Annotated in this window: 120 protein-coding genes, 3 tRNA genes and 8 pseudogenes (2 of these 131 running past the window's edge); 81 read left to right on the plus strand and 50 right to left on the minus strand. The window is 49.2% G+C overall.

The features are described from left to right. The 3 genes from ACU8XX_RS09400 to vsr form a co-directional block, all read left to right on the plus strand. Positions 1-223 carry the final stretch of a phosphohydrolase gene (locus ACU8XX_RS09400; RefSeq protein ID WP_000365580.1) on the plus strand. It extends 473 nt beyond the left edge of the window, so 223 of the gene's 696 nt are visible here — the last part of the coding sequence; its start codon lies off the left edge, out of view; its stop codon occupies positions 221-223. 66 nt (positions 224-289) lie between these two features. Further along, positions 290-1,708, plus strand: a complete 1,419-nt coding sequence (gene dcm, locus ACU8XX_RS09405; protein ID WP_001157230.1) for a DNA-cytosine methyltransferase — start codon at positions 290-292, stop codon at positions 1,706-1,708. Next, positions 1,689-2,159 carry a VSPR family DNA mismatch endonuclease gene (gene vsr / locus ACU8XX_RS09410; RefSeq protein WP_000786004.1) on the plus strand — a complete coding sequence of 157 codons (471 nt, stop codon included), beginning with the start codon at positions 1,689-1,691 and terminating at the stop codon, positions 2,157-2,159. The genes dcm and vsr overlap by 20 nt, the downstream gene beginning before the upstream one ends. Here vsr and yedA read toward each other — a convergent pair. Continuing rightward, positions 2,148-3,068, minus strand: a complete 921-nt coding sequence (gene yedA, locus ACU8XX_RS09415) for a drug/metabolite exporter YedA (RefSeq protein WP_001507517.1) — start codon at positions 3,066-3,068, stop codon at positions 2,148-2,150. The two genes, vsr and yedA, sit on opposite strands and share 12 nt — an antisense overlap. 172 nt (positions 3,069-3,240) lie before the next feature. On the opposite strand from yedA, the gene ACU8XX_RS09420 reads away from it, so the two are divergent. The 3 genes from ACU8XX_RS09420 to dgcQ all read left to right on the plus strand — a co-directional run bounded on the left by ACU8XX_RS09420 (position 3,241) and on the right by dgcQ (position 6,351). Beyond that, on the plus strand, positions 3,241-4,158 hold the full coding sequence (locus tag ACU8XX_RS09420) for a DUF808 domain-containing protein (RefSeq protein WP_089640448.1): 918 nt from the start codon (positions 3,241-3,243) through the stop codon (positions 4,156-4,158). A gap of 78 nt (positions 4,159-4,236) precedes the next feature. After that, positions 4,237-4,419, plus strand: a complete 183-nt coding sequence (locus ACU8XX_RS09425) for a YodC family protein (RefSeq protein WP_000009306.1) — start codon at positions 4,237-4,239, stop codon at positions 4,417-4,419. A 237-nt stretch (positions 4,420-4,656) separates the two neighbouring features. After that, positions 4,657-6,351, plus strand: a complete 1,695-nt coding sequence (dgcQ, locus tag ACU8XX_RS09430) for a cellulose biosynthesis regulator diguanylate cyclase DgcQ (protein WP_077757757.1) — start codon at positions 4,657-4,659, stop codon at positions 6,349-6,351. Here the strand turns inward: dgcQ and ACU8XX_RS09435 are convergent. Both ACU8XX_RS09435 and yodD read right to left on the minus strand, forming a co-directional pair. Continuing rightward, the gene (locus tag ACU8XX_RS09435; RefSeq protein WP_000491501.1) at positions 6,348-7,163 is read right to left on the minus strand and encodes a mannosyl-3-phosphoglycerate phosphatase-related protein; all 816 of its coding nucleotides are present in this window, start codon (positions 7,161-7,163) and stop codon (positions 6,348-6,350) included. The two genes, dgcQ and ACU8XX_RS09435, sit on opposite strands and share 4 nt — an antisense overlap. 297 nt (positions 7,164-7,460) lie before the next feature. Beyond that, on the minus strand, positions 7,461-7,688 hold the full coding sequence (yodD, locus tag ACU8XX_RS09440) for a peroxide/acid resistance protein YodD (RefSeq protein WP_000844800.1): 228 nt from the start codon (positions 7,686-7,688) through the stop codon (positions 7,461-7,463). Positions 7,689-7,850: 162 nt separating this feature from the next. Between yodD and dsrB the strand changes: the two genes are divergently transcribed. Then, positions 7,851-8,039, plus strand: coding sequence for a protein DsrB (gene dsrB, locus ACU8XX_RS09445; protein ID WP_000867217.1), 189 nt, complete (start codon positions 7,851-7,853; stop codon positions 8,037-8,039). Positions 8,040-8,082: 43 nt separating this feature from the next. On the opposite strand, the gene rcsA is transcribed toward dsrB, so the two are convergent. The 14 genes from rcsA to fliF form a co-directional block, all read right to left on the minus strand. After that, entirely contained in the window at positions 8,083-8,706 is a 624-nt protein-coding gene (gene rcsA, locus ACU8XX_RS09450; RefSeq protein ID WP_000104004.1) for a transcriptional regulator RcsA, read from the minus strand. A 289-nt stretch (positions 8,707-8,995) separates the two neighbouring features. Then, positions 8,996-9,781: a flagellar biosynthetic protein FliR gene (fliR, locus tag ACU8XX_RS09455; RefSeq protein ID WP_000983977.1), complete on the minus strand. Its 786-nt coding sequence runs from the start codon at positions 9,779-9,781 to the stop codon at positions 8,996-8,998. 8 nt (positions 9,782-9,789) lie between these two features. Further along, on the minus strand, positions 9,790-10,059 hold the full coding sequence (gene fliQ, locus ACU8XX_RS09460; protein WP_000187358.1) for a flagellar biosynthesis protein FliQ: 270 nt from the start codon (positions 10,057-10,059) through the stop codon (positions 9,790-9,792). Positions 10,060-10,068: 9 nt separating this feature from the next. Next, complete coding sequence (gene fliP, locus ACU8XX_RS09465; RefSeq protein WP_001253450.1) at positions 10,069-10,806, minus strand: flagellar type III secretion system pore protein FliP; 738 nt, start codon at positions 10,804-10,806, stop codon at positions 10,069-10,071. Beyond that, entirely contained in the window at positions 10,806-11,171 is a 366-nt protein-coding gene (gene fliO, locus ACU8XX_RS09470; protein WP_001295640.1) for a flagellar biosynthetic protein FliO, read from the minus strand. Before fliO ends, fliP begins: the two co-directional genes overlap by 1 nt. A gap of 2 nt (positions 11,172-11,173) precedes the next feature. Continuing rightward, complete coding sequence (fliN, locus tag ACU8XX_RS09475; RefSeq protein ID WP_001282098.1) at positions 11,174-11,587, minus strand: flagellar motor switch protein FliN; 414 nt, start codon at positions 11,585-11,587, stop codon at positions 11,174-11,176. Further along, a complete protein-coding gene (gene fliM / locus ACU8XX_RS09480; protein ID WP_001295641.1) occupies positions 11,584-12,588 on the minus strand; it encodes a flagellar motor switch protein FliM in 1,005 nt (334 codons plus the stop codon). The genes fliN and fliM overlap by 4 nt, the downstream gene beginning before the upstream one ends. 4 nt (positions 12,589-12,592) lie before the next feature. Beyond that, a complete protein-coding gene (gene fliL, locus ACU8XX_RS09485) occupies positions 12,593-13,057 on the minus strand; it encodes a flagellar basal body-associated protein FliL (RefSeq protein WP_000133106.1) in 465 nt (154 codons plus the stop codon). 104 nt (positions 13,058-13,161) lie between these two features. After that, positions 13,162-14,289 (minus strand): flagellar hook-length control protein FliK, encoded by a 1,128-nt coding sequence (locus ACU8XX_RS09490; RefSeq protein WP_032174102.1) that lies wholly within the window; start codon positions 14,287-14,289, stop codon positions 13,162-13,164. Beyond that, on the minus strand, positions 14,286-14,729 hold the full coding sequence (gene fliJ, locus ACU8XX_RS09495) for a flagellar export protein FliJ (RefSeq protein WP_000807584.1): 444 nt from the start codon (positions 14,727-14,729) through the stop codon (positions 14,286-14,288). The genes ACU8XX_RS09490 and fliJ overlap by 4 nt, the downstream gene beginning before the upstream one ends. A gap of 18 nt (positions 14,730-14,747) precedes the next feature. After that, on the minus strand, positions 14,748-16,121 hold the full coding sequence (fliI, locus tag ACU8XX_RS09500) for a flagellar protein export ATPase FliI (RefSeq protein ID WP_000213294.1): 1,374 nt from the start codon (positions 16,119-16,121) through the stop codon (positions 14,748-14,750). Beyond that, positions 16,121-16,807, minus strand: coding sequence for a flagellar assembly protein FliH (gene fliH, locus ACU8XX_RS09505; RefSeq protein WP_001282694.1), 687 nt, complete (start codon positions 16,805-16,807; stop codon positions 16,121-16,123). The genes fliI and fliH overlap by 1 nt, the downstream gene beginning before the upstream one ends. Beyond that, on the minus strand, positions 16,800-17,795 hold the full coding sequence (gene fliG, locus ACU8XX_RS09510; RefSeq protein ID WP_000067950.1) for a flagellar motor switch protein FliG: 996 nt from the start codon (positions 17,793-17,795) through the stop codon (positions 16,800-16,802). Before fliG ends, fliH begins: the two co-directional genes overlap by 8 nt. Beyond that, positions 17,788-19,446, minus strand: a complete 1,659-nt coding sequence (gene fliF, locus ACU8XX_RS09515) for a flagellar basal-body MS-ring/collar protein FliF (RefSeq protein ID WP_000994427.1) — start codon at positions 19,444-19,446, stop codon at positions 17,788-17,790. Before fliF ends, fliG begins: the two co-directional genes overlap by 8 nt. 214 nt (positions 19,447-19,660) lie before the next feature. Here fliF and fliE point away from each other — a divergent pair, with 214 nt between their 5' ends. After that, complete coding sequence (fliE, locus tag ACU8XX_RS09520) at positions 19,661-19,975, plus strand: flagellar hook-basal body complex protein FliE (protein ID WP_001274294.1); 315 nt, start codon at positions 19,661-19,663, stop codon at positions 19,973-19,975. Between the two features lie 33 nt (positions 19,976-20,008). On the opposite strand, the pseudogene ACU8XX_RS09525 reads toward fliE, so the two are convergent. Beyond that, positions 20,009-20,110: pseudogene (locus ACU8XX_RS09525) on the minus strand (integrase); the annotation flags it as partial. A 198-nt stretch (positions 20,111-20,308) separates the two neighbouring features. Here ACU8XX_RS09525 and emrE point away from each other — a divergent pair. The 3 genes from emrE (at position 20,309) to ACU8XX_RS09540 (ending at position 22,168) form a co-directional block, all read left to right on the plus strand. Continuing rightward, positions 20,309-20,641 (plus strand): multidrug efflux SMR transporter EmrE, encoded by a 333-nt coding sequence (emrE, locus tag ACU8XX_RS09530; protein ID WP_001070440.1) that lies wholly within the window; start codon positions 20,309-20,311, stop codon positions 20,639-20,641. Positions 20,642-20,809: 168 nt separating this feature from the next. Then, positions 20,810-21,361: a Raf kinase inhibitor-like protein YbcL gene (gene ybcL / locus ACU8XX_RS09535; protein WP_000734031.1), complete on the plus strand. Its 552-nt coding sequence runs from the start codon at positions 20,810-20,812 to the stop codon at positions 21,359-21,361. A 9-nt stretch (positions 21,362-21,370) separates the two neighbouring features. After that, entirely contained in the window at positions 21,371-22,168 is a 798-nt protein-coding gene (locus tag ACU8XX_RS09540; protein ID WP_000879835.1) for a helix-turn-helix transcriptional regulator, read from the plus strand. A 979-nt stretch (positions 22,169-23,147) separates the two neighbouring features. On the opposite strand, the pseudogene tnpA reads toward ACU8XX_RS09540, so the two are convergent. Then, a pseudogene (gene tnpA, locus ACU8XX_RS09545) lies at positions 23,148-23,573 on the minus strand (IS200/IS605 family transposase); the annotation flags it as partial. A gap of 7 nt (positions 23,574-23,580) precedes the next feature. On the opposite strand from tnpA, the pseudogene ACU8XX_RS09550 reads away from it, so the two are divergent. Then, positions 23,581-24,744, plus strand: a pseudogene (locus ACU8XX_RS09550) (RNA-guided endonuclease InsQ/TnpB family protein). On the opposite strand, the pseudogene ACU8XX_RS09555 reads toward ACU8XX_RS09550, so the two are convergent. From ACU8XX_RS09555 to yedE, 3 genes and pseudogenes are all read right to left on the minus strand, one after another. Next, a pseudogene (locus tag ACU8XX_RS09555) lies at positions 24,729-25,400 on the minus strand (SOS response-associated peptidase). The pseudogenes ACU8XX_RS09550 and ACU8XX_RS09555 sit on opposite strands and share 16 nt — an antisense overlap. 108 nt (positions 25,401-25,508) lie before the next feature. Continuing rightward, positions 25,509-25,742: a sulfurtransferase-like selenium metabolism protein YedF gene (gene yedF / locus ACU8XX_RS09560; protein ID WP_000790504.1), complete on the minus strand. Its 234-nt coding sequence runs from the start codon at positions 25,740-25,742 to the stop codon at positions 25,509-25,511. Beyond that, positions 25,739-26,944 carry a selenium metabolism membrane protein YedE/FdhT gene (gene yedE / locus ACU8XX_RS09565; protein ID WP_000118901.1) on the minus strand — a complete coding sequence of 402 codons (1,206 nt, stop codon included), beginning with the start codon at positions 26,942-26,944 and terminating at the stop codon, positions 25,739-25,741. Before yedE ends, yedF begins: the two co-directional genes overlap by 4 nt. A 186-nt stretch (positions 26,945-27,130) precedes the next feature. On the opposite strand from yedE, the gene yedD reads away from it, so the two are divergent. Then, positions 27,131-27,544 (plus strand): lipoprotein YedD, encoded by a 414-nt coding sequence (gene yedD / locus ACU8XX_RS09570; RefSeq protein ID WP_001295642.1) that lies wholly within the window; start codon positions 27,131-27,133, stop codon positions 27,542-27,544. A 33-nt stretch (positions 27,545-27,577) separates the two neighbouring features. Here yedD and amyA read toward each other — a convergent pair whose 3' ends face one another. The 4 genes from amyA to fliD all read right to left on the minus strand — a co-directional run bounded on the left by amyA (position 27,578) and on the right by fliD (position 31,349). Next, complete coding sequence (gene amyA, locus ACU8XX_RS09575; RefSeq protein WP_112034165.1) at positions 27,578-29,065, minus strand: alpha-amylase; 1,488 nt, start codon at positions 29,063-29,065, stop codon at positions 27,578-27,580. 77 nt (positions 29,066-29,142) lie between these two features. Further along, positions 29,143-29,508: a flagella biosynthesis regulatory protein FliT gene (gene fliT, locus ACU8XX_RS09580; RefSeq protein ID WP_001015033.1), complete on the minus strand. Its 366-nt coding sequence runs from the start codon at positions 29,506-29,508 to the stop codon at positions 29,143-29,145. Further along, on the minus strand, positions 29,508-29,918 hold the full coding sequence (fliS, locus tag ACU8XX_RS09585; RefSeq protein WP_000270663.1) for a flagellar export chaperone FliS: 411 nt from the start codon (positions 29,916-29,918) through the stop codon (positions 29,508-29,510). Before fliS ends, fliT begins: the two co-directional genes overlap by 1 nt. Before the next feature lie 15 nt (positions 29,919-29,933). Continuing rightward, positions 29,934-31,349 carry a flagellar filament capping protein FliD gene (fliD, locus tag ACU8XX_RS09590; RefSeq protein ID WP_000146830.1) on the minus strand — a complete coding sequence of 472 codons (1,416 nt, stop codon included), beginning with the start codon at positions 31,347-31,349 and terminating at the stop codon, positions 29,934-29,936. A gap of 247 nt (positions 31,350-31,596) precedes the next feature. On the opposite strand from fliD, the gene ACU8XX_RS09595 reads away from it, so the two are divergent. The 9 genes from ACU8XX_RS09595 (at position 31,597) to sdiA (ending at position 39,422) form a co-directional block, all read left to right on the plus strand. Further along, on the plus strand, positions 31,597-32,646 hold the full coding sequence (locus ACU8XX_RS09595; protein ID WP_016242212.1) for a flagellin N-terminal helical domain-containing protein: 1,050 nt from the start codon (positions 31,597-31,599) through the stop codon (positions 32,644-32,646). Positions 32,647-32,965: 319 nt separating this feature from the next. Beyond that, complete coding sequence (fliA, locus tag ACU8XX_RS09600) at positions 32,966-33,685, plus strand: RNA polymerase sigma factor FliA (RefSeq protein WP_001087467.1); 720 nt, start codon at positions 32,966-32,968, stop codon at positions 33,683-33,685. A gap of 45 nt (positions 33,686-33,730) precedes the next feature. Then, positions 33,731-34,282: a flagella biosynthesis regulatory protein FliZ gene (fliZ, locus tag ACU8XX_RS09605; protein ID WP_001344677.1), complete on the plus strand. Its 552-nt coding sequence runs from the start codon at positions 33,731-33,733 to the stop codon at positions 34,280-34,282. Between the two features lie 87 nt (positions 34,283-34,369). After that, the gene (tcyJ, locus tag ACU8XX_RS09610) at positions 34,370-35,170 is read left to right on the plus strand and encodes a cystine ABC transporter substrate-binding protein (RefSeq protein WP_001295643.1); all 801 of its coding nucleotides are present in this window, start codon (positions 34,370-34,372) and stop codon (positions 35,168-35,170) included. Between the two features lie 104 nt (positions 35,171-35,274). Beyond that, complete coding sequence (dcyD, locus tag ACU8XX_RS09615; RefSeq protein ID WP_001128215.1) at positions 35,275-36,261, plus strand: D-cysteine desulfhydrase; 987 nt, start codon at positions 35,275-35,277, stop codon at positions 36,259-36,261. 14 nt (positions 36,262-36,275) lie between these two features. Next, on the plus strand, positions 36,276-36,944 hold the full coding sequence (gene tcyL / locus ACU8XX_RS09620) for a cystine ABC transporter permease (protein ID WP_001158220.1): 669 nt from the start codon (positions 36,276-36,278) through the stop codon (positions 36,942-36,944). Continuing rightward, a complete protein-coding gene (gene tcyN, locus ACU8XX_RS09625) occupies positions 36,941-37,693 on the plus strand; it encodes an L-cystine ABC transporter ATP-binding protein TcyN (protein ID WP_001272994.1) in 753 nt (250 codons plus the stop codon). Before tcyL ends, tcyN begins: the two co-directional genes overlap by 4 nt. 218 nt (positions 37,694-37,911) lie before the next feature. Then, positions 37,912-38,609, plus strand: a protein-coding gene (locus ACU8XX_RS09630; RefSeq protein WP_103215986.1) for an IS1-like element IS1A family transposase whose coding sequence is annotated in 2 segments (ribosomal slippage) — positions 37,912-38,161 and positions 38,161-38,609 — 699 coding nt in all. Because the reading frame shifts where the segments join, the coding sequence is not laid out codon by codon here. Between the two features lie 90 nt (positions 38,610-38,699). Continuing rightward, entirely contained in the window at positions 38,700-39,422 is a 723-nt protein-coding gene (sdiA, locus tag ACU8XX_RS09635; RefSeq protein WP_001154273.1) for a transcriptional regulator SdiA, read from the plus strand. A gap of 67 nt (positions 39,423-39,489) precedes the next feature. Here sdiA and yecF read toward each other — a convergent pair whose 3' ends face one another. Genes yecF through ACU8XX_RS09650 form a run of 3 tightly spaced genes read right to left on the minus strand, consistent with a single transcriptional unit; the run spans position 39,490 to position 40,031 of the window. Beyond that, the gene (gene yecF / locus ACU8XX_RS09640) at positions 39,490-39,714 is read right to left on the minus strand and encodes a DUF2594 family protein YecF (RefSeq protein ID WP_000106474.1); all 225 of its coding nucleotides are present in this window, start codon (positions 39,712-39,714) and stop codon (positions 39,490-39,492) included. Further along, the gene (gene yecU, locus ACU8XX_RS09645) at positions 39,701-39,877 is read right to left on the minus strand and encodes a protein YecU (RefSeq protein WP_000590344.1); all 177 of its coding nucleotides are present in this window, start codon (positions 39,875-39,877) and stop codon (positions 39,701-39,703) included. Before yecU ends, yecF begins: the two co-directional genes overlap by 14 nt. A gap of 37 nt (positions 39,878-39,914) precedes the next feature. Further along, positions 39,915-40,031, minus strand: a complete 117-nt coding sequence (locus ACU8XX_RS09650) for a hypothetical protein (protein ID WP_001302039.1) — start codon at positions 40,029-40,031, stop codon at positions 39,915-39,917. A 141-nt stretch (positions 40,032-40,172) separates the two neighbouring features. On the opposite strand from ACU8XX_RS09650, the gene uvrY reads away from it, so the two are divergent. From uvrY to ACU8XX_RS09680, 6 genes are all read left to right on the plus strand, one after another. Beyond that, the gene (gene uvrY, locus ACU8XX_RS09655) at positions 40,173-40,829 is read left to right on the plus strand and encodes a UvrY/SirA/GacA family response regulator transcription factor (protein ID WP_000611328.1); all 657 of its coding nucleotides are present in this window, start codon (positions 40,173-40,175) and stop codon (positions 40,827-40,829) included. Next, a complete protein-coding gene (gene uvrC / locus ACU8XX_RS09660) occupies positions 40,826-42,658 on the plus strand; it encodes an excinuclease ABC subunit UvrC (RefSeq protein WP_001283424.1) in 1,833 nt (610 codons plus the stop codon). Before uvrY ends, uvrC begins: the two co-directional genes overlap by 4 nt. Before the next feature lie 56 nt (positions 42,659-42,714). Continuing rightward, positions 42,715-43,263 (plus strand): CDP-diacylglycerol--glycerol-3-phosphate 3-phosphatidyltransferase, encoded by a 549-nt coding sequence (gene pgsA / locus ACU8XX_RS09665; RefSeq protein WP_001160187.1) that lies wholly within the window; start codon positions 42,715-42,717, stop codon positions 43,261-43,263. A gap of 151 nt (positions 43,264-43,414) precedes the next feature. Next, a tRNA-Gly gene (locus tag ACU8XX_RS09670) sits at positions 43,415-43,490 on the plus strand. Positions 43,491-43,543: 53 nt separating this feature from the next. Then, positions 43,544-43,617: transfer RNA gene (locus ACU8XX_RS09675), tRNA-Cys, on the plus strand. Positions 43,618-43,629: 12 nt separating this feature from the next. After that, a tRNA-Leu gene (locus ACU8XX_RS09680) sits at positions 43,630-43,716 on the plus strand. A 241-nt stretch (positions 43,717-43,957) separates the two neighbouring features. Here the strand turns inward: ACU8XX_RS09680 and ACU8XX_RS09685 are convergent. Then, positions 43,958-44,602, minus strand: a pseudogene (locus ACU8XX_RS09685) (hypothetical protein); the annotation flags it as partial. A 54-nt stretch (positions 44,603-44,656) separates the two neighbouring features. On the opposite strand from ACU8XX_RS09685, the gene ACU8XX_RS09690 reads away from it, so the two are divergent. Together ACU8XX_RS09690 and ACU8XX_RS09695 are read left to right on the plus strand one after the other, a co-directional pair. After that, positions 44,657-45,354, plus strand: a protein-coding gene (locus tag ACU8XX_RS09690; RefSeq protein WP_103215986.1) for an IS1-like element IS1A family transposase whose coding sequence is annotated in 2 segments (ribosomal slippage) — positions 44,657-44,906 and positions 44,906-45,354 — 699 coding nt in all. Because the reading frame shifts where the segments join, the coding sequence is not laid out codon by codon here. A 201-nt stretch (positions 45,355-45,555) separates the two neighbouring features. Beyond that, on the plus strand, positions 45,556-46,566 hold the full coding sequence (locus ACU8XX_RS09695) for a site-specific integrase (RefSeq protein ID WP_016242210.1): 1,011 nt from the start codon (positions 45,556-45,558) through the stop codon (positions 46,564-46,566). On the opposite strand, the gene ACU8XX_RS09700 is transcribed toward ACU8XX_RS09695, so the two are convergent. Next, positions 46,560-47,257 (minus strand): IS1-like element IS1A family transposase gene (locus ACU8XX_RS09700; protein WP_103215986.1). Its coding sequence is split into 2 segments (ribosomal slippage): positions 46,560-47,008 and positions 47,008-47,257, totalling 699 coding nucleotides; the frame shifts between segments, so codons are not numbered across the junction. The genes ACU8XX_RS09695 and ACU8XX_RS09700 overlap by 7 nt on opposite strands. A gap of 55 nt (positions 47,258-47,312) precedes the next feature. Here ACU8XX_RS09700 and ACU8XX_RS09705 point away from each other — a divergent pair. Continuing rightward, positions 47,313-48,077: pseudogene (locus tag ACU8XX_RS09705) on the plus strand (restriction endonuclease); the annotation flags it as partial. A 430-nt stretch (positions 48,078-48,507) separates the two neighbouring features. Further along, positions 48,508-49,173, plus strand: a complete 666-nt coding sequence (gene yecA / locus ACU8XX_RS09710) for a UPF0149 family protein YecA (protein WP_000847902.1) — start codon at positions 48,508-48,510, stop codon at positions 49,171-49,173. Between the two features lie 61 nt (positions 49,174-49,234). On the opposite strand, the gene tyrP is transcribed toward yecA, so the two are convergent. Continuing rightward, positions 49,235-50,446 (minus strand): tyrosine transporter TyrP, encoded by a 1,212-nt coding sequence (tyrP, locus tag ACU8XX_RS09715; protein ID WP_000797573.1) that lies wholly within the window; start codon positions 50,444-50,446, stop codon positions 49,235-49,237. Between the two features lie 191 nt (positions 50,447-50,637). Here tyrP and ACU8XX_RS09720 point away from each other — a divergent pair, with 191 nt between their 5' ends. Further along, complete coding sequence (locus ACU8XX_RS09720) at positions 50,638-50,877, plus strand: YecH family metal-binding protein (protein ID WP_016242207.1); 240 nt, start codon at positions 50,638-50,640, stop codon at positions 50,875-50,877. A 37-nt stretch (positions 50,878-50,914) separates the two neighbouring features. On the opposite strand, the gene ftnA is transcribed toward ACU8XX_RS09720, so the two are convergent. Beyond that, entirely contained in the window at positions 50,915-51,412 is a 498-nt protein-coding gene (gene ftnA / locus ACU8XX_RS09725) for a non-heme ferritin (protein WP_000917208.1), read from the minus strand. A gap of 170 nt (positions 51,413-51,582) precedes the next feature. Further along, positions 51,583-51,906 (minus strand): YecR-like lipofamily protein, encoded by a 324-nt coding sequence (locus ACU8XX_RS09730; RefSeq protein WP_240765464.1) that lies wholly within the window; start codon positions 51,904-51,906, stop codon positions 51,583-51,585. 262 nt (positions 51,907-52,168) lie between these two features. On the opposite strand from ACU8XX_RS09730, the gene azuC reads away from it, so the two are divergent. Together azuC and yecJ are read left to right on the plus strand one after the other, a co-directional pair. Then, positions 52,169-52,255, plus strand: a complete 87-nt coding sequence (gene azuC, locus ACU8XX_RS09735) for a stress response protein AzuC (RefSeq protein WP_010723106.1) — start codon at positions 52,169-52,171, stop codon at positions 52,253-52,255. A 114-nt stretch (positions 52,256-52,369) separates the two neighbouring features. After that, positions 52,370-52,621, plus strand: a complete 252-nt coding sequence (yecJ, locus tag ACU8XX_RS09740; protein WP_000082127.1) for a DUF2766 family protein YecJ — start codon at positions 52,370-52,372, stop codon at positions 52,619-52,621. A gap of 78 nt (positions 52,622-52,699) precedes the next feature. Here the strand turns inward: yecJ and ACU8XX_RS09745 are convergent, their stop codons facing one another. Continuing rightward, a complete protein-coding gene (locus ACU8XX_RS09745; RefSeq protein ID WP_000179463.1) occupies positions 52,700-53,203 on the minus strand; it encodes a non-heme ferritin-like protein in 504 nt (167 codons plus the stop codon). Positions 53,204-53,999: 796 nt separating this feature from the next. Here ACU8XX_RS09745 and araF point away from each other — a divergent pair. From araF to otsA, 5 genes are all read left to right on the plus strand, one after another. After that, positions 54,000-54,989, plus strand: a complete 990-nt coding sequence (araF, locus tag ACU8XX_RS09750; protein WP_000548675.1) for an arabinose ABC transporter substrate-binding protein AraF — start codon at positions 54,000-54,002, stop codon at positions 54,987-54,989. A 69-nt stretch (positions 54,990-55,058) separates the two neighbouring features. Next, entirely contained in the window at positions 55,059-56,573 is a 1,515-nt protein-coding gene (gene araG / locus ACU8XX_RS09755) for an arabinose ABC transporter ATP-binding protein AraG (RefSeq protein ID WP_001187819.1), read from the plus strand. A 14-nt stretch (positions 56,574-56,587) separates the two neighbouring features. Continuing rightward, on the plus strand, positions 56,588-57,574 hold the full coding sequence (gene araH, locus ACU8XX_RS09760) for an arabinose ABC transporter permease AraH (protein WP_024176539.1): 987 nt from the start codon (positions 56,588-56,590) through the stop codon (positions 57,572-57,574). 166 nt (positions 57,575-57,740) lie between these two features. Next, positions 57,741-58,541: a trehalose-phosphatase gene (gene otsB / locus ACU8XX_RS09765; protein WP_001295645.1), complete on the plus strand. Its 801-nt coding sequence runs from the start codon at positions 57,741-57,743 to the stop codon at positions 58,539-58,541. After that, a complete protein-coding gene (gene otsA, locus ACU8XX_RS09770) occupies positions 58,516-59,940 on the plus strand; it encodes an alpha,alpha-trehalose-phosphate synthase (protein ID WP_001295646.1) in 1,425 nt (474 codons plus the stop codon). The genes otsB and otsA overlap by 26 nt, the downstream gene beginning before the upstream one ends. Before the next feature lie 6 nt (positions 59,941-59,946). On the opposite strand, the gene uspC is transcribed toward otsA, so the two are convergent. Next, positions 59,947-60,375: a universal stress protein UspC gene (gene uspC / locus ACU8XX_RS09775; RefSeq protein ID WP_000122426.1), complete on the minus strand. Its 429-nt coding sequence runs from the start codon at positions 60,373-60,375 to the stop codon at positions 59,947-59,949. 777 nt (positions 60,376-61,152) lie between these two features. Here uspC and flhD point away from each other — a divergent pair. The 15 genes from flhD (at position 61,153) to flhE (ending at position 76,770) form a co-directional block, all read left to right on the plus strand. After that, positions 61,153-61,503: a flagellar transcriptional regulator FlhD gene (gene flhD / locus ACU8XX_RS09780; RefSeq protein ID WP_001295647.1), complete on the plus strand. Its 351-nt coding sequence runs from the start codon at positions 61,153-61,155 to the stop codon at positions 61,501-61,503. A 2-nt stretch (positions 61,504-61,505) separates the two neighbouring features. Beyond that, complete coding sequence (flhC, locus tag ACU8XX_RS09785) at positions 61,506-62,084, plus strand: flagellar transcriptional regulator FlhC (RefSeq protein WP_001291603.1); 579 nt, start codon at positions 61,506-61,508, stop codon at positions 62,082-62,084. Between the two features lie 126 nt (positions 62,085-62,210). Continuing rightward, a complete protein-coding gene (gene motA, locus ACU8XX_RS09790; RefSeq protein ID WP_000906340.1) occupies positions 62,211-63,098 on the plus strand; it encodes a flagellar motor stator protein MotA in 888 nt (295 codons plus the stop codon). After that, positions 63,095-64,021, plus strand: coding sequence for a flagellar motor protein MotB (gene motB, locus ACU8XX_RS09795; RefSeq protein ID WP_000795630.1), 927 nt, complete (start codon positions 63,095-63,097; stop codon positions 64,019-64,021). The genes motA and motB overlap by 4 nt, the downstream gene beginning before the upstream one ends. Positions 64,022-64,025: 4 nt before the next feature. Further along, positions 64,026-65,990: a chemotaxis protein CheA gene (gene cheA / locus ACU8XX_RS09800; protein ID WP_016242205.1), complete on the plus strand. Its 1,965-nt coding sequence runs from the start codon at positions 64,026-64,028 to the stop codon at positions 65,988-65,990. Between the two features lie 20 nt (positions 65,991-66,010). Further along, positions 66,011-66,514, plus strand: a complete 504-nt coding sequence (gene cheW / locus ACU8XX_RS09805) for a chemotaxis protein CheW (protein WP_000147302.1) — start codon at positions 66,011-66,013, stop codon at positions 66,512-66,514. 144 nt (positions 66,515-66,658) lie between these two features. Continuing rightward, on the plus strand, positions 66,659-68,320 hold the full coding sequence (gene tar / locus ACU8XX_RS09810; protein WP_001297437.1) for a methyl-accepting chemotaxis protein II: 1,662 nt from the start codon (positions 66,659-66,661) through the stop codon (positions 68,318-68,320). A 45-nt stretch (positions 68,321-68,365) separates the two neighbouring features. Further along, the gene (tap, locus tag ACU8XX_RS09815) at positions 68,366-69,967 is read left to right on the plus strand and encodes a methyl-accepting chemotaxis protein IV (protein ID WP_023157701.1); all 1,602 of its coding nucleotides are present in this window, start codon (positions 68,366-68,368) and stop codon (positions 69,965-69,967) included. An 18-nt stretch (positions 69,968-69,985) separates the two neighbouring features. Further along, positions 69,986-70,846, plus strand: coding sequence for a protein-glutamate O-methyltransferase CheR (gene cheR / locus ACU8XX_RS09820; RefSeq protein ID WP_032174079.1), 861 nt, complete (start codon positions 69,986-69,988; stop codon positions 70,844-70,846). A gap of 2 nt (positions 70,847-70,848) precedes the next feature. After that, positions 70,849-71,898 carry a protein-glutamate methylesterase/protein glutamine deamidase gene (gene cheB / locus ACU8XX_RS09825; protein ID WP_000036371.1) on the plus strand — a complete coding sequence of 350 codons (1,050 nt, stop codon included), beginning with the start codon at positions 70,849-70,851 and terminating at the stop codon, positions 71,896-71,898. A 14-nt stretch (positions 71,899-71,912) separates the two neighbouring features. After that, a complete protein-coding gene (gene cheY / locus ACU8XX_RS09830; protein WP_000763867.1) occupies positions 71,913-72,302 on the plus strand; it encodes a chemotaxis response regulator CheY in 390 nt (129 codons plus the stop codon). Positions 72,303-72,312: 10 nt separating this feature from the next. After that, on the plus strand, positions 72,313-72,957 hold the full coding sequence (cheZ, locus tag ACU8XX_RS09835) for a protein phosphatase CheZ (protein ID WP_000983609.1): 645 nt from the start codon (positions 72,313-72,315) through the stop codon (positions 72,955-72,957). Between the two features lie 201 nt (positions 72,958-73,158). Continuing rightward, complete coding sequence (flhB, locus tag ACU8XX_RS09840; protein WP_001278936.1) at positions 73,159-74,307, plus strand: flagellar biosynthesis protein FlhB; 1,149 nt, start codon at positions 73,159-73,161, stop codon at positions 74,305-74,307. Next, positions 74,300-76,378: a flagellar biosynthesis protein FlhA gene (gene flhA / locus ACU8XX_RS09845; protein WP_000066982.1), complete on the plus strand. Its 2,079-nt coding sequence runs from the start codon at positions 74,300-74,302 to the stop codon at positions 76,376-76,378. Before flhB ends, flhA begins: the two co-directional genes overlap by 8 nt. Continuing rightward, positions 76,378-76,770 (plus strand): flagellar protein FlhE, encoded by a 393-nt coding sequence (flhE, locus tag ACU8XX_RS09850; protein ID WP_001259584.1) that lies wholly within the window; start codon positions 76,378-76,380, stop codon positions 76,768-76,770. The genes flhA and flhE overlap by 1 nt, the downstream gene beginning before the upstream one ends. A 120-nt stretch (positions 76,771-76,890) precedes the next feature. Here flhE and ACU8XX_RS09855 read toward each other — a convergent pair whose 3' ends face one another. Then, positions 76,891-77,379 (minus strand): lysozyme inhibitor LprI family protein, encoded by a 489-nt coding sequence (locus tag ACU8XX_RS09855; protein WP_001299676.1) that lies wholly within the window; start codon positions 77,377-77,379, stop codon positions 76,891-76,893. Between the two features lie 90 nt (positions 77,380-77,469). Here ACU8XX_RS09855 and yecV point away from each other — a divergent pair, with 90 nt between their 5' ends. Continuing rightward, positions 77,470-77,514, plus strand: coding sequence for a protein YecV (gene yecV / locus ACU8XX_RS09860; protein WP_211180499.1), 45 nt, complete (start codon positions 77,470-77,472; stop codon positions 77,512-77,514). 41 nt (positions 77,515-77,555) lie between these two features. Here yecV and argS read toward each other — a convergent pair whose 3' ends face one another. Continuing rightward, the gene (argS, locus tag ACU8XX_RS09865) at positions 77,556-79,289 is read right to left on the minus strand and encodes an arginine--tRNA ligase (protein WP_001025326.1); all 1,734 of its coding nucleotides are present in this window, start codon (positions 79,287-79,289) and stop codon (positions 77,556-77,558) included. A gap of 215 nt (positions 79,290-79,504) precedes the next feature. Between argS and ACU8XX_RS09870 the strand changes: the two genes are divergently transcribed. From ACU8XX_RS09870 to torZ, 4 genes are all read left to right on the plus strand, one after another. Next, positions 79,505-80,071 (plus strand): VOC family protein, encoded by a 567-nt coding sequence (locus tag ACU8XX_RS09870; protein WP_001295504.1) that lies wholly within the window; start codon positions 79,505-79,507, stop codon positions 80,069-80,071. 13 nt (positions 80,072-80,084) lie between these two features. Further along, positions 80,085-80,831, plus strand: coding sequence for a copper homeostasis protein CutC (cutC, locus tag ACU8XX_RS09875; protein WP_001185727.1), 747 nt, complete (start codon positions 80,085-80,087; stop codon positions 80,829-80,831). 387 nt (positions 80,832-81,218) lie between these two features. Continuing rightward, complete coding sequence (locus ACU8XX_RS09880; protein ID WP_240765466.1) at positions 81,219-82,319, plus strand: NapC/NirT family cytochrome c; 1,101 nt, start codon at positions 81,219-81,221, stop codon at positions 82,317-82,319. Between the two features lie 24 nt (positions 82,320-82,343). Next, positions 82,344-84,773, plus strand: coding sequence for a trimethylamine N-oxide reductase TorZ (gene torZ, locus ACU8XX_RS09885; RefSeq protein ID WP_112033979.1), 2,430 nt, complete (start codon positions 82,344-82,346; stop codon positions 84,771-84,773). Positions 84,774-84,937: 164 nt separating this feature from the next. On the opposite strand, the gene cmoB is transcribed toward torZ, so the two are convergent. The 4 genes and pseudogenes from cmoB to ACU8XX_RS09905 all read right to left on the minus strand — a co-directional run. Beyond that, positions 84,938-85,909, minus strand: a complete 972-nt coding sequence (cmoB, locus tag ACU8XX_RS09890; RefSeq protein ID WP_000564726.1) for a tRNA 5-methoxyuridine(34)/uridine 5-oxyacetic acid(34) synthase CmoB — start codon at positions 85,907-85,909, stop codon at positions 84,938-84,940. Then, complete coding sequence (gene cmoA / locus ACU8XX_RS09895; RefSeq protein WP_000019588.1) at positions 85,906-86,649, minus strand: carboxy-S-adenosyl-L-methionine synthase CmoA; 744 nt, start codon at positions 86,647-86,649, stop codon at positions 85,906-85,908. Before cmoA ends, cmoB begins: the two co-directional genes overlap by 4 nt. Before the next feature lie 40 nt (positions 86,650-86,689). Then, positions 86,690-87,085 carry an MAPEG family protein gene (locus tag ACU8XX_RS09900; protein ID WP_000252980.1) on the minus strand — a complete coding sequence of 132 codons (396 nt, stop codon included), beginning with the start codon at positions 87,083-87,085 and terminating at the stop codon, positions 86,690-86,692. 52 nt (positions 87,086-87,137) lie between these two features. Continuing rightward, positions 87,138-87,485 (minus strand): annotated as a pseudogene (locus tag ACU8XX_RS09905) (DUF72 domain-containing protein); the annotation flags it as partial. A gap of 93 nt (positions 87,486-87,578) precedes the next feature. Between ACU8XX_RS09905 and ACU8XX_RS09910 the strand changes: the two are divergent. The 4 genes from ACU8XX_RS09910 (at position 87,579) to ACU8XX_RS09925 (ending at position 91,724) form a co-directional block, all read left to right on the plus strand. Continuing rightward, positions 87,579-88,412: a hypothetical protein gene (locus ACU8XX_RS09910; RefSeq protein WP_023485977.1), complete on the plus strand. Its 834-nt coding sequence runs from the start codon at positions 87,579-87,581 to the stop codon at positions 88,410-88,412. Between the two features lie 1,025 nt (positions 88,413-89,437). Further along, positions 89,438-90,100, plus strand: coding sequence for a DNA N-6-adenine-methyltransferase (locus ACU8XX_RS09915; RefSeq protein ID WP_240765468.1), 663 nt, complete (start codon positions 89,438-89,440; stop codon positions 90,098-90,100). A gap of 365 nt (positions 90,101-90,465) precedes the next feature. Then, positions 90,466-91,437 (plus strand): helix-turn-helix domain-containing protein, encoded by a 972-nt coding sequence (locus ACU8XX_RS09920; RefSeq protein WP_240765470.1) that lies wholly within the window; start codon positions 90,466-90,468, stop codon positions 91,435-91,437. Continuing rightward, on the plus strand, positions 91,434-91,724 hold the full coding sequence (locus ACU8XX_RS09925; RefSeq protein WP_240765472.1) for a hypothetical protein: 291 nt from the start codon (positions 91,434-91,436) through the stop codon (positions 91,722-91,724). Before ACU8XX_RS09920 ends, ACU8XX_RS09925 begins: the two co-directional genes overlap by 4 nt. Here the strand turns inward: ACU8XX_RS09925 and ACU8XX_RS09930 are convergent. Continuing rightward, positions 91,721-91,906, minus strand: a complete 186-nt coding sequence (locus ACU8XX_RS09930) for a hypothetical protein (RefSeq protein WP_000506009.1) — start codon at positions 91,904-91,906, stop codon at positions 91,721-91,723. The two genes, ACU8XX_RS09925 and ACU8XX_RS09930, sit on opposite strands and share 4 nt — an antisense overlap. A 137-nt stretch (positions 91,907-92,043) precedes the next feature. Here ACU8XX_RS09930 and ACU8XX_RS09935 point away from each other — a divergent pair, with 137 nt between their 5' ends. From ACU8XX_RS09935 to ACU8XX_RS09965, 7 genes are all read left to right on the plus strand, one after another. Then, complete coding sequence (locus ACU8XX_RS09935) at positions 92,044-92,334, plus strand: hypothetical protein (RefSeq protein WP_240765474.1); 291 nt, start codon at positions 92,044-92,046, stop codon at positions 92,332-92,334. Then, positions 92,334-92,759 (plus strand): hypothetical protein, encoded by a 426-nt coding sequence (locus ACU8XX_RS09940; protein ID WP_240765476.1) that lies wholly within the window; start codon positions 92,334-92,336, stop codon positions 92,757-92,759. The genes ACU8XX_RS09935 and ACU8XX_RS09940 overlap by 1 nt, the downstream gene beginning before the upstream one ends. 161 nt (positions 92,760-92,920) lie before the next feature. Beyond that, a complete protein-coding gene (locus ACU8XX_RS09945) occupies positions 92,921-93,229 on the plus strand; it encodes a hypothetical protein (protein ID WP_342673065.1) in 309 nt (102 codons plus the stop codon). 457 nt (positions 93,230-93,686) lie between these two features. Then, positions 93,687-94,394 carry a transposase gene (locus ACU8XX_RS09950; RefSeq protein WP_240765480.1) on the plus strand — a complete coding sequence of 236 codons (708 nt, stop codon included), beginning with the start codon at positions 93,687-93,689 and terminating at the stop codon, positions 94,392-94,394. A 25-nt stretch (positions 94,395-94,419) separates the two neighbouring features. Continuing rightward, positions 94,420-94,623 (plus strand): hypothetical protein, encoded by a 204-nt coding sequence (locus ACU8XX_RS09955; protein ID WP_027662910.1) that lies wholly within the window; start codon positions 94,420-94,422, stop codon positions 94,621-94,623. Between the two features lie 121 nt (positions 94,624-94,744). Beyond that, positions 94,745-96,811 (plus strand): tape measure protein, encoded by a 2,067-nt coding sequence (locus ACU8XX_RS09960; RefSeq protein WP_240765482.1) that lies wholly within the window; start codon positions 94,745-94,747, stop codon positions 96,809-96,811. 173 nt (positions 96,812-96,984) lie between these two features. After that, positions 96,985-97,758, plus strand: a complete 774-nt coding sequence (locus tag ACU8XX_RS09965; RefSeq protein WP_063121890.1) for a phage baseplate protein — start codon at positions 96,985-96,987, stop codon at positions 97,756-97,758. A gap of 14 nt (positions 97,759-97,772) precedes the next feature. Here the strand turns inward: ACU8XX_RS09965 and ACU8XX_RS09970 are convergent, their stop codons facing one another. From ACU8XX_RS09970 to ACU8XX_RS09980, 3 genes and pseudogenes are all read right to left on the minus strand, one after another. After that, the gene (locus ACU8XX_RS09970) at positions 97,773-99,296 is read right to left on the minus strand and encodes a recombinase family protein (RefSeq protein WP_063121891.1); all 1,524 of its coding nucleotides are present in this window, start codon (positions 99,294-99,296) and stop codon (positions 97,773-97,775) included. Positions 99,297-99,367: 71 nt separating this feature from the next. Further along, positions 99,368-99,844 (minus strand): annotated as a pseudogene (locus ACU8XX_RS09975) (DUF72 domain-containing protein); the annotation flags it as partial. Then, on the minus strand, positions 99,841-100,407 hold the full coding sequence (locus ACU8XX_RS09980) for a hydrolase (protein WP_240765484.1): 567 nt from the start codon (positions 100,405-100,407) through the stop codon (positions 99,841-99,843). The pseudogene ACU8XX_RS09975 and the gene ACU8XX_RS09980, both read right to left, overlap by 4 nt. Before the next feature lie 309 nt (positions 100,408-100,716). On the opposite strand from ACU8XX_RS09980, the gene aspS reads away from it, so the two are divergent. From aspS to ruvC, 4 genes are all read left to right on the plus strand, one after another. Further along, positions 100,717-102,489, plus strand: coding sequence for an aspartate--tRNA ligase (aspS, locus tag ACU8XX_RS09985; RefSeq protein ID WP_001258678.1), 1,773 nt, complete (start codon positions 100,717-100,719; stop codon positions 102,487-102,489). A 117-nt stretch (positions 102,490-102,606) separates the two neighbouring features. Continuing rightward, complete coding sequence (gene nudB, locus ACU8XX_RS09990; protein WP_001308712.1) at positions 102,607-103,059, plus strand: dihydroneopterin triphosphate diphosphatase; 453 nt, start codon at positions 102,607-102,609, stop codon at positions 103,057-103,059. Positions 103,060-103,087: 28 nt separating this feature from the next. Beyond that, the gene (locus tag ACU8XX_RS09995; protein WP_000907248.1) at positions 103,088-103,828 is read left to right on the plus strand and encodes a YebC/PmpR family DNA-binding transcriptional regulator; all 741 of its coding nucleotides are present in this window, start codon (positions 103,088-103,090) and stop codon (positions 103,826-103,828) included. Positions 103,829-103,862: 34 nt separating this feature from the next. Then, positions 103,863-104,384, plus strand: coding sequence for a crossover junction endodeoxyribonuclease RuvC (gene ruvC, locus ACU8XX_RS10000; RefSeq protein ID WP_001295503.1), 522 nt, complete (start codon positions 103,863-103,865; stop codon positions 104,382-104,384). A gap of 1 nt (position 104,385) precedes the next feature. Here ruvC and ACU8XX_RS10005 read toward each other — a convergent pair whose 3' ends face one another. Then, positions 104,386-104,988 (minus strand): YebB family permuted papain-like enzyme, encoded by a 603-nt coding sequence (locus tag ACU8XX_RS10005; RefSeq protein ID WP_001024907.1) that lies wholly within the window; start codon positions 104,986-104,988, stop codon positions 104,386-104,388. 70 nt (positions 104,989-105,058) lie between these two features. On the opposite strand from ACU8XX_RS10005, the gene yobI reads away from it, so the two are divergent. From yobI to ruvB, 3 genes are all read left to right on the plus strand, one after another. Further along, positions 105,059-105,124: a stress response small protein YobI gene (gene yobI / locus ACU8XX_RS10010; protein ID WP_072094247.1), complete on the plus strand. Its 66-nt coding sequence runs from the start codon at positions 105,059-105,061 to the stop codon at positions 105,122-105,124. 138 nt (positions 105,125-105,262) lie between these two features. Beyond that, positions 105,263-105,874, plus strand: coding sequence for a Holliday junction branch migration protein RuvA (gene ruvA / locus ACU8XX_RS10015; protein WP_000580323.1), 612 nt, complete (start codon positions 105,263-105,265; stop codon positions 105,872-105,874). A gap of 8 nt (positions 105,875-105,882) precedes the next feature. Further along, the gene (ruvB, locus tag ACU8XX_RS10020) at positions 105,883-106,893 is read left to right on the plus strand and encodes a Holliday junction branch migration DNA helicase RuvB (protein ID WP_000568519.1); all 1,011 of its coding nucleotides are present in this window, start codon (positions 105,883-105,885) and stop codon (positions 106,891-106,893) included. Positions 106,894-107,233: 340 nt separating this feature from the next. Here ruvB and znuB read toward each other — a convergent pair whose 3' ends face one another. Together znuB and znuC are read right to left on the minus strand one after the other, a co-directional pair. Next, complete coding sequence (gene znuB / locus ACU8XX_RS10025; protein ID WP_000571480.1) at positions 107,234-108,019, minus strand: zinc ABC transporter permease subunit ZnuB; 786 nt, start codon at positions 108,017-108,019, stop codon at positions 107,234-107,236. Then, positions 108,016-108,771, minus strand: a complete 756-nt coding sequence (znuC, locus tag ACU8XX_RS10030) for a zinc ABC transporter ATP-binding protein ZnuC (RefSeq protein WP_000202996.1) — start codon at positions 108,769-108,771, stop codon at positions 108,016-108,018. Before znuC ends, znuB begins: the two co-directional genes overlap by 4 nt. A 78-nt stretch (positions 108,772-108,849) precedes the next feature. Between znuC and znuA the strand changes: the two genes are divergently transcribed. From znuA to lpxM, 3 genes are all read left to right on the plus strand, one after another. Further along, positions 108,850-109,782, plus strand: coding sequence for a zinc ABC transporter substrate-binding protein ZnuA (znuA, locus tag ACU8XX_RS10035; RefSeq protein WP_001342995.1), 933 nt, complete (start codon positions 108,850-108,852; stop codon positions 109,780-109,782). A gap of 15 nt (positions 109,783-109,797) precedes the next feature. Then, positions 109,798-111,120 (plus strand): murein DD-endopeptidase MepM, encoded by a 1,323-nt coding sequence (gene mepM, locus ACU8XX_RS10040; protein ID WP_001184045.1) that lies wholly within the window; start codon positions 109,798-109,800, stop codon positions 111,118-111,120. Between the two features lie 119 nt (positions 111,121-111,239). Then, positions 111,240-112,211, plus strand: coding sequence for a lauroyl-Kdo(2)-lipid IV(A) myristoyltransferase (gene lpxM / locus ACU8XX_RS10045; protein ID WP_000448381.1), 972 nt, complete (start codon positions 111,240-111,242; stop codon positions 112,209-112,211). A 130-nt stretch (positions 112,212-112,341) separates the two neighbouring features. Here the strand turns inward: lpxM and pyk are convergent, their stop codons facing one another. Then, positions 112,342-112,959, minus strand: the final stretch of a protein-coding gene (pyk, locus tag ACU8XX_RS10050; protein ID WP_000091148.1) for a pyruvate kinase. It continues 825 nt past the right edge of the window; the window shows 618 of its 1,443 coding nt (coding positions 826-1,443); the start codon falls outside the window, past its right edge; the stop codon is at positions 112,342-112,344.

The following is a 112,959-nucleotide window of genomic DNA, read 5'->3' on the forward strand; positions in this document are numbered from 1 at the left end:
CGCACAGCATCGCCCGCTTGATGATAAACGCTACGCGCTGGATCATTTCCAGACTAAGTTGCTGAAGCTACCGCAAACCATGCAAACCGCAAGAGGCAAGCAGCTGGCGCAGCACAACGCGCATTTTTTAGTCGAGTTTATGGCGAAGCTCAGTGCCGAACTGGCGGGGGAGAATGAAGGTGTCGATCACAAGGTGATAGATGCGTTTTCATCCGCTGGCTGAGCGCGTGGACCTAAATGGCTGTAATTATGTTAACCTGTCGGCCATCTCAGATGGCCGGTGAAATCTATGCAGGAAAATATATCAGTAACCGATTCATACAGCACCGGGAATGCCGCACAGGCAATGCTGGAGAAACTGCTGCAAATTTATGATGTTAAAACGCTGGTGGCGCAGCTTAATGGTGTGGGTGAGAATCACTGGAGCGCGGCAATTTTAAAACGTGCGCTGGCGAATGACTCGGCATGGCACCGTTTAAGTGAGAAAGAGTTCGCCCATCTGCAAACGTTGTTACCCAAACCACCGGCACATCATCCGCATTATGCGTTTCGCTTTATCGATCTATTTGCCGGAATTGGCGGCATCCGTCGCGGTTTTGAATCGATTGGCGGACAATGCGTGTTTACCAGCGAATGGAACAAACATGCGGTACGCACTTATAAAGCCAATCATTATTGCGACCCGGCGACGCATCATTTTAATGAAGATATCCGCGACATCACCCTCAGCCATAAAGAAGGCGTGAGTGATGAGGCGGCGGCGGAACATATTCGTAAACACATTCCTGAACACGATGTTTTACTGGCCGGTTTCCCTTGTCAGCCATTTTCGCTGGCTGGCGTATCGAAAAAGAACTCGCTCGGGCGGGCGCACGGTTTTGCCTGCGATACTCAGGGCACGCTGTTCTTTGATGTGGTGCGCATTATCGACGCGCGTCGTCCGGCGATGTTTGTGCTCGAAAACGTCAAAAACCTGAAAAGCCACGACCAGGGTAAAACGTTCCGCATCATCATGCAGACGCTGGACGAACTGGGCTATGACGTGGCTGATGCAGAAGATAACGGGCCGGACGATCCGAAAATCATCGATGGTAAACATTTTCTGCCGCAGCACCGTGAACGCATCGTGCTGGTGGGTTTTCGTCGCGATCTTAATCTGAAAGCCGATTTTACTCTGCGTGATATCAGCGAATGTTTCCCTGCACAGCGAGTGACGCTGGCGCAGCTGCTGGACCCGATGGTCGAGGCGAAATATATCCTGACGCCGGTGCTGTGGAAGTACCTCTATCGTTATGCGAAAAAACATCAGGCGCGCGGTAACGGCTTCGGTTATGGAATGGTCTATCCTAACAATCCGCAAAGCGTCACGCGTACGCTGTCTGCGCGTTATTACAAAGATGGCGCGGAAATTTTAATCGATCGCGGCTGGGATATGGCCACGGGTGAGAAAGACTTTGACGATCCGCTGAATCAGCAACATCGTCCACGTCGGTTAACGCCTCGGGAATGCGCGCGCTTAATGGGTTTTGAAGCGCCGGGAGAAGCGAAATTCCGCATTCCGGTTTCGGACACTCAGGCCTATCGCCAGTTCGGTAACTCGGTGGTCGTGCCGGTCTTTGCCGCGGTGGCAAAACTGCTTGAGCCAAAAATCAAACAGGCGGTGGCGTTGCGTCAGCAAGAGGCACAACATGGCCGACGTTCACGATAAGGCCACTCGCAGCAAAAATATGCGCGCGATTGCCACGCGTGATACGGCGATAGAGAAGCGCCTCGCCAGTCTGTTAACCGGGCAGGGCCTGGCATTTCGCGTTCAGGACGCCAGTCTGCCCGGACGCCCGGATTTTGTCGTTGATGAATATCGCTGCGTGATATTTACCCACGGCTGCTTCTGGCATCATCATCACTGCTATCTGTTTAAAGTGCCTGCGACTCGAACCGAGTTCTGGCTGGAGAAGATAGGTAAAAATGTTGAACGCGATCGCCGCGATATCAGTCGTTTGCAGGAACTCGGCTGGCGCGTATTGATTGTCTGGGAGTGTGCATTACGTGGGCGCGAGAAGCTGACGGATGAAGCGCTTAGCGAGCGTCTGGAAGAGTGGATCTGCGGCGAAGGTGCCAGCGCGCAGATCGACACGCAGGGGATTCATTTACTCGCTTGATGCGTCCTGAATAACTGGCGCAACTACGGGGTTTGCCGGGAAGAGATATTTTCCCAACGTGACCAGTACCACCGCGAAGACAATTACGCCGAGCGCCAGCCATTCAATCTTCGACAGCGTTTCTCCGCCCAGTCCCGTACCCAGCAAGACCGCGACCACCGGGTTAACGTAGGCGTAGCTGGTGGCGAGAGCCGGACTGACGTTGCGGATTAAATACATATAAGCGTTAATGGCGATAATCGAACCAAACAGCGCCAGATAGCCGACCGCAAGGAAGCCTGAAAGGGAAGGGAGTGCCGTCAGTTTTTCACCTGCAATCATCGACGCGATCATTAACACCACGCCTGCCGCCAGCATCTCAATCGCACCCGCCATCATCCCTACAGGTAAGGTAATGCGCGAGCCATAAACCGAGCCAAACGCCCAGCTAATCGAGCCGATTAAAATCAGAATCGCGCCCCACGGATTGCCGCTTAAATTTCCACCGCTATTGAGCATGATGATTCCGGCAAGCCCAATGGCAATACCCACCCATTCCAGTTTGCGCGTTTTAATGCCAAACAGGCGGCTGAAGCACAGGGTAAAGAGGGGCACGGTTGCAACCACTACGGCGGCGATGCCGGAAGGAACATTTTGATGTTCGGCAACCGTCACCATGCCATTACCGACAGCCAGCAATAACAGGCCAATCAGCGCGGCATTGAGCAGCGGACGTAGCGGGGGGAGTTTGTGTCCGCGCAGTAGCAAAAATGCCATCAATAAAATACCGGCTGCCAGGAATCGAACGCCTGCCATCATTAACGGAGGCCAGCTTTCCACGCCAATCCGAATGACAAAATAGGTTGAGCCCCAAATGATATACAACGCAAACAGCGCGCCAAAAAGCGGTAACAACTGGCGGAAACGCATAATCCCTCACGGTGGAAATAAAAAGGTGGTTCATAGTAAACGTGAAAATCATTCTGCTGGCGAGAGATATAATTGCACTTGATTGTTAAAAAAATGTTGACCTGTGAAGCAAGTATCAGAGCTGCCGTTTTTGCTTCATACTTACACCCTTCAACAATAAAAATGAGAGGGAATGCTTTTGGCCGGGAGTAGTTTACTGACGTTGCTCGATGATATCGCCACTCTACTGGACGATATCTCCGTGATGGGCAAACTGGCGGCGAAGAAAACCGCCGGTGTATTAGGGGATGACTTATCGCTCAATGCGCAACAAGTTTCAGGCGTGCGGGCCAACCGGGAACTTCCCGTGGTCTGGGGCGTGGCGAAAGGATCGCTGATCAATAAAGTGATTCTGGTGCCGCTGGCGCTGATCATCAGTGCGTTTATCCCGTGGGCGATTACGCCACTGTTGATGATTGGCGGCGCGTTTCTCTGCTTTGAAGGGGTAGAGAAAGTGCTGCATATGCTGGAGGCGCGTAAACATAAAGAAGATCCGGCGCAGAGTCAGCAGCGTCTGGAGAAGCTGGCGGCGCAGGATCCGCTGAAGTTTGAAAAGGACAAAATAAAAGGGGCGATTCGTACCGATTTTATATTGTCTGCGGAAATCGTCGCCATCACGCTGGGGATTGTGGCCGAAGCGCCGTTGCTTAATCAGGTGCTGGTGCTTTCAGGCATCGCGCTGGTAGTGACCGTGGGCGTCTACGGTCTGGTAGGGGTTATCGTTAAGATTGATGACCTGGGGTATTGGCTGGCGGAAAAATCCAGCGCGCTGATGCAGGCATTAGGTAAAGGGTTATTGATCATTGCGCCCTGGCTGATGAAAGCGTTATCAATTGTAGGCACGCTGGCGATGTTCCTCGTCGGCGGTGGGATTGTGGTACATGGAATTGCGCCGCTGCATCACGCCATTGAACATTTCGCCGGGCAGCAAAGTGCAGTGGTGGCGATGATATTACCGACTGTTTTAAATCTGATTCTTGGATTTTTCATCGGTGGCATAGTGGTGCTGGGAGTGAAAGCCGTAGCGAAAATGCGCGGTCAGGCACATTAATACTCGCACAGGCTATTATGCAAAATTCGCCATCTTCAACTAAGGTGAACAAGTTTCACTCGAAAAAAGGAGGCGAGTATGAGCTTTATGGTTAGTGAGGAAGTTACGGTTAAAGAGGGCGGCCCGCGGATGATTGTCACTGGATACTCCAGCGGTATGGTTGAGTGTCGTTGGTATGACGGTTACGGGGTCAAGCGGGAAGCTTTTCATGAAACCGAGCTTGTTCCAGGGGAGGGGAGTCGTCCTGCGGAAGAAGTTTGAAAGGGTATCATTAACACCCGACCGGATGTGGCGCTCACGTCGCATCCGGTCGGGTGTGCCAGTGTCTGCACTGAATTGCCTGATGCGACGCTATCGCGTCTTATCATGCCTACGTTATAAAACTATCGATGTCTGTCGCGTCTTATCATGCCACCATTATAAAATTATCGCTGTTTTGCGGTACGCTATCGCCAGGTTATGCCAGAATCATAAAAAAGCAGGTTGGGAGTCGTCAGGGTGCAGCACGAGACAAAAATGGAAAACCAGAGCTGGTTGAAAAAACTCGCACGCCGCCTGGGGCCTGGTCATGTCGTTAATCTCTGCTTTATCGTGGTATTGCTTTTTTCCACCTTGCTCACCTGGCGTGAAGTAGTGGTGCTGGAAGATGCCTATATCTCCAGCCAGCGTAATCATCTGGAAAACGTAGCCAACGCGCTCGATAAGCATTTGCAGTATAACGTCGACAAACTGATCTTTTTGCGTAATGGCATGCGCGAAGCTCTCGTAGCGCCACTGGATTTCACCTCTCTGCGTGATGCTGTAACCGAGTTCGAACAGCATCGCGACGAGCACGCCTGGAAAATCGAACTCAACCGACGACGCACCCTGCCAGTCAATGGCGTATCGGATGCATTAGTCAGCGAGGGAAATCTCCTGTCTCGCGAAAATGAAAGCCTCGACAATGAAATTACCGCTGCACTGGAAGTTGGTTACTTGCTGCGACTGGCGCACAACTCCTCGTCGATGGTTGAACAGGCGATGTATGTCTCGCGTGCCGGATTTTACGTTTCGACGCAGCCGACCTTGTTTACGCGCAATGTTCCAACGCGTTATTACGGCTATGTCACCCAACCCTGGTTTATCGGCCATTCACAACGAGAAAATCGTCACCGCGCGGTACGCTGGTTCACTTCGCAACCGGAACACGCCAGCAATACTGAACCGCAGGTTACCGTCAGTGTTCCGGTAGACAGTAATAACTACTGGTATGGCGTGCTGGGGATGAGTATTCCCGTACGTACTATGCAGCAATTTTTAAGAAACGCCATCGATAAAAACCTCGATGGTGAGTATCAGCTCTATGACAGTAAGCTGAGATTTTTGACCTCTTCCAATCCTGACCATCCAACAGGGAATATTTTTGATCCTCGTGAACTGGCCTTGCTGGCGCAGGCAATGGAACATGACACGCGGGGCGGCATTCGTATGGACAGTCGCTATGTTAGCTGGGAACGTCTGGACCATTTCGACGGTGTGCTGGTGCGCGTCCATATGTTAAGCGAAGGCGTGCGCGGCGATTTCGGCAGTATCAGCATTGCATTAACCCTGCTGTGGGCGCTCTTTACCACCATGTTACTCATCTCCTGGTATGTGATTCGCCGGATGGTTAGCAACATGTATGTTCTGCAAAGCTCGTTGCAGTGGCAGGCGTGGCACGACACCTTAACCCGTTTATATAATCGTGGCGCGCTGTTCGAAAAAGCCCGTCCGCTCGCCAAATTGTGTCAGACACACCAACATCCTTTTTCTGTCATTCAGGTCGACCTTGACCATTTTAAAGCGATTAATGACCGCTTTGGTCATCAGGCGGGCGACCGTGTTCTTTCTCATGCTGCCGGATTAATTAGCAGTTCCTTGCGTGCGCAGGACATTGCCGGGCGGGTCGGTGGTGAGGAGTTTTGTGTGATTCTGCCAGGCGCGAGTCTGACGGAGGCTGCGGAGGTCGCAGAACGTATTCGACTGAAATTAAATGAAAAAGAGATGTTGATTGCTAAGAGTACGACGATACGCATCAGTGCCTCGCTGGGGGTAAGCAGCAGCGAGGAAACCGGTGATTATGATTTTGAACAACTCCAGTCACTGGCTGACCGTCGTCTTTATCTCGCTAAACAGGCCGGGCGTAATCGGGTATGCGCGAGCGATAACGCTTAACGGGCGGAGAAAAAATGGTCCAGCCCTTCACGCCAGCCTTCCGGTCCTTCACGCTGCGTTCGCCAGACGCGGGTCGGATCCTCATCATGCAGATGCACCCCTTCACGGTTTAGCCCTTTCACAATCACCGCGTAATCCATTACCTCCAGCAAGGGCGCATCGTTTGGCCCATCGCCCAGGCCAAGTGTGGTTGGGCGTTTGCCTGATAATTGTTGATAGGTCGCGATAATCCAGTTGGCGGCCTGATCTTTTCCGGCAGAGGCATCCAGGACGTGCCAGAAGCGCGCACCTTGCATAAACTGTAAGCCCAGTTCGTTCAGACGAGCGGTAAATTGTGCCATACGCTCGTCACTGTCGCGCCAGATTAGCGTTACCGACGCCTCATGAAGCTGCGTCAGCGCCGCCTGGCTACGGCTTAATCCCGTCCATTCGGCGATGGTTGCATCGTCGACATCATCAAAAGTTGTGAATTTAAAATGTTCTTTCTCGCGTAGCGTATTTAAAACCTGGCTGATTTCGCCATGGCTAATACCTGAGATGATGCGTGGAAAACCGTCTATATCCTGCCATTGTTCAGCAAGCTGGATCACTGCGCCATTTTCGGCAATCAGTGGTAACCCTTGTAGCCCCAACGTTTTTTGCAAGTACAGCATTTCCGCTGAAGTTTTACTGCTACAGAGAATGACGGGAACATTCGCTTCGCGTAAACGGCTGAGCCAGGGGGCAGCCGGTTGCCAGTCATAACTATGACTGTCCAGCAGGGTGCCATCAAGATCGCTAAAAACCAGTAGTGGTTGTTGAATTGAAAACATGGTCGCGCAGTTCTCCCCTTACCAGGATGATTCTCAAAACAGCACAAATAATCAAAGATGATTTTTTCGGGAGCGATCCCGTTGACGCCAGAGCCACCAAGGGGTGACGCACGTCACATTTCTATTCATAAGTAGCGTTAATCATTCATATCGCGAATATTTTCTTGTCAGCGAAAAAAATTGCGGATAAGGTGATGAACACATCAGATTTCCTGGTGTAACGAATTTTTTAAGTGCTTCTTGCTTAAGCAAGTTTCATCCCGACCCCCTCAGGGTCGGGATTTTTTTATTGTGCATTCAACGATTCACTTCAGAGACGCTGAAGTCATGAATATCCAGTTCGAAGGCATCCGCCAATTCACGCCATGTATGATATTCACGTCCATCGACGCTAACGTGTTCAGAATCGTTCTGGCTGCGATGAACTTCGCTTTCGCTAATTTCATTGATCGCCGCCAGCAGGGCATCGACATCGACGCTGACCTCACGTTTTGCGGTATCGCTGTACTCTTTTGCGGTTTTCATCATCTTTCCTCGCAACCGTTACTCTGTTGTTGCCGCCAGTCGTTAAGTCCGCCTGGCATCTCTTAAGTATAGACCGTCGAGAAAATCAGCACTCGCGCGCGCCTGGCGCTGCCAGAAAAACGAAATTGTTCTACACTGGCACAAAGCCACAGGAGGAAAACGATGAAGGTGAATGATCGGGTAACAGTCAAAACGGATGGCGGTCCGCGTCGTCCTGGCGTGGTACTGGCAGTTGAGGAGTTTAGTGAAGGCACAATGTACCTGGTTTCGCTGGAAGACTACCCGCTCGGCATCTGGTTCTTTAATGAAGCAGGGCATCAGGACGGTATCTTTGTGGAGAAAGCAGAGTAATCTTATTCAGCCTGACTGGTGGGAAACCACCAGTCAGAATGTGTTAGCGCATGTTGACAAAAATACCATTAGTCACATTATCCGTCAGTCGGACGACATGGTAGATAACCTGTTTATTATGCGTTTTGATCTTACGTTTAATATTACCTTTATGCGATGAAACGGTCTTGGCTTTGATATTCATTTGGTCAGAGATTTGAATGGTTCCCTGACCTGCCATCCACATTCGCAACATACTCGATTCGGTTCGGCTCAATGATAACGTCGGCATATTTAAAAAAGAGGTTATCGTTGTCTCTTTTTTCAGAATATCGCCAAGGATATCGTCGAGAGATTCCGGTTTAATCGATTTAGAACTTATCAATAAATTTTTTCTGACCAATAGATATTCATCAAAATGAACATTGGCAATTGCCATAAAAACGATAAATAACGTATTGGGATGTTGATTAATGATGTGCTTGATGTGCTGACTGTAAGAAGCATCATGGATGAAACAGTCCTCATTAATAAACACCACTGAAGGGCGCTGTGAATCACAAGCTATGGCAAGGTCATCAACGGTTTCAATGTCGTTGATTTCTCTTTTTTTAACCCCTCTACTCAACAGATACCCGGTTAAACCTAGTCGGGTGTAACTACATAAATCCATAATAATCGTTGACATGGCATACCCTCACTCAATGCGTAACGATAATTCCCCTTACCTGAATATTTCATCATGACTAAACGGAACAACATGGGTCACCTAATGCGCCACTCTCGCGATTTTTCAGGCGGACTTACTATCCCGTAAAGTGTTGTATAATTTGCCTGGAATTGTCTTAAAGTAAAGTAAATGTTGCGATATGTGAGTGACCTTAAAACAAATATTTCGCCGCAGGAGTATCCTGGAAGATGTTCGTAGGTATTATTTTTCGGATAATCCTTAGGATAACATGATAAACGTTACGGAATTATATTAATGGCAATTCACTAATAATATCAGCCAGCAAATTAAACATCTCACTGAATAAATGTTCGCAAAAAGGTGCAATTAACGGCATTAATGCCGCCATTAAAGAGATACCGACAGTCAGAGTTAATGGAAATCCAATAACAAAAATGGATAATTGCGGGGCCATACGATTAAGTAAACCTAATGCCAGATTCAGTGTCAGCAGCAGAGTAATGAGCGGTAACGCCAGCATCAGCCCGTTAAGGAAAATCAAACTCCCTGCTTTGGTGAGTGCCAGAAACGCATTGCTGTTCAACGGTTCGCCACCAATTGGCAGGGTGTGAAAGGTATCGACCAGCAGTGAAATCAACCATAAATGACCGTTAAATGTCAGGAACAGTAGTAACGCCAGCATATCCATGATACGCGCTAAAACAGGCATATTGAGATGGCTGGCCGGATCGACAAACGTCGCAAATGACAGCCCCATTTGCAGACCGATAATTTCGCCAGCGGTTCGCACAGCGGCAAAGGCAAATTGCATGGTAAAACCAAGCGCAATGCCGATCAGGATCTGCTGCACGGCCAGCCACAGAGCAAAGAACGAAAAAACAGGAACATCGTTGGCAGGTAATGATGGGGCAATAGCGAACGTGATCATCATTGCCAGACCCAGTTTTACCCGTTTCGGCACGCTGCGTTCGCTCAGAATTGGCGCGGTAGAAATGAGCGCCAGCACGCGCAGTAACGGCCAGAAGTACAGACTTAGCCAGGAAAGCCATTGATCGCTTGTCACCTGCATCATTGTACGGGCTACCCGATGATATACGGCAGGTTAGTGAACAAGGTGCGGACGTAATCCAGCAACAGATTGAGCATCCACGGTCCGGCAATAATAATGGCAATAAATACGGCGATGATTTTTGGAATAAACGACAGCGTCATTTCGTTGATCTGCGTGGCGGCCTGCAAAATACTGATGATAAGGCCCGTGACCAGCGCCACCAGCAACAGCGGGGCAGCCAGTGCCAGCGCGACTTTCATCGCTTCAGTCCCCATCATCATGACCGATTCAGGTGTCATTTTGCCTCTCTAGCTGTAAAAGCTCTGCGCCAGCGAACCGACCAGCAATTGCCAGCCATCCACCAGTACAAACAGCATCAGTTTAAAGGGCAGAGCAATGGTGGCGGGGGGGACCATCATCATCCCCAATGCCATCAACACGCTGGCAATCACCAGGTCGATAATCAAAAAAGGAATGAAAATCGTGAAGCCTATCTGAAATGCGGTTTTCAACTCGCTGGTCACGTAGGCCGGGAGCAAAATGCGCATCGGCACGGCTTCAGGTCCCTGCAACGGGCCGGTATTCGCTAGTCTGGCAAACAACCCTAAATCTGCCTCACGGGTCTGACGCAGCATAAACTCACGTAGCGGCTGCGCCCCTTTTTCCAGCGCCTCCTGCATTGATATTTTCTCTTCGCTGAATGGCTGGTACGCATCGACATAAATTTTATCGATCACCGGTGACATAATAAAAAAGGTCAAAAATAGTGCCAGCCCCAGCAATACCTGGTTAGGTGGCGCGGAGGGCGTTCCCAGCGCGTTACGCAATAAACCAAAAACAATGATGATGCGGGTGAAACTGGTCATCATCAGTAAAATTGCCGGAATAAACGTCAACGAGGTGATGAACACCAGCGTCTGCACCGGGAGCGACCAGCTTTGTCCACCGCCAGGCAGCGGCTGGCTGGTGATACCCGGCAGTTGCGCGAAGGCGAGGGGCGTAACCAGCCAGAGAAGGACAGGTGCGACAGACAACAAACGACGCATCAGGATCTCCCACTACGCTTAAGCAAATTTTTCATGACCGACTGAAAATCGGTCTGCGGTATCTCTTCTGTTGGTGCTGAAGGGGGAAGTTTATGCAGCAGATTGATTTGCCCTGCGGTAACGCCGAGCACCAGCCGTGCATCTTCCACATCGACCACCACAACCCGTTCACGCGCGCCCAGCGAAGCACTGGCGCTAATTTTCAGACCGTTAACGCCAGTGCGTTTCGGGGCAAATCCCAACCGTTTTACCAGCCAGGCAGCAGCGAGGATCAGGGCAATAATGGCGATGAGTGCGCCGCTGACCTGCAGCAGTGGCGCAGCAGAAACCGGCGTGGAAGATTGCACAGTAGCGTGGTTATTCATCACTAACGGCTCAGGCGACGCATTCGCTCAGACGGAGTAATGATATCGGTGATCCGCACGCCATATTTATCGGCAACGACCACCACTTCGCCCTGGGCGATTAAATAACCGTTGATCAGAATATCCAGTGGTTCGCCCGCCAGACCGTCCAGCGCCACGACGGACCCTTGCGTCAGACGCAACAGCTCTTTGATGGTCATCCGCGTACGGCCCAGCTCGACGGTCAGCTTGACCGGAATATCCATTATCAGGTCGATATCCTGCAACGTTCCGCTGACATCACCACCGCCAAATTGCTGGAACACCGCGTCGGCAGCGCTTTTGCTGCTGGTTGATTTTTGTTCGCTCAACGCTTCAGCCCACAGATCGTCCATTGCGCCGTTGTTGTCATCGGCCGGATTATTCATGTCACTCATTTGGGCTGTTCCTCGTTCAGAGAATTTAAAATCGGGTTAATCAAATGTTCTATCCGTAACGCATACTGACCGTTGAGAGTGCCGTACTGACTGGTCAGCACCGGGACGCCGTCAACATGGGCGATGATGCGATCGGGTTTTTCTATCGGCAGGACGTCGCCGGGTTTCAGTTTTAAAATCTGCGACAGGCGTAGCGAGATATCGGCAAAGTTGGCGACCAGCTCCAGCTGTGAATGCTGCACCTGGCGCACCAGGTTATCGCGCCAGTTCTGATCTTCATTACGCGAGTTTTCCAGCGGCGGGTTAACCAACAATTCCCGTAGCGGCTCGATCATGCTGAATGGCAGACAGATATTAAATTCGCCGGTCAGGTTGCCAATCTCCACATGGAACGGCGTGTTAACCACAATGTCGTTCGGCGAGGTGGTGATATTGGTAAATTTCACCTGCATTTCCGAACGCACGTACTCAACTTCCAGCGGATTAATCGCCTTCCAGGCGTCGCTATAGCCTTCAAGCGCCAGCTTTAACATGCGGTTGATGACGCGCTGTTCGGTATGGGTAAACTCGCGACCTTCCACTTTGGTCGGGAAGCGTCCATCGCCGCCAAACAGGTTATCCACGGCGATAAACACCAGACTCGGTGAAAACACCACCAGCCCTGTGCCGCGCAGCGGTTTCAGATGGATAAGGTTCAGGTTGGTCGGCACCGGCAGGTTGCGGGCAAATTCATGGTACGGCTGAATGCGGATGGCCCCGACGGTTATATCCGGGCTACGACGCAGCAGGTTGAACAGCCCCATACGAAAATGGCGGGCAAAGCGCTCATTAATGATTTCCAGCGCCTGCAAACGTTCGCGCACAACCCGTCGTTGGGTATTCGGATCGTACGGACGAATGTCACTTTCGCCGCTAACACTGGCTGTCGGTTCGTCTTTGACTTCGCTGTCACCATTCAACAGCGCATCAATTTCAGCTTGAGAAAGAATACTATCGCCCATGTCGTTATCGCAGAATAAAAGCGGTATACAGCACGTCGGTGACATCCTGTTTCGGTTGCCCGGCAACAAGCGGGGTGGAAAGCGTGGTTTTAATCTCGGCAATCAGGTTTTTCTTGCCTTCTTCTGTCGCCAGTACGGCAGCATCCTGACGCGAAAACAGTAACAGCAAACGGCTACGGACTTCCGGCAAATACTCACTCAGCCGCGAGCGGGTAGCTTCATCTTTCAGGCGCAGGGTTATGCCGATATAAAGCACGCGATCCGCATCGCCCAAATTGACCGTGAAGGTATCCAGCGCGTAGAAGACCGGGGAGGGTACGACGCGTTGCTGCGCTTTGTCGTCAGCGGCAACCTGATGCGAATGCCAGTAGCTGTAACCTGCGCTGGCACAGGCCGCGAGGGTAATGAATACCAGAATCGGGATCCAAAGCGATCGCTTGCTTTTCTTGCTTATCGCGTAATCAGTCATGTGTTGCGGTCTTCCTGTGTCGCTACTGCTTATCGGCTAATTATCCTGCGTCTTGAGCGCAACAAAGCGGGGAAAAGACGCGGATTACGGTGCTACCTCTGACGTTAGGCGAAAATATCAACGCCGCTGTTGCCTGTTACACGCCCTTGTAAAGAGACGGGAACCGGAAGCGTATCGTCGTCTTCCCCCGCCAGAGGTTCATGGTTTACTGTGCGTTGGCTTTGCTGTTGTTGGGAAGCGGCCTGCTGCTGACCACTAAAGCTTTCGCCACTGATGTTGCTTTGCCCTAACTGAATGCCACTTTCGGCCAGCTGCGTTCGCAGTACCGGAAGCGCTGCTTCCAGGGCGGCGCGTACGTGTTGATGCGGTGAAACCATCTGGATTTGCGCCTGGTTATCATCCACTTTGAGGGAGATTTGCACTTCACCTAAATCCTGCGGGTGCAGACGCAACTCTGCACTTTGTTGCCCCTGGCGGGTGAACAGCGAAATATGCTGGCTTAATGATTGTTGCCATTCGTGAGAACCCAGCGGTGCACTCAACACAGGCGCGGCGACGGTGGGCAGTGGCTGTGTCTGGTGTGGAGTGATTAGCGGGCTGGCGGCAGCGGTCACCGGTGAAGGTGTGCTGATGACTTCCGCTTTACTCTGGGCTTCTGCTACCAGCGGTGTTAATGGCTGAGCTGGCGTGCCGGGGGCATCATCAGGCTGTGCTGTTGTGAGTTGCGCAGAAGTCAGTTTTGTGAAGAGCGTTGGTTTCTCTGCCGGTAACACGGTTGACGGCACATCAGTCACTTTGGGCGTATTGTCAAAACCCGGCAACATCGCAAAAAGGGCGCTCAGGCTTGCGGTGACGTCTTCATTCAGATCATCCGCTTTTTCGTCTTTTGCCGTATTGTTGCCAGCCACCGTAGCCATCGTCATCGTTTGAGCGGTGGTTAATGGTGTTGATGTGGATTGTTCGTCGTTGATGACAGGCGGTGTTTCATCCACAGGGATCAGTAAATCCGCTTGTTGCGCATCGGCAAGAATCTCGCTGACCAGCGGCTCGCCTTTTGTCGTGGGCTTATCTGTTGCCACCAGCAACTGGGGGGCCGCTTTGTCGGTAGTTGTCTCGCCTGCTAATGCTTCGCTCAACAACGCGAGAAAATCTTGTGCAGCATCGCTGGCTTTGCCGCCAGGCAATGTGGTGGTGTCAACGTCGGCGGTAATTAAGGGCGCTAAGCGAATCATTCAGGTTTCCTCATGGCGGCGCGCTGGGCGAACTCATCCATCTTTTTCTGATCGAGGCGGTTTTCTGCAAGCAGTGCCGCCGTGGATTGCCGTTCCTGCAGTGTCTGCCAGGCCTGCAAACGTTGTTTCTTTTCTCGCCAGCTGTTCAGGGCAATGTCAACTTTCTGCGTCCACTGATTAAGTTGCTGGCGATGCTGAGTAATGGCTTTTTCCAGCGTCTGGATAAACTGCTGATAGTTGATCCAGCGGTTGCTGGTCATCCCGGCACTCATATCGCTGTTGAGGTTATTGCGATATTCATTCTGATAATCGATCAGCATTTTGAGCTGTTCTTCCGCCTGCTGACACCCGCGACGCATTTCACCCAGCAGGCGCGCGGCATCCTCTACCTCTTTTTCTGCCAGATCTTTCAGGGTCGCCAGCGCGCCATGTTCTGCCATCTGCCGTTATCTCCTGGGTTATGACACTGTCGGGAAAATACGCTCCAGCCCCTGGAGAGACGCTTCCCAGTCCGCGCGTTCAAAAATGCCTTGTTGCAAATAGCCCTCCAGCTGCGGCCACAGGGCGATGGCTTTATCGAGCATCGGATCGCTGCCTTTGGCATACGCGCCGACGCTAACCAGATCGCGGTTACGCTGAAAACTCGACAACAGCTGTTTGAAGGTGCGCACTCGCGCGTAATGTTGCTCGCTGATCAACGCCGTCATTGCGCGGCTGATCGACGCTTCAATATCGATAGCCGGATAGTGCCCGGCTTCCGCCAGTCGGCGAGACAGCACAATGTGACCGTCGAGGATTGCCCGCGCGGAGTCGGCAATGGGGTCCTGCTGGTCATCGCCCTCGGTGAGCACGGTATAAAACGCGGTAATCGATCCGCCGCCGCTAATGCCATTTCCGGCACGCTCGACCAGTGCCGGTAATTTGGCAAACACCGACGGGGGATAACCTTTGGTGGCGGGTGGTTCGCCAATCGCCAGCGCAATTTCACGCTGGGCCATCGCGTAGCGGGTGAGGGAGTCCATAATCAGCAACACATGCTGACCACGATCGCGAAAATCTTCGGCAATGCGCGTGGCATAGGCGGCACCTTGCATTCGCAGAAGCGGAGAGACATCCGCCGGAGCGGCAATCACCACGGAGCGTGCACGCCCTTCGGCACCGAGGATATTCTCAATAAAATCTTTTACTTCGCGCCCACGTTCACCAATCAAACCCACGACAATGACATCGGCGCGGGTGTAACGTGCCATCATCCCCAGCAGCACACTTTTACCAACGCCGGACCCGGCAAACAGCCCCATACGCTGCCCACGCCCAACGGTAAGCAGGGCATTGATTGGGCGCACGCCGGTGTCCAGCACATGTTCAATCGGTGTACGTTGCAACGGGTTAAATGGCGGGGTAATCAGCGCACCGGTTTCCGTCGTATCGGGGGAGGGCAGGCCATCGAGCGGCTTACCGCTGCCGTCCAGAACGCGACCTAATAACGCCGGACCGAGCGGCAACTGCTTGCCGCTTTGCAGTCCTTCAGCCGAAATGTTTTTGGCATAAACCCGCGCGCCGGGCAGGACACCTTCCACTTCCTCCAGCGGCATTAAAAACAGCCGTTGACCGTTAAAGCCAACGACTTCGCTTTCTACTTCGTGCGTTTCGCTGCCGTTCTGACGCTCAATGACACAGGTTGCGCCGAGCGGCAATTGTAATCCGGTGGCTTCCAGCACCAGCCCGGTAGCGCGGGTTAATCGCCCGTAGCGACGTACCGCAGGCAACTGCGCCATTTTGGCTTCGAAGTTATCCAGCGTGGTTAGCCAGCGAGTCAGGCGCGTGGTCATTACACCACTCCTGGTGCTGCCAGACGGCAGAGTTCTTGCCAGCGAGTGGCGACACTGGCGTCGAGATCGCCTTCATCGGCGGAGACTTTACAGCCGCCAGGATGGAGTGTGGGATCGCCCCGCAAGCGCCAGCCATGCAAACTTAAGGTTGCGCCGAGCATATCATCCACACGTTGCAGATCATCCGGGTGCACGCGCAGCTGTGGTTTACCGCTGAATAACGGTTCTTGCTGCAACAACTGTTGGATCTGTTTGATCAGTGCCGAGTTATCCACTGTTGGCGTCTGACCGATGACCTGACGTGCCGCCTCCAGCGCCATCTGCATCAGGCGCGAAGCAATCACACTATCAAGTGCATCAAGGGTAGTTTGAAATTCGCTGACCAGTTGCTGCATCCGGGCATGAATTGGCGCTTGTTGAGACTTCGCCTCTGCCAGACCTTGCTCCAGCCCCTGGGCCAGTCCTTCCTGATAGCCCTGCTCATGACCTTGCTGGCGACCTTCGGCAATCCCCGCCTGATAACCTTGCTCATGGGCCTGCATTTGCAGTTGCGCCAGTTGCTGCTCAAGGCTGGGTTCGGCCTCTTCAATGATGGTTTCTTCCGGCTCGACCATGGGCACAAACTCTGCCTGTGGTGGCGCGAGATCGTCCGGCGTCCAGGTTTTCCACGGCAGATTATCAGACATAGGTATCCTCGCCGCTGCCAATTACCATCTCGCCAGTTTCGGCAAGGCGGCGCACAATCAGCAGAATCGCTTTCTGTTCGTTTTCCACCTGCGACAGACGCACCGGACCACGGTTGGCGAGATCGTCGCGCAGAATATCGGCGGCACGCTGCGACATATTGCGCAGGAATTTCTCGCGCAGTGGCTGCTCGGCCCCTTTCAGCGCGATCAACAGCGATTCGGAATCTACTTCCTGCAACAGACGCTGAATGCTGCGATCGTCGACATCCACCAGATTCTCGAACAGGAACATCTCGTCGATGATTTTCTGCGCCAGCTCGCCGTCGAATTCGCGCACGGCGGTAATAACGGCTTCTTCCTGCTGAGTTTTCATCAGGTTGATAATTTCGGCTGCCGTTCTCACGCCGCCCATTTTGCTGCGCTTGAGATTCTGACCGTCGAGCAAGCCATTCAGTACTTCGGTCAGCTCCGCCAGCGCGGCTGGCTGCACGCCGCCAAAGGTGGCGATACGCAACATCACGTCGTGGCGCAGACGTTCATCGAACAACGCCAGAATATCGGCGGCCTGGGCGCGCTTCAGATGCACCAGAATGGTGGCGATAATTTGCGGATGCTCATCGCGAATCAGATCGGCGGCACTCTGCGGCTCCATAAAGTTGAGCGTTTCAATACCGCTGGCGGTATCGCGAGTTTCGAGAATATCTTCCAGCAGGCTGGCGGCACGTTCTTCACCCAGAGCTTTGACCAATACCGAACGCAGATAATCGTTGGCGTTGATATTCAGTGCGGCAAACTGTTCAGCTTCTTGCTCAAATTCCGCCAGCACATCGGTTAGCTGCTTGTTGGAGATCTGCGTGACGTTCGCCATTGCAGCGCTAAGAGTTTGCACTTCGCGCTGGGAGAGGTGCTTGAACACCTCTGCCGCCCGGTCTTCGCCAATGGTCATCAGCAGGATGACGCTTTTATCGGTGCCTGTCAGGTTACTCATGATCGTTATTTATCCACTGGCGAATGACCAGCGCCACCACGCGCGGATCGTTATCAGACATTTCACGGATACGCTGGCTCATGACTTCTGCCCCCAGACGTTGGTTAGCGCGTCGTTGTTGGAGTTGTTCGTCTTTGCTCAGGCGGACTTCCACCGCATCTTCCACTTCCTCACGGGCCTGCGCCTGTTGCTGTACAGCTTTCATCGCCTCGGCGCGACGTGTTAACTGCGGGCGTACCGCTTTCCGCCACAGCAGCCACGCCACCAGCAGTACCAGCAACCAGCGACCGGCAGCCAGCAACTGATCGATAAACGCTTGCTGTTGCCAGAACGGCAGTTCTCCGCCGCTTTCGTCACTGCTATTGAACGGCGAGTTAACGACATTGAGCGAGTCACCGCGTTTTTCAGAAAAGCCCATCGCCTCGCGGGTCAGATCTTCAATTTGCTTCATCTGTTCGTTGCTGAGAGGCAATGGTTTACCGTCTGGCAAGGTTTTGTAATTCACCACTACCGCGACTGACAGACGTTGCACATCGCCCACGTTCATTTTGGTATGACGAATGGTGCGATCGACTTCGTAGTTACTGGTTTCATTCCGCTGTGTGCTACGCGGCCCGCTATTGCTGGTGGTGCTCGCCTGCTGCTGGCGGTTATTTTGATTTGCCGGAGGCGTGCTGATTGGCGCGTTATTCGCAGGTGCCGGTTGATTCGACAACGCCCCCGGTACGCCGCCCGGATAACCGGAACCGCTTTGCTCGCTCTCATTAAGCTGGCGTGAACGAAGCGCCGCATGAGATTCATCACCGTTAGGGCGATACTGTTCTTCCGTTTGTTCTTTACTGGCGAAGTCCAGCTGCGCCGTGACCTGGGCGTGAATATTACCGTTACCAACAATAGGCGACAGGATTGCTTCAATACGCCGCTGAATACGGCCTTCGACATCGCTGGCATATTTCAACTGAGCATCATTAAGATCGCGCCCGCTGGTATTGGACTGGGTTAACAGATGTCCGCCCTGATCCACCAGCGTGACGTTTCCCGGCGGCAGACCAGCAACGGCGCTGGAAACCAGATGCACAATGGCGCTAATTTGCCCTTCATCGAGTGCGCGGCCGGGTAACAGATTTACCGTCACCGATGCAGAAGGGGATTTTTGTTCACGGACGAATAAAGACGGTTTCGGCATTGCCAGATGTACGCGCGCCCCTTTTACCGGGCCGATAGTTTCGATGGTACGAGAAAGCTCGCCTTCCAGCGCCCGCTGATAATTCACCTGTTCGCTGAACTGGCTGATACCAAACTTTTCCTGATCGAGTAGTTCAAAACCGACCGCGCCGCCTTTGGGCAAACCTTGTTGTGCCAGGCGCAGACGCAGTTCGTGAACTTTATCTGCCGGAACTTCAATAGCGCCGCTGGCTTCGCTGAAGCGGTAAGGAATATTCATTTGCGTCAGTTGGCTGACAATTGCGCCACCATCCTGATCGGAAAGATTGCTGAATAATGTGCGGTAGTCGGGGGCTTTCGCCCACAGGATCAGTGCGACCATGACCGCCACTGCCGCGGAACCGGCAACAATCAATGGAATTTTCGGATTCGCACGCAGGCGATTAAGCCACTCAAGAGATTTTGTCTGGGCTGCAGTCGCATTCATCGCGCACCTCGTGGCTGATTATGGACGGCGTTATTGGCAAAGTGGAACAAGACTCACTCCCGGGTCAGCAAACTCGAAAAATTGACGCTCCCATTATTTGTGCTTTCGTTTTTTTCTATCCGCCAATAAACCCGTTTTTTTGTTGCTATTTAGCGCCTTTGTCTTATTGACTTACTGGTAGGCTTTGCTACCAGAAATTATCCGGGAGACGAAAATGTCAGCGATACAGGGGATTGAAGGGGTTATCAGCCAGTTACAGGCTACGGCGATGAGTGCGCGTGCGCAGGATTCACTGCCGCAACCGTCCATTAGTTTTGCCGGGCAGCTGCACGCCGCGCTCGATCGCATAAGCGATACACAAACAGCCGCCCGCACGGAGGCAGAAAAATTCACCCTCGGTGAACCCGGCGTGGCGTTAAACGATGTGATGACCGATATGCAAAAAGCCTCAGTTTCTATGCAAATGGGGATTCAGGTGCGTAATAAGCTGGTGGCGGCGTATCAGGAAGTGATGTCCATGCAGGTGTAGGTTTTGTAACCTGTTGTTAATTACTTCCAATCTCACCGCTTGGGGCATGGATGGGGCAAACTCACTCAATTTCTGGTTTAAAATGGATACCTGATCCTGAAAGTTTTCTGCCATCCACGATCCGTAAACGCGATAACATGTTTTGTCTTCGCTTTGCTCATAGGAAGAGTGAACTCTTTTGTTAGCCTGGGGTTCCTTCTGATCATTATTGTTCCTGCCTTTATGTCTTGCCACGCCAGAGCCCCCTGGATACACATACACCAGGATGAAAACGGTGAGTTGTGTTCAAACTGTAGTACAATTCTCTCCAGTATGAACAGGAAAGAATATGCTATGAACCCTTATATTTATCTTGGTGGCGCAATACTTGCAGAGGTCATTGGTACAACCTTAATGAAGTTTTCAGAGGGGTTTACACGGTTATGGCCCTCTGTTGGCACAATTATTTGCTATTGTGCATCATTTTGGTTATTAGCTCAGACACTGGCTTATATACCTACAGGGATTGCTTATGCTATCTGGTCAGGAGTCGGTATCGTTCTGATTAGTTTGCTTTCCTGGGGATTTTTTGGCCAACGACTGGACTTGCCAGCCATCATAGGCATGATGTTGATTTGTGCCGGTGTGTTAGTCATTAACTTGTTGTCACGAAGCGCACCGCATTAAAAAATAATCATCCTTGAGATAACAGGAATCTGATTTGTGCATATTATGGCTAATGTTCGGGGCAACTTTATAATTATGATTGCATTTGCGCGATCATTGCGCCTTTTTGCATAATGAGATCAATGCACATCAAATAAAATAACGATAGGTCACAACAAAGAGGTTTTTATGAAAAAACTTATCGTTTCAAGTGTATTGGCATTCATAACATTTTCTGCGCAGGCCGCAGCATTTCAGGTCACTAGTAATGAAATAAAAACAGGAGAGCAACTTACAACGTCTCATGTATTTTCTGGATTTGGGTGTGAGGGGGGTAATACATCGCCTTCATTAACCTGGTCTGGTGCTCCAGAAGGCACCAAAAGCTTTGCCGTAACTGTGTATGATCCAGATGCGCCTACAGGCAGCGGATGGTGGCACTGGACTGTTGCTAATATTCCAGCAACGGTAACATATTTGCCCGCTGATGCAGGAAGACGTGATGGTACAAAACTTCCGACTGGTGCTGTCCAAGGCCGAAATGATTTTGGCTATGCGGGATTTGGTGGAGCATGTCCTCCCAAAGGAGATAAACCCCATCATTACCAGTTTAAAATATGGGCTCTAAAAACTGATAAGATTCCTGTGGATTCTAATTCCAGCGGAGCGTTAGTTGGTTATATGCTTAATGCCAATAAAATTGCAACCGCTGAGATAATACCCGTTTATGAGGTAAAGTAGGATAAGAGTATGCTGGCAAAAGATAGGACTAACCTAAAGATTGAAGAAATACGGATGCATAAACATCATGAGATTCACAGGGTTAAGCCTCTTATGCCAGCTTTATGTCGTATCCGTCAGGGAAAAAAAGTTATCAATTGGGAGACGCATAGTCTAACTGTTGATAATAATCAGATAATATTATTTCCCTGTGGATATGAATTTTATATTGCGAATTACCCAGAAGCAGGTCTTTATCTTGCAGAAATGCTTTATTATCCCATTGATCTAATTGAAAAGTTCCAAAATCTTTATGCGATAACCGATCAAATTCGTAACACGACAGGTTTCTGCTTACCTCAGAATCCCGAGTTAATATATTGTTGGGAGCAACTAAAAACATCTATTTCCCGAGGCTTCTCAACGCAAATTCAGGAACACTTAGCAATGGGCGTTCTACTTTCATTAGGAGCACATCATGTTAATTGTTTACTTTTATCAGATAGTAAACAATCATTAACAAGTCGTTGTTATAACCTAATGCTATCCGAACCTGGAACAAAATGGACAGCAAACAAGGTAGCGAGATATCTCTACATTTCTGTTTCCACATTGCATCGCCGTCTGGCAAGCGAGGGAGTAAGTTTTCAAAGTATATTGGACGACGTGAGGTTAAATAATGCGTTGTCTGCTATACAAACGACAGTAAAACCCATCAGCGAGATTGCCAGGGAAAATGGTTACAAGTGTCCTTCTCGTTTTACTGAAAGGTTCCATAATCGTTTTAAGATAACACCAAGAGAGCTAAGAAAAGCGTCCAGAGAGTAAAAGTATTTTATGAAGGAGCAACAGCATCGATTTTTATTTTGGAAAATAAATACGGCATACTCAACCTATTGGAGCCTGAACAATCCGGTGACTTCTGCGCTAATCGGGGACGTTTATAAGCACATATAATTGATACTATCTTCCTCCATCACAATTTCAGAAATGCACGTGTGATTTTTTTGCATCCGGCGTTTGGACTATGTGGAGTTCAAGAGTGGGAAAGTTACAAGAGGTTGAGGGGATAATTAAAGGGATGCTTATGACATTAGATATCCGGATAGGTACGGATATCGTTGTTATTAAATCTAGTTTGTTGTTATTAAATCTAGTTCGTTGTTATTAAATCTGGTTTATACGTTAAGATGCAGCTACAGCAGAAATTGCCACTGTTAATTTTTTCATCGTGAGCCCTTTTATTTGAACTATTATTTAAAAATGATGTCACTGCACTATAAATATTCATCCAATCAATGAGATTATTTCAAGATGTAAGTTTTAGTTTCTCATTTAAATTGTGAAGTAGAACCCTATCTTTATCTGAACTGTTTCTATTGCACACAATGCATGACTATTTTGTGAACGAATATAAATTTGGTAGTCAAATTATATCAAAGGTTGTTATTTATGATTGACTCATAATTTATTTATTTAATTTAAATAGCCTAGAAATAACCATGGAAATTATTTGCATGATGTTTGTTTGGATTTATTAATGTAATTGAGGTGGTTTTATTTAATACGCAATATAGCGCCGCTTGATATTAGTTCTATTTTTTTTTGCGTAAGATAGATGAGACAAACTGAGACGCATAATGGTTTGCAAGGCTCTAATACTTTGATGTTGAGGATGTGATGGGGCATGTACGGGGCATAGTACAATGATGTCCATGCTGGTGTAGGTAATCTCCAGGCTTATCCGGTGCGCCGTAAAACCCCGTCCTTCAGGGCGGGGATATAAGGCGCGGTTTTCCACCTGACCAGGTGTTTGCTGTTGTTCAACGTATTGGCGGATGACGGATATTGGCGCACCTCCGCAGCTACTGGCAAAATAGCCAGGACTCCACAAAACGCCTTTGTAGTAATACCTGACTGCAATATCTGGTCGATCTCGTCGCAGTCACCTACCCGATACGCCTTTGAGGCTGTTTACCAGACTGGATATCGCCAGTTTGGGAGGATAGTTAATTAACAAATGGACGTGATCTGGTTCGCCATCCATTTCAACCAGTTCAGCTTCAAAATCAGCACATACATTTGAAAAGTAAGCGCGTAGTTTTTCTGTCGCGTCATGGTCAAAAATCTGACGTCGGTATCTGGTGACAAAGACCAGGTGAACATGCATCAGGAAAACACAATGCCTTCCCCGTCGGATATCGGTTTCTTTATTCATAGACCAAAGTATCATTTGGCCTGTGAAACGATTACAGGCATTTAAATTCCAGTTAAGACCAGGTGGTCAACAGGAGTGTGAAATGAGGCGCTTCGCAGGCGCATGTCGTTTCGTTTTCAATCGTGCTCTGGCACGTCAGAATGAGAATCATGAGGCCGGTAATAAATACATCCCTTACGGGAAAATGGCTTCCTGGCTGGTTGAGTGGAAAAATGCCACTGAAACGCAATGGCTTAAAGATTCTCCCTCACAGCCATTGCAACAGTCACTGAAAGACCTTGAGCGGGCTTACAAAAACTTCTTCCGGAAGCGGGCTGCTTTTCCCCGATTCAAAAAGCGGGGACAGAATGATGCATTCCGCTACCCGCAGGGCGTTAAGCTCGATCAGGAAAACAGCCGTATTTTTCTGCCGAAACTGGGCTGGATGCGCTACCGGAACAGCCGTCAGGTCACGGGTGTTGTGAAAAATGTCACTGTCAGCCAGTCCTGCGGTAAGTGGTACATCAGTATTCAGACAGAAAGTGAAGTATCAACTCCGGTTCACCCTTCAGCATCAATGGTCGGGCTGGATGCTGGCGTGGCTAAACTCGCCACGCTGTCAGATGGCACAGTCTTTGAGCCTGTAAACAGTTTGCAGAAAAACTAGAAGAAGCTGGCGAGACTTCAGCGGCAGTTAAGCCGCAAGGTCAAATTCAGCAACAACTGGCAGAAGCAGAAATGCAAAATACAGCGACTGCATTCCCGTATCGCAAATATCCGCAGGGACTACCTTCACAAAGTCACAACGACCGTCAGCAAAAACCACGCAATGATAGTCATTGAGGATTTGAAGGTCAGCAACATGTCAAAGTCAGCAGCGGGTACGGTCAGCCAGCCGGGGCGCAATGTCCGGGCAAAATCAGGTTTAAACCGTCCGATACTGGATCAGGGCTGGTATGAAATGCGCCGCCAGCTTGAGTACAAGCAGCTCTGGAGTGGCGGTCAGGTGCTTGCTGTTCCGCCAGCGTACACAAGCCAGCGTTGCGCGTGCTGTGGTCATACAGCGAAAGAAAATCGCCTGTCACAAAGTAAATTCAGATGCCAGGTATGTGGATATACAGCGAACGCCGATGTAAATGGCGCTCGTAACATTTTAGCGGCGGGGCACGCCGTTCTTGCCTGTGGAGGATGTCAACAAACAGGTTGAATTAACTCCGCGCCCTGGTTTTTGACATTACCTACCGCGCGCGATACCGGGTGCCAGGTGAACTGGTTTGCTGGCACACAGCCGTTGGTAGCAATTTCTGATGCTTCTTTACCGCCAATCTCTTGCCGCATCCATTCCCGCGCAGCTTCTGGCGACAGTACCAGCGGGCGGCGGTCATGAATATCTACCAGACCCTGGTCTGCTGCTGCAGTGACAATTAAAAATCCTTCGGCTTCGTCACCGCGCTCAAACGGTGTGCTACCTATCGCGGCCATAAAAACAGGTTATCCGTCAGCACGATAGATAAAATAAGGCTGTTTTTTGTCGCCTTCTTTTTTCCACTCAAACCAGCCATCGGCAAAACAGATTGCCCGACCATGTTGCCAGAGCGGTTTAAACATACGACTGGTGGCCGCAGTTTCTACGCGGGCGTTAATCAGCGGCGGTTTATCCCACCATCCGGGAGCATATCCCCAGAAAACCGGATCCAGATGAAGGTGTTCATCACGTTCACTGAGCAGAAGAACTTTGGTTCCCGGCGCGACGTTGTATCTGCCAATGGGTTCGGGATCATAGGGAATATCGCGTTCAATATCTTCCGCGAGAAGCGCAAGGTAATCTTCACGCGTTTGGGATTGGGCAAAGCGTCCACACATAGCAACCTCCTGAGAGCACACTGAAAAGAATAGGAGAGGGGGCGGGTAAAATCTATGTGGTACAGAGGCAACGATATTCCCGCTGTTGGCCACAGCGGGAATGAGGGATTACTTCTGAATTAAATAACGAATGGTCGGCCCGTCTTGCTGAATATCCAGCACCGTATAGCCGTGATTACGAGCATCCAGTGGAATATTATTGATCGACTGCGGACAGTCGCTCACCACTTCCAGGATCTCACCTTTTTTTAACTGCGGCATCGCCTCAAGGGTTGCGACTGCCGGATAAGGGCAGGGTTCACCCACCATATCAAGGCGGTAATCAGGAACGATATTTTTCATGCGATCTCCTTAGCAGTCTGCGGTGCCGCACGGCGGAAGAAGCGTTTTTCCCAGCCGATAATCAACATCAGCGCAGTAAACAACAGCAAATATGTCACCAGCAGGCCACCCATCGGGCCAAAGGTTTTCAGCAGGTTGATTTTGTCCCAGTCGGTGGCCAGCGCCGGAGCGAAATCATCCCAGTAATACGCCAGAATCGTTGAGCCGATCACGTTGCCCAGACCGACCCACCAGTAGTGCACCTGGCCTTCTACCGCGCGGTACATCCAGCCGGTTTCGCAGCCGCCTGCCAGCACGATGCCAAAACCAAACAGTAAACCACCAATTACCGCGTTTGGTCCCGCCCACATGATTTTGGGTTCAACGCCTAACTGTACGTAACTGAAGATCCCGATGGCACTCACCGCCATACCGATAATGATTGCTTTCGCCATGTGGGTACGTCCGGTGATCCACATATCGCGGAACGCCGAAGTAAAGCAGATTTGCGCACGTTCAATCAGTAAACCAAAGCCGACGCCAAACAGCATTGCCAGCCCCAGTTTGGGTTGGTTCATCGCCGTGAGCAGCGCCCAGCCCAGCATACCGAAAAAGACCAGCATCCCGAGACGAAAACGACGCCGCGCCTGATCCGGTTTTTGCGTCAGCGGTGAGGCGGCAGAAACTTTCTGCATTTTCACGGGAATACGGAAGATGGGCAGCAGGGTAAAGCGTGCGCCAAACCATGAACCAATGGCAGTGGCGATGGCAAAGAACCAGGCATGCAGCGAGAACTGAGGAATACCGGTAAAGAACGCCGCCAGGTTACAGCCCATTGCCAGACGCGCGCCAAAACCAGCGATAATACCGCCAATGATGGCCTGCATAATGCGGATACGGCTGCGTGGCATGCGCAGTTTGACATTGTTGGCCCACAGCGCTGCGGCAAAGCAGCCGCCAAACATACCGAGGATCATCATCCCGTCGATGCGGGTTAATGGCGATCCTTCCAGATGGATAATTTTAAAATAACCCCACTCTTCAGCATGGACGCCAAACAGCTGCAGGAGCTGACCGCCCCAACGGGTAAATTCACCCGTGACAGCCCAAAAGGTGCCAGTAATGCCAAAATAGTAAGTGGAGAGAATACCCGCCGCGATGACCGCAGGGATGGGTGCCCAGAATTTAATCAACCAGGCGTGTTTGAATTGCTGCCATGACATGAATGTAGCCTCTGAACTCAGAAGGTTTGAAACAAGAGTCGCGAATCATACATCAAGCAAATTTATTTTCGGGGTAATAATTCACAAAAATAATAGTTAGATCAAATTTCTCTCTGAACTTTGAAAGGCTGGCGACATCAGGGCTTTAATGCCACAATCCTCTTTTCTTCTCATGCAGGACGAATGATGAAAAAACTCGCAATTGCAGGCGCGCTCATGTTGCTGGCGGGCTGTGCCGAAGTCGAAAACTATAACAATGTCGTGAAAACCCCCGCGCCGGACTGGCTGGCGGGCTACTGGCAGACCAAAGGACCGCAACGTGCGCTGGTCAGTCCGGAAGCGATAGGCAGCCTCATTGTCACTAAAGAGGGCGATACCCTGGATTGCCGTCAGTGGCAGCGGGTGATTGCTGTGCCGGGCAAGTTGACATTGATGTCTGATGATCTCACTAACGTTACCGTAAAACGTGAGCTGTACGAGGTTGAGCGTGACGGTAACACCATTGAGTACGATGGTATGACGATGGAGCGTGTGGATCGCCCGACCGCAGAGTGTGCCGCCGCGCTGGATAAAGCGCCGTTACCGACGCCACTGCCGTAATGAAATCTCCCCGGCTTGCCGCCGGGGATGAATTTAAATCACCTCTTCGATAACCCACACGCTGACGCTGCCGCCGTTGCAAAAGAAGGTTGCTTCGCCGTTTTCGTCGGTCACTACTCTCTCTTGCCGGTTCCCCAGAAAATCACGCCAGGTTTTATTGCCGTAATTCTCTCCCAGATGAATGGTTTTTTCGCCATCATCCCCGTTCGACATGACCACCACGCAGCCGGGATATTCGTCAGTGCCACTGCGGCTAAAGGCAATGCAGTTCGGATGGTCGAAAAATAACGTCTGTACACCGTGGGCGAAACGCTGACGGGCGAGAATTAACTCATCAAGCTGTTCGATTATTGGCATATCTATCGGATAGGTTTGCCCGTCACCACCGACATCTTCGTAATGCGCACCGTAGAGGTCCGGATAGAATACCGAAGGAACGCCATTTTCCCGCAACAAAATTAAGGCATACGCCAGCGGTTTAAACCACGGTTCGACCGGCGCTTCGAGGGCTTGCAACGGTTGGGTGTCGTGATTGGCAACGAGCGTCACGGCGTGGAAAGGATCGGCTTCCACTAATGTACCCGTGAAAATCTGCGTCATGTCGTAGTCGCGCCCCATGCGCGATGCTTCATGGAATTTCATCTGCAGCGGCGCATCGAACAGCATGGTTTTGCCCTCCACCTGATCAATATACGTTTGCAGTTTATCGACTTCATGCGACCAGTATTCCGCCACAATAAACAGCGGCTTTGGCGCAACTTCTTGTACGTGTTTGATCCACTCTTTATAAAACCACGCCGGAATATGTTTGACCGCATCAAGACGAAAACCGTCGCATTGCGTTTGTTCCATCACCCAGCGCGCCCAGTATTTAATCTCTTCCGTCACGGCATGATTGCGGAAATCGATATTCTCGCCCATCAGATAATCGAAATTACCTAATTCATCATCAACCTGATCGTTCCAGCCTTCGCCGGTGTAGTCGTTAACAATTTTAAATATGCCATCTTCATCAGGGTTTTCGATATGGTCGATACCGCTAAAACATTTGAAATCCCAGATAAACTTCGAGTATTGCCCGGCACGAGCGGGGAAGGTGTAACGCGTCCAGCCTTCACACTCAATGATTTCTTCGTCAATTTGCGTACGGTCATCAGCATTTACACGCTGCACGCGAATAGCTTCTTTTTCATCCGCGCCCATTTTGTGGTTGACTACCACGTCCAACAGCACCGCAATGTCATTACGTTTCAGGGCGTCAATGGCGGCCAGCAGTTGTGCTTTATCGCCATATTTAGTAGGGATGCTGCCTTTCTGATCAAACTCGCCTAAATCAAATAAATCATAGGAGTCGTAGCCGACCGAATACCCGCCCGATGCGCCTTTATAGGCGGGCGGCAACCAGACCATATTGATACCAATATCATTAAAACCGTCGGCGCGCTCGGCCAGTTCAGGCCAGAGCTTACCGCCTTCCGGGTAATACCAGTGAAAACATTGTAACAGCGTGGGATTACGCATTCTTCGACTCCATTCAAGGGGAACATTAGAAGCGTAGCCGTAATCGGATTATTCGCGAGCCATCAACTCGTTCAGATTCAAAAGAGGTTATCCTGCGGAGCCAGCACAAAGCCGCCCTGATCGCCATAGGCACTTAACACCGATTTTTGCACCGATGACTGACCGACCAGTTTCGCCAGTTCATCCATCCGAATCTGTAATAACTGCTTTACCTTGCTTTCGTTGTCGAGAATCAGGCGCAGCATCGGGCGGAGCTGCTCCTGCATCGTGGTGGACGGGTCAACCTCTTCAGTCAGATGTGCAATCTCCTGCACCGCATTCACATACGCCATTTCGCTGGCGATGAGTTCGTCCCATTGTTCTTCCGTTGCCAGGCGTAACATGAGCTGGCTTTTTTCGACGAGTTGTTGCCAGGCGAAATACAAATGCGGTGCATGGTTCATCAGACTGGGTCCTGAATCAAAGAAGGGGAGAGTAAAGACTCTTTCCAGGCATCGGCAATATTGCGCATTAATGCTTCCACTTCTTCGACTGCGGAGACATCGTTGCGTAAATTGGCTTGCAGCAAGCGCCTGACCATATAGCTATAAAGAGCAATCAAGTTTTGGGTTAATTCGTCTTTGCTCTCTTCATCAAGACTCACCCGCAGTCCGTTCTCAATGATGTTGATCGCTTTTGACAAAGAGACGCCTTTGCCTTGCTGATTGTTGTCCTGCATAAACAGGCGCGCTCTAACCAGTGCGCTCAGCACTCCATCAAATAGCATGGTGACCAGCTGCTGCTGGCTGGCGCTCATTACGGCGCTTTCGACGCCAATTTGTGCATAGGCCTGGGTGCCTTTTGCCGCGTACATAGTCTCTCCTGAAGATTATTTCGAGTTGCTATTTGAGGTGTCGAACTGCTGTGTCAGATAGCTACTAGTGGAGTTCAGCGAGTTCATTAACACATCTAATTGGGTGAACTGGGCTTTATAGCGCGTCATTAAGGTATCGATACGTTCACTGGCTGCGTTGTACTGGTCGGTCAAATTATTCAGCGTTTTGCTGACGCCATCTTTTGCTGCCTGGATTATCCCGGTGGAAGAGAGCCAACTGGTCAGGTTGTTACTAATGCCGGTGGTTACCCCAGTACTTTTGCCGTCACCTATAAACATTTCACCGATACCAGCGGCATCATTTTTTAGCGCCGTTTGCAGTTTGTCGGTCGCGATTTCCAGCTTGCCGGTACTGGCATCGCTGGTAATGCCAATCTGTGCCAGCGTTTTATAGTTTGAACTGCTGTGAGTATTGGCGAGCAAGGTTTTAAGCTGAGTCTGGATGGTACGCAGTGTGGAGTCACCGAGTAATGCGCCATTACTGGAGTCCTGACTTTCAGCTCCGGCATCGACAGCGGTGTATTTGGTTAAGCTGCTGAATGTATCCTGCAATGTGTTATAGGCATCCACCCACGCTTTAACCGCATTTTCAGCTTTGGATGTGTCTTTACTGATGGTCAGTGTCTGATTACCGGTGGTGACGTCATTCAGGTTGAGGGTGATATCTTCCAGTGAGTCGCTGATAGTGTTACTGCTGTTTTCAATCTCAACGTTATTGACTGTCAGTTTGGCGTTTTGCGCGGTGACGCTTTCAATCATGCCATTGCTGCTATCACCCGGCGTTCCGTTGTAACCCATAAAACTTTCCAGGGCGCTGTCGCCGCTGACGCTAAGTTTCATAGCGTTATTGCTGCCCGTATCGTTAGCGGTGATGGACAGACGATATTCGCCGTTTCCCACATTGATGATACTGGCGCTGACACCAGCTTTGGCGTTGTTAATGGCATCGCGAATGCCGGAAAGTGACGAGTTACCCGCGCTGATATCAATCGTGACCGGATCTTTACCGCCGCCTTGTTGGATGGTCAGTACGCTATCGCTGGTGGCGATGGCGGCTTTACTGTCTTTTTGACTATTTTTTGTTGTCAGCGTCTGTGCCTGCGCCAGTTGGCTAACGCTAATGGTGTATTTCCCAGCAATCGCGCTGCCCGTGGTGGTGGCGCTGAAAGCCGATGAACTGCTGGTGGTTGAGGTGGCGGTAAATAAATCGGCTTTATTCAGTGCTGTGTTGGCTGTCTGGAAACTCTCTAGTGCACTTTTCAGCGTCCCGTAGGCGCTCAGTTTCGCGGTGTAAGAGCTTTGCTGTTTTGATATCGGCGTCAGGGTAGATTTTTCTGCCGCCTCCAGACTGTCAAGGATGCTGCTTAAGTCCAGCCCCGACCCAACCCCAAGCGTTGAAATACTAGCCATATAGTTTCCTTAATCATGCGACGTGTATAGAACGAATACCGGGGTTATCGGCGTAAGCGGGGTAAAGTTTACGATTTATTTTTTGCCTTAATGGCACGAACAGCAACGAGGAAGGGGAGTATTTCGACCGCTAGAAAAAAATTCTAAAGGTTGTGAGTGACCAGACGATAACAGGGTTGACGGCGACGAAGCCGAAGGGTGGAAGCCCAATACTTAAACCGTAGACTTGAAAACAGGAAAATGAATTATGGCACAAGTCATTAATACCAACAGCCTCTCGCTGATCACTCAGAACAACATCAACAAAAACCAGTCTGCGCTGTCGACTTCTATCGAGCGCCTCTCTTCTGGTCTGCGTATTAACAGCGCTAAAGATGACGCCGCGGGCCAGGCGATTGCTAACCGCTTTACTTCTAACATCAAAGGTCTGACTCAGGCCGCACGTAACGCCAACGACGGTATTTCTCTGGCGCAGACGGCTGAAGGCGCGCTGTCAGAGATTAACAACAACTTGCAGCGTATTCGTGAACTGACCGTTCAGGCCTCTACCGGCACGAACTCTGATTCCGACCTGTCTTCTATTCAGGACGAAATCAAATCCCGTCTTGATGAAATTGACCGTGTATCTGGTCAGACCCAGTTCAACGGTGTGAACGTGCTGTCGAAAAACGATTCGATGAAGATTCAGATTGGTGCCAATGATAACCAGACGATCAGCATTGGCTTGCAACAAATCGACAGTACCACTTTGAATCTGAAAGGATTTACCGTGTCCGGCATGGCGGATTTCAGCGCGGCGAAACTGACGGCTGCTGATGGTACAGCAATTGCTGCTGCGGATGTCAAGGATGCTGGGGGTAAACAAGTCAATTTACTGTCTTACACTGACACCGCGTCTAACAGTACTAAATATGCGGTCGTTGATTCTGCAACCGGTAAATACATGGAAGCCACTGTAGCCATTACCGGTACGGCGGCGGCGGTAACTGTTGGTGCAGCGGAAGTGGCGGGAGCCGCTACAGCCGATCCGTTAAAAGCACTGGATGCCGCAATCGCTAAAGTCGACAAATTCCGCTCCTCCCTCGGTGCCGTTCAAAACCGTCTGGATTCTGCGGTCACCAACCTGAACAACACCACCACCAACCTGTCTGAAGCGCAGTCCCGTATTCAGGACGCCGACTATGCGACCGAAGTGTCCAACATGTCGAAAGCGCAGATTATCCAGCAGGCCGGTAACTCCGTGCTGGCAAAAGCTAACCAGGTACCACAGCAGGTTCTGTCTCTGCTGCAGGGTTAATCGTCGTAACCTGATTAACTGAGACTGACGGCAACGCCAAATTGCCTGATGCGCTGCGCTTATCAGGCCTACAAGGGGAATTGCAATTTATTGAATTTGCACATTTTTGTAGGCCGGATAAGGCGTTTACGCCGCATCCGGCAACATAAAGCGCAATTTGTCAGCAACGTGCTTCCCCGCCACCGGCGGGGTTTTTTCTGCATGGAATTTACCGGTAACCCCCAAATAACCCCTCATTTCACCCACTAATCGTCCGATTAAAAACCCTGCAGAAACGGATAATCATGCCGATAACTCATATAACGCAGGGCTGTTTATCGTGAATTCACTCTATACCGCTGAAGGTGTAATGGATAAACACTCGCTGTGGCAGCGTTATGTCCCGCTGGTGCGTCACGAAGCATTGCGCCTGCAGGTTCGACTGCCCGCGAGCGTGGAACTTGACGATCTGCTACAGGCGGGCGGCATTGGGTTACTTAATGCCGTCGAACGCTATGACGCCCTACAAGGAACGGCATTTACAACTTACGCAGTGCAGCGTATCCGTGGCGCTATGCTGGATGAACTTCGCAGCCGTGACTGGGTGCCGCGCAGCGTGCGACGCAACGCGCGTGAAGTGGCACAGGCAATAGGGCAACTGGAGCAGGAACTTGGCCGCAACGCCACGGAAACTGAGGTAGCGGAACGTTTAGGGATCGATATTGCCGATTATCGCCAAATGTTGCTCGACACCAATAACAGCCAGCTCTTCTCCTACGATGAGTGGCGCGAAGAGCACGGCGATAGCATCGAACTGGTTACTGATGATCATCAGCGAGAAAACCCGCTACAACAACTGCTGGACAGTAATCTGCGCCAGCGGGTGATGGAAGCTATCGAAACGTTGCCGGAGCGCGAAAAACTGGTATTAACCCTCTATTACCAGGAAGAGCTGAATCTCAAAGAGATTGGCGCGGTGCTGGAGGTCGGGGAATCGCGGGTCAGTCAGTTACACAGCCAGGCCATTAAACGGTTACGCACTAAACTGGGTAAGTTATAACGTCAGTAAATGCCGCACTTTAATTTTGACTACCAGGAGTTCTTAATGATGGTGCAGCACCTGAAAAGACGGCCATTAAGCCGCTATCTTAAAGACTTTAAACACAGCCAGACCCATTGCGCGCATTGCCGTAAATTACTCGACCGCATTACCCTCGTTCGCGACGGCAAAATAGTGAATAAAATCGAGATTTCCCGCCTGGACATGCTGCTTGATGAAAATGGCTGGCAAGTGGAACAAAAATCATGGGCGGCATTGTGCCGATTCTGCGGTGATTTACATTGCAAAACGCAGAGTGATTTTTTCGATATTATCGGCTTTAAGCAATTTCTTTTTGAGCAAACTGAAATGAGCCCTGGTACGGTGCGTGAATATGTCGTTCGTCTGCGCCGTTTGGGGAATCATCTACACGAGCAAAATATTTCCCTCGATCCGCTGCAGGACGGTTTCCTTGATGAAATCCTCGCCCCGTGGCTGCCCACCACCAGCACCAACAATTACCGCATCGCATTACGGAAGTATCAACACTATCAGCGTCAAACGTGTACCGGACTTGTGCAGAAATCCTCCAGCCTGCCTGCTTCTGATATATATTAAATAAGAATAAGATGTAGCGGAGTTGTTTTTGTGTTTACAAACAATGGCTCTACACTGCAAACAGACATAACAACATTCGGGGTAAATATGAAATTAGCACATCTGGGACGTCAGGCATTGATGGGTGTGATGGCCGTAGCGCTGGTTGCGGGCATGAGCGTTAAAAGTTTTGCAGATGAAGGTCTGCTTAATAAAGTTAAAGAGCGCGGCACGCTGCTGGTAGGGCTGGAAGGCACTTATCCGCCGTTCAGTTTTCAGGGAGATGACGGCAAATTAACCGGTTTTGAAGTGGAATTTGCCCAACAGCTGGCAAAACATCTTGGCGTTGAGGCGTCACTAAAACCGACCAAATGGGACGGTATGCTGGCGTCGCTGGACTCTAAACGCATTGATGTGGTGATTAATCAGGTCACCATTTCTGACGAGCGCAAGAAAAAATACGATTTCTCTACCCCTTACACCATTTCCGGTATTCAGGCGCTGGTGAAAAAAGGTAACGAAGGCACCATTAAAACAGCTGCTGATCTGAAAGGCAAAAAAGTGGGTGTCGGTCTGGGCACCAACTATGAAGAGTGGCTGCGTCAGAATGTTCAGGGTGTCGATGTGCGTACCTATGATGATGACCCGACCAAATATCAGGATCTGCGCGTAGGGCGTATCGATGCGATCCTCGTTGATCGTCTGGCGGCGCTGGATCTGGTGAAGAAAACCAACGATACGCTGGCAGTAACCGGTGAAGCATTCTCCCGTCAGGAGTCTGGCGTGGCGCTGCGTAAAGGAAATGAAGACCTGCTGAAAGCGGTGAATGATGCAATTGCGGAAATGCAAAAAGACGGCACTCTGCAAGCTCTTTCCGAAAAATGGTTTGGTGCTGATGTGACCAAATAATCAGTATAATGACAAAAAAGGGCGCTTTCACTAGCGCCTTTTTTATTTACGCGTTTTCAGCGTGCATAATAAGAAAATCACAACAACATACATCGGAGGCTGTTATGCCACTGCATAATTTAACCCGTTTTCCACGGCTGGAGTTTATCGGCGCGCCAACGCCGCTCGAATATCTGCCGCGCTTTTCTGATTATCTTGGACGGGAAATTTTCATCAAACGGGATGACGTCACACCCATGGCAATGGGCGGCAATAAATTACGTAAGCTGGAATTTCTCGCGGCAGATGCTCTGCGTGAAGGTGCCGATACGCTGATTACTGCCGGGGCGATCCAGTCTAACCATGTGCGCCAGACTGCCGCAGTCGCTGCGAAACTCGGTCTGCACTGCGTGGCGCTGCTGGAAAATCCTATTGGTACAACCGCAGAAAACTATTTAACCAACGGCAATCGTTTGTTGCTGGATCTGTTCAATACCCAGATTGAAATGTGCGACGCACTGACCGATCCCAATGCCCAACTGGAAGAGCTGGCGACGCGAGTCGAAGCACAAGGCTTTCGCCCGTATGTCATTCCGGTTGGCGGTTCTAATGCTCTGGGCGCGCTGGGTTATGTGGAGAGTGCGCTGGAAATCGCGCAACAGTGTGAAGGGGCGGTTAATATTTCGTCGGTGGTGGTCGCATCGGGCAGTGCCGGAACTCACGCCGGACTGGCTGTTGGGCTGGAACACCTGATGCCTGAAAGCGAACTGATTGGCGTGACCGTGTCGCGTTCCGTTGCCGATCAATTGCCGAAAGTGGTTAACCTACAACAGGCGATTGCGAAAGAACTGGAGCTGACCGCATCAGCGGAAATTTTACTCTGGGATGACTATTTTGCACCTGGCTACGGCGTGCCGAACGACGAAGGCATGGAAGCAGTGAAATTGCTGGCGCGGCTGGAAGGCATTCTGCTTGATCCTGTGTATACCGGAAAAGCGATGGCGGGTCTGATTGACGGTATCAGTCAGAAACGTTTCAAAGATGAAGGGCCGATTCTGTTTATTCATACCGGCGGTGCGCCTGCGCTGTTCGCCTATCATCCCCACGTTTAGCTCCGGGAACGCTCATGCAAGAAAGTATACAACTGGTTATTGATTCCTTGCCGTTCCTGCTGAAAGGGGCTGGGTATACGCTGCAACTCAGTATCGGCGGCATGTTTTTTGGCTTACTGCTCGGGTTTATTCTCGCGCTGATGCGCCTGTCGCCAATCTGGCCCGTGCGCTGGCTGGCGCGTTTTTATATCTCTATTTTTCGTGGTACACCGCTCATCGCACAACTGTTTATGATCTATTACGGCCTGCCGCAGTTTGGTATCGAATTAGATCCCATTCCGTCAGCAATGATTGGTCTGTCGCTCAACACTGCCGCCTATGCTGCCGAAACGCTGCGCGCCGCCATTTCTTCTATTGATAAAGGTCAGTGGGAAGCAGCTGCCAGTATTGGTATGACGCCATGGCAGACTATGCGTCGCGCGATTTTGCCACAGGCGGCGCGGGTGGCGTTGCCGCCGCTGTCGAACAGCTTTATCAGCCTGGTAAAAGATACGTCGCTGGCCGCGACAATTCAGGTGCCGGAGCTGTTCCGTCAGGCGCAGTTGATTACCTCGCGCACGCTGGAGGTGTTCACCATGTACCTGGCGGCTTCGCTCATCTACTGGATCATGGCGACAGTATTATCGACGTTGCAGAACCATTTTGAGAATCAACTTAATCGCCAGGAGAGAGAACCAAAATGAGTGCCATTGAAGTTAAGAACCTGGTGAAAAAATTTCACGGTCAGACGGTACTGCACGGTATCGACCTTGAGGTAAAGCCTGGCGAAGTGGTGGCAATTATCGGTCCGAGTGGTTCCGGCAAAACCACGTTGCTACGCAGCATAAATCTGCTGGAACAACCGGAAGCGGGAACTATCACCGTTGGCGATATCACTATTGATACTGCACGTTCATTAAGTCAGCAAAAATCGCTGATTCGCCAGTTGCGTCAGCACGTCGGGTTTGTCTTCCAGAACTTTAATTTGTTTCCGCATCGTACGGTGCTGGAAAACATTATTGAAGGGCCGGTGATCGTCAAAGGCGAACCGAAAGAAGAGGCCACGGCGCGCGCTCGCGAGCTGTTGGCGAAAGTTGGGCTGGCCGGTAAAGAAACCAGCTATCCACGTCGTTTGTCTGGCGGTCAACAGCAACGTGTTGCGATTGCACGTGCGCTGGCAATGCGTCCTGAGGTGATTTTGTTTGACGAGCCAACGTCGGCGCTGGATCCAGAGCTGGTGGGCGAAGTCCTGAACACCATCCGTCAGCTGGCGCAGGAAAAGCGCACGATGGTGATTGTGACGCACGAAATGAGCTTTGCCCGGGATGTTGCGGACCGGGCGATTTTTATGGACCAGGGGCGGATAGTCGAGCAGGGGGCAGCAAAAGCGTTATTTGCCGATCCCCAGCAGCCTCGCACCCGCCAGTTCCTCGAGAAGTTTCTGCTGCAATAATAAGAAAAAATCAGCCCCGACGATTCACCTGTCGGGGCGGGACGCCATTTCAAGCGTGATAAAACAGCTTAACAAATCAGCATAACTCATTAATAACATAAGAGAATGCGATGGCTTGCAAAAGTAATTCATTGCCTGAATAATATAAATTATATATAAATCTGGTGATGCTGCCAACTTACTGATTTAGTGTATGATGGTGTTTTTGAGGTGCTCCAGTGGCTTCTGTTTCTATCAGCTGTCCCTCCTGTTCAGCTACTGACGGGGTGGTGCGTAACGGCAAAAGCACCGCCGGACATCAGCGCTATCTCTGCTCTCACTGCCGTAAAACATGGCAACTGCAGTTCACTTACACCGCTTCTCAACCCGGTACGCACCAGAAAATCATTGATATGGCCATGAATGGCGTTGGATGCCGGGCAACAGCCCGCATTATGGGCGTTGGCCTCAACACGATTTTACGTCACTTAAAAAACTCAGGCCGCAGTCGGTAACCTCGCGCATACAGCCGGGCAGTGACGTCATCGTCTGCGCGGAAATGGACGAACAGTGGGGCTATGTCGGGGCTAAATCGCGCCAGCGCTGGCTGTTTTACGCGTATGACAGGCTCCGGAAGACGGTTGTTGCGCACGTATTCGGTGAACGCACTATGGCGACGCTGGGGCGTCTTATGAGCCTGCTGTCACCCTTTGACGTGGTGATATGGATGACGGATGGCTGGCCGCTGTATGAATCCCGCCTGAAGGGAAAGCTGCACGTAATCAGCAAGCGATATACGCAGCGAATTGAGCGGCATAACCTGAATCTGAGGCAGCACCTGGCACGGCTGGGACGGAAGTCGCTGTCGTTCTCAAAATCGGTGGAGCTGCATGACAAAGTCATCGGGCATTATCTGAACATAAAACACTATCAATAAGTTAGAGTCATTACCTATAAATCTTATTTATGTGATAGTTTGAATTATCATTATAAATGATACTCACTCTCAGGGGCGTTGCGGTTTACTATGCAGGATACGGATTTTTTCAGCTGGCGTCGCACGATGCTGTTGCGTTTTCAGAGGATGGAGGCCGCAGAAGAGGTCTACCATGAAATAGAGCTTCAGGCTCAGCAGCTAGAGTACGATTACTATTCGTTATGTGTTCGCCACCCGGTACCATTCACGCGACCTAAAGTGGCTTTCTACACCAATTACCCTGAGGCGTGGGTTAGTTATTATCAGGCAAAAAACTTTCTCGCAATTGATCCGGTGCTGAACCCTGAAAACTTTAGTCAGGGCCATTTAATGTGGAATGATGACTTATTCAGCGAAGCACAGCCGTTATGGGAAGCCGCGCGCGCACATGGTTTACGCCGCGGTGTCACTCAGTATTTAATGCTGCCAAACCGGGCGCTGGGCTTTTTGTCCTTTTCCCGTAGCAGCGCGCGCGAAATACCCATTCTTAGTGATGAACTGCAATTAAAAATGCAGTTACTGGTGCGCGAAAGTCTGATGGCTCTGATGCGTTTAAATGATGAAATAGTGATGACGCCAGAGATGAATTTCAGCAAGCGCGAAAAAGAAATTTTGAAATGGACGGCGGAAGGGAAGACATCAGCAGAGATAGCGATGATTTTGTCAATCTCTGAGAATACGGTCAATTTCCATCAGAAAAACATGCAGAAAAAAATCAATGCACCGAATAAGACCCAGGTTGCCTGTTACGCGGCCGCTACTGGCTTAATTTGATCTCTTTTCTGTCCTGCGTGCCAGATGCAAAAACCGGCTGAAAGGCACGCTATCAGCCGGTTTTATATTACTGACGGTAGGCTTGTTTAATTTGCTTAACCGTTTTGGAAAATACTGCAGCCTGGGTTTCGTCTTCGATCAGCGCAAGCTGTTTTTCCATCTTTAACATCACGCGGCCCGCGTCAGCTTGTCCCATCGCCTGCAGCATCAGCGTCAGCATCGCTTTCAGGCAGGAGACTTCATTTGCCAGTTCTTGATTATTCTCGGCAGTAGAAAAATCAGGCGTACTCATTTATTTTCCTCGTCATGTTGCAATGAAAATTTGCGGTGAAAAATGTTAAGGCGGCGGAGTATACCATAAGCTTTGCTAAAAATAGCAGTGGTTGTTTTTTGAGCGTATCGTCAACGGTGCTATTAAATGCGTTAATATAATGACCAATAAATATTTTTATCATGAATGTTTTTTGCCCGTATTGTTCGGGTTAATTAATGTTACATATTCAGCGGGCTGATTTTCATTTTTGCTGAATAAAGGTAATTTTTGTCACATTTCGTCGCAGGGCTTACTGTGAAACGATCCGGTAAGCCGTTGGTGACGGGCGTGACCATAACTGTGGACAATCGAATTGACAAAAACGAGAGAAAAATCGAATACCCACCATTTTTAACGTTTCAAAGTTGCAATAAAAACCGCTAATATACGAATGACTAACTATCAGTAGCGTTATCCCTATTTCTGGAGATATTCCTTTGATCAACGTTCTACTTGTTGATGACCACGAACTGGTGCGCGCAGGGATACGACGCATTCTGGAAGATATAAAGGGTATAAAAGTCGTCGGTGAGGCATCGTGCGGTGAAGACGCCGTTAAGTGGTGTCGGGCAAATGCCGTTGACGTGGTGCTAATGGACATGAGTATGCCGGGCATTGGCGGTCTTGAGGCGACGCGTAAAATCGCGCGTTCCACAGCTGATGTCAAAATCATCATGCTTACCGTCCATACAGAAAACCCTTTACCAGCGAAAGTCATGCAGGCCGGTGCTGCGGGCTACCTCAGCAAAGGCGCGGCTCCGCAGGAAGTCGTGAGTGCGATTCGTTCTGTCTATTCAGGGCAGCGTTACATTGCTTCTGACATCGCTCAACAAATGGCGTTAAGCCAGATCGAACCAGAAAAAACAGAAAGCCCATTTGCCAGTTTGTCTGAACGTGAATTGCAGATTATGCTGATGATCACCAAGGGCCAGAAGGTCAATGAGATCTCAGAACAGCTCAATCTCAGTCCGAAAACGGTGAACAGCTACCGCTATCGTATGTTCAGTAAACTAAACATTCATGGCGATGTTGAGCTGACTCACCTGGCAATTCGCCATGGTCTGTGTAATGCGGAGACATTATCAAGTCAGTGAGTGATCAGTTTGACGCAAAAGCGTTTTTAAAAACCGTAACCAGCCAGCCAGGCGTTTATCGCATGTACGATGCTGGTGGTACGGTTATCTATGTCGGCAAAGCGAAAGACCTGAAAAAACGGCTTTCCAGCTATTTCCGTAGCAACCTCGCTTCGCGCAAAACCGAAGCGCTGGTCGCCCAGATCCAGCAAATTGATGTAACGGTTACTCATACAGAAACCGAAGCGCTGTTGCTGGAACACAACTACATCAAACTCTATCAGCCGCGTTACAACGTTTTGCTACGCGATGATAAATCTTATCCTTTTATCTTCCTGAGTGGCGATACCCACCCGCGTCTGGCGATGCATCGTGGTGCGAAGCATGCCAAAGGTGAATATTTCGGCCCGTTCCCGAATGGCTATGCCGTACGTGAAACACTGGCGCTACTGCAAAAGATTTTCCCCATTCGCCAGTGCGAAAATAGTGTTTATCGCAATCGCTCGCGTCCGTGTCTGCAATATCAGATAGGGCGCTGTCTGGGACCGTGCGTTGAAGGACTGGTGAGTGAAGAAGAATACGCTCAGCAGGTCGAGTATGTGCGCCTGTTTTTGTCTGGCAAAGATGATCAGGTGCTTACGCAACTCATTAGTCGTATGGAAACTGCCAGCCAGAATCTGGAGTTTGAAGAAGCGGCACGTATTCGCGACCAAATTCAGGCGGTGCGACGCGTCACCGAAAAACAATTCGTTTCCAATACCGGCGACGACCTCGACGTTATTGGTGTGGCGTTCGATGCGGGCATGGCTTGTGTCCACGTATTGTTCATTCGTCAGGGCAAAGTGCTCGGCAGCCGCAGCTATTTCCCGAAAGTGCCTGGCGGTACGGAACTGAGCGAGGTGGTAGAAACCTTCGTAGGTCAGTTCTATTTACAAGGCAGCCAGATGCGCACCTTACCGGGTGAGATCCTGCTCGATTTTAATCTTAGCGATAAAACGCTGCTCGCCGATTCCCTTTCAGAACTGGCGGGACGCAAGATTAATGTTCAAACCAAACCTCGCGGCGATCGGGCGCGTTATCTGAAACTCGCGCGCACCAATGCGGCGACGGCCTTAACCAGCAAACTTTCGCAGCAATCTACCGTTCACCAGCGGCTTACAGCACTTGCCAGTGTGTTGAAATTGCCGGAAGTGAAGCGGATGGAGTGCTTTGACATCAGCCATACCATGGGTGAACAAACCGTCGCTTCCTGTGTGGTGTTTGATGCTAACGGCCCGCTGCGTGCGGAGTATCGGCGCTATAACATTACTGGCATCACGCCGGGCGATGATTATGCGGCGATGAATCAGGTGCTGCGTCGGCGTTATGGTAAAGCCATCGACGACAGTAAGATCCCGGATGTGATACTTATCGACGGCGGCAAAGGCCAGCTTGCGCAGGCGAAAAATGTCTTCGCCGAACTGGATGTCTCATGGGATAAAAATCATCCGCTGCTACTTGGCGTTGCCAAAGGAGTAGATCGTAAGGCTGGGCTGGAAACGCTGTTCTTTGAGCCGGAAGGTGAGGGATTCAGTTTGCCGCCAGATTCTCCCGCGCTGCATGTTATCCAGCATATTCGCGATGAATCACACGATCACGCGATTGGCGGGCACCGTAAAAAACGGGCGAAGGTCAAAAATACCAGTTCCCTGGAAACCATTGAAGGCGTCGGGCCAAAACGCCGGCAAATGTTGTTGAAATATATGGGCGGTTTGCAAGGTTTACGTAACGCCAGCGTCGAGGAAATTGCAAAAGTGCCGGGTATTTCGCAAGGTCTGGCAGAAAAGATCTTCTGGTCGTTGAAACATTGATGTCTCTGTAGCAACATAGGGGTAATCTTACTGACAACAGATAGTTACCCGTCATTATGCAATTTAATATCCCTACGTTGCTTACACTGTTCCGTGTCATCCTTATCCCATTCTTTGTATTGGTCTTTTATCTGCCTGTCACCTGGTCGCCGTTTGCCGCCGCGCTCATTTTCTGCGTCGCGGCGGTAACTGACTGGTTCGATGGTTTTCTGGCACGCCGCTGGAACCAGAGTACCCGGTTTGGTGCTTTCCTTGACCCTGTAGCAGATAAAGTTCTCGTGGCTATCGCCATGGTGCTGGTAACCGAGCATTATCACAGCTGGTGGGTGACCTTACCGGCGGCAACGATGATCGCCCGTGAAATTATTATTTCTGCGCTACGCGAATGGATGGCGGAGTTGGGTAAACGCAGTAGCGTGGCTGTCTCCTGGATTGGGAAAGTGAAAACCACTGCCCAGATGGTGGCGTTGGCCTGGCTGCTGTGGCGTCCGAACATTTGGGTTGAGTACGCCGGTATTGCACTTTTCTTTGTGGCTGCGGTACTGACTCTGTGGTCAATGTTGCAATATTTGAGCGCTGCGCGTGCAGATTTGCTTGATCAGTGATCGTTTCGGCGCAATTTTCAGCAAACGATCAAAAGTGGTGAAAAATATCGTTGACTCATCGCGCCAGGTAAGTAGAATGCAACGCATCGAACGGCGGCACTGATTGCCAGACGATAATAAAATCAAGTGATTAACTGATTGCTTGATGAATGCGGGAATAGCTCAGTTGGTAGAGCACGACCTTGCCAAGGTCGGGGTCGCGAGTTCGAGTCTCGTTTCCCGCTCCAGTTTAAAAGACATCGGCGTCAGCGGATGTCTGGCTGAAAGGCCTGAAGAATTTGGCGCGTTAACAAAGCGGTTATGTAGCGGATTGCAAATCCGTCTAGTCCGGTTCGACTCCGGAACGCGCCTCCACTTTCTTCCCGAGCCCGGATGGTGGAATCGGTAGACACAAGGGATTTAAAATCCCTCGGCGTTCGCGCTGTGTGGGTTCAAGTCCCACTCCGGGTACCATGGGAAACATCAGAATAATCAAAGCAATAAGCAGTGTCGTGAAACCACCTCCGGGTGGTTTTTTTGTGCATGCAATTCACGCCCTGTGCATATCCTGTGCTCACGGGGTGCAATGAGCTGCAATCTACAGCCTGGCAATGCCGAATTGAACGTGTCGCCTCCAGCATAGAGAACCAGGCCGCTTTGCCTGTTTTCCGGTACTCTTCCGGGAAGGGGGGCCTGCTGAGCAAACTGTAATGCTCTAGCCACCCTGAGTACAAAGTTGCTTAATTCGTGCAATCACCTCATCTCTGTACTTCTTGTGTCCGCGTATAGCCCTTGGATGGGCAATTCTGAAACAGATTGCATTACCTGTTTTGAACTCCCATAGCTTCCCCGGAATGACTGCAGAAGTCTCATAGCCGCCCAGCTCAGTAAGCACCTGTTTTATGATGTAGTCTGTTCTCCGGGCTCCAGATGCAAAGATGATGAAATCAGGCTCAAGGTGTTTAATTTGTACCGCCAGCAGCTTCAGCGAGGCTAATATAACTTCCTGCACTTCATTTTGAGGGCGATTGAGAGGGGTCAGTCCGTCGTAATCCCACGCCAGTAGATTGGCATACACGATTGCCTGGGGAGGAATATTAAGCTCCCGGGCCAGCCTGAAATGATATTGCGTGAAGCGGCTACGTGATTTGAGGTTGGCGGTGCCATAATTTTGTACCGGAAGATGTTTCCTGTAACGATCTACAGCTTCTTCAACCACCTGCCCGATGGTGACGTCAGGTATAAGTCCCAACACCCGTGGTATCGTATTCTTACCATTCAGCGTATTCCAGCCTGCGGTTTCACGTCCAACCAGCATGATTTTTACCGGTGAATGCCAGTATTCTTCAAAGGGCACGGGGTGATGCTGCCAACTTACTGATTTAGTGTATGATGGTGTTTTTGAGGTGCTCCAGTGGCTTCTGTTTCTATCAGCTGTCCCTCCTGTTCAGCTACTGACGGGGTGGTGCGTAACGGCAAAAGCACCGCCGGACATCAGCGCTATCTCTGCTCTCACTGCCGTAAAACATGGCAACTGCAGTTCACTTACACCGCTTCTCAACCCGGTACGCACCAGAAAATCATTGATATGGCCATGAATGGCGTTGGATGCCGGGCAACAGCCCGCATTATGGGCGTTGGCCTCAACACGATTTTACGTCACTTAAAAAACTCAGGCCGCAGTCGGTAACCTCGCGCATACAGCCGGGCAGTGACGTCATCGTCTGCGCGGAAATGGACGAACAGTGGGGCTATGTCGGGGCTAAATCGCGCCAGCGCTGGCTGTTTTACGCGTATGACAGGCTCCGGAAGACGGTTGTTGCGCACGTATTCGGTGAACGCACTATGGCGACGCTGGGGCGTCTTATGAGCCTGCTATCACCCTTTGACGTGGTGATATGGATGACGGATGGCTGGCCGCTGTATGAATCCCGCCTGAAGGGAAAGCTGCACGTAATCAGCAAGCGATATACGCAGCGAATTGAGCGGCATAACCTGAATCTGAGGCAGCACCTGGCACGGCTGGGACGGAAGTCGCTGTCGTTCTCAAAATCGGTGGAGCTGCATGACAAAGTCATCGGGCATTATCTGAACATAAAACACTATCAATAAGTTAGAGTCATTACCAGGGCACGGGTAAAAATACGCCTGAGTATTTATCCTCATTCAGGTTAAATGACTGGGCGTTAACTTCCTGCAATATCCGTTTGTACGCGTCTAATAGCTTTTCCATTCTTCAATCCTGCCCCGTAATAAAAACACCTTCAGATATATATTATTTTCATGATATCAATCAGATACATGAGGATAAATATGCAAAAATCCTTCCGATTCACCAATTCATCCATCAAAGCCCTTCCGGCAAACACAGATACCCGATCTACAGAGCTAGAGGTATCTGATACCGAAGTTATTGGACTCAAGTGCCTCTCAGGTCGAACAGGCAACAAGCGCTTCCTTCTGCGGTATACATTCCACGGTACCAAAAAAAGTATCAGTATTGGCAGATTTCCTGAAATTGATGTGGGAACAGCCCGGCAAATAGCCCGTCGTCACAAAGAAGCGATTGCGCTGGGAAATGACCCTAAAGCGGAGCGAGATAACTACCGCGCGATGCCAACACTTGGTGAGTTTTTCCATCAAACCTATGTTCCTTATATAAAGCGCCATAAAAAGTCATGGGATAAGGATGTTCAGCGTTTCACGCAATACATTGAACCTCGTCTGGGAAAGATACGTTACTGCGATCTCAGGGCCAGAGAGATACAACAGGTGCTGTTTGACATGCTGGAGGGGCGTATTCACGGGCAGCAATATGCGCCGTCTACCTGTAACAGAGCCCTTGCTATTCTGAAAACGATGGGGCGTTATGCGTTGCGACAGGATGTGCTGGAAAAGAATGAAGCCGATAAGATCCCTTTACTGAAAGAGAATAATCAGCGGACGCGCTTTTTTGATGCTGATGAGATCAGGCGCATTCTTGACGCTGCTACCCAATATCCCAACAAAGCTGCCGGGGGATTGATAGCCATGTTGTTGTTAACCGGTACACGCAAATCAGAAATGCTTAATGTCAGGCATGAACATATCGACCGGGCCAATCGTACTCTGTTCATTCCTTATACAAAAAATGGTCGCAGTCGGACGGTATATCTAAGCGATGCCGCATTATCGATTATTGATGCTATCCCACGAGTTGGCAGTAATCCGTATCTGTTCGCCATTAAGGATAATGGCAAACCGATATCGGAACCCCGATGGGCATATGAAAAAATACTGGCACAGTGCGGTATAGACAAGAAGGTAATGACTCCAACTTATTGATAGTGTTTTATGTTCAGATAATGCCCGATGACTTTGTCATGCAGCTCCACCGATTTTGAGAACGACAGCGACTTCCGTCCCAGCCGTGCCAGGTGCTGCCTCAGATTCAGGTTATGCCGCTCAATTCGCTGCGTATATCGCTTGCTGATTACGTGCAGCTTTCCCTTCAGGCGGGATTCATACAGCGGCCAGCCATCCGTCATCCATATCACCACGTCAAAGGGTGACAGCAGGCTCATAAGACGCCCCAGCGTCGCCATAGTGCGTTCACCGAATACGTGCGCAACAACCGTCTTCCGGAGCCTGTCATACGCGTAAAACAGCCAGCGCTGGCGCGATTTAGCCCCGACATAGCCCCACTGTTCGTCCATTTCCGCGCAGACGATGACGTCACTGCCCGGCTGTATGCGCGAGGTTACCGACTGCGGCCTGAGTTTTTTAAGTGACGTAAAATCGTGTTGAGGCCAACGCCCATAATGCGGGCTGTTGCCCGGCATCCAACGCCATTCATGGCCATATCAATGATTTTCTGGTGCGTACCGGGTTGAGAAGCGGTGTAAGTGAACTGCAGTTGCCATGTTTTACGGCAGTGAGAGCAGAGATAGCGCTGATGTCCGGCGGTGCTTTTGCCGTTACGCACCACCCCGTCAGTAGCTGAACAGGAGGGACAGCTGATAGAAACAGAAGCCACTGGAGCACCTCAAAAACACCATCATACACTAAATCAGTAAGTTGGCAGCATCACCGAGCTTGAAGAGTTACCTGAGCTATTAGATAAATTACTCCTTACCACGTCATTTAACGCTCTTTATTATGGTTTCGCTAAGGAAGTTAAACGGCATATTAAATCTACACTTACTGAATCCTTGAAGTCATGGATTGAGGAAGCGGGTACCACTTTTAGGGCAGATCTTTCATTGTTTCTATTCTATATATGGAGCAATAAAATAGAGTTCTCATCAGTAGAGTTCAATGAAAAAGCGGAGGCTACGCCTGGTGTTCCTTTAGTTTCATTTGATGAAGTTAAAAAATACTTAGCTGTGTGCGAACATATTTATTTTGATATTCTGGTTGATAGATTAGCTACACGGCTCGAACATTTTAACCCTAACAAATTCGTCACCATGTATTTAGTTGATGCAATGGACGGTTTCCAGTTTGAAGATTTCCTTGTGGAAGTATTCCAGACTATGGGCTATGACGTCAAAGAAACCAAGAGAACGCAAGATCAGGGGGCAGATCTCTTCGTCACTCGATTTGGTAAGGATATGGTTATTCAGGCGAAAAATTATTCTGGTTCTGTAGGTAACTCGGCGGTGCAGCAGGTGATCTCTGCTAAAACATTCTATGGTTGTGATGAGGCGATGGTTGTGACTAATTCCTACTTCACTCGCTCTGCGAAAGAGTTAGCTGAATCAGCCTTGGTACGTCTGATCGACAGGGATGAACTGCAAAAGTATCTGGATGATTACAATCAGAAGATAATTGAAGATTTCCAGTCAAACTCGTAACTTTGCAGTCATATAGATATAGCACAGGTAGGCCTCCGTGAGAGGGGACTTACCTGTGCAGATTCTGTGCTCAAAGTTATCCAAGTCTATCTATTTACTGCCAATTACAGTAAAATGAGTAAACAATTACAGCAAAGTTTCGCAATGCACTGCTATGTAACTCATTGATCCTGCGTAGAATTTAAAATCCCTCGGCGTTCGCGCTGTGCGGGTTCAAGTCCCGCTCCGGGTACCATGGGAAAGATAAGAATAAAATCAAAGCAATAAGCAGTGTCGTGAAACCACCTTCGGGTGGTTTTTTTGTGCCTGCAACTTGTCGTTACACCCTCCTTAATTTTTAATCACCGGCAAAGCCACTCAAAAAGTATCTCTGATACGGACCGGCATGTAAGATAGGTGCTGGCGAGTTGAGATCCACAAGGAAAAGCGTATGAAAACGGGACCGTTAAACGAAAGTGAGTTGGAATGGCTGGACGATATTCTGACCAAATACAACACTGACCACGCCATCCTTGATGTGGCGGAGCTGGACGGTTTATTGACGGCGGTGTTGAGTTCTCCGCAAGAGATTGAACCGGAACAGTGGCTGGTTGCCGTGTGGGGTGGGGCTGACTATGTGCCGCGCTGGGCGTCAGAGAAAGAGATGACGCGCTTTATGAATCTGGCTTTTCAACATATGGCCGATACCGCAGAGCGTCTAAACGAATTCCCGGAGCAGTTTGAGCCGTTATTCGGCTTGCGAGAAGTTGATGGCAGCGAGCTGACGATTGTTGAGGAGTGGTGCTTTGGCTATATGCGGGGCGTGGCACTTTCTGACTGGTCAACGTTGCCCGATTCGTTAAAACCAGCGCTGGAGGCGATTGCGCTGCACGGTACTGAGGAAAACTTCGAGCGGGTAGAGAAAATGTCGCCAGAAGCGTTTGAAGAGAGCGTAGATGCCATTCGACTGGCGGCGCTTGATCTACATGCGTACTGGATGGCGCATCCGCAGGAAAAAGCTGTTCAGCAACCGATCAAAGCAGAAGAGAAACCGGGGCGTAACGATCCTTGCCCGTGCGGTAGTGGTAAGAAATTTAAGCAGTGCTGCCTGCATTAAGAGGTCAAATTGGGTGTCAGCGTTAATTCTGGCACCCAATAAGGAATTTGAGGCTATCTGATCACCCCACTTCTGGTAACAACCCTGCTGCAATCAAAAATTGCACGCCAATCACAGCAATACCACAGAGAAACACCACCACCAGCGCCGGACGACCACCTTTCACCCGGTAACCCGCCTGAGGATTGTGCTTTCTGCTTTGCCAGGTCAACAGCGAAGGGATAATCAATGCCAGTACCGCCAGCGCCACACCGGCGTAACCCAGCGCCATCACAAATCCTCGTGGATAAAACAGTGCAAACGCCAACGGCGGCAGAAAGGTAATTGCACCAGTTTGCAACCGTCCACCAACGGTATTTGAACGCTGAAATAAATCAGCCAGATAATCAAATAAGCCTAACGCAACGCCGAGAAATGACGTGGCGAGGGCTAAATCAGCAAATAAATGCACTGCCAGCTCAACATGCGGAGAGGCCACCATTTCGCGTAACGCCTGTAACAGCCCGTTTAATCCAGCATGATTAGCCAGCAATCCCATAAAGGTTGTTGAATCAATGCTGCCAAGCGTTGCCACCTGCCAGAAAATATATGCCACCAGGGGGATCGCACTACCGGTTATAAACACCCAGCGTAGCTTACGAACGTTGCCATCCATATAGCTGACAATACTCGGCACGCTACCGTGAAAACCAAATGAGGTAAAAATCACCGGGATTGCTGACAGAGCCAGCCCCTGTTGCAACGGCAGGGTTAAAAGATTCACTTTGTGAATATGCGGTAGCAGCAATACCAGCATCACCACCAGAAAAATAATTTTGGCGCTGAACAGAAAACGGTTAAATAAATCGACCAGCGATGTTCCAACACAAACCACGCCACCGGCAACAAAAGTGAACAACAGCACGCCAGCGGTTGCCGACATTGAAATACCTGTCCAGTCGCTGATGCTGGAGGCCAACAATTCACCGGCACCGCTGATGTATGCCGCAGTCAGAGCATACATTAAGAACATCATACTGAAGCCCGTCAGCCATTGACCGTAGCGTCCCAGATAGCGTTTTGCCAGCGTGCCCAGACCGGTATCTGCCGGAACATGCTGGTACACCTCCAGCAGTAATAGCGCCGTGTAGCACATCAACGCCCAAAGCCCAATCAACAAGATTAACGTAACGCTAAAACCAACACCGGCCGCAGCCAGCGGCATTGCCAGCATGCCTGCGCCAATTGTGGTTCCCGCCACGATAAAAACACTTCCCAGGGTTCTGTTTTTCACGCTTTCTTCTGTCCTGACGATCTTTATGAGTGATATCTGCGGCGCAGGTTAAGGCATAACGGCTGCTTCGTCAAACCGACGTTACATATGGTGTAAATATAAATGTACAATAAAAAGCATTCAGTCCTGCGCTGGCGCAAAGTCTTCATAAGCGGTAATCGCTACGCTAGGCTTTTTTTTGAGGAGGAACGATGGACTCTATTCACGGTCATGAAGTGTTAAATATGATGATTGAATCAGGCGAGCAATATACGCATGCCAGTCTGGAAGCAGCAATTAAAGCGCGTTTTGGTGAACAGGCACGTTTTCACACCTGCTCGGCAGAAGGGATGACTGCGGGAGAGCTGGTAGAGTTTCTGGCAGCAAAAGGCAAATTTATACCTTCAGAAGACGGTTTTTCGACCGATCAGAGTAAGATTTGCCGTCACTGATTTGAAACGGCGGCAGAAAACCTGCCGCCTGAGAGCATTAGTTTTGTGTGTCGAGGGTAGAGAGTTCTTTGTCGATAAAATACAGACCTTCGCCGCTTTTGCCTGCCAGGCTTAATTTATCAATAATCGATTTGAACAGTTTCTCTTCTTCATGCTGCTCAGAAACATACCATTGCAGGAAATTAAATGTTGGGTAGTCCTGATTGGTCATTGCAGCATGAGCCAGTTCGTTAATTTTCTGCGTGATTAATTGTTCGTGTTTATAGGTTTCCTGGAATAATTCATCAAGTGAGGAATATTCAGCAAACGGAGATTCAACGGTATTAATACGCGGTAAATTGCCGGTATCAGTCAGGTAATCAAACAGACGCTGCATATGCGTCATCTCTTCCTGGGCGTGACGGCGCAGGAACGCGGCAGCACCTTCGAAGGTATGATAGCTGCACCAGGCGCTCATTTGCTGATAAAGCAGTGAAGAGTACAGTTCCAGGTTCATCTGCTCATTAAGTTTTTCAATCATTTCTGGTTTCAGCATGATAGTGCTCCACAAAGGTTATATTTGTTGCTGTGGCGTCACTATAATTTGTTATTTTATTATTTGCAAAAGGTAAAATATAAACTTCAATTATTAAAAATACGAATGGGAATAAAACGCATTACCGCTATTTCTTTAATCAGCGAAGATCCCCTCGCTGATTAAAATATTTAGAGAAAGATAGGGAAGGCGGAATGATGGCACTGATATGACAAAGTGAATTCCGTATTCAAACATAAGGAACCCGCAAAAAGGCTACAGTTGCCTACTGGCTGACCAAAGGGGACCGCGTGGGTATAGCCTTCCTGCTGGCATGCGCGATCGGCGATCCCGCGACTGACATAACGATCGGTATGGGCATGCTGCAAAAAAGCCTGGTCATAAACTAACCGTACAATACCTGTTGCCGCGTCAACTTCGCTCACATGGGCTTGGCGAGTAACCGTACACCCCGCCAGCGTTATTAATGAAAGAGTCAGAATCAGAAGTCTCATGGTCCAGCCAGAAGAGTAAGAGAAAGCACTATTTTACGCGTTACAGTGCTGCGACAATGGCCAGAAAAGACGCCTGGCAGGCGCTATTTCTTGCCATCTGTAGGTGTCAGAAATAGGGGGGCTGTTTTTTGATTATCATTTTTATAACATTAAAGGGGTATTTATGTGATTTGCATCACATAAAGATTGATTTTTGTGATGGTTGTCATATTATAAGCGCAAAGACAATAACACCTGTATAACAAATGGTCGGAGTGCCGCGATGAAACTGCGCAAAATCCTGAAAAGTATGTTCAATAACTATTGCAAGACGTTCAAAGACGTACCGCCAGGCAATATGTTCCGATAACAAAAAACCTGCTCCGGCAGGTTTTTTTGTGTCCTGATGACGGTGGATGTGACTATCGCTGAAGATGTGAAGCCGCTACTATAACGGCTTTCAAAATGCTATCAGGAGTTTACGATGTCCCAGCCGCTGAATGCCGATCAGGAACTGGTTTCTGATGTGGTTGCTTGCCAGTTGGTTATCAAACAAATTCTGGATGTTCTCGATGTAATCGCGCCCGTTGAAGTTCGTGAAAAAATGTCCAGTCAGCTGAAGAATATCGACTTTACTAACCATCCCGCCGCCGCAGACCCGGTCACCATGCGGGCAATCCAAAAAGCCATCGCGCTTATTGAACTCAAGTTTACCCCACAGGGTGAATCCCATTAAAAAAACCGCTGCTTCAAACAGATGAGGCAGCGGTTTCTCAAAACCTTCATCGGCGCAATGCATTAGCGCCGATGATGATCAATGCAGCTGGTGTGACACGACATTCAGAACATGTTGGTCGGTCTGCACAGGGCACATACCCGCAAGTTTCGCACTGCGCACTTCATCAAGAATGGTTTGCAGCAACAGACCATCATGCTGCTGTTCTTTTTCCAGATCGCGCAGGAAATTGACGGTTGAATCATCATTCAGTTCTTTCGCTTCATCGGCTAACTGTGCCAACGTACTAGAACGTTGCTCGTATTCTTCCATCGTTTTTTGGAACAGTTCTTCCAGAGAGTTCAGTTTTTCACCGGGAACATCAATGGCTTTAACGATGGGGGTAGCGCCGACACTCTTCATAAAGTTAAACATGCGCATCATTTGGGTCACATTACTCTGTGCCAGGGCGCGAAGGAAAGTGGCGGTGCCGTTCAGACTCTGTTCAGAACACCAGTTACTCAGGTGAAGGTAGAGATTGGATGCGTAAAACTCGCGGTTCATTTGAGAGTTGAGTTTGAGAAGCATTCCAGCGGTTGCCATACCTAATATCCTTATATCCAGAAGTGGAGAGGTGCAAGATAAATCAAAACACCATAATTACTGTTTGCAGAATAATTCCTTTCTGCCGGTCCGAAATGTGATCGTGGAGTCAATTCTGACGATGATCTGAAATAAGAATAACGTCTGAACGGGTATAAGAAAATGCTTAAATCATCAAGTTTATATATTTTTACATTTCATTGATGAAATCAATGTAACTGCAATGAATTTTAATGATAGTGCTTTTTGTATCTTGTTGATATTAATCAATGAATTTGAATTCATGATGAAGTGATGATTTTATAAAACGTTTTTTCATTTTTGCGAGATGGCTCTCATTATACGTGTTCTGTTAATTAATGAGCACAGTGATAATTAATGACGAAATGAATGACGTGCATTTTCCACATCTTTGAGTTGCGGTTATTACACCATTTCAAAAACTCAACGCCAGGTAATGCGGCCTATTGACTGGTTAAAAAGAAGACATCCCGCATGGGTACCAAAGACAACAAGGATTTCCAGGCTAATCTTATGGATTAATCTGCTGTGCATTCGACAATTTGTCTGACAAATTGGCTTTCCCTTATGTCTTTTCCCGCTAAATTTATGCACGTTCTCACTGTAATTCTGCGATGTGATATTGCTCTCCTATGGAGAATTAATTTCTCGCTAAAACTATGTCAACACAGTCACTTATCTTTTAGTTAAAAGGTAATGCTTTGTTTTCCGATTAATTTAACGAATGTCATTCGTTTTTGCCCTACACAAAACGACACTAAAGCTGGAGAGAACCATGCACAAATTTACTAAAGCCCTGGCAGCCATTGGTCTGGCAGCCGTTATGTCACAATCCGCTATGGCGGAGAACCTGAAGCTCGGTTTTCTGGTGAAGCAACCGGAAGAGCCGTGGTTCCAGACCGAATGGAAGTTTGCCGATAAAGCCGGGAAGGATTTAGGGTTTGAGGTTATTAAGATTGCCGTGCCGGATGGCGAAAAAACATTGAACGCGATCGACAGCCTGGCTGCCAGTGGCGCAAAAGGTTTCGTTATTTGTACTCCGGACCCCAAACTCGGCTCTGCCATCGTCGCGAAAGCGCGTGGCTACGATATGAAAGTCATTGCCGTGGATGACCAGTTTGTTAACGCCAAAGGTAAGCCAATGGATACCGTTCCGCTGGTGATGATGGCGGCGACTAAAATTGGCGAACGTCAGGGCCAGGAACTGTATAAAGAGATGCAGAAACGTGGCTGGGATGTCAAAGAAAGCGCGGTGATGGCGATTACCGCCAACGAACTGGATACCGCCCGCCGCCGTACTACGGGATCTATGGATGCGCTGAAAGCGGCCGGATTCCCGGAAAAACAAATTTATCAGGTACCTACCAAATCTAACGACATCCCGGGGGCATTTGACGCTGCCAACTCAATGCTGGTTCAACATCCGGAAGTTAAACATTGGCTGATCGTCGGTATGAACGACAGCACCGTGCTGGGCGGCGTACGCGCGACGGAAGGTCAGGGCTTTAAAGCGGCCGATATCATCGGCATTGGCATTAACGGTGTGGATGCGGTGAGCGAACTGTCTAAAGCACAGGCAACCGGCTTCTACGGTTCCCTGCTGCCAAGCCCGGACGTACATGGCTATAAATCCAGCGAAATGCTTTACAACTGGGTAGCAAAAGACGTTGAACCGCCAAAATTTACCGAAGTTACCGACGTGGTACTGATCACGCGTGACAACTTTAAAGAAGAACTGGAGAAAAAAGGTTTAGGCGGTAAGTAATTTGCCGGAAAAATTCCCCTCTGCATGATGCAGAGGGGGTGTGAACGACCAGTGATTCACGGAGACGTTATGCAACAGTCTACCCCGTATCTCTCATTTCGCGGCATCGGTAAAACGTTTCCCGGCGTTAAGGCGCTGACGGATATTAGTTTTGACTGCTATGCCGGTCAGGTTCATGCGTTGATGGGTGAAAATGGCGCAGGAAAATCAACTCTCTTAAAAATCCTCAGCGGCAACTATGCGCCAACCACGGGTTCTGTAGTGATTAATGGGCAGGAAATGTCCTTTTCCGACACGACCGCAGCACTTAACGCGGGCGTGGCGATTATTTACCAGGAACTGCATCTCGTGCCGGAAATGACCGTCGCGGAAAACATCTATCTCGGCCAGCTGCCGCATAAAGGCGGCATTGTGAATCGCTCATTGCTGAATTATGAGGCGGGTTTACAACTTAAACATCTTGGTATGGATATTGACCCGGACACGCCGCTGAAATATCTCTCCATTGGTCAGTGGCAGATGGTTGAAATCGCCAAAGCGCTGGCGCGTAACGCCAAAATTATCGCCTTTGATGAGCCAACCAGCTCCCTCTCTGCCCGTGAAATCGACAATCTTTTCCGCGTTATTCGTGAACTGCGAAAAGAGGGGCGGGTAATCTTATACGTTTCTCACCGTATGGAAGAAATATTTGCCCTCAGCGATGCCATTACTGTCTTTAAAGATGGACGTTATGTCAAAACCTTTACCGATATGCAGCAGGTTGACCACGACGCGCTGGTGCAGGCGATGGTCGGGCGCGACATTGGCGATATCTACGGCTGGCAACCGCGTAGTTATGGCGAGGAGCGCCTACGTCTTGATGCTGTGAAAGCACCAGGCGTGCGTACGCCAATAAGTCTGGCGGTTCGCAGTGGTGAAATTGTTGGGCTGTTTGGTCTGGTAGGGGCGGGGCGTAGCGAATTAATGAAAGGCATGTTTGGCGGGACGCAAATCACCGCCGGTCAGGTTTATATCGACCAACAGCCGATCGATATTCGTAAACCGAGCCACGCCATTGCCGCAGGCATGATGCTCTGCCCGGAAGATCGCAAAGCGGAAGGCATTATTCCCGTGCACTCCGTTCGCGACAATATCAACATCAGTGCCAGACGTAAACATGTGCTCGGCGGTTGTGTAATCAACAACGGTTGGGAAGAAAACAATGCCGATCACCACATTCGTTCGCTCAACATCAAAACGCCGGGCGCGGAGCAACTGATCATGAATCTCTCAGGCGGAAATCAGCAAAAAGCCATTCTGGGCCGCTGGTTATCGGAAGAGATGAAGGTCATTTTGCTGGATGAACCTACGCGCGGCATTGATGTTGGCGCTAAGCACGAAATATATAACGTAATTTATGCGCTGGCGGCGCAGGGCGTGGCGGTGCTGTTTGCCTCCAGCGACTTACCTGAAGTCCTCGGCGTTGCCGACCGGATTGTGGTGATGCGGGAAGGTGAAATCGCCGGTGAATTGTTACACGAGCAGGCAGATGAGCGTCAGGCACTGAGCCTTGCGATGCCTAAAGTCAGCCAGGCTGTTGCCTGAGTAAGGAGAGTATGATGTCTTCTGTTTCTACATCGGGGTCTGGCGCACCTAAGTCGTCATTCAGCTTCGGGCGTATCTGGGATCAGTACGGCATGCTGGTGGTGTTTGCGGTGCTCTTTATCGCCTGTGCCATTTTTGTCCCAAATTTTGCCACCTTCATTAATATGAAAGGGTTGGGCCTGGCAATTTCCATGTCGGGGATGGTGGCTTGTGGCATGTTGTTCTGCCTCGCTTCCGGTGACTTTGACCTTTCTGTCGCCTCCGTAATTGCCTGTGCGGGTGTCACCACGGCGGTGTTTATTAACCTGACTGAAAGCCTGTGGATTGGCGTGGCAGCGGGGTTGTTGCTGGGCGTTCTCTGTGGCCTGGTCAATGGCTTTGTTATCGCCAAACTGAAAATAAATGCTCTGATCACGACATTGGCAACGATGCAGATTGTTCGAGGTCTGGCGTACATCATTTCAGACGGTAAAGCGGTCGGTATCGAAGATGAAAGCTTCTTTGCCCTTGGTTACGCCAACTGGTTCGGTCTGCCTGCGCCAATCTGGCTCACCGTCGCGTGTCTGATTATCTTTGGTTTGCTGCTGAATAAAACCACCTTTGGTCGTAACACCCTGGCGATTGGCGGGAACGAAGAGGCCGCGCGTCTGGCGGGTGTACCGGTTGTTCGCACCAAAATTATTATCTTTGTTCTCTCAGGCCTGGTATCAGCGATAGCCGGAATTATTCTGGCTTCACGTATGACCAGTGGGCAGCCAATGACGTCGATTGGTTATGAGCTGATTGTTATCTCCGCCTGCGTTTTAGGTGGCGTTTCTCTGAAAGGTGGCATCGGAAAAATCTCATATGTGGTGGCGGGTATCTTAATTTTAGGCACCGTGGAAAACGCCATGAACCTGCTTAATATTTCTCCTTTCGCGCAGTACGTGGTTCGCGGCTTAATCCTGCTGGCAGCGGTGATCTTCGACCGTTACAAGCAAAAAGCGAAACGCACTGTCTGATGCTTTTTTCTGCAATAATTTAGCGTTTTTTCCCACCATAGCCAACCGCCATAACGGTTGGCTGTTCTTCGTTGCAAATGGCGACCCCCGTCACACTGTCTATACTTACATGTCTGTAAAGCGCGTTCTGCGCAACACAATAAGAAAAGAGAAGGAGGAGAACCGGGTGACAGAACCGTTAACCGAAACCCCTGAACTATCCGCGAAATATGCCTGGTTTTTTGATCTTGATGGAACGCTGGCGGAAATCAAACCGCATCCCGATCAGGTCGTCGTGCCTGACAATATTCTGCAAGGACTACAGCTACTGGCAACCGCAAGTGATGGTGCATTGGCATTGATATCAGGGCGCTCAATGGTGGAGCTTGACGCACTGGCAAAACCTTATCGCTTCCCGTTAGCGGGCGTGCATGGGGCGGAGCGCCGTGACATCAATGGTAAAACACATATCGTTCATCTGCCGGATGCGATTGCGCGTGATATTAGCGTGCAACTGCATACAGTCATCGCTCAGTATCCCGGCGCGGAGCTGGAGGCGAAAGGGATGGCTTTTGCGCTGCATTATCGTCAGGCTCCGCAGCATGAAGACGCATTAATGACATTAGCGCAACGTATTACTCAGATCTGGCCACAAATGGCGTTACAGCAGGGAAAGTGTGTTGTCGAGATCAAACCGAGAGGTACCAGTAAAGGTGAGGCAATTGCAGCTTTTATGCAGGAAGCTCCCTTTATCGGGCGAACGCCCGTATTTCTGGGCGATGATTTAACCGATGAATCTGGCTTCGCAGTCGTTAACCGACTGGGCGGAATGTCAGTAAAAATTGGCACAGGTGCAACTCAGGCATCATGGCGACTGGCGGGTGTGCCGGATGTCTGGAGCTGGCTTGAAATGATAACCACCGCATTACAACAAAAAAGAGAAAATAACAGGAGTGATGACTATGAGTCGTTTAGTCGTAGTATCTAACCGGATTGCACCACCAGACGAGCACGCCGCCAGTGCCGGTGGCCTTGCCGTTGGCATACTGGGGGCACTGAAAGCCGCAGGCGGACTGTGGTTTGGCTGGAGTGGTGAAACAGGGAATGAGGATCAGCCGCTAAAAAAGGTGAAAAAAGGTAACATTACGTGGGCCTCTTTTAACCTCAGCGAACAGGACCTTGACGAATACTACAACCAATTCTCCAATGCCGTTCTCTGGCCCGCTTTTCATTATCGGCTCGATCTGGTGCAATTTCAGCGTCCTGCCTGGGACGGCTATCTACGCGTAAATGCGTTGCTGGCAGATAAATTACTGCCGCTGTTGCAAGACGATGACATTATCTGGATCCACGATTATCACCTGTTGCCATTTGCGCATGAATTACGCAAACGGGGAGTGAATAATCGCATTGGTTTCTTTCTGCATATTCCTTTCCCGACACCGGAAATCTTCAACGCGCTGCCGACATATGACACCTTGCTTGAACAGCTTTGTGATTATGATTTGCTGGGTTTCCAGACAGAAAACGATCGTCTGGCGTTCCTGGATTGTCTTTCTAACCTGACCCGCGTCACGACACGTAGCGCAAAAAGCCATACAGCCTGGGGCAAAGCATTTCGAACAGAAGTCTACCCGATCGGCATTGAACCGAAAGAAATAGCCAAACAGGCTGCCGGGCCACTGCCGCCAAAACTGGCGCAACTTAAAGCGGAACTGAAAAACGTACAAAATATCTTTTCTGTCGAACGGCTGGATTATTCCAAAGGTTTGCCAGAGCGTTTTCTCGCCTATGAAGCGTTGCTGGAAAAATATCCGCAGCATCATGGTAAAATTCGTTATACCCAGATTGCACCAACGTCGCGTGGTGATGTGCAAGCCTATCAGGATATTCGTCATCAGCTCGAAAATGAAGCTGGACGAATTAATGGTAAATACGGGCAATTAGGCTGGACGCCGCTTTATTATTTGAATCAGCATTTTGACCGTAAATTACTGATGAAAATATTCCGCTACTCTGACGTGGGCTTAGTGACGCCACTGCGTGACGGGATGAACCTGGTAGCAAAAGAGTATGTTGCTGCTCAGGACCCAGCCAATCCGGGCGTTCTTGTTCTTTCGCAATTTGCGGGAGCGGCAAACGAGTTAACGTCGGCGTTAATTGTTAACCCCTACGATCGTGACGAAGTTGCAGCTGCGCTGGATCGTGCATTGACTATGTCGCTGGCGGAACGTATTTCCCGTCATGCAGAAATGCTGGACGTTATCGTGAAAAACGATATTAACCACTGGCAGGAGTGCTTCATTAGCGACCTAAAGCAGATAGTTCCGCGAAGCGCGGAAAGCCAGCAGCGCGATAAAGTTGCTACCTTTCCAAAGCTTGCGTAGGAGCGGTTAATCACCCGTAAGTGGAACTAACAGCACATCGACCTCACTTGAGGCAATCACTCTTTTCGCCGAGCAGGATGCTCGCGAAAAGAAACTGTGATTGTGATTACCGCAAATCACCAAATCGAAATGATGTTTGTGACATACTTCCAGAATATGTTCGCTTAACTCACCGTAGGCAATAAACGTCTTGTCAACGGGATACCCCGCATCCTGAATTAACTTATCAAGAAAGCTTTGCGTTTCTTCTTGCATCACGCTGCGTAAATCTTCAAGCATCGGCGCGGCTAATTGATTGTACATTTCCGGGTCGGAAGCGAGAGTAATTAAACTGATGTGTCCCTTTACTGGCCTGGCGATAGATACCGCTTTTGCCAGCAGTTGCTGACTTTCCGGTGTAACCGCAACAGCGACAAGAATATTGCTATAGCTCATAACCTGTTCCTTATTCTGTGAACTTCAGGTGACATTAAAGCTTTACTCCTAATGGAGAAACGACGCAATCCCAACTCGGTCAAACAGGTAAATATTAGTCTGATTATTAGTAAAGACAATTAATCAATCACTCCCGGTGATCATATAATTTCAAATGTAATTATAAGAAAATAGTGTACTGATTCTCCGCATTAAACAAGTGGTTAATATATGTAAAACATTTCATTAACATTATGTTGATTGTTGCCTTTCTTTGTATTTAATTAGTTTGTTGTGCGGTAAGTGTCTGTTTAAAAATAGCTTATCTGGTATTGCATGAAAGTGATTATTTATAGCAGATGATTATTTACGGTGAGTTATTTTAACTGTGCGCAACATCCCATTTCGATTATTCCTGTTTCATTTTTGCTTGCTAGCGTAGCGAAAAACTTTTTAACAGATTGAAATACACCCAAAACAAAAGTATGACTTATACATTTATGTTAAGTAACTGAGTGTTTTGTGTGATCTGCATCACACATTATTGAAAATCGCAGCCCCCTGCGTTGTATGTGCGTGTAGTGACGAGTACAGTTGCGTCGATTTAGGAAAAATCTTAGATAAGTGTAAAGGCCCCCTTCTATTTGTAAGGACTTATTAAACCAAAAAGGTGGCTCTGCTTATTGCAGCTTATCGCAACTATTCTAATGCTAATTATTTTTACCGGGGCTTCCCGGCGACATCACAGGGTGCGGTGAAACCGCATAAAAATAAAGTTGGTTATTCTGGGTGGGAATAATGCATACCTCCGAGTTGCTGAAACACATTTATGACATCAACTTGTCATATTTACTACTTGCACAGCGTCTGATTGTTCAGGACAAAGCGTCCGCTATGTTTCGTCTCGGCATAAATGAAGAAATGGCGACAACATTAGCGGCACTGACTCTTCCGCAAATGGTTAAGCTGGCAGAAACCAATCAGCTGGTTTGTCACTTCCGTTTTGACAGCCACCAGACGATTACTCAGTTGACGCAAGATTCCCGCGTTGACGATCTCCAGCAAATTCATACCGGCATCATGCTCTCAACACGCTTGCTGAATGATGTTAATCAGCCTGAAGAAGCGCTGCGCAAGAAAAGGGCCTGATCATGAGTGAAAAAAGCATTGTTCAGGAAGCGCGGGATATTCAGCTGGCAATGGAATTGATCACCCTGGGCGCTCGTTTGCAGATGCTGGAAAGCGAAACACAGTTAAGTCGCGGACGCCTGATAAAACTTTATAAAGAACTGCGCGGAAGCCCACCGCCGAAAGGCATGCTGCCATTCTCAACCGACTGGTTTATGACCTGGGAACAAAACGTTCATGCTTCGATGTTCTGTAATGCATGGCAGTTTTTACTGAAAACCGGTTTGTGTAATGGCGTCGATGCGGTGATCAAAGCCTACCGTTTATACCTTGAACAGTGCCCACAAGCAGAAGAAGGACCACTGCTGGCATTAACTCGTGCCTGGACATTGGTGCGGTTTGTTGAAAGTGGATTACTGCAACTTTCCAGCTGCAACTGCTGCGGCGGCAATTTTATTACCCACGCTCACCAGCCTGTTGGCAGCTTTGCCTGCAGCTTATGTCAACCGCCATCCAGGGCAGTAAAAAGACGTAAACTTTCCCAGAATCCTGCCGATATTATCCCACAACTGCTGGATGAACAGAGAGTACAGGCTGTTTAACTGATACGGTGAGGCGCAACATTCCAGCAGCGGTAACGACGTACCGCTGCTTTTTTTTGCCCCAATCGCGCGTTAACGCCTGACGACTGAACATCCTGTCATGGTCAACAGTGGAAGGATGATGTCGTGCTTATCTTATTAGGTTACCTGGTTGTTCTCGGTACAGTTTTCGGCGGTTATTTGATGACCGGTGGAAGCCTTGGAGCACTCTATCAACCCGCTGAACTGGTGATTATTGCCGGTGCAGGGATTGGGTCGTTTATCGTCGGCAATAATGGCAAAGCGATTAAAGGCACGCTGAAGGCGCTGCCGTTGCTGTTTCGTCGCTCCAAATACACCAAAGCAATGTATATGGATCTGCTGGCTCTGCTTTATCGGTTGATGGCAAAATCGCGGCAGATGGGGATGTTTTCGCTGGAACGTGATATTGAAAATCCCCGTGAGAGCGAGATCTTCGCCAGCTACCCACGCATCCTCGCGGATAGCGTCATGCTTGATTTTATCGTCGATTATCTGCGCCTGATTATCAGCGGTCACATGAACACCTTCGAAATCGAAGCCCTGATGGATGAAGAGATTGAGACGCACGAAAGCGAGGCAGAAGTCCCGGCGAACAGTCTGGCGCTGGTCGGGGACTCACTTCCGGCGTTTGGTATTGTTGCGGCTGTAATGGGGGTCGTTCACGCGTTAGGTTCAGCCGATCGTCCTGCCGCCGAGCTGGGTGCGCTTATCGCACATGCGATGGTGGGGACTTTCCTCGGCATTTTATTGGCTTACGGATTTATTTCCCCATTAGCGACTGTTTTACGTCAGAAAAGCGCCGAAACCAGCAAAATGATGCAGTGCGTCAAAGTCACTCTGCTTTCTAATCTGAACGGTTACGCACCGCCTATCGCCGTTGAGTTTGGTCGCAAAACGCTCTATTCCAGCGAACGTCCGTCGTTTATTGAACTGGAAGAGCATGTGCGTGCGGTGAAAAATCCGCAACAACAGACGACAACCGAGGAAGCATGAAGAATCAAGCGCATCCGATTATTGTCGTCAAACGACGCAAAGCCAAAAGCCACGGGGCAGCACATGGATCGTGGAAGATTGCTTATGCCGACTTTATGACTGCGATGATGGCCTTTTTTCTGGTGATGTGGCTGATCTCCATCTCCAGCCCAAAAGAGCTGATTCAGATTGCGGAGTACTTCCGGACTCCACTGGCGACTGCGGTTACGGGCGGCGATCGCATTTCTAATAGTGAAAGCCCAATTCCCGGCGGTGGTGATGATTACACCCAAAGCCAGGGGGAAGTGAATAAGCAGCCGAACATCGAAGAGCTGAAAAAACGCATGGAGCAAAGTCGATTGCGGAAATTGCGGGGTGATCTCGACCAGTTGATAGAGTCCGATCCGAAACTGCGGGCGTTACGTCCCCATCTCAAAATCGATCTGGTCCAGGAAGGTCTACGTATTCAGATCATCGATAGCCAGAATCGCCCGATGTTTAGAACCGGCAGTGCCGATGTCGAACCCTATATGCGCGACATTCTGCGCGCCATTGCGCCTGTACTGAACGGTATTCCCAACCGTATTAGCCTTTCAGGTCATACCGATGATTTCCCCTACGCCAGCGGTGAGAAAGGATATAGCAACTGGGAGCTTTCTGCCGATCGGGCCAATGCATCCCGCCGCGAACTGATGGTCGGAGGGTTGGATAGCGGCAAAGTGTTACGTGTCGTCGGCATGGCGGCAACGATGCGCTTAAGCGATCGCGGACCTGATGATGCCGTCAACCGTCGCATCAGCCTGCTGGTACTGAACAAACAAGCCGAACAGGCCATTTTGCATGAAAACGCCGAAAGCCAGAATGAGCCAGTAAGCGCCCTGGAAAAACCTGAGGTTGCACCACAGGTCAGTGTTCCCACAATGCCATCAGCCGAACCGAGGTGACAGCGTGAGCATGGATATAAGCGATTTTTATCAGACATTTTTTGATGAAGCGGACGAACTGTTGGCTGACATGGAGCAGCATTTGCTGGTTTTGCAGCCGGAAGCGCCAGATGCCGAACAATTGAATGCCATCTTTCGGGCTGCCCACTCGATCAAAGGAGGGGCAGGAACTTTTGGCTTCAGCGTTTTGCAGGAAACCACGCATCTGATGGAAAACCTGCTCGATGAAGCCAGACGAGGTGAGATGCAACTCAACACCGACATTATCAATCTGTTTTTGGAAACGAAGGACATCATGCAAGAACAGCTCGACGCTTATAAACAGTCGCAAGAGCCGGATGCCGCCAGCTTCGATTATATCTGCCAGGCCTTGCGTCAACTGGCATTAGAAGCGAAAGGCGAAACGCCATCCGCAGTGACCCGATTAAGTGTGGTTGCCAAAAGTGAACCGCAAGATGAGCAGAGTCGCAGTCAGTCGCCGCGACGAATTATCCTTTCGCGCCTGAAGGCCGGGGAAGTCGACCTGCTGGAAGAAGAACTGGGACATCTGACAACGTTAACTGACGTGGTGAAAGGGGCGGATTCGCTCTCGGCAATATTACCGGGCGACATCGCCGAAGATGACATCACAGCGGTACTCTGTTTTGTGATTGAAGCCAATCAGATTACCTTTGAAACAGTAGAAGTCTCGCCAAAAATATCCACCCCACCAGTGCTTAAACTGGCAGCCGAACAAGCGCCAACCGGCCGCGTGGAGCGGGAAAAAACGACGCGCAGCAATGAATCCACCAGCATCCGTGTAGCGGTAGAAAAGGTTGATCAATTAATTAACCTCGTCGGCGAGCTGGTTATCACCCAGTCCATGCTTGCCCAGCGTTCCAGCGAACTGGACCCGGTTAATCATGGTGATTTGATAACCAGCATGGGGCAGTTACAACGTAACGCCCGTGATTTGCAGGAATCAGTGATGTCGATTCGCATGATGCCGATGGAATATGTTTTTAGTCGCTATCCCCGGCTGGTGCGTGATCTGGCGGGAAAACTCGGCAAGCAGGTAGAACTGACGCTGGTGGGCAGTTCTACTGAACTCGACAAAAGCCTGATAGAACGCATTATCGACCCGCTGACCCACCTGGTACGCAATAGCCTCGATCACGGTATTGAACTGCCAGAAAAACGGCTCGCCGCAGGTAAAAACAGCGTCGGAAATTTAATTCTGTCTGCCGAACATCAGGGCGGCAACATTTGCATTGAAGTGACCGACGATGGGGCGGGGCTAAACCGTGAGCGAATTCTGGCAAAAGCGGCCTCGCAAGGTTTGACTGTCAGCGAAAATATGAGCGACGACGAAGTCGCGATGCTGATATTTGCACCTGGCTTCTCCACGGCAGAGCAGGTCACCGACGTCTCCGGGCGCGGCGTCGGCATGGACGTCGTTAAACGTAATATCCAGGAGATGGGCGGTCATGTCGAAATCCAGTCGAAGCAGGGTACTGGCACTACGATCCGCATTTTACTGCCGCTGACGCTGGCCATCCTCGACGGCATGTCCGTACGCGTTGCGGATGAAGTTTTCATTCTGCCGCTGAATGCTGTTATGGAATCACTGCAACCCCGTGAAGCCGATCTCCATCCACTGGCCGGCGGCGAGCGGGTGCTGGAAGTGCGGGGTGAATATCTGCCCATCGTCGAACTGTGGAAAGTGTTCAACGTCGCGGGCGCGAAAACCGAAGCCACCCAGGGAATTGTGGTGATCTTACAAAGTGGCGGTCGCCGCTACGCCTTGCTGGTGGATCAATTAATTGGTCAACACCAGGTTGTGGTTAAAAACCTTGAAAGTAACTATCGCAAAGTCCCCGGCATTTCTGCTGCGACCATTCTTGGCGACGGCAGCGTGGCACTGATTGTTGATGTCTCCGCCTTGCAGGCGATAAACCGCGAACAACGTATGGCGAACACCGCCGCCTGAATGAGTAAAAAGGTAACAATATGACCGGTATGACGAATGTAACAAAGCTGGCCAGCGAGCCGTCAGGCCAGGAATTTCTGGTATTTACCCTTGGTGATGAAGAGTACGGTATTGATATCCTGAAAGTGCAGGAGATCCGTGGCTACGATCAGGTAACACGGATTGCGAACACGCCAGCGTTTATCAAAGGCGTCACGAATCTGCGCGGCGTTATTGTGCCGATTGTTGACTTACGAATTAAGTTCAGCCAGGTGGATGTGGACTATAACGACAACACGGTAGTTATCGTCCTGAATCTCGGACAGCGGGTGGTCGGCATCGTGGTTGACGGCGTCTCAGACGTGCTTTCATTGACGGCGGAGCAAATTCGTCCGGCACCGGAATTTGCCGTGACGCTTTCAACAGAATATCTCACTGGACTGGGCGCACTGGGCGACCGGATGTTGATTCTGGTGAACATCGAAAAACTGCTGAACAGCGAAGAGATGGCGCTGTTAGATAGCGCGGCGTCAGAAGTGGCGTAATTCTCCCGATTTCCTCAATTGAAATGAACCCGATGATCTGCGCATCGGGTTTTTTATTTCAATTTCGCGGCGGGTGGCATCAGCAATAAAGTTTCCCCCCTCCTTGCCGATAACGAGATCAACTTGTTTTCAGGAAGGTGCCTTATGATTAACCGTATCCGCGTAGTCACGCTGTTGGTAATGGTGCTGGGGGTATTCGCACTGTTACAGCTTATTTCCGGCAGTCTGTTTTTTTCTTCCCTTCACCATAGCCAGAAGAGCTTTGTGGTTTCCAATCAATTACGGGAACAGCAGGGCGAGCTGACGTCAACCTGGGATTTAATGCTGCAAACGCGCATTAACCTGAGTCGTTCAGCGGTACGGATGATGATGGATTCCTCCAATCAACAAAGTAACGCCAAAGTTGAATTGCTCGATAGCGCCAGGAAAACATTGGCGCAGGCAGCGACGCATTATAAAAAATTCAAAAGCATGGCACCGTTACCTGAAATGGTCGCTACCAGTCGTAATATTGATGAAAAATATAAAAACTATTACACAGCGTTAACTGAACTGATTGATTATCTAGATTATGGCAATACTGGAGCTTATTTCGCTCAGCCAACCCAGGGAATGCAAAATGCAATGGGCGAAGCGTTTGCTCAGTACGCCCTCAGCAGTGAAAAACTGTATCGCGATATCGTCACTGACAACGCAGATGATTACCGATTTGCCCAGTGGCAACTGGCGGTTATCGCGCTGGTGGTGGTATTGATTCTGCTGGTGGCGTGGTACGGCATTCGCCGTATGTTGCTTACTCCGCTGGCAAAAATTATTGCTCACATTCGCGAAATCGCCGGTGGTAACCTGGCGAATACCCTGACCATTGACGGGCGCAGTGAAATGGGCGACCTGGCGCAGAGCGTTTCACATATGCAACGCTCTTTGACTGACACCGTCACTCATGTCCGCGAAGGTTCAGATGCCATCTATGCCGGTACCCGTGAAATTGCGGCGGGCAACACCGATCTTTCCTCCCGTACTGAACAGCAGGCATCCGCGCTGGAAGAAACTGCCGCCAGCATGGAGCAGCTCACCGCGACAGTGAAGCAAAACGCCGATAACGCCCGCCAGGCCTCGCAACTGGCGCAAAGTGCCTCCGACACCGCCCAGCACGGCGGCAAAGTGGTGGATGGCGTAGTGAAAACGATGCATGAGATCGCCGATAGTTCGAAGAAAATTGCCGACATTATCAGCGTTATCGACGGTATTGCCTTCCAGACTAATATCCTCGCGCTGAATGCCGCGGTTGAAGCCGCGCGTGCGGGTGAACAGGGCCGTGGTTTTGCCGTGGTGGCGGGTGAAGTGCGTAATCTTGCCAGTCGCAGCGCCCAGGCGGCAAAAGAGATCAAAGCCCTCATTGAAGACTCCGTCTCACGCGTTGATACCGGTTCGGTGCTGGTCGAAAGCGCCGGGGAAACAATGAACAATATCGTCAATGCTGTCACTCGCGTGACTGACATTATGGGCGAGATTGCATCGGCATCGGATGAACAGAGCCGTGGCATCGATCAAGTCGCATTGGCGGTTTCGGAAATGGATCGCGTCACGCAACAGAACGCATCGCTGGTGCAGGAATCAGCTGCCGCCGCCGCTGCGCTGGAAGAACAGGCGAGTCGTTTAACGCAAGCGGTTTCCGCGTTCCGTCTGGCAGCCAGCCCACTCACCAATAAACCGCAAACACCATCCCGTCCTGCCAGTGAGCAACCACCGGCACAGCCACGACTGCGAATTGCTGAACAAGATCCAAACTGGGAAACATTTTGACGAGTATTTACTAACGCGGTCATTGCCGCCTGATGGGGAGCGTTGATGTTTAATCGTATTCGAATTTCGACCACGCTGTTTTTAATTTTGATTCTCTGCGGGATCTTGCAGATTGGCAGTAACGGCATGTCTTTTTGGGCATTTCGCGACGATTTGCAACGACTGAATCAGGTCGAGCAGAGCAATCAGCAACGTGCGGCATTAGCGCAAACTCGGGCGGTAATGTTACAGGCCAGTACCGCGCTGAACAAAGCGGGCACTCTGACGGCACTTAGCTATCCGGCGGATGACATTAAAACGTTGATGACGACGGCGCGCGCCAGTCTGACGCAATCCACCACGCTGTTTAAAAGTTTTATGGCGATGACTGCGGGCAACGAGCACGTCAGGGGATTGCAAAAAGAGACGGAGAAAAGTTTTGCCCGCTGGCACAACGATCTCGAACATCAGGCGACCTGGCTTGAAAGTAATCAACTTTCGGATTTCCTCACTGCGCCGGTGCAGGGATCACAGAATGCGTTTGACGTTAACTTTGAGGCCTGGCAGCTGGAGATCAACCATGTGCTGGAAGCCGCCAGTGCGCAAAGCCAGCGTAACTATCAGATTTCGGCACTGGTGTTTATCAGCATGATTATTGTTGCGGCGATCTACATCAGCAGTGCGCTGTGGTGGACGCGCAAGATGATTGTTCAACCACTGGCCATTATCGGTAGCCATTTTGACAGCATTGCTGCGGGTAATCTGGCGCGTCCGATTGCGGTATATGGTCGTAATGAGATCACCGCCATTTTTGCCAGTCTGAAGACCATGCAGCAGGCTTTGCGTGGGACGGTAAGTGATGTGCGTAAGGGAAGCCAGGAGATGCACATTGGTATCGCGGAGATTGTCGCAGGCAATAACGATCTCTCAAGTCGTACCGAACAGCAGGCGGCATCGCTGGCACAAACGGCCGCCAGTATGGAGAAATTAACCGCCACGGTAGGGCAAAACGCCGATAACGCACGACAGGCGTCGGAACTGGCAAAAAATGCCGCGACAACGGCGCAGGCGGGCGGTGTTCAGGTCAGTACCATGACTCACACCATGCAGGAGATCGCCACCAGCTCGCAAAAAATTGGCGACATTATCAGCGTTATCGACGGAATTGCTTTCCAGACCAATATTCTGGCCCTGAATGCGGCAGTGGAAGCGGCTCGCGCCGGAGAGCAGGGGCGTGGTTTTGCGGTAGTGGCAGGTGAAGTGCGCAATCTTGCCAGCCGTAGCGCGCAGGCAGCAAAAGAGATCAAAGGGCTGATCGAAGAGTCAGTCAATCGTGTCCAGCAGGGTTCGAAACTGGTGAATAACGCCGCCGCGACCATGATCGATATTGTCAGTTCGGTGACCCGCGTGAACGACATTATGGGAGAAATTGCCTCTGCGTCGGAAGAACAACAGCGGGGGATTGAGCAGGTTGCACAGGCTGTCAGCCAGATGGATCAGGTGACTCAGCAGAACGCCTCGCTGGTAGAAGAAGCGGCGGTGGCAACGGAACAACTGGCGAATCAGGCCGACCATCTTTCGTCGCGTGTGGCGGTATTTACCCTTGAAGAACATGAAGTAGCACGACATGAGTCGGTGCAGTTACAAATTGCGCCAGTGGTATCCTGAAGTGATTGAGAAGGCGCTATGACTTCATCTCTGCCCTGTGGGCAAACGTCTTTATTGTTACAGATGACCGAGCGCCTGGCGCTTTCCGACGCGCATTTTCGGCGGATAAGTCAATTGATCTATCAACGAGCCGGGATCGTTCTGGCTGACCATAAACGCGACATGGTTTACAACCGACTGGTTCGTCGTTTGCGTTCGCTGGGACTGACGGATTTCGGTCATTATCTGAACTTGCTGGAATCTAATCAGCACAGCGGTGAGTGGCAGGCGTTTATCAATTCGCTGACCACGAATCTGACGGCATTTTTCCGTGAGGCACATCATTTCCCTCTGCTCGCGGATCACGCACGTCGCCGTTCTGGCGAGTATCGCGTATGGAGCGCGGCGGCTTCGACCGGCGAAGAGCCGTACAGCATTGCGATGACGCTGGCTGACACATTGGGCACCGCGCCCGGACGCTGGAAAGTGTTTGCCAGTGATATCGACACCGAAGTGCTGGAAAAAGCCAGAAGCGGTATCTATCGCCATGAAGAGTTGAAAAACCTGACGCCGCAGCAACTGCAACGGTATTTCATGCGAGGGACGGGGCCGCATGAAGGGCTGGTACGCGTGCGTCAGGAGCTGGCGAACTATGTTGATTTTGCCCCGCTGAATCTACTGGCGAAACAGTACACCGTGCCGGGGCCGTTTGATGCGATCTTCTGTCGTAACGTCATGATCTACTTCGATCAAAATACCCAGCAGGAGATTTTGCGCCGCTTTGTTCCGCTCCTTAAACCCGACGGATTGCTGTTTGCGGGTCACTCTGAAAACTTTAGCCACCTTGAGCGCCGCTTCATGCTGCGTGGTCAGACGGTGTATGCGCTAAGTAAGGATTAACGATGAGCAAAATCAGGGTGTTATCTGTCGATGATTCGGCACTGATGCGCCAGATCATGACAGAAATCATCAACAGCCATAGCGACATGGAAATGGTGGCGACCGCGCCTGATCCGCTGGTCGCGCGTGACTTGATTAAGAAATTCAATCCCGATGTGCTGACGCTGGATGTTGAAATGCCGCGGATGGACGGACTGGATTTCCTCGAAAAATTAATGCGTTTGCGTCCAATGCCCGTAGTGATGGTTTCTTCCCTGACCGGCAAAGGGTCAGAAGTCACGCTGCGCGCGCTGGAGCTGGGGGCGATAGATTTTGTCACCAAACCGCAACTGGGTATTCGCGAAGGAATGCTGGCGTATAGCGAAATGATTGCTGAAAAGGTGCGTACAGCAGCAAAGGCGAGCCTTGCAGCACATAAGCCATTGTCGGCACCGACAACGCTGAAGGCAGGGCCGTTGTTGAGTTCTGAAAAACTGATTGCGATTGGTGCTTCAACGGGTGGAACTGAGGCAATTCGTCACGTACTGCAACCGTTGCCGCTTTCCAGCCCGGCACTGTTAATTACCCAGCATATGCCGCCTGGTTTCACCCGCTCTTTTGCCGACAGACTTAATAAGCTTTGTCAGATCGGGGTTAAAGAAGCCGAAGACGGAGAACGTGTTTTGCCGGGGCATGCCTATATCGCGCCGGGCGATCGGCATATGGAGCTGGCGCGTAGTGGCGCAAATTACCAAATCAAAATTCATGATGGCCCGGCGGTTAACCGTCATCGGCCTTCGGTAGATGTGTTGTTCCATTCTGTCGCCAAACAGGCGGGGCGTAATGCGGTTGGGGTGATCCTGACCGGTATGGGCAACGACGGCGCGGCAGGAATGTTGGCGATGCGTCAGGCGGGGGCATGGACCCTTGCGCAAAACGAAGCAAGTTGCGTGGTGTTCGGCATGCCGCGCGAGGCCATCAATATGGGTGGTGTCTGCGAAGTGGTCGATCTTAGCCAGGTAAGCCAGCAAATGTTGGCAAAAATTAGTGCCGGACAGGCGATACGTATTTAAATCAGGAGTGTGAAATGGCGGATAAAGAACTTAAATTTTTGGTTGTGGATGACTTTTCCACCATGCGACGCATAGTGCGTAACCTGCTGAAAGAGCTGGGATTCAATAATGTTGAGGAAGCGGAAGATGGCGTCGACGCTCTCAATAAGTTGCAGGCAGGCGGTTATGGATTTGTTATCTCCGACTGGAACATGCCCAATATGGATGGCCTGGAATTGCTGAAAACAATTCGTGCGGATGGCGCGATGTCGGCATTGCCAGTGTTAATGGTGACTGCAGAAGCGAAGAAAGAGAACATCATTGCTGCGGCGCAAGCGGGGGCCAGTGGCTATGTGGTGAAGCCATTTACCGCCGCGACGCTGGAGGAAAAACTCAACAAAATCTTTGAGAAACTGGGCATGTGAGGATGCGACTATGATGCAACCATCAATCAAACCTGCTGACGAGCATTCAGCTGGCGATATCATTGCGCGCATCGGCAGCCTGACGCGTATGCTGCGCGACAGTTTGCGGGAACTGGGGCTGGATCAGGCCATTGCCGAAGCGGCGGAAGCCATCCCCGATGCGCGCGATCGTTTGTACTATGTTGTGCAGATGACCGCCCAGGCTGCGGAGCGGGCGCTGAACAGTGTTGAGGCGTCACAACCGCATCAGGATCAAATGGAGAAATCAGCAAAAGCGTTAACCCAACGTTGGGATGACTGGTTTGCCGATCCGATTGACCTTGCCGACGCCCGTGAACTGGTAACAGATACACGACAATTTCTGGCAGATGTACCCGCGCATACCAGCTTTACTAACGCGCAACTGCTGGAAATCATGATGGCGCAGGATTTTCAGGATCTCACCGGGCAGGTCATTAAGCGGATGATGGATGTCATTCAGGAGATCGAACGCCAGTTGCTGATGGTGCTGTTGGAAAACATCCCGGAACAGGAGTCGCGTCCAAAACGTGAAAACCAGAGTTTGCTTAATGGACCTCAGGTCGATACCAGCAAAGCCGGTGTGGTAGCCAGTCAGGATCAGGTGGACGATTTGTTGGATAGTCTTGGATTTTGATTTGTATTGCCTGATGTGGCGTGACCACGTCATATCAGGCGGTCTGATAAGGCGATGACGCCGCATCCGACAAACGCACACTATGCTTGATGTGTGGCAGCAAAAGCCCTAAATCCCGCCTGTTTTGCCCCTTACTCAAACCATTGAACGTTTTGCGCTCTGGCATCATTCACGCTTAATACTCTTTCCAGGATTGGCGACGTGTCTGACGAGAGCGACGACAAAACAGAAGCCCCCACACCTCACCGACTAGAAAAAGCGCGGGAAGAGGGGCAAATCCCGCGTTCCCGTGAACTGACCTCATTGCTGATTTTGCTGGTGGGCGTTAGTGTTATCTGGTTTGGCGGTGTGTCGCTGGCCCGTCGATTGTCGGGCATGCTCTCCGCTGGGCTGCATTTTGATCACAGTATTATCAAAGACCCGAATCTGATCCTCGGGCAGATTATTCTGCTGATCAGAGAAGCCATGCTGGCGCTGCTGCCACTGATTAGCGGCGTGGTACTGGTGGCGCTCATTTCTCCGGTCATGCTGGGAGGGCTGGTATTTAGCGGCAAATCCTTGCAGCCGAAGTTTTCCAAACTCAACCCGCTACCGGGCATTAAACGGATGTTCTCGGCTCAGACTGGCGCGGAGTTGCTTAAAGCAATTTTGAAAACCATCCTGGTTGGCAGCGTGACGGGGTTTTTTCTCTGGCATCACTGGCCGCAGATGATGCGCTTAATGGCCGAGTCTCCGATTACCGCCATGGGTAATGCGATGGATTTGGTAGGGCTATGCGCACTGCTGGTGGTGCTTGGTGTCATTCCAATGGTGGGATTTGACGTCTTTTTCCAAATCTTCAGCCACCTGAAAAAGCTGCGAATGTCGCGGCAGGATATTCGTGATGAGTTCAAACAAAGCGAAGGCGACCCCCATGTTAAAGGACGGATCCGTCAGATGCAGCGAGCTGCCGCACGGCGTCGGATGATGGCCGATGTGCCGAAAGCGGATGTCATTGTCAATAACCCGACCCACTATTCGGTAGCGTTGCAGTATGACGAAAACAAAATGAGCGCACCGAAAGTGGTCGCTAAAGGTGCAGGGCTGGTCGCGCTGCGCATTCGTGAAATTGGCGCTGAAAATAACGTCCCGACGCTTGAAGCGCCGCCGCTGGCGCGAGCGCTGTATCGACATGCGGAGATTGGTCAACAAATCCCGGGTCAACTGTACGCCGCGGTGGCGGAAGTGCTGGCCTGGGTCTGGCAACTGAAACGCTGGCGTCTGGCTGGTGGACAGCGCCCTGTACAACCTACTCATCTTCCGGTGCCGGAAGCCCTGGATTTTATTAACGAGAAACCGACCCATGAGTAATCTGGCCGCGATGCTGCGCCTGCCCGCAAACCTGAAATCGACACAATGGCAGATCCTTGCCGGACCGATTTTGATCCTGTTGATCTTGTCGATGATGGTGCTGCCACTGCCCGCATTCATACTCGACCTGTTGTTTACCTTCAATATTGCCTTGTCGATCATGGTGTTGCTGGTGGCGATGTTTACCCAGCGCACGCTTGAGTTTGCTGCGTTTCCGACCATTCTGTTGTTTACCACGCTGTTGCGTCTGGCACTTAACGTGGCTTCAACCCGTATCATTTTAATGGAAGGGCATACCGGCGCGGCGGCGGCAGGGAAGGTGGTCGAAGCGTTCGGTCACTTCCTCGTTGGTGGCAATTTCGCTATCGGTATCGTGGTGTTTGTCATTCTCGTGATCATCAACTTTATGGTCATTACCAAAGGTGCCGGGCGTATCGCAGAAGTGGGTGCGCGCTTTGTTCTCGATGGTATGCCGGGTAAGCAGATGGCGATTGACGCCGACCTTAACGCCGGATTGATTGGTGAAGATGAGGCGAAAAAACGCCGCTCCGAAGTGACTCAGGAAGCCGATTTTTACGGCTCAATGGACGGGGCAAGTAAGTTTGTTCGCGGCGATGCCATCGCCGGGATCCTCATCATGGTCATTAACGTTGTCGGCGGGTTGCTGGTCGGCGTGCTGCAACATGGCATGAGCATGGGACACGCGGCGGAAAGTTATACGCTATTGACCATTGGCGACGGTCTGGTGGCACAAATTCCGGCGCTGGTGATTTCTACCGCCGCGGGGGTCATCGTTACGCGTGTCAGCACCGATCAGGATGTTGGCGAGCAGATGGTGAATCAGCTTTTCAGTAACCCAAGCGTTATGTTGTTAAGCGCCGCCGTGCTCGGTTTACTCGGCCTGGTGCCTGGAATGCCGAACCTGGTATTTTTGCTGTTCACTGCCGGATTGCTCGGGCTGGCCTGGTGGATACGCGGACGCGAACAAAAAGCGCCTGCCGAACCCAAACCGGTAAAAATGGCAGAGAATAATACCGTTGTCGAAGCGACGTGGAACGATGTACAACTGGAAGATTCTCTGGGAATGGAAGTGGGTTATCGACTGATCCCGATGGTCGATTTCCAGCAGGATGGTGAGTTGTTGGGCCGTATACGCAGTATCCGCAAGAAATTTGCCCAGGAGATGGGATTTCTGCCGCCAGTGGTGCACATTCGCGACAATATGGATCTGCAACCTGCCCGCTATCGCATTTTGATGAAAGGCGTGGAGATTGGCAGTGGTGATGCTTATCCGGGGCGCTGGCTGGCGATTAACCCTGGAACCGCTGCCGGGACGTTACCTGGTGAGGCGACCGTCGATCCGGCATTTGGCCTGAATGCTATCTGGATTGAAAGTGCGCTAAAAGAACAGGCGCAGATTCAGGGGTACACAGTGGTTGAGGCCAGCACGGTGGTAGCAACGCATCTTAACCACCTCATTAGCCAGCATGCCGCAGAGCTGTTTGGTCGTCAGGAGGCGCAACAGCTGTTGGATCGCGTCGCCCAGGAGATGCCAAAGCTGACGGAAGATCTCGTTCCTGGCGTCGTCACGCTCACCACACTGCATAAAGTGCTGCAAAATCTCCTCGATGAAAAAGTACCGATTCGCGATATGCGCACCATTCTCGAAACGCTGGCGGAACATGCGCCCATCCAAAGCGATCCACATGAATTAACCGCCGTCGTGCGCGTGGCGTTGGGACGGGCGATTACCCAGCAGTGGTTTCCTGGCAAAGATGAAGTCCATGTTATTGGCCTCGATACACCGCTGGAACGTTTGTTACTACAGGCGCTGCAGGGCGGGGGAGGACTGGAGCCAGGGCTGGCGGATCGTTTACTGGCGCAAACTCAGGAAGCGCTATCCCGTCAGGAGATGCTGGGTGCGCCGCCAGTATTGTTGGTGAACCACGCGCTGCGACCATTATTGTCTCGCTTCCTGCGCCGCAGCTTGCCGCAGTTAGTGGTCCTGTCGAATCTGGAACTGTCTGATAACCGACATATCCGCATGACGGCGATAATTGGCGGCAAATAATGAGAACCTTATTAGCAATATTATTGTTTCCGCTGCTGGTGCAAGCCGCCGGGGAGGGGATGTGGCAGGCAAGTAGTGTAGGAATTACGCTAAATCATCGCGGTGAGTCGATGTCGTCTGCGCCTCTTTCTACGCGACAACCTGCTTCAGGATTGATGACGCTGGTAGCGTGGCGTTATCAGCTTATCGGCCCGACACCTTCAGGACTGCGGGTTCGCTTGTGTTCGCAATCTCGTTGTGTCGAATTAGAGGGGCAGAGCGGAACCACCGTGGCCTTTTCCGGTATAGCGGCAGCAGAACCGTTGCGATTTATCTGGGAAGTGCCTGGCGGTGGGCGGTTAATTCCGTCGCTGAAAGTACAACGTAATGAAGTGATTGTGAATTATCGCTGAAGGACAAAAAAAATTACGCGCTCGCGAGTATGTTTAATAACTCAGTGAAAAAGGCTGGATGTTTTGTTGCAATCATTTATCAGGAATAGATTGCAACAAAACATGCCAAAAATATGTGAATTATCCTCTTGTCAAAGGGCTTGGATAAAAATCTTCAGAGTTACGGTATAGCTGCAACTGGCGAGTTCGCGTATTGGTCTGTATGATCATACATGAGAGCCATTCTGATTCAGAATAAGGGTCACTTAAATCCTGAACGTCCTCATTTGAAAGGATTAATTCACATTCTTTGTCCCTAAAATCCAGCCAGGCTCGCTGTGATTTTTTAAGCAAGTTAAGTTGTTCGGTATCAGGTTTTTTTACACCTGTGCGTGGCACTTGTTCTATATAACGATAAGCTTCACCATAGGCTTTATTTAATTGCGCATCGACGAGATTGTATTCTTGTCGCAGGCATGATTTGATCACGTTAACGTCAGTATCATCATCTGAATTTTTTTGCCAACAATCTTTGATGGCTGAAATGTCATGGTCGTTTACTATAACCGTATCTTCTGCGTAAGCCTGGCAAGAGATAATGCCTAATGTTAATACAAGAAATTTAAACACTGCGGTATTCCTTAAATTCAACCGTTATCGTTTCCCTGGGGCCGGATATTACGCTTCTGGCCTCTTATCCAACAGTGAGAAAACAATGGCATGTCCATTTTCAGAATACATTTAGATGGCAATAAAAAAGCCTGATCAGGTAACCCTGATCAGGCTTTACTCTCACGAAAAATCGATTACATACGCTCTACTGTCTCAATACCCAGCGTATCCAGACCCAGCTTTAGCGTCTTCGCTGTCAGTTGTGCCAGTTTCAGACGGCTGTTACGCACTTCTTCGTTTTCTGCGCTGAGGATCGGGCAGTGCTCGTAGAAGCCAGAGAACAGACCAGCCAGATCGTACAGGTAAGCACACATCACATGCGGCGTGCCTTCACGGGCAACCACGGTGAGGGTTTCTTCAAACTGCAGCAGGCGAGCTGCCAGTTGCGCTTCACGATCTTCACGGATGATTACCGGAGCTGCAGCCAGTTGCTCTTCGTTAATTTCTGCCTTACGGAACACGGACAATACACGCGTGTAAGCATACTGCATGTATGGCGCGGTATTACCCTCAAACGCCAGCATGTTGTCCCAGTCGAAGATGTAGTCCGTGGTGCGGTTTTTGGAGAGATCCGCATATTTCACCGCACCAATACCAACCGCGTTAGCCAGTTTTTCCAGCTCGTCGGCTGGCATATCCGGGTTCTTTTCTGCCACCAGACGGCGTGCACGTTCCAGGGCTTCATCCAGCAGATCGGCCAGTTTCACTGTACCACCCGCGCGGGTTTTGAACGGTTTGCCGTCTTTACCCAGCATCATGCCGAACATGTGGTGTTCCAGCGGTACGGATTCCGGTACATAGCCTGCTTTACGGACGATCGCCCATGCCTGCATCAGGTGTTGATGCTGACGGGAGTCGATGTAATACAGCACGCGATCGGCATGCAGTGTTTCATAACGATATTTCGCACAGGCGATATCAGTGGTGGTGTAGAGATAGCCGCCATCTTTCTTCTGAATGATCACGCCCATCGGTTCGCCTTCCTTGTTTTTAAACTCATCAAGGAATACAACGGTCGCCCCTTCGCTTTCTACTGCCAGACCTTTGGCTTTGAGATCCGCCACAATTCCTGGCAGCATTGGGTTGTAGAGGCTTTCGCCCATCACGTCATCACGGGTCAGCGTCACGTTGAGACGATCGTAAGTGATCTGGTTCTGCGTCATGGTGATGTCGACCAGTTTGCGCCACATCTCGCGGAAATATTCGTCACCGCTTTGCAGTTTTACCACGTAGTTACGTGCACGCTCGGCAAACTCTTCATCTTCGTCGTAATGCTTTTTCGCATCGCGGTAGAAACCTTCAAGGTCAGCCAGCTCCATTTCACCGGCGTTTTCCTGCTGCTGCTTTTCCAGCCATGCAATCAGCATACCGAACTGAGTGCCCCAGTCGCCGACGTGGTTTGCGCGAATCACTTTGTGACCGAGGAACTCCAGAGTACGCACTGCTGCGTCACCAATAATGGTAGAGCGCAGGTGACCGACGTGCATCTCTTTCGCCACGTTTGGCGCAGAGTAGTCAACCACAATGGTCTGTTTTTCTGGCGTAGCAACACCGAGACGATCGGACGCCAGCGCCTGCTGAACATGTTCAGCCAGGAATGCCGGATCAAGGAAAATGTTGATAAAGCCTGGACCGGCGATCTCAACTTTGCTGGCGATACCGTTAAGATCCAGATGAGTCAGCACCTGCTCTGCTAATTGTCGCGGTGCCATACCCAGTTTTTTAGCAACTGCCATCATGCCGTTAGCCTGATAGTCGCCGAACTGAACTTTTGCTGACTGACGAACCTGCGGTTCGCAATCCGCAGGCGCGCCTGCCGCAATCATGGCCTGACGGACTTTTTCTGAGAGAAGAGCCTGAATATTCACCGGAATACCTTACATTGATGAAGCGAGCAAAAATTGCCCGCACCAGTTAAAGAAATTAGGGCGGGAGTATACTGCAAATGGCTGTTTTCGTCAGCAACGTGCGCGTGGCGTATTGCCGTTTTCACTATTGCATCAGAAGCGGCGTGAAATCAGCGGTTGGTTGGCACAGGGCAACAGGGTAAATTAACGCTTTTACTGAAAGACGAAGAGTGATTATGGCGAACTGGCAATCTATCGACGAGCTGCAGGATATTGCATCGGATTTACCGCGATTTACCCACGCATTAGATGAACTTTCCCGCCGTCTGGGGTTGAATATCACTCCGCTGACTGCCGATCACATTTCTTTGCGTTGCCATCAAAACGCCACTGCTGAACGCTGGCGTCGCGGGTTTGAACAGTGTGGCGAGCTTTTGTCAGAAAATATGATCAATGGCAGACCGATTTGTCTGTTTAAATTGCATGAACCGGTACAGGTTGCGCACTGGCAGTTTTCTATTGTGGAGCTACCGTGGCCCGGGGAAAAACGTTACCCACACGAAGGTTGGGAACATATTGAAATCGTTCTGCCGGGTGATCCAGAAACGCTGAATGCCCGTGCGCTGGCATTGCTTTCTGATGAAGGACTCAGCCTACCGGGGATCTCAGTGAAAACCAGTTCGCCAAAAGGTGAGCATGAGCGATTACCGAATCCGACGCTGGCGGTCACCGATGGCAAAACAACTATTAAGTTTCATCCGTGGTCCATTGAAGAGATCGTTGCCAGCGAGCAGTCGGCGTAATTAAGGAGTAAAAATGGCATTACTGGAAATTTGCTGTTACAGCATGGAATGTGCACTAACGGCGCAGCAAAACGGCGCAGACAGAGTTGAATTATGCGCAGCCCCAAAAGAGGGGGGCTTAACGCCGTCGTTGGGTGTACTGAAATCCGTGCGCCAGCGGGTGACGATCCCTGTGCATCCGATAATTCGCCCACGCGGTGGTGATTTTTGCTACAGCGACGGTGAGTTTGCCGCCATTCTTGAGGATGTGCGCACGGTCCGCGAATTAGGTTTTCCTGGACTGGTGACGGGCGTTCTCGATGTTGACGGGAATGTCGATATGCCACGAATGGAAAAAATAATGGCTGCTGCCGGTCCGCTGGCAGTGACTTTTCATCGCGCCTTTGATATGTGCGCTAACCCTCTAAATACACTCAATAATCTTGCGGAATTGGGCATTGCCCGGGTGCTGACATCAGGGCAAAAATCAGACGCACTGCAAGGTTTATCAAAAATTATGGAACTTATTGCCCATCGTGATGCTCCAATCATTATGGCCGGAGCAGGAGTCCGTGCAGAAAACCTGCACCACTTCCTCGATGCCGGAGTGCTGGAAGTCCATAGCTCCGCGGGAGCGTGGCAAGCCTCACCGATGCGTTATCGTAATCAAGGATTGTCTATGTCATCAGATGCACACGCGGACGAGTATTCGCGTTATGTCGTAGACGGGGCGGCGGTTGCTGAAATGAAAGGAATCATTGAACGCCATCAGGCCAAATGATTTTTACCGTTGCATCATGTCGCCCAATATGATGCTTGCTCGTACCAGGCCCCTGCAATTTCAACAGGGGCCTTTTTTTATCCCTGAGCAGTATAAAAAACGAACGATAACCGTGATCTGTTGAGCGGGTGACAGTGCGCATAGCGTTGTGCTAAAAATATTTTTTATATTCACATTGATTATGGGATTTAAATTGCTAAAACTGATAAATATATATTCTAAATAGCAACTGGGTTATTCCTTAGCAATTAATGATTACATTGTAATAAATCATATTCTTTATCGATTATTTCAGGCAGTGTTGTGCCGAGTTATGCAAGCGGTTAATTCGTTGTGTATTTAATTATACAATGATTTCGGTGTTCTGGAATTTATTTAGAGGAATCTATGCGAGGGAAAAAACGCATTGGGTTATTGTTTTTGCTGATAGCGGTTGTGGTTGGTGGCGGCGGGTTATTGCTGGCGCAAAAAGCCTTACATAAAACGTCGGATACAGCATTTTGCCTTTCCTGCCACTCGATGAGTAAACCTTTTGAGGAATATCAGGGAACTGTCCACTTTTCGAACCAGAAAGGGATACGTGCGGAATGTGCCGATTGCCATATTCCAAAGTCAGGGATGGATTATTTATTTGCTAAATTAAAAGCATCTAAAGATATTTATCATGAATTTGTTAGCGGCAAAATAGACAGTGACGATAAGTTCGAAACTCATCGCCAGGAAATGGCCGAAACAGTATGGAAAGAATTAAAAGCAACTGACTCTGCAACGTGCCGTAGTTGCCATTCTTTTGATGCCATGGATATTGCCTCGCAAAGTGAATCTGCGCAGAAAATGCATAACAAAGCACAAAAGGGCGGCGAAACCTGTATCGATTGTCATAAAGGCATTGCCCATTTTCCGCCAGAAATAAAAATGGATGACAACGCGGCGCATGGGCTGGAAAGTCAGACCGCTACTTCAGTGACTAATGGCGCACATATTTATCCTTTCAAAACTTCTCGCATAGGCGAGCTGGCTACCGTGAATCCTGGTACCGATCTCACCGTCGTTGATGCCAGTGGCAAACAGCCGATCGTTCTGTTGCAGGGTTATCAAATGCAGGGCAGTGAAAACACGCTCTACCTGGCGGCAGGTCAACGGCTGGCGCTAGCCACATTAAGTGAAGAAGGTATCAAGGCGCTCACGGTAAACGGGGAATGGCAGGCTGACGAATACGGCAATCAATGGCGTCAGGCGTCTTTACAGGGTGCGCTTACCGATCCCGCATTAGCGGACCGTAAACCGCTATGGCAATACGCTGAAAAACTTGACGATACCTATTGCGCTGGTTGTCATGCCCCTATTGCCGCCGACCATTACACCGTCAATGCGTGGCCGTCCATTGCCAAAGGAATGGGGGCACGAACCAGCATGAGCGAAAACGAACTGGACATTTTAACGCGGTATTTCCAGTACAACGCCAAAGATATTACCGAGAAACAGTGATCCTCGTTGATCAGGGAGGAAGTTATGACATTAACAAGACGTGAATTTATTAAACACAGCGGTATTGCCGCTGGAGCGCTGGTGGTGACATCGGCAGCACCGCTACCCGCATGGGCAGAAGAGAAGGGCGGTAAAATCCTCACCGCGGGACGCTGGGGAGCGATGAACGTAGAAGTGAAGGACGGCAAGATTGTTTCTTCGACAGGCGCGCTGGCGAAAACCATACCGAACTCCTTACAGTCTACGGCGGCGGATCAGGTACACACCACGGCGCGTATTCAGCATCCGATGGTGAGAAAAAGCTATCTCGATAATCCACTGCAACCGGCGAAAGGTCGAGGCGAAGATACCTATGTACAGGTGAGCTGGGAACAAGCATTAAAACTGATTCATGAGCAACACGATCGTATTCGTAAAGCTAACGGACCATCGGCCATTTTTGCCGGATCTTACGGCTGGCGCTCTTCTGGCGTGTTGCATAAAGCGCAAACCTTACTGCAACGTTATATGAACCTCGCGGGCGGTTATTCCGGGCATAGCGGCGATTATTCAACCGGGGCAGCACAGGTGATCATGCCGCATGTGGTCGGTTCTGTAGAGGTGTATGAACAGCAGACCTCCTGGCCGCTGATTCTGGAAAACAGCCAGGTTGTGGTGCTGTGGGGGATGAACCCGCTGAATACCTTAAAAATTGCCTGGAGCAGTACCGATGAGCAAGGGCTGGAATACTTCCATCAGCTGAAAAAATCTGGCAAACCAGTGATTGCCATTGATCCTATCCGCTCCGAAACCATTGAGTTCTTTGGCGATAATGCCACCTGGATCGCGCCGAATATGGGCACCGACGTGGCACTGATGTTAGGGATTGCGCATACCCTGATGACACAAGGCAAACACGATAAAGTGTTCCTTGAAAAATACACCACCGGGTATCCGCAGTTTGAAGAATATCTGACAGGTAAGAGCGATAATACTCCGAAGAGCGCGGCCTGGGCGGCGGAAATTACTGGCGTACCGGAAGCGCAGATAGTCAAACTCGCTGAACTGATGGCGGCGAATCGCACAATGCTGATGGCAGGCTGGGGAATTCAGCGCCAGCAATATGGTGAACAGAAACACTGGATGCTGGTGACGCTGGCGGCGATGTTAGGGCAGATTGGTACACCGGGCGGCGGTTTTGGTTTCTCTTATCATTACTCCAATGGTGGCAACCCGACACGTGTTGGCGGCGTGCTGCCGGAAATGTCTGCGGCGATTGCCGGACAGGCCAGCGAGGCCGCTGATGATGGCGGAATGACGGCGATTCCTGTTGCCCGTATCGTCGATGCGCTGGAAAATCCTGGCGGCAAATATCAGCATAACGGTAAAGAGCAAACGTATCCGAATATCAAAATGATCTGGTGGGCGGGTGGCGGTAACTTTACCCATCACCAGGATACTAATCGTCTGATTAAAGCATGGCAGAAACCGGAGATGATCGTCGTTTCTGAATGCTACTGGACCGCAGCTGCTAAACATGCAGATATCGTATTACCGATCACCACATCGTTTGAGCGCAATGACTTGACGATGACCGGTGATTACAGCAACCAGCATATTGTGCCGATGAAGCAGGCTGTCGCTCCGCAATTTGAAGCGCGAAACGATTTTGATGTGTTTGCCGATCTTGCGGAATTACTGAAACCTGGCGGAAAAGAGATCTATACCGAAGGTAAAGATGAAATGACGTGGCTGAAATTTTTCTATGATGCCGCTCAGAAAGGTGCCCGTGCGCAACGCGTGACTATGCCGATGTTTAATGCCTTCTGGCAGCAAAATAAACTGATCGAAATGCGCCGCAGCGAGAAGAACGAACAGTACGTTCGTTATGGTGATTTCCGCGCCGATCCGGTGAAAAATGCGCTGGGTACGCCAAGCGGCAAAATTGAGATTTACTCCAAAACGCTGGAAAAATTTGGCTATAAGGATTGCCCGGCACACCCAACCTGGCTTGCGCCTGATGAGTGGAAGGGTACCGCCGACGAGAAGCAGTTGCAGCTTCTGACCGCACATCCGGCACACCGTTTACATAGTCAGCTTAACTATGCGGAACTGCGTAAAAAATATGCGGTTGCAGATCGTGAACCAATCACTATTCACACCGAAGATGCTGCTCGCTTTGGTATTGCGAATGGTGATCTGGTGCGTGTGTGGAACAAACGTGGTCAGATTCTGACAGGCGCGGTGGTGACTGACGGGATCAAAAAAGGCGTGGTATGCGTGCATGAAGGTGCATGGCCAGATCTGGAAAATGGCTTGTGTAAAAACGGCAGTGCGAACGTGTTAACGGCGGATATCCCCAGCTCGCAGCTGGCAAATGCCTGTGCCGGTAACTCTGCGCTGGTGTATATCGAAAAATATACGGGCAATGCGCCGAAGTTAACGGCGTTTGATCAGCCAGCTATTCAGGCATAAGAAGTGAATAGCGCCCGGAAACGGGCGCTGAGGTTATGCAAACGTAAAGCTGCCTGATGCGCTATGCTTATCAGGCCTACATAGTCCCTGCAATATATTGAATTAGCAAGGTTTTGTAGGCCGGATAAGGCGTTCACGCCGCATCCGGCAGTAATACCAGACCTTTACGGCTTGCGCGCAATCAGCACCGCACGTTTAGGTGCCGGATAACCTTCAACTGTCTTACTCGGATCATGTGGGTCGAGGAAATCGGCCAGCGATTCAGTAACCATCCATTCGGTGCGTCGTTGCTCTTCTGTAGTGGTAACGCTCACATCTGCAATGCGGATATCTACAAAACCACACTTCTTCAGCCAGTTTTTCAGCGCCAGCGCGGAAGGGATGAAATAGACATTACGCATTTGCGCGTAACGATCGCCTGGTACCAGCACCGTGTTCTCATCACCATCAATAACCAGCGTTTCCAGCACCAGTTCACCTTCATTGACCAGTTGATCTTTCAACTGCCAGAGATGCTCCAGCGGTGAACGGCGATGGTAAAGCACGCCCATCGAAAAGACGGTATCAAAGGCTTTCAGTGCCGGAAGTTGTTCAATACCTAACGGTAACAAATGCGCGCGCTGATCATTACCCAGTAGTTTACGCACCGCTTCAAACTGGCACAGAAAAAGTTGCGTAGGGTCGATCCCCACCGCGAGGTGCGCGCCTGCGCCAATCATGCGCCACATGTGATAACCGCTGCCGCAGCCGACATCCAGAATGGTGCGTCCGGTTAAATCAGAAAGATGGGGCAGAACACGATCCCATTTCCAGTCGGAACGCCATTCGGTATCGATGTTGACGCCATACAGTGAGAACGGCCCTTTGCGCCACGGCATCAGGTTGCGCATCAGCGTTTCAATGCGTTTAATTTGCCCTGCGCTCAGTGGCTCTTCGCTTTCTGCCGTAACGCTATGCAATAAATCAAGACGATACGGTTTAATTTCAGGTAGAAACTCCACCGCATTTGACCACTGCTTAAACAACCCGTGCTGCTGCTCGCGCTGCCAGTTAGCAATCTGCGCGGGCAGCGTTTCGAGCCAGTGTGAAAGATGATTTTTGGCAATCAGAGAATAAAAGTTACCAAAGTCGATCATGCAGCGTCCTCTGCTTTTAATGCCACCAGTGAACCAAAGTTAAAGCACTGGAACCACAGCTCACTATGCTCAAAACCGGCTTTATGCAGGCGTGCTTTATGGGTTTCCACGGAATCGGTCAGCATCACGTTTTCCAGCATGCTGCGCTTCTGGCTGATCTCCAGTTCGCTGTAACCGTTGGCACGTTTAAAGTCGTGGTGCATGTTGAACAACAGTTCACCAACTTTGGCATCTTCGAAACTGAATTTTTCCGAAAGCACCAGCGCGCCGCCCGGGTTCAGTCCTTGATAAATTTTATCCAGTAATGCCTGGCGCTCGGAAGGTTCCAGGAATTGCAGGGTAAAATTCAGCACCACCATCGATGCGTTTTCAATGGCGATATCGCGAATATCACCTTCAATGACGTCTACTGGCGTAGGGGCTTTATAGGCGTCAATATGACGACGGCAGCGTTCAATCATCGCCGGGGAGTTGTCGATGGCAATAATTTTGCAATTATCATGATGAATGTTGCGACGCACCGAGAGCGTCGCCGCGCCCAGAGAACAACCCAGATCGTAAACCTGCGTACCAGGTTGAACGAAGCGCTCGGCTAACATACCAATCATGGAAATAATATTGGAATAGCCGGGTACGGAACGCTGGATCATATCCGGGAAGACTTCAGCTACCCGTTCATCAAAGGTCCAGTCGCCCAGTCTGGCGATAGGGGCAGAAAATAGCGTGTCGCGGTGAGACATAACGTAAAAATCCGGGAAAAAGAAAGTGGCGTATTGTGCGCTAACGCAGGGAGAAAACCAACTCCCAAGGCATATACCAAAGATTCGCCAGCACCATCAGCAACAGCGCACACCAGGTGGCGCTCATGCCGGAACGTCGCCAGCGGAACAGACGGTGATGAAAACCGTAATAATGCATCAGACGACCAGCAAGCAAAACGATGCCGCAAATATGCACCATCCAGGTTTCTGCGCCATTCATTTCCATAAACAGCATCAGCACAATCGCGATGGGAATATATTCCACCGCGTTACCATGAATGCGAATAGCGCTTTGCAGTTCGCTAAAACCGCCGTCGCCATAGGCAACGCGGTACTGCATTCGCAGGCGAACGACATCAAAAGAGAACTTCATTAATAACAACGCACTTAAAACGGCATACAGCGCGCTTACCATACAAACTCCCTTTAAAATGGCCGATGGCACCTGTCTATGATAGGTGGCAAATTCAGAAAAGAGAAGATTGCTGTGGAATAGCCGGAACTGCTCCGATCTCTGGAAGCGTTTTACGTAAGTCTTCCCACAGGGTATGTACCAGTTCCGGTGCCTGGGCAATGTCTGGCGTATGTAAAAAAAGATAAGGCGTAGTGGTCTGATGCCACTGCGCTAATTTTTGTAACCAGACCTGAAATAATTCCCGGTTTTGCGTCATATCATCACTACCGATAAAACGGATCAGCGGATTTGTCGCCGTCAGTACAGCATGTACCGGAACTTTAGGTTTTTTTCGTTGAGCGTCGCGAATAGCTTCACTGTGTGGACGTGCTGCATGAACCGGGCGGCTGTCTAAGATTAGCAAGGTCTAAATACACCTCCCGTTTCAGATGGTTCCTAAAGGTGATGCTTGTGGTTATGATAGACAGAAAGATAAGATTTCCGAGGGTTAGCTATGAGTGATGGATGGTTAGATTCTACTATGCAAGCAATAAACGATAGGATTAAAAGCCCATTATGGGGATATATCATTCTTGCATGGGTATGGTTCAATTGGCCTAACTTGGCAATGCTCTTTATGAGTGATGCTCCTGTTAAGTTTCGAATAGATTATATTCTGTCTCAGGAATATTTTTATGTACATTATCTGTTAGCACCTGTCTTTTTTGGAAGTGTGCTAGCTGTTATTACTCCTTATGCTCAATGGTTACTTTCTCTTGCTCAAAAATGGGCTACAGATAAACACAGTGAAAATATTTATCTTTCAAAAGAAAAGGAATACCTTAATTCAATCAGGTTAACGGGGTTAAAGGTTCGGGTTGCCAGAGAAGAAGAGAAAGAAAATGCTAAAATTGATGCTGATATTAAAGCGGAAGTAGAGCGTGGTAAGCGTGAAGAGTTGGTCACAGAAGACCTTGAGACAGCAAGGAAACAGATGCTTAAAGAGATTAGCAACTTAAAAGAGTCAGTATCTATTGAAAAACAAACTATTGAAAATATAGCAAAAGAAAAAGAGAGACTACAGGATTTGATTGTTGCCTCACTTGATGTAATGAATGATTTCTTTAAAGTTGATAATAGCCGTTCATTACAGCAATTGAAGAGTAGGGTAGAAGAACTTTTAACAGTTTCTGATATTGAAGCTTCTACCATACGTAACGCGCTACGACAAAAGAAAGAGCTAACTTCAACACAGGCATTAAAAATGTTAGATATGGTTGAGTCTAAAATTAAAAAGGAAAAAGAAAAAGGTAATAATATAGAGTCGAATGAATTAATTAACCAATAATGCTATGCCTGTAAATAACAGGACATAAACAGGTTAGTACCTATGCAATTTAACGGTATTTTTCCAAGTATCTATGCAATCCTACACAGATTCTATACAGTATCGACACAGTCTCTTTTTGGTCTAACTTATTGAAATATATAAAGAATCTGTGAAGTCTCTTTTCAGGGTAAACTGTATCGTGTTAGTCGTTCCTCTCCAGACACTACATATAGTGCTATATACAGGGCTATATAACGGTGTCTATGCAGTTGGTCACTATCAATATTCCCTCAAAGTGACTATCAACCTACTTAATAGCTACCTACGTGAAAGTTATGAAGTGATGGTTATAGTTCCTTCGTATCTCCTCTTAAAAAATCACTTAGAGACATCTTAATCTCTATACAGAATCTACGTAGATGCTTCTTAGTGCGTAAAACAGCTATTATGTTAAAAACGCACTGTATACGTATCAGTACTGATTTATAAGGGTTTTGTGTATTGGCTGATAAGAGGCTATACAGCACCTTGAGAGCATGTCTTCTAAGTCATTGACATATAAGGTCACAGAAGTTTGTGTCTGTTACAGAGAAAACTGGGGAGGACTTCACAGGACTATAAAATGTTACAGCTATTGATAGGTGAAATCTTCTTGATAGATGCTGTGAAATGTGATGAAGGTTTTTTTGAGGTGGAGCTAACAGATGCTATGAAGAAAGTCAATAGATATTTTAACTGCTTTTGCAAAGGGGGTCACATAGCTGGTGTGACGGGTACTTAGCAGCTACAGACATCTGTCAGATATTTTCGAAGATTTTTAGAAGGGGAATTTGAAGAGGGGCTACTACGATTTTATAAAAATTTTCAGAGTCTGAAAAGTTACTGTACAGATTTTATACAGATATCTTTAAAGTATCTGTAAAGACTTTTAAGATAAGAGATAGATATCCCAGAAAGGATATCCGTTTAGAAAGCCTGTTAAGCATCTCTTAAAAGAGAGTAAACCTTGTCAAGAGTGATTGCAATAAAAATTTTTATTTCTTATGTCAATTGAGCATATTTTAATCGGGAAGCATCATGGGGGTTCTGATTGCTGGAGAACTCCATCTTTATTATTCAGGAACTTACACCGAGAATTTAGTTTCACAATGGATGGTGCTGCAACTGAGCATGATGCGTTATTGCCTCGCTTCACCGATGATGTTCATAATCAATCATGGGGTGGTGAACGGGTGTTCTGCAACCCACCATACAGCGACATTAAAACATTTCTCGTAAAAGCGTCTGAAGCAGATTTAGTGGTATTCCTGATACCGTACCGACCCCACACCATATACTGGCTTAAGCACATTTACAGCAATAACCACTGTCATGAAATCCGTATTCTTCATCGTGCAGTTAAATACCTTCCACCAGCAGGCCATAACGGGCTTACTATTCGTTCACCGTTTCCTAGTGCAGTCGTTGTTTTTAAAAAAGAACCACGTAAGCATGAAATTACACAGATGATTTGCTGTGCTGATACATTGCTGCCGTTAACCATCATTAACCGTGGTGGACTAAGAGGAAGACCCACCATTTACCCACCTGAGACGCTCGACAGCTTCATAAAACTATACAGGCAAGGCAAACCCATTAAGTGCATTGCAGATGCTCTCAGAATGCCTCTGAGCACGTCATACAGGATTGCTCAAAGGTTGAGCTAAAATTCTCATAAATATGGTCATTTACAAGACAGGTGATTTAGATATTAAGAAGTATCCCCTGTGAACAATAAATGACCAATCAGTAATTATTCTGTGAAATAATTGTTGCAATTTATAATCACATCTGTTATAGTTTCTATATGGGCTGATAAAAAAGTTCATGTCTTGAAGTGGTAACACTTGGGGAGGTGTCAGATGATTGACGTATATTAACCTCTCATTCATGGTAATACCTCAGCGTTTTAATCATCGTACTGTTTCAGGCATGGGCTTCTTTATCAGTCCATCAATCCCCCAGATATTTTAATCACACAGGCTAATCGGTTTTATCCGGTTGGCCTTTTCACATATGAGGTATTTTATGAATGAAAAAAGAAACTAATGCTTTTATTATGGTAGATAAACGAGTTGCACAATTCCCTAAAACATTAAAGCCAATTGACCGCTTGGTGTATTTCACTATGCTGGATGGTGCTGATTATTACGAATCTAAGTTCGGGAGATATGCACCAAGTATTGACTATTTGATGGTTATGTCTGGTGCTACACGTAATACAGTTATTGATTCACTTAAGAGACTTGAGTCACACAGACTTATCGAAAAGACCAATGTAAAGGGTCAGCAAAGTATTTTTAAAGTATTCACGTTGGATGAGCGTCCAGAGGTCTTATCAGAGCCTACTCTTGATGAACGCCGTAGAGCTAAATTATCAGGTCAACCAGAAATTGACAGTAACCCAACCAAAAATTGGTTACCTACCCAACCAGAATTTGGTTACCTACCCAACCAGAATTTGGATACATGTAAGACTGAATATAAAGACAAAAATATAAATACTGAAGAAGAAAGACTAAAAGGGAACTTTGAAAAAGAATCTCTTAAGAAGAGAGCTTCGCTCTGTGATTCACATGAATGTGATTCTCTTGATATTGAAGAGGCTATTAAAGAGACTGTTAAAACATCTGACTTAGATGACCTTGATAGTGAAGCTACTAAAGAGGCTGTTAAAAAGGAAGATAAAATCTCTGATGTGAATGTTGATAGTGACCATAAAAATACACAGTGCCCCGCCACTGATGATGAGATGGACCCCTTCGATGATTACCTTGATGAAGAGTCAGAGCGTGAAGAGGCTATTAAAAAAGCACAACGCAAAGCAGAGATTAAATTACGCATTGAAATGGCGAAGCTAAAGAACAAGGTTAATGACCTCGATGACTTTGATGATGGTGACGATGATGACTTTTCTTTCACACCAAAGAAGAAAGTAGTTAGTGAAAATAAGAAGCAAAGGATTAAGCCTAAAATGTACTATGCAGGTGGAGGTATCCAATGAGAGAATATAACGGTGAAAAACGATACAAAGATTACCTGTTAAAGCGTTACAGTATTTCTCGTGAAGGTTACTTGATGAAAGATACTCACGGGGAAGTTTACCGGATTCGACCGAAGAAAGAAGGGAGAGATTATTATTTCGTCGATGGTGTGACAGATTTAAAGATTGACGCTTTGAAGTTTGCAGTGATGTATCATTATGACATCTGGGATTCAGTCCACCAGCTACAATTAAAAGACGGTGACCCCAATAACTTAAAGGCCACCAATATTATCACAAAACGTTAGTTTGTTTTACCATCATCAATCGTAATTGTGATTTCATATTTGAAAAGCTTAATGCTGAAATTGAATCGTGTACTTTTGGCGATAATCATTTTTAAAAGCTGATACACCAGAAGCACCAGAAACACAAAGCAACCTAAGCTTGCGAATCTGTGAGATTCAGCAATTGTTTCAAGAAAGCCCATTAATTCCCCTTATTTATCAAAGGGAATGACCTGTATCAGCCCCTATAACCATAATATCATGTAAATGAGATGTTGACAATATGTTAAATAAATGTTAAGATTGTAGTATGAGTAAGAGATTTAAGGAGATTTTTACAATGACTCACACAGTTACGCGCCTTTTGCCAGAGGCATTTGAACGACTGGCAGCAATCAAAGCCAAATATCCCGATATGAAGCACACAGCGCTTGTTGGGGAGATTTTAAAAGAGTCGGTAAACCTTAGCCCTTTCGATAACGTTAAGGGTGTTGCAGAAGGTTCTAAGGCCATCAGAATCACAACGAACCAACTGGAACTACTCAAAGCACAGTCCGCAGTAGCAGGTTGCTCAATGATTCAGGTGTTAAGCGCAAAGGTCCATCAATTAGCGGATAGGCTGGGGGTTTAATGCTATGCACATTTGATTATCATGCGTTTTATCGCCATAGAGGCCACCTTGTCCGTGAGAATAGCGGAACATGGAAAGATTTAACTCGTAATGCTGAACCCTTCACACACCAGCAATTAAAATCCCGCTTCTCCAGATGGAAGAATGCACCAGCAGATACTGGTGATTTTAAGATTATCCATACCTTCGATTATGCCTCAGAAGATGACCTTCACGATGCAATTAAGCTGATTGAAGACTTCAATACCTCAGAAGATGTGGATGGTGACAAATATAAATCCCGTGGTAACCGCTATAACCGTGATGATATCACTCAGGCCATAAATGCTGGTCAATCTCAGCGATACATTACAGAAAAATATGGTATTTCACGGAGACAGTATTTCTACGTTAAATCATTGATTAATAAAGACAATTCAAAATAACCATCTCAGTAACGGTAGAATGCACTTTACAGGCAGAGTTGCACCTTAATTTGATAAATTACCTTACCAGCCAGTGCAACTCCCTCTGTAACCCGCATGGTTACTGGCCTCAGAATGGCTATTTTAAGAGGTCTGAGATGTGTTTTATGGGAAATCTAAAAATGAACAATTACCCAATGACAGTACTAATTGACCAAGAAACTATGAATTGGTTGATTGACCTGAACAGGTCGGGCTTTAATATCTGTTTCCTGCATTGCTTTGAAGCTTCAAGTTATATCGACAAACGCACCATCAACGAAATTAAACTTGGTGACTATGTTCACAAGCTGGAAGTAACAGACCCATACAATAAGCGCTTTATCATTGAAGAGTGCAATCGACTTGATTTAAGTCCTGAGCAATTATTGAAGCTGAATATATTCCTGACTTATCAACAGAAATTAAACCCTTACAGCGAGGTTATGTAATGACGCTCGTTATTTTATGGACAGCTTTAGGTTTATTATGTGGTTGCCTGATTGCTAACGAAGCTAACAGAAATTGATGTTATCAGATTGTTAAAAAGCTGTTGACAAATAACCTTGAGCATGACATAATTGTATATATAGGGAGAGCAATTCTCTCTTATTTTTCTTTCAATAATCCGATGGATGGATATTCTGAGTTGGAAAGGTGCAATGCTTTTCGCTACATGGCCTTTCAGGTTGGTCTGAGAGGTCATCTCGAAAAGTCTTTGTTCATTCATTGAATCCTTTAGATGTTCTTTAATTTCTTCACCTTAGCCCTTTATAGCGTTTTAGTTATCTAGGGCTTTTTCAGCTTTTAAAAAGCATACTTGGCAAACGCTTTTAAGTCTCTTCTAAGTTCGTAGGCTGTCAGGTTTGCTTTTTAAAAACTGAATATTACTTAGAAGAGGAAAATGAAATGGAAAATCTATATATTAGCGGTAGAAAGGTTGATAGCTTCGGTGACTGGTCGCCACAGACTGAACATCCAGCTATCACTATTCAGCGTAAAGAACACGATGAAAGAATTAAGCTTGAGCAATCGTTAAAGATGTCACCAAAGGTAATTTCCTTTGTGTCTCCTGAGCCTCAAGAAATGCCTGATGTTTGCAAGGGTGAATCATTACTTGAGCTTGAAAAGAAATATTACCCACTGCTGAAAGCACAGCGTATTAAACTTGATGACGCTTACAGCAAAGTTACCTTGATGCAATCAGCTATTGAGCCGTCAGAATTTGAGATTCAGGATGAATTGTCACAGAAACCATTTGTCTATTACCAATACGAAGATAATGATGGTTTTGGTACTTTTCAAGAAAACGTCGCAGCCGTGATTAGTAGTCTTCCTGCTGGACATCGAATTGTGAAGATGGTTAAGGCATCAAGAGGTGCTGGTCAGTTTATTTACATGACTAATAAGAGCGATGAAGAACTCGCTGAACTTGCTAGACAGAACATCTTGGCATCACGTAACAAGCAACTTGATAATGTTAAGTTGTATCTCTCAAGAGAGCTTCAGGCTATGAAAGAGCTTGTGAAAGAATATGAAGATGCTAAGAAGATTGCTATGCAGGCTGATATTGAGCAGCTTACGAAGATTTCTCAGAAGTATGCAAAGGCACTTTGACTATGAATTAAAAAGGAGGTGATGAATGTTTGATTTAACGGAACGCTATGAACTTATTAAAGCAATTAGCGAGAGATTGAAAGAACAACCCAACAAACCAAAACGAATCAAATCATCCACCTCTAGGCAAAATAGCAGAATCAGAAGAATCGCTAAATGGTGTCTTGATAAATTACCAAGTGATTGTCAGATTGTCGGTGAAGATGGTAATTATTATCTGATTAGATAAAGAATTGGTTGGGTGTATGAGATAGGTTCTATCGAATCTATAGTACGGGAGAGATTATCGAGTGACATCGGTAGCTCTCCCTTTTTTTGTATATGAACACTTAAGAGGTGAAAAAATATGAATGGCACAATTTAAAGTTGATGATTTTTTGATTGAGCTAAGTTTTAGCTCTCAGAAAGTTTTAAAAGGCTTGGAAAAAGCCGAGAAACAAACGATGCAGGTAGCATCAAGAATTGAGAAACGACTAAATAAGGCATTCAGAGTTAATCATGCGCCTTTAAATGACTCTCTCAAACTAATGGAAAAGAATGTCGATAAAACTGTTTCCAAGATTGAGCAGCGTCTTAAAAACACTAAAGTGTTTAAGATTAAAACGGAAATTGAGGATACTTTAAAGCCACTTAGACAACCGAGACAGCCACGAATTAGCGGAAGCAGAGCAATTACAGCAGCGCATAGCGTGAATATGAGCAAGCTTCGTGACTTTAATCCTATGCTTGAGAAGTATTTTAAGAGCCAATATTACAGCTTAAGCGGTAAATCCAAGACACTTGGAAACGAAGCTTTTAATCGTGAGTTAGCAAAATTAAATCAGTCTCTTCGTGAAACACTTTCTAAGTTTAACAAGACCGCCAGCAAAAATAATTACAGTAAAAACGCTTCGAATGGTCTGGATGTATTAGCTACAAGTGCAATCAAAGCAGGGACGGCTATTTATACTTTCCAGACAGCCTTAGAAGCTTACAGGCGGATTATGGAGATTGGTCTGAAAAAAGAAGCATCACAACGAGCGGCACAATTCGTTTTAGGTGATGAAGGTGCTAAACGAGCTACAGAATTTGTTAAGAATCTTGCTAATAATACTGGTGTTGACCAGATTGAAACATTAAGCAGTTTTGCTAAGTTTTCCGCTGGTGCTGGTGATATGAATGCAGACCAGAAAGAATCCTTATTTTCTAATGTGATTGGTACATCCAGATTAATGGGACTAAGCACCGATGAAATTAACGGGATTCTAAAAGCTTTCGAGCAGATGGCATCTAAAGGAAAGATTCAAGCTGAAGAATTACGTGGTCAGCTAGGTGACCGTATGGCAGGTGCTTTTCAGTTATTTGCCAGAAGTCTTGGGATGACTACGGAAGAATTAGACAAGGCCATGAAAGACGGTAAGGTTCTTTCTAAAGATGTTCTTCCTAAAGTATCCGCTGAAATGGGAAGGATGATTGATAAAGCTGGTGGATGGGAAAAGATTATTAACTCTACTCAGACGCAGTTAGGCCGCTTAAGTAATTCATGGAATAATAATCTGGCCTTAATGTTCGACGGTTCACAGGAAGGGTTAACAGACTTTACAAGGTCACTGACTAATTTACTTAATTCACTAGGTGGTCAATCTAAAAATCTTGGTGAACATTTTGGCGACCTGATGAAAAGCATGTCAAACGGTATTGATGATTTAACCACGATTAGCTACCGAGTGCAGGGATTCTTTGACAGAGTGACCCTTGCTTACAGAGAATTAAATGACACTCAAAAAGCTGTAGCTGATGGTATCGCAAATGGCCTGTTAAGTGCATTAAAGGGACTTGCTGGTATTGTCGCTGTAAGGTCTGGTATTGGTGCTGTAGGTGGTATCTGGAACTTAATTAGGGCTATTTCCATGCTTGGAAATGTAGCAAATACAGCAGCGGGAAGAATTAATTCACGTTCCGGTAGTGTTGAAGGTGGTAAAGGAAAATTATCTGTAGCTGATGCAATTACCAAAGTAATGATTGTCGGTATGGCAACTGATGTGATTAACTCCATTGTTAAACCGTTCTATGAACGTCAGATGAGTAAGTCAGATAATCCAATTGACAAAGTTGTAAGGTCAAAGGTGGAACCTACAGACCAAGCATTGTCTGGTGACATGAACTCTTTAGCCGCTGTTTTATGGGCTATGGTTCAGGGCAAATCAAAAGATGTTCCACAGCTTTCACCTGAAGCATTAAATAGTCTGAAAGGTCGAGTGGAAACATTCACACAAGATTTAAAGGTTATCAAGCCGTCAGTAAATATTCAGCCTCAGACAATCAATATCACAACTCAGACGGTACTTGATGGAAAGGTTATTGATGAAAGAACCACATCGCATATTAATCGTATGCAGGAAGATACCTTGATTAGCTCAGCTTACCCAGAGGAATAAACAATGTTAGAACTACTAATATTTATTGCCACACATGGCAATCTATTAATCTTTATCTAGTATGACGATTCAACTATGAATAGTCGAATGCTACGTGATTTCTTCTGAACAGATACCAACATCAAAAATTAGATTTCACGTAGCTCACGCTTAACAGAATAGGAATAACAACAATGTTTGACACAAAGCAAATTAGATACTCAGGTAAAGATGGTATCTATTTTCACCTTAGAGATAATGTAGAATCTTTTCTTGCCTTAACAGCTACTGAACAGATGGACTATGACTCACCGATGATGGTGACAACTCAGGCTATGCAATCGGGGCAAACTATCACTGATAATGTTCAGAGAGCACCTAAGACCATCTCTATTAGCGGTGTTGTAGTGGTTGATTCGACGGGTTCAGTTCTATTAACCAGACAGGGGCAACTTGTAGAGACCTTTATTTCTACGGTTGAACAATGGCGAGACCAGAAGCAAATCATCACTATTGTTTGTAAAGATGGAATATCTATCACTGATAGTATCATTACTCAGTTTAAAGCGAGTAAAGAGCATACCATTGCTAATGGTCTTCGTATTCAGATGACCTTCCAAGGTGTAGAATTTCGTTCAATCGTAGGGCAAACTGATATTTCATCTGCTACTGGCAAGACCGCTACCACGAATGATGGTGGTGCTACCAGTAAAAAGAACACTGGGAACACTACGACAAGTTTAGGTAATGGTATGTTGATGTGTCAGGAGCTATATAATCGCTCTGCGAGTGAACTTTCTAATGAGCAACTTCAAGCCCGTATCAATTGTAGTAAAAGTGTCAGAGTTGAGAATGGAAAAAGCACCTTCTCAGATGCCGCTAATGGGCAAGCTTCGAAAGTGCTTAATAATGCTGGTGCAGGTAATGTTTTGAAGAGGCTGTCTGTTAATCCTAACAAGCGCTACTGACGATAGAAGCTCAACTATATGATAACCTCATCAACATCTATTAAACCCCTCTCAGTGACTTCAGAAAGCGACTGTATAGCCTCTGTAACATTCTCTGAGGGGTCTTCTGTTATAGGTAAGTCAATTACCTTACCGTTGTGAAAAGTCACTTTACAGCGACGTTTAGCAGTATTTAAAATGACCTCTTTAACAGCACTTTTGATTATCAGTTGTGCTTCAATCCTTCCCGCCTTTGTAGTCAAGTCACAATCAGACAAACAACCAACATCAATAGATTTAAGGCGTTGTGTCTCCTTCTCGATATCCGCATTAACCTGTGATAGCTCACCTTTTAACTGTTTTAGTTTGCTGGTAATAGCGGACAAGTCTTCAATTTCAAGTGATAGCTGTACCAGCTTTTCAATATTGCTTGAGATGTGTTCACGGTGTAGCTTCAGTGTGTCTATGGTATTCGTCATATCGCTATCAAATCGGTCTATACGGGATAGCAGGGCAAGCAATGTACCATCGGTTTGCTTACGTGAAAGTCCTTTAGCACTACAACGGTTTTCATTACGAAGAGGACAACGATAAATCCCGTTTCTTGTATCGCTAAAGCCTGTGATAATCAAAGCATGACCACATTCAGAACAACGGATAACACCTTTAAAGAGATTCACACTCAATGGTTTATCTGAAGCAGGTTTTCTACCGTAACGAGAATATGATAGTTGCTGGACTTTGTAGAAATCAGTCTCAGGGATGATAGGGGGGAAATAACCAGCTATCTCCTCACAGCCTTTAGGTGTGAAGTAACCAATTACAGAGCGATTTTTCAGAAGGTCTTGCACTGAGGTTTGACCAAACTTACCTGCTTTGTACTGGTTAAGTGTCTGGTGACCTTCATCATTAAGAGTCCTGACAATCTCCCAAATAGACTTACCCTCTAACCGTAATTGAAAGCATCTCCTCACAGTTTCTACCTTCTCAGGTATCACAGAGAAGGTCTTACGGTCATCATTAAGCTTAAGCCATGCAGGACAACGCTTAGAAATCTTGATACCAGCTTTAGCAGCTTCTTTCTTTGCATCCCATGCAGCTTGTATACGCTCAGCCTTACGCAGACTCTCTTCATGTGCTCTTTGCATAATCAAGATGGACTTAATCAGAGCTAACGGGTCTTTTAAACTTTCTCGTGTGTAATGTTCACCATCGCTCAGTGTGACTATATCGACACCAGCCCTTAAGATACGACGTAATAGCTCAGAAGCAATATCAATATCCTGACGTGAGAGACGGTCAAGAGATTCTATCAAGAGCGTATCACCAGCTTTAACAAGCCCTTTCTCGATAGCGGTTAAAAAGTCACCTAAGCCACCTTTCAAGTGCTTACCAGTGAATCCACTCACACCTAAATCACGAAAAGATAAATCTTGGTCAAGGTAGTACTCAGGATGAGCCTTAAGCCAGTCATTAACCATCTTAGACTGTCTGCGTAGTGAGTCGCCTTTGGCTTGTCGCTCAGAACTGAATCTGATGTAGCTGATTACACGTTTCATTCTTTACCACCATAAAAACTAATAGCGCGATTGTATCGCTTTAGGTGGTGTATTTAAACGTGTCTGATGAAAATCACCCGATTAACGCCGCGCTGATGTAAACCGCGATTAAGCGTTTGTTCCTCTTCTCCTTTGGCGAAAAACTGTGGATGGCGGACTTCCACGCCATAATTAAATTCGCCAGGAAGAGAATCGAGAAAATGCCAAAGCGCAGGCAGCTCCCGTGGGCCGAATGTGGCAGGCAGTTGCAGCCAGTATTGCCCAATGCGCGGAGCCAACGGTGACATGCGGGTCAAAAATTCAGTCACTAAATCATCGCAATGCCGTAATGCTGCCTGATGCGAAATGGTCGCCGGAAACTTAAAACAGAAGCGGAAGTCATCTGTGGTCTGCTCACGCCAGCGCAGGACAACCTCGGGTTTCGGCAGGGCGTAAAGCGTGGTGTTGCCCTCCACGCAGTTAAAGTGGCGGGCATACTCTTCAAGGCTGGTGATCCCCAACCGCACCCATTTAGGATGCGACCATTGCGGTAGACCGATGTAAATCATAACGCGTTGAGGATCTCTTCCACGCTACGCACACGGGCGATGCGCGGGTAGATATGGTTGATACTGTTATTGTGCTGCTCGGCGCTGGCGGCACTACAGGCGTCTTCGGCAATCACCAGATTAAAGCCAAGTTCCCAGGCATTGCGGGCGGTGGATTTAACACCGATATTGGTCGAGATCCCACATAACACTATTGTATCGATACCTCGGCGGCGTAATTGCAACTCCAGATCCGTACCGTAAAACGCACCCCATTGACGTTTGATGATTTCGATATCGCTGTCGGTTGCACCTAATGCAGCAGGATGTTGCCACCAATTTTCGGGCAACACTTTAGCCGGTGAGGGCGCATCGACCGGCTGTTTTAATGCTTCAGCGTAATCGGCAGACCAGCCAACGCGCACCAGAAACACGGGCTGACCGCTGGCGCGAAATTTCGCCGCCAGCTTCCCGGCGCGATTAACTACCTCATCGGCAGTATGTGGACCACCGGCAAAAGGTAAGATGCCTTCTTGTAAATCGATCACCACCAGCGCAGTGGTTTTAGCATTAAGTTCAAGCATAATGACTCCTGAAAAAACAAAATCGTGCCTCACACCTTAATGCGATTAGCCGATGGCGGAACGACAAATTTTGTTAATTTTTATGAGTTCGGGCAACACCTTTATAGCAAACTGGCGTAGAGTCTGATTTCAGGCCCGATATAAAGTGGTAACGAGGCGTTCCAGCGCGGGCCAGGCTCTTACGGTGCGGCAGAATTTCCAGTATAATAGCCGCCTTTTTTCATTCAGTTGTGACATACAGCTAACGCTGCGACTTGGTCACCTGCGCAGCAGGGGGCATCCGCCGGCAGCTAAGTTAAGGGATATCTCATGCGTACAGAATATTGTGGACAGCTCCGTTTGTCCCACGTGGGGCAGCAGGTGACTCTGTGTGGTTGGGTCAACCGTCGTCGTGATCTTGGTAGCCTGATCTTCATCGATATGCGCGACCGCGAAGGTATCGTGCAGGTATTTTTCGATCCGGATCGTGCGGACGCGTTAAAGCTGGCCTCTGAACTGCGTAATGAGTTCTGCATTCAGGTCACGGGCACCGTACGTGCGCGTGACGAAAAAAATATTAACCGCGATATGGCGACCGGCGAAATCGAAGTGCTGGCGTCCTCGCTGACTATCATCAACCGCGCAGATGTTCTGCCGCTTGACTCTAACCACGTCAACACCGAAGAAGCGCGTCTGAAATACCGCTACCTCGACCTGCGTCGTCCGGAAATGGCTCAGCGCCTGAAAACCCGCGCTAAAATCACCAGCCTGGTGCGCCGTTTTATGGATGACCACGGCTTCCTCGACATCGAAACTCCGATGCTGACCAAAGCCACGCCGGAAGGCGCGCGTGACTACCTGGTGCCTTCTCGTGTGCACAAAGGTAAATTCTACGCACTGCCGCAATCCCCGCAGTTGTTCAAACAGCTGCTGATGATGTCCGGTTTTGACCGTTACTATCAGATCGTTAAATGCTTCCGTGACGAAGACCTGCGTGCTGACCGTCAGCCTGAATTTACTCAGATCGATGTGGAAACTTCTTTCATGACCGCGCCGCAAGTGCGTGAAGTGATGGAAGCGCTGGTGCGTCATCTGTGGCTGGAAGTGAAGGGTGTGGATCTGGGCGATTTCCCGGTAATGACCTTTGCGGAAGCAGAACGCCGTTATGGTTCTGATAAACCGGATCTGCGTAACCCGATGGAACTGACTGACGTTGCTGATCTGCTGAAATCTGTTGAGTTTGCTGTATTTGCAGGTCCGGCGAACGATCCGAAAGGTCGCGTAGCGGCTCTGCGCGTTCCGGGCGGCGCATCGCTGACCCGTAAGCAGATCGACGAATACGGTAACTTCGTTAAAATCTACGGCGCGAAAGGTCTGGCTTACATCAAAGTTAACGAACGCGCGAAAGGTCTGGAAGGTATCAACAGCCCGGTAGCGAAGTTCCTTAATGCAGAAATCATCGAAGACATCCTGGATCGTACTGCCGCGCAAGATGGCGATATGATTTTCTTCGGTGCCGACAACAAGAAAATTGTTGCCGACGCGATGGGTGCACTGCGCCTGAAAGTGGGTAAAGACCTTGGTCTGACCGACGAAAGCAAATGGGCACCGCTGTGGGTTATCGACTTCCCGATGTTTGAAGACGACGGTGAAGGCGGCCTGACGGCAATGCACCATCCGTTCACCTCACCGAAAGATATGACGGCTGCAGAACTGAAAGCTGCACCGGAAAATGCGGTGGCGAACGCTTACGATATGGTCATCAATGGTTACGAAGTGGGCGGTGGTTCAGTACGTATCCATAATGGTGATATGCAGCAGACGGTGTTTGGTATTCTGGGTATCAACGAAGAGGAACAGCGCGAGAAATTCGGCTTCCTGCTCGACGCCCTGAAATACGGTACTCCGCCGCACGCAGGTCTGGCATTCGGTCTTGACCGTCTGACCATGCTGCTGACTGGCACCGACAATATCCGTGACGTTATCGCCTTCCCGAAAACCACGGCGGCAGCGTGTCTGATGACTGAAGCACCGAGCTTTGCTAACCCGACTGCACTGGCTGAGCTGAGCATTCAGGTTGTGAAGAAGGCTGAGAATAACTGATATGACTCAAATACACGAAATCATTCGCGTTGCATCAAGGCGGCAACTGAGTGAACTCCCATGAGCATAGATAACTATGTGAATGGGATGAGCGAAGGCAGTCAACGAAGAGGCAGCGTGAAGGATAAAGTGTATAAGCGTCCCGTTTCGATCTTAGTGGTCATCTACGCACAAGATACGAAACGGGTGCTGATGTTGCAGCGGCGTGATGACCCCGATTTCTGGCAGTCGGTAACCGGCAGCGTGGAAGAGGGTGAAACCGCGCCGCAAGCTGCCATGCGCGAAGTAAAGGAAGAGGTCACCATTGATGTTGTCGCTGAACAACTGACCTTAATTGACTGTCAGCGCACGGTAGAGTTTGAAATTTTTTCACATTTACGTCATCGCTATGCGCCGGGCGTGACGCGTAATACGGAATCATGGTTCTGTCTTGCGCTCCCGCACGAACGCCAGGTAGTCTTCACTGAACATCTGGCTTACAAGTGGCTTGATGCGCCTGCTGCCGCGGCGCTCACTAAGTCCTGGAGCAACCGGCAGGCGATTGAACAGTTTGTAATTAACGCTGCCTGAACAGGCAGGGCTATCTGGAGATATTTTTATGGCAGGTCATAGTAAATGGGCCAACACCAGACATCGTAAAGCTGCGCAGGATGCTAAGCGCGGTAAAATCTTCACTAAAATCATTCGTGAGCTGGTAACCGCGGCTAAGCTGGGCGGTGGCGATCCGGACGCTAACCCGCGTCTGCGTGCAGCGGTGGATAAAGCACTGTCTAACAACATGACCCGTGACACTCTGAACCGCGCAATTGCACGTGGTGTGGGCGGTGATGATGATGCGAACATGGAAACCATCATCTACGAAGGTTACGGTCCTGGCGGCACGGCAATCATGATTGAATGTCTGTCTGACAACCGCAACCGTACCGTTGCTGAAGTGCGTCATGCATTCAGCAAATGTGGCGGTAACCTCGGTACTGATGGTTCCGTAGCCTATCTGTTCAGCAAAAAAGGCGTCATCTCCTTCGAGAAAGGCGATGAAGACACCATCATGGAAGCAGCACTGGAAGCAGGTGCTGAAGACGTTGTGACCTATGATGACGGCGCGATTGATGTCTACACTGCATGGGAAGAAATGGGTAAAGTGCGCGACGCTCTGGAAGCGGCAGGTCTGAAAGCAGACAGCGCGGAAGTTTCCATGATCCCGTCTACCAAAGCTGATATGGATGCAGAAACCGCACCGAAACTGATGCGTCTGATCGATATGCTGGAAGATTGCGACGACGTGCAGGAAGTTTACCATAACGGTGAAATCTCTGATGAGGTCGCAGCGACTCTCTGATGAGGCCTGCTAAACAGCAAAACGGAGACGCGTGATGGCTATTATTCTCGGCATTGATCCGGGTTCGCGCGTGACCGGCTACGGCGTCATCCGCCAGGTAGGTAGGCAACTGTCCTACCTGGGTAGCGGATGCATACGCACCAAAGTGGATGATTTACCGTCTCGTCTGAAACTCATCTATGCGGGCGTGACGGAAATCATCACCCAGTTCCAGCCTGATTATTTCGCCATTGAACAAGTCTTTATGGCAAAGAATGCTGACTCAGCCCTGAAACTGGGCCAGGCGCGCGGCGTGGCGATTGTGGCGGCGGTGAATCAGGAGTTGCCAGTATTTGAATACGCGGCACGTCAGGTAAAGCAAACGGTGGTAGGTATTGGTAGTGCCGAAAAAAGCCAGGTGCAGCATATGGTCCGCACCTTGCTGAAACTGCCCGCTAATCCACAGGCGGATGCCGCCGATGCGCTGGCGATTGCCATCACCCACTGCCACGTTAGTCAGAATGCGATGCAGATGAGCGAATCGCGGCTGAACCTGGCGAGAGGGCGACTGCGTTAAGTTATACCGCCTCGGTCAGTTCCGGCTGAGGCGTTTCCACTCCCTCCGCATGAATCAACACCAAACCCGGATGATGCCACAAACTGGCTGGCGTGACGGTTTTACGCTCCCACGGAATAGAACCCAGGAACCAGAATTTCCAGAAAGTGAGTTTTGCATTCGGATTGCTATTTAACAATTCTCCAAACGTCTCTATTTCACCCACCGGAATACATAGCGCTTCTTTATAAATATCAAAAACAAATTTTGAACAGAACTGGCGCGAAGATTCGTATTTAAAACCGGTGTGGTAAAGTTTGCGTAGCCGGGAGGGAACCTGTTCAACAATTCGTTGTTTTTGTTGTTCTGTCAGCCCAGCGTCTAATCGCTTTATAGCATAGCGTTGATTAGAAGAACGTTTAATAAAACGAGATAGCGTGGTGATGGTTGAAAGGGGGACCCGGCTTTCTGCAACCAGGAAGTCTTCACCGTTATGACCGATAATGATCCCGACGTGATTACTCCAACAATTTGATGCAGCTGATATTTGACCAAATAAGGCAGCACCTATACATGTAAAGGCGATATCTCCAATTTCATATTCAGCAGGGTAATTAATATTCACGTTGTCATTCCATTGAAATAGATACGAATATACGTAATAGCATAAAAAATTTATTTTTTCAGGAGGCGCAATGTATATTTTTATTACGCATTTTTTCACTGAATATGTAATATTAAAATATTTGCTTCCAAAATAACCTATAGAATAAATTATACTGTGCCATTTTTCAGATCATCGAGACACCTCGCAAGTTTTCTTCATCCTTCGCTGGATATCTATCCAGCATTTTTTTATCATACAGCATTATCTTTGATTCATTACGCAGGAGCGTCATGTGATAGGCAGACTCAGAGGCATCATCATTGAAAAACAACCCCCGCTGGTGTTAATTGAAGTGGGCGGCGTAGGCTATGAAGTGCATATGCCGATGACCTGTTTTTATGAACTCCCTGAAGCGGGACAGGAAGCGATCGTTTTCACCCACTTTGTGGTGCGTGAAGACGCGCAGCTGCTGTACGGTTTTAACAATAAACAAGAGCGCACGTTGTTCAAAGAGTTGATCAAAACCAACGGCGTCGGCCCGAAGTTGGCGCTGGCGATCCTCTCCGGAATGTCAGCGCAGCAGTTCGTTAATGCCGTTGAGCGTGAAGAAGTGGGGGCGCTGGTGAAACTGCCGGGTATTGGCAAAAAAACCGCCGAACGCTTGATTGTTGAAATGAAAGACCGATTTAAAGGTCTGCATGGCGATCTCTTTACGCCAGCCGCCGACCTGGTACTCACATCACCTGCCAGCCCGGCAACCGACGATGCTGAACAGGAAGCGGTTGCCGCGCTGGTGGCGCTGGGCTATAAACCACAAGAAGCAAGCCGCATGGTGAGCAAAATCGCTCGCCCTGACGCCAGCAGTGAAACATTAATTCGCGAAGCCCTACGCGCCGCGTTATGAGGTAAAGGATGATTGAAGCAGACCGTCTGATTTCTGCCGGTACCACTTTGCCGGAAGATGTGGCAGATCGCGCCATTCGCCCTAAATTACTGGAAGAGTATGTTGGTCAGCCGCAGGTTCGTTCACAGATGGAGATTTTCATCAAAGCAGCGAAACTGCGCGGCGATGCCCTCGATCATCTGTTGATTTTTGGTCCTCCGGGGTTGGGTAAAACTACGCTTGCCAACATTGTCGCCAATGAAATGGGCGTTAATTTACGCACGACTTCTGGTCCGGTGCTGGAAAAGGCGGGCGATCTGGCAGCGATGCTCACTAACCTTGAACCGCATGACGTGCTGTTTATTGATGAGATCCACCGTCTATCGCCAGTTGTTGAAGAAGTGCTGTACCCGGCAATGGAAGACTACCAACTGGATATCATGATTGGTGAAGGTCCGGCGGCACGCTCCATTAAAATTGATTTGCCGCCGTTTACCCTGATTGGTGCAACCACGCGCGCAGGTTCGCTGACATCACCGTTGCGCGACCGTTTTGGGATTGTGCAACGTCTGGAGTTTTATCAGGTGCCGGATCTGCAATATATCGTCAGTCGCAGCGCACGCTTTATGGGGCTTGAGATGAGTGATGACGGGGCGCTGGAAGTTGCTCGTCGCGCTCGCGGTACGCCGCGCATTGCCAACCGTCTGCTGCGTCGAGTGCGTGATTTCGCCGAAGTGAAGCACGATGGCACCATCTCGGCAGATATCGCTGCTCAGGCGTTGGATATGTTGAATGTCGATGCTGAAGGTTTCGATTATATGGACCGCAAGTTATTGCTGGCGGTAATCGATAAGTTCTTTGGTGGGCCGGTAGGTCTGGATAACCTTGCGGCAGCCATTGGCGAAGAACGTGAAACCATTGAGGATGTGCTGGAACCTTATTTGATTCAGCAAGGCTTTTTGCAGCGTACACCGCGTGGGCGTATGGCGACGACGCGGGCGTGGAATCACTTTGGCATAACGCCGCCAGAAATGCCGTAAGTCGGATTGGTCGCTCGCACCGCATCCGAAATTGGCAGTGTGCCTGATGCGACGCTATTCGCGTCTTATCCGGCCTACCAGAGATAGCGAACCGTAGCTCGGATAAGGCGCTCGCGACGCATCCGACATTGGCAGTGTGCCTGATGCGACGCTATTCGCGTCTTATCCGGCCTACGAGAGATAGCGAACCGTAGGTCAGATAAGGCGCTCGCACCGCATCCGACATTGGCAGTGTGCCTGATGCGACGCTGTTCGCGTCTTATCAGGCCAGCCAGAGATAGCGAACCGTAGGTCGGATAAGGCGCTCGCGCCGCATCCGACAAATGTGTTCAGCGATAGATTAGCTGGCCTGCTTTTTCATCATACTGAGAATAAATAACAGTGCCGCACATAGCACCACCGACGGACCCGCCGGCGTATCGTAAACCGCGGAAAAGGTTAAACCGCCAGTCACTGCCACCATCCCCACCAAAACAGCGACACCAGCCATCTGTTCCGGCGTGCGGGCAAAGCGACGCGCAGTAGCAGCAGGAATAATCAGCAACGAAGTAATAATCAACGCACCGACAAATTTCATCGCTACACCAATCGTCAATGCCGTCACCAGCATCAACAACAATTTCACTCGCTGTAATTTCACACCATCAACAAACGCCAGATCCGGGCTTATCGTCATTGACAGCAAATTGCGCCATTGCCAGAACAAAATAGCCACCACGATGACCACGCCAATCGCAATAGAGATGAGATCTTCTGGCGTCACTGCCAGCAAATCACCGAACAGGTAAGCCATCAAATCAACACGAATATTAGACATCAGACTCACGACCACCAGGCCCAGCGACAGGGCACTGTGCGCCATAATCCCTAATAACGTGTCGATCGCCAGCTGTGGACGCTTCTCCAGCCATACCAGACCGCCCGCCAGCAGCAGCGTAACGGCAATCACCGCATAGAATGGATTCACGTCCAGCAACAAACCAAACGCGACGCCAAGTAATGAGGCATGAGCCAGCGTATCACCGAAATAAGACATACGACGCCAGACTACAAACGAACCCAGCGGACCCGCGGCACAGGCGAGCATGATCCCGGCTAACCAACCGGGAAATAATAATTCAATCATGAGCGATCATTTCCCCGACGCAAAACAATTCGTCCCTGTAAATCGTGACGATGGTTATGATGATGGCGATAGATACCCAGTTGTTCAGCACCACGAGGACCAAACATTGAAATAAACTCCGGATGCAGGGAAACAACTTCCGGTGTGCCGGAACAACAAATGTGGTGATTCAGGCACAGCACTTCATCGGTTTTTGCCATCACCAGATGCAGATCGTGAGAAACCATTAAAACGCCACAATCCAGTTCACGACGCAGTTGGTCAATAAGGTCATATAACGCCACCTGGCCATTTACATCCACGCCTTGAGTGGGTTCATCCAGCACTAATAATTGCGGGCGATTTAACAATGCTCGCGCTAATAGTACACGCTGCGTTTCGCCACCAGAGAGCTTTTGCATCGGTGCGTTAATCAGGTGCCCGGCCTGGACACGTTTCAGTGCAGGCAAAATATCTTCTTTATGTGTACCAGGGCGTAAGCGTAAAAAACGGTTTACGGTCAGTGGCAACGTGGTGTCGAGATACAGCTTCTGCGGTACATAGCCGATGCGCAGTTTTCCGTTGCGCTTGATAACCCCTTCATCGGGTGTTACCAGCCCGAGCACTACCCGTACCAGTGTCGACTTACCTGCGCCATTTGGCCCAAGTAAAGTCAAAATTTTTCCAGGTTTAAGTTCCAGCGACACATCAGAGAGGACGCGGCGTTGGCCAAAAGAAACCGAGACATTTTCCAGGGAAACCAGACTTGTCATGTTAATTTTAGTCTTGCAGTAGTCATGAAATGTTATAATATCACACTTCTCATATTCATTACGATGATTGGTCGCATTATGTTACATAAAAAAACGCTTCTTTTCGCAGCATTATCCGCCGCTCTCTGGGGAGGTGCAACACAGGCCGCAGATGCCGCCGTTGTCGCTTCGCTTAAACCCGTTGGGTTCATCGCTTCTGCCATTGCTGATGGTGTAACAGAAACGGAGGTTTTACTGCCTGACGGCGCTTCTGAACATGATTATTCACTGCGTCCATCGGATGTAAAACGCTTACAGAACGCGGACTTAGTCGTTTGGGTTGGCCCGGAGATGGAAGCGTTTATGCAAAAACCGGTAAGCAAATTACCAGAAGCGAAGCAGGTAACGATTGCGCAGCTTGAAGATGTGAAACCGCTACTGATGAAAAGTATTCACGGCGATGATGATGATCACGACCACGCGGAAAAAAGTGACGAAGATCACCATCACGGCGATTTCAACATGCATCTTTGGCTTTCCCCAGAGATAGCGCGGGCTACAGCGGTTGCAATCCATGGAAAATTAGTGGAACTTATGCCGCAAAGTCGAGCCAAACTTGACGCCAACCTGAAGGATTTTGAGGCACAATTAGCCTCAACCGAAACGCAGGTTGGTAACGAGCTCGCGCCGCTCAAGGGGAAAGGTTATTTCGTTTTTCACGATGCTTACGGCTATTTCGAAAAACAGTTTGGACTGACACCGCTTGGTCATTTTACCGTTAACCCTGAGATTCAACCTGGCGCGCAGCGTTTACATGAAATAAGAACACAGTTGGTTGAGCAAAAAGCAACCTGCGTTTTTGCTGAGCCACAGTTCAGGCCAGCGGTCGTTGAGAGCGTCGCACGAGGGACATCCGTTCGTATGGGAACGTTGGATCCCCTGGGGACGAATATCAAACTGGGTAAAACAAGCTATTCAGAATTCCTGAGTCAATTAGCCAACCAGTATGCGAGCTGCCTGAAAGGAGATTAATGAGGAAGTGATTACGTGCAACAGATAGCCCGCTCTGTCGCCCTGGCGTTTAATAATTTACCGCGACCACACCGCGTTATGTTGGGGTCGCTCACCGTTCTTACTCTGGCCGTCGCTGTCTGGCGGCCTTATGTTTATCACCGTGATGCCACGCCAATTGTCAAAACCATTGAGCTGGAACAGAACGAAATTCGTTCGCTCTTACCTGAAGCCAGTGAGCCGATTGATCAAGCTGCACAAGAAGATGAAGCCATTCCCCAGGACGAACTGGATGACAAAATCGCCGGTGAAGCGGGCGTGCATGAATATGTTGTTTCCACTGGCGATACGCTAAGCAGCATTCTCAATCAGTATGGTATTGATATGGGTGATATCACCCAACTGGCTGCGGCCGACAAAGAATTGCGTAACCTGAAAATCGGTCAACAACTCTCCTGGACATTAACCGCGGACGGCGAACTGCAGCGCCTCACCTGGGAAGTGTCTCGTCGTGAAACCCGAACCTATGACCGTACTGCCGCTAACGGTTTTAAAATGACCAGCGAAATGCAGCAAGGAGAGTGGGTTAACAATCTGCTGAAAGGTACCGTCGGGGGAAGCTTTGTTGCCAGCGCCAGAAACGCCGGTTTAACCAGCGCCGAAGTGAGCGCAGTGATTAAAGCCATGCAGTGGCAAATGGATTTCCGCAAACTGAAAAAAGGCGATGAATTTGCGGTGTTAATGTCTCGAGAAATGCTTGATGGTAAACGTGAGCAAAGCCAGCTGCTGGGCGTACGTTTGCGTTCAGAAGGTAAAGATTATTACGCTATCCGCGCTGAAGATGGCAAATTCTACGATCGTAACGGTACTGGTCTGGCGAAAGGATTCTTGCGATTCCCGACGGCGAAACAGTTCCGTATCTCGTCTAACTTTAACCCGCGTCGTACTAATCCGGTGACCGGTCGCGTTGCACCACACAGAGGTGTTGATTTCGCCATGCCGCAGGGTACGCCAGTGCTTTCAGTGGGTGACGGTGAAGTGGTGGTTGCCAAACGCAGTGGCGCAGCAGGTTATTATGTGGCTATTCGTCATGGTCGCAGCTACACCACGCGTTATATGCACTTGCGCAAGATTCTGGTGAAACCGGGACAGAAGGTGAAACGTGGCGACCGTATCGCGCTTTCCGGTAATACCGGACGTTCAACCGGGCCGCATCTGCACTATGAAGTATGGATAAACCAGCAGGCCGTAAACCCGCTGACGGCAAAACTGCCGCGTACCGAAGGGCTGACCGGCTCCGATCGTCGCGAATTCCTGGCGCAGGCCAAAGAGATTGTGCCGCAGCTACGGTTTGATTAATTAACATCCATTCGCAGCCGGTACGCAGTCAGTACCGGCTTTTTTTATTTGGTGCGGGGCAAGTTGCGCCGCTACACTATCACCAGATTGATTTTTGCCTTATCCGAAACTGGAAAAGCATGGAAACGAAAAAAAATAATAGCGAATACATTCCTGAGTTTGATAAATCCTTTCGCCACCCGCGCTACTGGGGAGCATGGCTGGGCGTAGCAGCGATGGCGGGTATCGCTTTAACGCCGCCAAAGTTCCGTGATCCCATTCTGGCACGGCTGGGACGTTTTGCCGGACGACTGGGAAAAAGCTCACGCCGTCGTGCGTTAATCAATCTGTCGCTCTGCTTTCCAGAACGTAGTGAAGCTGAACGCGAAGCGATTGTTGATGAGATGTTTGCCACCGCGCCGCAAGCGATGGCAATGATGGCTGAGTTGGCAATACGCGGGCCGGAGAAAATTCAGCCGCGCGTTGACTGGCAAGGGCTGGAGATCATCGAAGAGATGCGGCGTAATAACGAGAAAGTTATCTTTCTGGTGCCGCACGGTTGGGCCGTCGATATTCCTGCCATGCTGATGGCCTCGCAAGGGCAGAAAATGGCAGCGATGTTCCATAATCAGGGCAACCCGGTTTTTGATTATGTCTGGAACACGGTGCGTCGTCGCTTTGGCGGTCGTCTGCATGCGAGAAATGACGGTATTAAACCATTCATCCAGTCGGTACGTCAGGGGTACTGGGGATATTATTTACCCGATCAGGATCATGGCCCAGAGCACAGCGAATTTGTGGATTTCTTTGCCACCTATAAAGCGACGTTGCCCGCGATTGGTCGTTTGATGAAAGTGTGCCGTGCGCGCGTTGTACCGCTGTTTCCGATTTATGATGGCAAGACGCATCGTCTGACGATTCAGGTGCGCCCACCGATGGATGATCTGTTAGAGGCGGATGATCATACGATTGCGCGGCGGATGAATGAAGAAGTCGAGATTTTTGTTGGTCCGCGACCAGAACAATACACCTGGATACTAAAATTGCTGAAAACTCGCAAACCGGGCGAAATCCAGCCGTATAAGCGCAAAGATCTTTATCCCATCAAATAAAAAAGCCTCTCGCGAGGAGAGGCCTTCGCCTGATGATAAGTTCAAGTTTGCTTCAGAATATTCGAAATCTGTTGAACTATCATTGAACTGTAGGCCGGATGTGGCGTTTTCGCCGCATCCGGCAACGTACTTACTCTACCGTTAAAATACGCGTGGTATTAGTAGAACCCACGGTACTCATCACGTCGCCCTGGGTGACAATCACCAGGTCACCAGACATCAAGTAACCTTTATCGCGCAGCAGATTAACCGCTTCGCTGGCAGCTGCTACGCCGTCATTAGCGCTATCAAAGTGCACCGGCGTAACGCCACGATAGAGAGCAGTCAGGTTCAGCGTACGTTCATGGCGCGACATGGCGAAAATTGGCAGACCAGAGCTGATACGGGAGGTCATCAGCGCGGTACGACCCGATTCGGTCATGGTGATGATCGCCGTAACGCCTTTCAGGTGGTTAGCTGCGTACATTGCTGACATGGCAATAGCTTCTTCCACATTGTCGAACTGAACGTCCAGACGGTGTTTAGAAACGTTGATGCTCGGGATTTTTTCCGCACCCAGGCAAACGCGCGCCATGGCTGCAACGGTTTCTGACGGATACTGCCCAGCGGCAGTTTCTGCAGACAGCATCACAGCGTCAGTACCATCCAGAACGGCGTTTGCTACGTCCATGACTTCTGCACGCGTCGGCATCGGGTTAGTAATCATTGACTCCATCATCTGGGTCGCCGTGATTACCGCTCGGTTTAG

This window comes from Escherichia sp. MAL-1 (genome assembly GCF_052948035.1).

Coding starts and splice junctions, on each gene's coding strand:
- ACU8XX_RS09880 (WP_240765466.1), top strand. CDS start 81,219: ATGCGAGGGAAAAAACGCATTGGGTTATTGTTTTTGCTGATAGCGGTT.
- ACU8XX_RS09490 (WP_032174102.1), bottom strand. CDS start 14,289: ATGATTCGCTTAGCGCCCTTAATTACCGCCGACGTTGACACCACCACA.
- araG (WP_001187819.1), top strand. CDS start 55,059: ATGCAACAGTCTACCCCGTATCTCTCATTTCGCGGCATCGGTAAAACG.
- yecF (WP_000106474.1), bottom strand. CDS start 39,714: ATGAGTACGCCTGATTTTTCTACTGCCGAGAATAATCAAGAACTGGCA.
- fliJ (WP_000807584.1), bottom strand. CDS start 14,729: ATGGCAGAACATGGCGCGCTGGCGACCCTGAAAGATCTGGCAGAAAAA.
- yecJ (WP_000082127.1), top strand. CDS start 52,370: ATGTCCCAGCCGCTGAATGCCGATCAGGAACTGGTTTCTGATGTGGTT.
- fliG (WP_000067950.1), bottom strand. CDS start 17,795: ATGAGTAACCTGACAGGCACCGATAAAAGCGTCATCCTGCTGATGACC.
- yedD (WP_001295642.1), top strand. CDS start 27,131: ATGAAAAAACTCGCAATTGCAGGCGCGCTCATGTTGCTGGCGGGCTGT.
- fliQ (WP_000187358.1), bottom strand. CDS start 10,059: ATGACACCTGAATCGGTCATGATGATGGGGACTGAAGCGATGAAAGTC.
- ACU8XX_RS09970 (WP_063121891.1), bottom strand. CDS start 99,296: ATGAAACGTGTAATCAGCTACATCAGATTCAGTTCTGAGCGACAAGCC.
- ACU8XX_RS09870 (WP_001295504.1), top strand. CDS start 79,505: ATGGCGAACTGGCAATCTATCGACGAGCTGCAGGATATTGCATCGGAT.
- ACU8XX_RS09720 (WP_016242207.1), top strand. CDS start 50,638: ATGGACTCTATTCACGGTCATGAAGTGTTAAATATGATGATTGAATCA.
- yedF (WP_000790504.1), bottom strand. CDS start 25,742: ATGAAAAATATCGTTCCTGATTACCGCCTTGATATGGTGGGTGAACCC.
- tcyN (WP_001272994.1), top strand. CDS start 36,941: ATGAGTGCCATTGAAGTTAAGAACCTGGTGAAAAAATTTCACGGTCAG.
- ACU8XX_RS09920 (WP_240765470.1), top strand. CDS start 90,466: ATGAAAAAAGAAACTAATGCTTTTATTATGGTAGATAAACGAGTTGCA.
- yedE (WP_000118901.1), bottom strand. CDS start 26,944: ATGTCATGGCAGCAATTCAAACACGCCTGGTTGATTAAATTCTGGGCA.
- amyA (WP_112034165.1), bottom strand. CDS start 29,065: ATGCGTAATCCCACGCTGTTACAATGTTTTCACTGGTATTACCCGGAA.
- fliT (WP_001015033.1), bottom strand. CDS start 29,508: ATGAACCATGCACCGCATTTGTATTTCGCCTGGCAACAACTCGTCGAA.
- tap (WP_023157701.1), top strand. CDS start 68,366: ATGTTTAATCGTATTCGAATTTCGACCACGCTGTTTTTAATTTTGATT.
- ACU8XX_RS09745 (WP_000179463.1), bottom strand. CDS start 53,203: ATGGCAACCGCTGGAATGCTTCTCAAACTCAACTCTCAAATGAACCGC.
- ACU8XX_RS09915 (WP_240765468.1), top strand. CDS start 89,438: ATGTCAATTGAGCATATTTTAATCGGGAAGCATCATGGGGGTTCTGAT.
- ybcL (WP_000734031.1), top strand. CDS start 20,810: ATGAAAAAACTTATCGTTTCAAGTGTATTGGCATTCATAACATTTTCT.
- dcyD (WP_001128215.1), top strand. CDS start 35,275: ATGCCACTGCATAATTTAACCCGTTTTCCACGGCTGGAGTTTATCGGC.
- fliS (WP_000270663.1), bottom strand. CDS start 29,918: ATGTACGCGGCAAAAGGCACCCAGGCCTATGCACAAATTGGCGTCGAA.
- emrE (WP_001070440.1), top strand. CDS start 20,309: ATGAACCCTTATATTTATCTTGGTGGCGCAATACTTGCAGAGGTCATT.
- znuB (WP_000571480.1), bottom strand. CDS start 108,019: ATGATTGAATTATTATTTCCCGGTTGGTTAGCCGGGATCATGCTCGCC.
- ACU8XX_RS09930 (WP_000506009.1), bottom strand. CDS start 91,906: ATGGGCTTTCTTGAAACAATTGCTGAATCTCACAGATTCGCAAGCTTA.
- dcm (WP_001157230.1), top strand. CDS start 290: ATGCAGGAAAATATATCAGTAACCGATTCATACAGCACCGGGAATGCC.
- fliO (WP_001295640.1), bottom strand. CDS start 11,171: ATGAATAACCACGCTACTGTGCAATCTTCCACGCCGGTTTCTGCTGCG.
- znuC (WP_000202996.1), bottom strand. CDS start 108,771: ATGACAAGTCTGGTTTCCCTGGAAAATGTCTCGGTTTCTTTTGGCCAA.
- znuA (WP_001342995.1), top strand. CDS start 108,850: ATGTTACATAAAAAAACGCTTCTTTTCGCAGCATTATCCGCCGCTCTC.
- fliZ (WP_001344677.1), top strand. CDS start 33,731: ATGATGGTGCAGCACCTGAAAAGACGGCCATTAAGCCGCTATCTTAAA.
- otsA (WP_001295646.1), top strand. CDS start 58,516: ATGAGTCGTTTAGTCGTAGTATCTAACCGGATTGCACCACCAGACGAG.
- fliP (WP_001253450.1), bottom strand. CDS start 10,806: ATGCGTCGTTTGTTGTCTGTCGCACCTGTCCTTCTCTGGCTGGTTACG.
- sdiA (WP_001154273.1), top strand. CDS start 38,700: ATGCAGGATACGGATTTTTTCAGCTGGCGTCGCACGATGCTGTTGCGT.
- fliR (WP_000983977.1), bottom strand. CDS start 9,781: ATGATGCAGGTGACAAGCGATCAATGGCTTTCCTGGCTAAGTCTGTAC.
- motB (WP_000795630.1), top strand. CDS start 63,095: ATGAAGAATCAAGCGCATCCGATTATTGTCGTCAAACGACGCAAAGCC.
- tcyL (WP_001158220.1), top strand. CDS start 36,276: ATGCAAGAAAGTATACAACTGGTTATTGATTCCTTGCCGTTCCTGCTG.
- flhD (WP_001295647.1), top strand. CDS start 61,153: ATGCATACCTCCGAGTTGCTGAAACACATTTATGACATCAACTTGTCA.
- fliH (WP_001282694.1), bottom strand. CDS start 16,807: ATGTCTGATAATCTGCCGTGGAAAACCTGGACGCCGGACGATCTCGCG.
- lpxM (WP_000448381.1), top strand. CDS start 111,240: ATGGAAACGAAAAAAAATAATAGCGAATACATTCCTGAGTTTGATAAA.
- pgsA (WP_001160187.1), top strand. CDS start 42,715: ATGCAATTTAATATCCCTACGTTGCTTACACTGTTCCGTGTCATCCTT.
- fliF (WP_000994427.1), bottom strand. CDS start 19,446: ATGAATGCGACTGCAGCCCAGACAAAATCTCTTGAGTGGCTTAATCGC.
- fliE (WP_001274294.1), top strand. CDS start 19,661: ATGTCAGCGATACAGGGGATTGAAGGGGTTATCAGCCAGTTACAGGCT.
- ACU8XX_RS09955 (WP_027662910.1), top strand. CDS start 94,420: ATGTTTGATTTAACGGAACGCTATGAACTTATTAAAGCAATTAGCGAG.
- fliL (WP_000133106.1), bottom strand. CDS start 13,057: ATGACTGATTACGCGATAAGCAAGAAAAGCAAGCGATCGCTTTGGATC.
- tar (WP_001297437.1), top strand. CDS start 66,659: ATGATTAACCGTATCCGCGTAGTCACGCTGTTGGTAATGGTGCTGGGG.
- ACU8XX_RS09730 (WP_240765464.1), bottom strand. CDS start 51,906: ATGAGACTTCTGATTCTGACTCTTTCATTAATAACGCTGGCGGGGTGT.
- cheY (WP_000763867.1), top strand. CDS start 71,913: ATGGCGGATAAAGAACTTAAATTTTTGGTTGTGGATGACTTTTCCACC.
- yodD (WP_000844800.1), bottom strand. CDS start 7,688: ATGAAAACCGCAAAAGAGTACAGCGATACCGCAAAACGTGAGGTCAGC.
- ACU8XX_RS09940 (WP_240765476.1), top strand. CDS start 92,334: ATGCTATGCACATTTGATTATCATGCGTTTTATCGCCATAGAGGCCAC.
- ACU8XX_RS09980 (WP_240765484.1), bottom strand. CDS start 100,407: ATGCTTGAACTTAATGCTAAAACCACTGCGCTGGTGGTGATCGATTTA.
- ACU8XX_RS09950 (WP_240765480.1), top strand. CDS start 93,687: ATGGAAAATCTATATATTAGCGGTAGAAAGGTTGATAGCTTCGGTGAC.
- ACU8XX_RS09960 (WP_240765482.1), top strand. CDS start 94,745: ATGGCACAATTTAAAGTTGATGATTTTTTGATTGAGCTAAGTTTTAGC.
- yecU (WP_000590344.1), bottom strand. CDS start 39,877: ATGATAAAAATATTTATTGGTCATTATATTAACGCATTTAATAGCACC.
- flhE (WP_001259584.1), top strand. CDS start 76,378: ATGAGAACCTTATTAGCAATATTATTGTTTCCGCTGCTGGTGCAAGCC.
- azuC (WP_010723106.1), top strand. CDS start 52,169: ATGAAACTGCGCAAAATCCTGAAAAGTATGTTCAATAACTATTGCAAG.
- ruvB (WP_000568519.1), top strand. CDS start 105,883: ATGATTGAAGCAGACCGTCTGATTTCTGCCGGTACCACTTTGCCGGAA.
- cheR (WP_032174079.1), top strand. CDS start 69,986: ATGACTTCATCTCTGCCCTGTGGGCAAACGTCTTTATTGTTACAGATG.
- cheB (WP_000036371.1), top strand. CDS start 70,849: ATGAGCAAAATCAGGGTGTTATCTGTCGATGATTCGGCACTGATGCGC.
- fliI (WP_000213294.1), bottom strand. CDS start 16,121: ATGACCACGCGCCTGACTCGCTGGCTAACCACGCTGGATAACTTCGAA.
- vsr (WP_000786004.1), top strand. CDS start 1,689: ATGGCCGACGTTCACGATAAGGCCACTCGCAGCAAAAATATGCGCGCG.
- ACU8XX_RS09425 (WP_000009306.1), top strand. CDS start 4,237: ATGAGCTTTATGGTTAGTGAGGAAGTTACGGTTAAAGAGGGCGGCCCG.
- ACU8XX_RS09935 (WP_240765474.1), top strand. CDS start 92,044: ATGACTCACACAGTTACGCGCCTTTTGCCAGAGGCATTTGAACGACTG.
- tcyJ (WP_001295643.1), top strand. CDS start 34,370: ATGAAATTAGCACATCTGGGACGTCAGGCATTGATGGGTGTGATGGCC.
- ACU8XX_RS09910 (WP_023485977.1), top strand. CDS start 87,579: ATGAGTGATGGATGGTTAGATTCTACTATGCAAGCAATAAACGATAGG.
- torZ (WP_112033979.1), top strand. CDS start 82,344: ATGACATTAACAAGACGTGAATTTATTAAACACAGCGGTATTGCCGCT.
- cutC (WP_001185727.1), top strand. CDS start 80,085: ATGGCATTACTGGAAATTTGCTGTTACAGCATGGAATGTGCACTAACG.
- yedA (WP_001507517.1), bottom strand. CDS start 3,068: ATGCGTTTCCGCCAGTTGTTACCGCTTTTTGGCGCGCTGTTTGCGTTG.
- yecA (WP_000847902.1), top strand. CDS start 48,508: ATGAAAACGGGACCGTTAAACGAAAGTGAGTTGGAATGGCTGGACGAT.
- dsrB (WP_000867217.1), top strand. CDS start 7,851: ATGAAGGTGAATGATCGGGTAACAGTCAAAACGGATGGCGGTCCGCGT.
- ruvC (WP_001295503.1), top strand. CDS start 103,863: ATGGCTATTATTCTCGGCATTGATCCGGGTTCGCGCGTGACCGGCTAC.
- rcsA (WP_000104004.1), bottom strand. CDS start 8,706: ATGTCAACGATTATTATGGATTTATGTAGTTACACCCGACTAGGTTTA.
- ftnA (WP_000917208.1), bottom strand. CDS start 51,412: ATGCTGAAACCAGAAATGATTGAAAAACTTAATGAGCAGATGAACCTG.
- ACU8XX_RS09650 (WP_001302039.1), bottom strand. CDS start 40,031: ATGGTCACGCCCGTCACCAACGGCTTACCGGATCGTTTCACAGTAAGC.
- ACU8XX_RS09695 (WP_016242210.1), top strand. CDS start 45,556: ATGCAAAAATCCTTCCGATTCACCAATTCATCCATCAAAGCCCTTCCG.
- ACU8XX_RS09945 (WP_342673065.1), top strand. CDS start 92,921: ATGAACAATTACCCAATGACAGTACTAATTGACCAAGAAACTATGAAT.
- ACU8XX_RS09540 (WP_000879835.1), top strand. CDS start 21,371: ATGCTGGCAAAAGATAGGACTAACCTAAAGATTGAAGAAATACGGATG.
- ACU8XX_RS09925 (WP_240765472.1), top strand. CDS start 91,434: ATGAGAGAATATAACGGTGAAAAACGATACAAAGATTACCTGTTAAAG.
- fliD (WP_000146830.1), bottom strand. CDS start 31,349: ATGGCTAGTATTTCAACGCTTGGGGTTGGGTCGGGGCTGGACTTAAGC.
- cmoB (WP_000564726.1), bottom strand. CDS start 85,909: ATGATCGACTTTGGTAACTTTTATTCTCTGATTGCCAAAAATCATCTT.
- ACU8XX_RS09995 (WP_000907248.1), top strand. CDS start 103,088: ATGGCAGGTCATAGTAAATGGGCCAACACCAGACATCGTAAAGCTGCG.
- ACU8XX_RS09595 (WP_016242212.1), top strand. CDS start 31,597: ATGGCACAAGTCATTAATACCAACAGCCTCTCGCTGATCACTCAGAAC.
- cheZ (WP_000983609.1), top strand. CDS start 72,313: ATGATGCAACCATCAATCAAACCTGCTGACGAGCATTCAGCTGGCGAT.
- cheW (WP_000147302.1), top strand. CDS start 66,011: ATGACCGGTATGACGAATGTAACAAAGCTGGCCAGCGAGCCGTCAGGC.
- aspS (WP_001258678.1), top strand. CDS start 100,717: ATGCGTACAGAATATTGTGGACAGCTCCGTTTGTCCCACGTGGGGCAG.
- ACU8XX_RS09435 (WP_000491501.1), bottom strand. CDS start 7,163: ATGTTTTCAATTCAACAACCACTACTGGTTTTTAGCGATCTTGATGGC.
- araF (WP_000548675.1), top strand. CDS start 54,000: ATGCACAAATTTACTAAAGCCCTGGCAGCCATTGGTCTGGCAGCCGTT.
- fliN (WP_001282098.1), bottom strand. CDS start 11,587: ATGAGTGACATGAATAATCCGGCCGATGACAACAACGGCGCAATGGAC.
- flhA (WP_000066982.1), top strand. CDS start 74,300: ATGAGTAATCTGGCCGCGATGCTGCGCCTGCCCGCAAACCTGAAATCG.
- uspC (WP_000122426.1), bottom strand. CDS start 60,375: ATGAGCTATAGCAATATTCTTGTCGCTGTTGCGGTTACACCGGAAAGT.
- ACU8XX_RS09420 (WP_089640448.1), top strand. CDS start 3,241: ATGCTTTTGGCCGGGAGTAGTTTACTGACGTTGCTCGATGATATCGCC.
- araH (WP_024176539.1), top strand. CDS start 56,588: ATGTCTTCTGTTTCTACATCGGGGTCTGGCGCACCTAAGTCGTCATTC.
- ACU8XX_RS09965 (WP_063121890.1), top strand. CDS start 96,985: ATGTTTGACACAAAGCAAATTAGATACTCAGGTAAAGATGGTATCTAT.
- fliM (WP_001295641.1), bottom strand. CDS start 12,588: ATGGGCGATAGTATTCTTTCTCAAGCTGAAATTGATGCGCTGTTGAAT.
- cmoA (WP_000019588.1), bottom strand. CDS start 86,649: ATGTCTCACCGCGACACGCTATTTTCTGCCCCTATCGCCAGACTGGGC.
- flhC (WP_001291603.1), top strand. CDS start 61,506: ATGAGTGAAAAAAGCATTGTTCAGGAAGCGCGGGATATTCAGCTGGCA.
- ACU8XX_RS09900 (WP_000252980.1), bottom strand. CDS start 87,085: ATGGTAAGCGCGCTGTATGCCGTTTTAAGTGCGTTGTTATTAATGAAG.